Origin of the sequence: Dokdonella fugitiva (genome assembly GCF_014138265.1) — a bacterium.
Lineage (GTDB): Bacteria > Pseudomonadota > Gammaproteobacteria > Xanthomonadales > Rhodanobacteraceae > Dokdonella_A > Dokdonella_A fugitiva_A.
Genome location: NZ_JACGXL010000001.1, coordinates 1,265,842 through 1,381,184 on the forward strand (window position 1 = coordinate 1,265,842; position 115,343 = coordinate 1,381,184).

The window sequence follows — 115,343 nt, forward strand, 5'->3', positions numbered from 1 at the left end:
TCGAGAAGGTGCTGCAGAAGACGCCCGAGACGCGCCAGGTCGCGCTGTTCTCGGCGACGATGCCGGCGCCGATCCGGCGCATCGCGCAGACCTACCTGCGCGATCCGGTCGAAGTGCGCATCGCCGCGAAGACCACCACCGCGGCGAACATCCGCCAGCGCTACTGGTACGTCAGCGGCCTGCAGAAGCTCGACGCGCTCACGCGCATCCTCGAAGCCGAGCCGTTCGAGGCGATGATCATCTTCGCGCGCACCAAGTCGGCGACCGAGGAACTCGCCGGCAAGCTGAAGGCGCGCGGCTTCGACGCCGCCGCGATCAACGGCGACATCGTGCAGGCGCAGCGCGAGCGACTGATCCAGCAGCTCAAGGACGGCAAGCTCGACATCCTCGTCGCGACCGACGTCGCCGCGCGCGGCCTCGACGTCGAGCGCATCAGCCACGTGCTCAACTACGACATCCCGACCGACACCGAAGCGTACGTCCACCGCATCGGCCGCACCGGTCGCGCCGGCCGCAGCGGCGAGGCGATCCTGTTCGTCGCGCCGCGCGAGAAGCGCATGCTCATGGCGATCGAGCGCGCGACACGCCAGCCGATCGCCGAGATGCAGCTGCCGAGCGTCGAGGCGGTCAACGACCAGCGCATCACCAAGTTCAAGCAGCGCATCGCCGACGCGCTCGGCAGCGACGACCTCGGCGTGTTCCGCCAGCTGGTCGAGGCGTTCGAGCAGGAACACAACGTGCCTGCGGTGGAAGTCGCCGCCGCGCTCGCGCGCCTCGTGCAGGGCGACCAGCCCCTGCTGCTGGCGCCGCCGCCGCGCATGGAGCGCACGTTCGAACGCGGCGCCCGCGAACGCGCGCCGCGCGACGCCCGCCCGCAGCGCCACGAGCCGCGCCGCGACGGCGAGTTCGCCAAGCCACGCGACGGCGCGTTCCGCCACGACGAGGGGCGCGCACCGCCGCGCGAAGCACGCGAGCATCGCGCGCACGACGCCGCACCGCCGCGCGAACGTGGCGATGCGCAGGCCGCACGGCCGCCGCGCGCGCCGCGCGACGAACGGCCGGCGCAGCCCGCCGAACGCGAGTCGACGCCGCGCCATGCGCCACGCGAGCATGCGCCGCGCGAACGCGCTTCGCACGAACCCGACGCCGGCTTCGAAACGTTCCGCATCGAAGTCGGCCACGACCACGGCGTGAAGCCCGGCAACATCGTCGGCGCGATCGCCAACGAGGCCGGCCTCGACAGCAAGCACATCGGTCGCGTCGACATCCGCGACGACCACAGCCTGGTCGACTTGCCCGCGGGCATGCCCGCGGAGATCTTCAAGCACCTCAAGAAGGTCTGGGTGTCCGGCCAGCAGCTGCGCATCACGCGCGGCGGCGACGAGGACGGCGATCGCACGCAAAAGCCGAAGCCGCGCAAGCCACCGTCGTTCGATCGCGGCGGCTTCGCGCCGCCGAAGCGCCACGACGCGCACAAGCGGCCCGATGCGAAGCGGCGGCCGAAGTGATCCGGTCGCGGCGCTGATCCGCGCCGCGACGCACGCCGACGCGGCCGCGGTCGGCGCGATCTACGACCACTACGTGCGCGAAACCGTCGTCACGTTCGAGGAAACCGAAGTCGGCGCGAACGCGATGGCCACGCGCGTCGCCGACGTGCAGTCGCGCGGCCTGCCCTGGCTCGTCGTCGAGTGCGACGGCCACCTCGCCGGCTATGCCTACGCGGGGCCGTGGAAGGCGCGCAGCGCGTATCGCCACACGGTCGAGAGCACGATCTACCTCGCGCCCGGGCACACCGGCCGCGGCCTCGGCCTGCCGCTCTACCGCGCGCTCCTCGACGCGCTGCGCGCGTGCGGCACGCACGCGGTCATCGGCGGCATCTCTCTGCCGAACGCGGCGAGCATCGCGCTGCACGAGAAGGTCGGCTTCCGCCCGATCGGCCGCCTCGTCGAGGTCGGGCGCAAGTTCGACCGCTGGATCGACGTCGGCTACTGGCAGTTGCTGCTGTAGATCGCGGTTGTACATGCGCGATGCCGGCGCAACCGCGCCACGCGCGCGCGGTACCCACTCCACGACGGTTCCATCTTCGTGGAGACACCCATGCGCAACCTTCCCGGCCTCGGCCTCGCCCTGCTGCTCCTGCTGCTCGCCGCGCCCGTGTCGGCGACCGAGTACCACGTGAGCGTGGGCGGCCAAACCTACAGCGACGGCTACTACTACGCCGACCTCAGCTTCAGTCCGCGCCAGCTCACGATCCAGGTGGGCGACACGGTCATCTTCGACAACCAGGGCGGCTCGCACAACGTCGCCGCCGACGACGGCTCGTTCCGCTGCGCCCAAGGCTGCGACGGCAACGGCGGCAACGGCAATCCGAGCAACACCGCGTGGCACGCCTCGGTCACGTTCGACGCACCCGGCACCTTCGGCTACCACTGCGAAGTGCACCAGAGCATGGGCATGACCGGCACGATCACCGTCGAAGGCACCGCGCCGGCCGGCTTCAACATGAACCAGCACGGCATCGCCGGCTCCTGGGCCAACACCGCCACCGAGTCGCAGGGCATCGTCATGGACGTGTTCCCCGACTTCTTCTCCGCCGGCACCGGCCTCCTCTTCGGCGGCTGGTTCACCTTCGACACCACCGCCGCCGGCGGCGTGCGCTGGTACACCGTCCAGGGCCAGGTCACCAACGACGACACCGCCACCATGGCCGTCTTCCAGACCCTCGGCGGCAGCTTCGATTCGACCCAGGCCACCACCACCAACGCCGTCGGCCAGGTCACCTTCCACTTCGACGACTGCACCCACGCCAGCCTCGACTACACCTTCTCCGACGGCTCCGGTCGCCACGGCACCATCCCGCTCACCCGCCTGCTCGACAACCTCGCCTGCACCCCGACCGGCACCACCCCCGGCAACCCCGGCAACTACCTCCTCGGCGGCACCTGGTCCGATCCGGCCAACAGCGGCCAGGGCCTCGTCTTCGACGCCAATTCCGCCCAGGGCGTGCTGTTCGCCGCCTGGTACACCTACCTGCCCAACGCCGCCGCCGATGCCGGCGCACCCGCCCAGCACTGGTACACCCTCCAGGTCGCCGTCAGCCCCGGCTTCACCACCGTCAACGACGTCGGCATCTACGAGTCCACCGGCGGCGTCTTCGACCAGCACGCCACCACCACCACCACCCGCGTCGGCACCGCCACCCTCACCTTCAACAGCTGCACCTCGCTGACGATGACCTACGCCTTCACCGCCGGACCCCACGCCGGACTCACCGGCACCCTCGACCTCGGCCGCCTCGCCCCCGTCCCCGCCGGCTGCTCGCTCTGAACGATTCCCGCCGGCGCGCGATCACTCGCGCGCCGGTGCCGACGGTCCGGCGATAGGGTGGACCCGGTGCCTGGCGCACGTGCGGGAATCGCGCGACGACTCAACCTTCGCGATACGGCGCGAGCAGGTCGGGGTTCGCGAACAGCGCGTCGGGAACGAGCCAGCGCGGATCGCGCCCGGCAGCGAGCAGCGCGCGCACCTGGCTCGCGGAAATCTCCAGCGGCGTCACCGCGATCGGCAGCACGCGCCCGGCCGCGGACTCGCGCAGGCTCGCCGCGTCGGCGCAGCGGCGCGACGCGATCTTCGTGCGCAACTCGGTCGGCAACGCGCCGCCTTCGTGGCCGGGGCGCGTGAGCACGCCGATGTGCGCGACGTCGAACAGCTCGCGCCATCGATGCCAGCTCGTGAGGCCGGCGAAGGCGTCGGCGCCGACGAGCAGCACGAGCGGTCGCTCGGTACCGATCTCGTCGCGCACCTCGGCGAGCGTGTCGATCGTGTAGGACGGGCCTTCGCGCTGCAGCTCGCGCGTGTCGAGCACGAGCCGCTGCTGTCCGGCGAGTGCGGCGCGCACGAGCGCGGCGCGCTGCTGCGCGCTCGCGCGAGGCTGGTCGCGATGCGGCGGCACGCTCGCGGGCAGCAGGCGCACGTCGGCGTCGAGCGCCTCGGCGGCTTCCCAGGCGACGCGCAGGTGCGCGTTGTGGATCGGATCGAACGTGCCGCCGAACAACGCGAGCGGGCGCGTCACGACGATGCCCCCGGCGTCGCGACGTCCGCGTTCATGCGCGATCGAACAGGAAGGCTGCGCGGCGCGTCCCCGCGATCGCCGCGACGAGGCGCTCGAGTTCGCGCCAGCCGTTCGCCTCGCGCCAGGCGGTGAGGTCGGGCAGCTTGCCGATCGCGTGGTAGATCGGCGCGAGTTCGTCGCGTCCCTTGACGATGCGGTCGATGCGCCCCGCCTGCTCGAGGCAGCGCTCCCAATGAGCGCGATCGGAACCCTTCAGCGCGCGACGGAACAAGCCTTCGCGCGCCTGCGGCCAGATGCGCTCGTTGCGCAGCGCGGCTTCGACGTTCGGCGCGGACGACAAGCGCAGCAGCGTGCGCAGCTGCGTGAGCAGCCAGCCGAGCATGGGGATGAGCTCCTCACCTTCGGCGCGCAGCCCGGCGACGATGTGCAGCGCACGCGCGGCGTCGCCCGCGAGCGCCGCGTCGGCGAGGCGGAACACGTCGTAGCGCGCGTCGTCGGCGACGCTCGCTTCGAGCGTGTCGGTGTCGATCGCCTGCCCCGCGTGCAGCAGCGCGAGCTCGTCGATCTCCTGCGCCGCCGCGAGCAGGTTGCCTTCGACGCGATCGGCGAGCAGCGCGATCGCGTCGACCGACAGGCGCAGCCCGCGCGACGCGGCGCGCGCGCCGATCCAGTCCGGCAGTTCCTCGCGCTTGAGCGGCCACACCGCGACGAGCGTGCCGGCGCGCTCGATCGCGGCCGACCAGGCCGCCTCGTGCTTGCGGCTCCAGTCGTTCGCGGTCACCAGCAGTACCGTGTCCGGCGGCGGCGCCTCGCAGTATTCGGCGAGCGCGGCGGCACCGTCCTTGCCGGGTCGCCCGGTCGGCAGGCGCAGGTCGATCAGGCGCCGGGTCGCGAACAGCGACATCGAGCGCGCCGCGTCGCCGAGGCGGTTCCAGTCGAAACCCGCTTCGACATCCAGCACGTCGCGCTCGAGGTAGCCGAGTTCCTTCGCGCGCGCGCGCAGCGCGTCGGCCGCTTCGAGCACGAGCAATGGTTCGGCGCCGGCGATGAGGTAGACCGGCTTGAGTTCGGGAGCGCCCAACTGGCGGCGCAGGGCGGCGAGCGTCGTCGACATGCGCTGATTCTAGCGGGCACGGGCGTCGGCTTGCGCGAGCAGCGCCTCGCGCTCACGCCCGAACGGGTTCCCGTCCGGGTAGGCCCGGCGTGCCGCCGCGACCGCGGCGCGCAGGGTCGGCGCCGCCGCCGCGTCGCCCGCGGCGAGCTGCGCCTCGCCTTGCCACGCCAGCGCATCGGCGTAGGCGCAGTGGTCCTCCCCGACGGCGCCGCGCAGTTCGGCGAGTGCGCGCTCGAACAGCGGCCACGCGGCGTCGGCACGGCCGTGCCGCGCGAACAGGCGCGCGAGCGACGCGCGCGCGACGCCGGACGTGTCGTTCGGCGTACCGAACATGGCGTCGCCGGTCTCCGCGGCGTCGCGCAGCAGGCGCTCCGCCTCGTCCGCATCGCCCGTTTCGGCGAGCGCCTGGCCGAGCACGAGCTGCGACAGCGCGACCACGGGATGACGCGGGCCGTACGCGCCGAGGTCGAGTTCGAGCGCGCGTCGCCCGGCCTGCCGCGCGGCCGCCGCGTCGCCGCGGTGCAAGGCGTTGAGCGCGAGCGCGCGCCAGGTGCCGTCGAGCGAGATCGCCTCGTCGCCGAGCGCCTGCCGCCGCGTCGCGAACGCTTCGTCGAGCATGCCGTGCGCTTCCTCGAAGCGGCCTTCGCGGTCGATCACGCGCGCGAGGTTCGCCAGCGTGCCGGCGTAATGCGGGTGCGCCTTGCCGAGCAGTTCCGCGTGGATCTGCGCGGCTTCGCGCAAGGCGGCCTCCGCTTCGACGAGGTGCCCGGCCCCGGCGAGCGAGTAGCCGAGGTCGTTGAGCGAGGTCGATACCGCCGAGTGGATGCGCGGGTGCAGCGCGCGGTTCAGCGCGACGACCTGCCGCAACAGCTCGACCGCATCCTCGTAGTGCTGCCAGCTGAGCCGGACGTAGGCGAGTGCGTTGAGCGCGTCGGAATACACCTCGCTGTCGTGTGCGCGCGCTCGACCGACGCCGTCGACGACGCCGCGCGCGATCGCGTCCGCTTCGGCGAATCGACCGGCGTAGACGAGCGTGGTGGACTGCTCGGCGCGCACGCGCAGCTCGAGCTCCGATCCTTCGCCGTCGCTCTCGCGCGCGAGCGCGTCGGTCCGTTCGAACGTCGCCAGCGCGTCGTCGAGGCGGCGCAGCATGCGCTGGTCCGTGCCGAGGTCGACCAGGATGCCGACGCGCTGCGCATCCGGCAGGCCGGCCGTTTCGGCGAGCCGCGCGGACTGCTCGTACAGCGGCAGCGCACGCTCGTACTGGCCGTAGTCCCAGTAGAGGTTGCCGATCTCGTCGTAGATTTCGGCCGCGACCGCTGGCTGGTCGGCGAGATCCTTGCCGATGCGCTCGCTCGCGCGGTCGAGGATCTGCCGCGCGGTGAGCGTTTCGCCCTTGCCCTGCGTGTCGTTCGGGTCGTTCGCGTCGAGGATGCCGAGCACGAACGCTTTTTCCGCCTCGGCGCGCTGGGCCTGCCGCTGCGCGCGCCTTGCGTGGTGCAGGCTCACCGCGGTCGCGGCGACGAGGGCGGCGACGACGGCGGCGGCGGCGGCGATCGCCGCGCGATTGCGACCGGCGAACTTGCGTGCGCGGTACCAGACGTCGTCGCCGCGCGCGAGCACGGGATGGCCCGAACGGAAGCGCCGCAGGTCCGCCGCGAGCGATTCGGCGCCCGCGTAGCGGCGCTCCGGCTCCTTGGCGAGCGCGCGCAGGACGATGCGATCGAGGTCGCCACGCAAGGTCGGCGCGCGGTCGCGTGCCGCAGCCGCGCCGCGCGCGGCGATCGCGCTCGGTGCGGCGGGCTCGGCGGCGACGATCGCGTTCGCGAGATCGCCGCCGGCGACGCGATAGGCACGCTCGCCCGCGAGCAGTTCGCACAGCACCATGCCGAGCGCATAGACGTCGGTCGCGGTCGTCACCGCCTCGCCGCGCACCTGCTCCGGCGCGGCGTAGTCGGGCGTCAGGCGCTGCACGATCGTCGCCGTCGCTTCGCCGTCCGCGGTCGCCTCGATGAGCTTGGCGATGCCGAAATCGAGGAGCTTCACCTGCCCTTCCGCGGTCACGAGGATGTTCGACGGCTTCAGGTCGCGATGCACGACGAGGTTGCGGTGCGCGTACTGCACCGCGTCGCAGACCTGCAGGAACAGGTCGATGCGCGCATCGATGCCGAGCCCGCGCGCGTCGCACCAGGCGTCGAGCGGCTCGCCGTCGACGTACTCCATGACGAAGTACGGCACGCCGTCCGCGCCGAGACCGCCGTCGAACAGTTGCGCGATGTTCGGATGGTGCAGCCGTGCGAGCACGCGGCGTTCGTGCTGGAAGCGGCGCACGAGGTCGGGCGTCGGATACAGCAGGCGCTTGATCGCGACGTGCTGTTCGAACGCGCCGTCGGCGCGCTGCGCTCGCCAAACTTCGCCCATGCCGCCCATGCCGATGCGCTCGACCGCGCGATACGCGCCGAACGACGCGCCCTCGCCGGGGTCGCCGACATCGGCGCCACCGGCGAACGGCCGCTCGAGGAATTCGCCCGAGCCTTCGTCGGCCGCGAGCAGGCGCTGCACCAGCACGAGCAAGGCCTCGTCGCCGACGCATTGCGCGGCAAGCCATTCGCTGCGCCGGTCCGCTTCCACCTCGAGCGCCTGCTCGAACACGGCGGAGGCGCGACGCCAGAGTTCACGCTGCATCGCGCTCAGGCTCCGCTGCCGACGGCGTCGAACAGGAACGCCCGGGCCCTGCGCCAGTCGCGATGGATCGTGCGCACGGTGAGGTTCTGCGCCTGCGCGACCTGCTCCACCGAGAGCCCGGCGAAGAAGCGCATCTCGACGAGTTCGGCCAGGCGCGGCTCGAGTTCGCCGAGCTGGTCGAGCGCGGCGTCGAGCCGCAGCAGCGTGTCGGGCGAGGTCGATTCGAACGGCAGGTCGTCGTCGAGCGTGACCGCGATCGCGGCGGGCCCGCCGCGCTTCTGCGCGACGCGGCGGCGCGCGTGGTCGATCGCGATCTGCCGCATCGCCTTCGCCGCGACGACGAAGAAATGGCTGCGATCGCGCAGCTCGAGCCGCTCGGGGTTGACCAGCTTGAGGTAGGCCTCGTGCACGAGCCCGGTCGTGTCGAGCGTCAGTGCGCCGCCGCCGAGCAGTTGGCGGCGCGCGATGCGCTTGAGCTCGTCGTAGACCACCTCGAACAGGCGCTTGAGCGCGGCCCCGTCACCCGCGCCGACGGCTTCGACCAGTTGTGTGACGTCCTCGGTCACCCGCTCCCCCGTCGCCCCTGCGTGCGTGAAGAGTAGCGCAGGCGCACGGCGCAGGACCTGTCATGTCACTTTCGCCGCGAACCTGCGTGTGTGCCGGCACGGGGACGACCCGGATCACGAGAACGGAGACCGGCAAATGAATCGTGCAGCACTGTATGCCGCCCTCGCGGCGGTTTCGGCCATGGGCACGGCCCATGCGGAACGTTTCACCTACCACGGCCAGCTGCAGGACGCCGGCGCCGCGGCGAATGGCCGCTACGACCTGCGCTTGACGCTGTACTCGTCGGCGCAGGGCGGCGCCGCGCTCGCCGCTCCGGTCGACCTCTACGGCGTCGACGTGCGCGACGGCAGCTTCAGCGCGCAGGCCGACTTCGGCACGCTGTCCGGACTCGACGCGCAGGCCTGGCTCGAGGTCGCGCTGAGGCCTGCGGGCGGCGGCGGCTACGCCAGGCTCGACGGCCGCTCGCCGGTGGCGCCCGATACGAACGCGTGTCCCGGCGCATGGTCGATCGACGGCAACGCCGCCAATCCGGCCAACAGCTACTTCGGCACGGCCGACGCGCAGGACGTCCTCATGAAGGCGAACGGCACGCTGTTCCTCACCGCGCCGTCCGCCGCGGGCGGCGCCGTCGGGCTTTCCAACGCCTCCGTCTCCGGTGCGGGCCTGCACTCGACCGCGCTCGGATTCGCCTACGCGGCACAAGGGTATGCGTCGATCTCCGGCGGCTACTCCGCCGGCGCGCTTCACGACGGTTCGATCGTCTGGGGCGACAAGCCGTCGACCGCGCACGAGATCAACGACTCGGCGGCGAACCAGTTCATCGTGCAGGCGAACGGCGGCGTCGGCATCAACACCTCGCACGCGGAGGGCGGCACGGCGCCGCTCGACGCGACGATGACGGTCGCCTTGCCGTCGTCGGCGACCGGCACGGCGCTGGCGAGCATCAAGCTGCGCGGTACCGAGTCGACCACGACGGCGGTGACGTTCGGCGGCCTCGAGAACCTCCTCGGCAGCGGGCATCCGCTGCTTTCGATCGTCGGGCACAACGCCGACGACACCGACCGCACCTACGCGACGTTCACGCAGAACCGCGTCAGCCTGCTCGGCTCGACCACCGCCGGCGCCTTCTCCGTCGGCAGCGACGCGAGCAGCGGCAACGGCGCCTACCTGACGACCGGCGGCACCTGGACCAACGCCTCCAGCCGCTCGTTCAAGGACGGCTTCGCCGCCGTGAACGTCGAAGGCGTGCTCGAGAAACTCGTCGCGCTGCCGGTGCAGACCTGGTTCTACAAGCAGGCGCACGCGGAAGGCCTGCACATGGGTCCGGTCGCCGAGGACTTCGCCGGCGCGTTCGGCCTCGGCAACGACGACAAGCATGTCGGCACGGTGGACGAGAGCGGCGTCGCGTTCGCGGCGATCCAGGGACTCAACCGCAAGGTCGAGAGCCGAGACGACGCGCTCGAGCGCGAGAACGCCACGTTGCGCAGCCGTCTCGACGCGCTGAACGCGCGGTTGGAGAAACTCGAACAGCGCGGGGAGCAGTGACATGGACGCGCGTTCGCGGAGGAGTGCGGTCGCCGCGCTCGGATGGTCGCTGGCGCTGGTCATGCCGCCCGTATCGGCCAGCGCGCCCCGCGCCGTGACGGGCGGCCACGTCGACGCGGAAGCGACGGCGGCGACGCTCGCCGGCAACGGCTACACGCTGCAGGCGCGGCTGTCGAAGGAAACACCGCCGGCCGTGAGCCAGGGCGATGCACGGTTCTCGCTGACGGCGCGGCTCGCCGCGTCGGCGCTCGCCTGCACCGGCGGCGACATCATCTTCCAGAACGGATTCGAGCTGCCGTAGTCCGCGTGCCGCTCCGGCTTCGCTGCCGGAGCGGCTTCGTGCAAGCAAGCGGAGTGGCCGGGCGTTGCGTGCACGCCCGCCGCGCGGGACGCACGCGTCAGTTCGCCGCGTGCGTCCCGTGCGCCGTCGCCTCGAGCCGGCGCAGCACGGTCTGCACCATGTCCTGCTGCAGTTCCTTGGTGAGCAGGTCAGTCTGCGCGGCGACGCCGAGCGACTGGCTCGCGTCGAAGGTGAAATCGCGACTGAGCTCGATCACCTGCTTGGGCACGATCACGCTGCCGGCGCCGTCGAGCACGTCGAACTCGACGTGGTAGCGCAGCGAATACTCCGTCGCGCGCGCGTTGCCGCCGACCGTGAGCACGTCGGTCGAGAACGCGTTCGCCTCGAAGCGGATCGTCGCGACGTCGGCCGCGGCGACGTCGACGACTTCGCTGCCCGAGCGCGGCAGCGCCTTGGCGAGGCCCTTCGCGAGCGCGCTCGACGCGTCGTCGATCTGGATGTGCACGCGCTTCATGCTCGCCGGCAGGTCGGCTTCCCGGCGCAGGTGGAATCCGCACGCGGCGAGCGGCAGGGCGAGCAGGGCGACGAGGGCGAACGGCGTGCGACGCAGGGTCATGTGCGGGTTCCGGCGGCAATCGGAGGGCTGGCGACCAGCAGATCATACGGTGCGAGCCAGCCCGGCAGCGAGCGGACGCGCTCGAGCCAGGCCGCGAGGGCCGGCCACGGCGCGAGGTCGACGCCGGCCTGGTCGGTCCAGAACAGGTAGCCGCAGCACGACATGTCGGCGATCGTCGGCGCGTCGCCGGCGACGAACGGCCGCCCGCGCAGCTCGGCGTCGAGGCGATCGAAGTCGGCGTGCATGCGTGCGCTCCACCACGCCTCGAGCGCGGCGTCGGCGCGCGTGAAGCGGCGCGAGAAGCGCAGGTGCGGGAAGCTCATCGCGAGCCGGTTCGCTTCCCACGCGAGCCACTCGCGCACGCGCATGCGCTGCGCCGGCGTGCGGCCGTCGAGCTTGCCGTAGCGGCGCGCGACGTGGTCGAGGATCACGTTGGACTGGCACACCGCGAGACCGTCCTCGTCGATGAGCACGGGCACCTCGCCGAACAGCGACGCGGTGCGGAAGTCCTCGCTTCGCTGCTCGCGCGGCACGTTGAGGTCGACCGCGCGCTGCTCGAACGGCACGGCCATGAGGCGCAATGCGAGCGCGATCTTGTAGCTGTGGCCGGACTCGCGGTTGCAGTAGAGGACGGGAACCGTCACGGCAGTTTTCCTCGGCTCACTTCGATTTCTCCGGGACCTTCATCCCGCGGACGCGTGGGCCGGACGGGCGTGCATCGCCCGTCCCGGCACGAACGCGACGATGGATGCCCGCGCCTGCGCGGGCATGGCGCGGATGCGCCAGGCCCCGCTCCGTCCGGCGCGATCAGACGACGATGTTGACGATCTTGCCGGGCACGACGATGACCTTCTTCGGCACCTGGCCACCGACGAACTCGGCGACCTTCGGCTCGGCCAGCGCGAGGCGTTCGACCTCGTCCTTGCCGGCGGACACCGCGACCTCGATCGTCGCGCGCAGCTTGCCGTTGACCTGCACCGCGAGCGTGACCGCGTCGCGCACGAGCGCGGACGGATCGGCCTTCGGCCACGGCTGGTCTTCGATCAAGGTCTCGCCATGGCCGAGCACCTGCCACAGCGCGTGCGCGATGTGCGGCGTGACCGGATTGAGCAGCAGCACCATCGCTTCGAGCGCCTCGTGGCGCACGGCGCGCCCCTGCTCGCTCGGGTCGTCGAACCGTCCGACCGCGTTGAGCAGTTCCATCAACGCGGCGATCGCGGTGTTGAACGCGTAGCGGCGGCCGAGGTCGTCGGACACCTTCTGGATCGCCTCGTGCACCTGGCGGCGCAAGGTCTTCTGCGCGGCGTCGAGCCTGGCCGCGTCGACGACCGGATGATCCGGATTCGACGCGTGCGTGACGACTTCGCGCCAGAAGCGGCGCAGGAAGCGCGCCATGCCCTCGACACCCGCCTCGTTCCATTCGAGCGACTGGTCCGGCGGTGCGGCGAACATCGAGAACAGGCGCACCGTGTCGGCGCCGTACTTGCCGACCATCGATTGCGGGTCGACGCCGTTGTTCTTCGACTTCGACATCTTCTCGGTGCCGCCGATCTGCACCGGTTTGCCATCGGCCTTGAGCAGCGCACCGACCACGCGCGCCTTCTCGTCGCGCTGGATCTCGACGTCGGCGGGGTTGATCCATTCCTTCGAGCCGTCGGCGGCGTCGCGGTAGAACGTCTCGGCGATGACCATGCCCTGGCACAGCAGGTTGGTCGCCGGCTCGTCCGAATGCACGAAACCGGAGTCGCGCAGCAGCTTGTGGTAGAAGCGGAAATACAACAGGTGCAGGATCGCGTGCTCGATGCCGCCGATGTACTGGTCGACCGGCAGCCAGTGGTTCGCGCGCGCATCGACCATGTCGGCCGCACCGGGGCTCGTGTAGCGCGCGTAGTACCAGCTCGACTCCATGAACGTGTCGAACGTGTCGGTCTCGCGCTCGGCCGGACCGCCGCACTGCGGGCAGGTCGTCGTGCGCCACTGCGGGTCGGCCTTGATCGGCGACTGCACGCCCATGAACTGCACGTCCTCGGGCAGCACGACCGGCAGCTGGTCCTCCGGCACGGGCACGGCATCGCACTTCGCGCAATAGATGATCGGGATCGGGCAACCCCAGTAGCGCTGGCGCGAGACGCCCCAGTCGCGCAAGCGCCAGTTGACGCGGCGCGCGCCGGTACCTTCGCGCTCGAAGCGCGTCGCGAGCGCGTCGAACGCGCCGCGGTAGTCGAGGCCGTCGTAGTCGCCCGAATTCACCAGCGTGCCGTACTCGGTGTACGCGCCCTTCTCGATGATGTCGCGCTCGAATGCCTCGACGATGCTTTCGGCCGCGGCAGGTTCGTAGACGTCGATCGCGCGGCTCTCGCCGAGCGCGGCGGACATCGGGTCGGCGTTGCGCGCGGCGTCGTCGCCGAGCGCGCGGATCGCATCGCGCACCGCGTCGCTGACCACGACCATCCTGATGAGCAGGTCGTACTTGGTGGCGAATTCCCAATCGCGCTGGTCGTGCGCGGGCACCGCCATCACCGCACCGGTGCCGTAGCCCATCAGCACGAAGTTGGCGATCCACACGGGCACGCGGTCGCCGGTGACCGGATGGATCGCGGTGAGGCCGGTGTCGATGCCCTTCTTCTCGGCGGTCTCGATGTCCGCCTCGGCGGTGCCGCCGTGGCGGCACTCCTCGATGAACGCCGCGACGAGCGGCTTGCCCTGCGCCGCCTTCAGCGCGAGCGGATGCTCGGCGGCGATCGCGAGGTAAGTCACGCCCATGAGCGTGTCCGGGCGCGTCGTGAACACGGTCAGCGGTTCCTTCTCGCCCTCGATCGCGAACGCGATCTCGAGGCCTTCGGAACGACCGATCCAGTTGCGCTGCATCGTCTTGACCGCGTCCGGCCAGCCCGGCAGGCGGTCGAGGCCGTCGAGCAGTTCCTGCGCGTAGTCGGTGATCTTGAGGAACCACTGCGGGATCTCGCGCTTCTCGACCAGCGCGCCGGTACGCCAGCCGCGGCCGTCGATGACCTGCTCGTTGGCGAGCACGGTCTGGTCGACCGGATCCCAGTTGACGACCGACTGCTTGCGGTAGGCGAGGCCTTTCTTGAACAGGCGCACGAACATGCGCTGCTCGTGCACGTAGTACTCGGGCCGGCAGGTGGCGAATTCGCGCGACCAGTCGATCGCATAACCGAGCGTCGCGAGCTGCGCGCGCATGTGCTCGATGTTCGCGTAGGTCCACTTCGCCGGCGCGGTGTTGTTCTTGATCGCGGCGTTCTCGGCCGGCAGGCCGAATGCGTCCCACGCCATCGGCTGCAGCACGTTGCGGCCGTTCATGCGCTGGTAGCGGCTGATCACGTCGCCGATCGTGTAGTTGCGCACGTGGCCCATGTGCAGCGCACCGGACGGGTACGGCAGCATCGAGAGGCAAAAAAACTTCGGCCGTGGCGACTGCTCGTCGACGACGAAGGCGCGCGTGTCCTTCCAGAATGTCTGCGCGGCGGCTTCGACCGCCTGGGGTTCGTAGGTTTCCTGCATGGCTCGCGTTGCGCGACCGCGGCCGCGCCATCCTTGAAATCCGGGGAAGGCGCCAGCCTAACGCAGCGCAACATCGACGCCAACCCGGCTCCGTGCCGAATGGCACCTGCCCGCCGGGCTTGCTCGGCTACCATGCGGGACTTTCGCCCTCCGCGGAGCCGCCATGAAGCCGATCGCCGTAACCCTCCTCGCCGCACTCGCTCCGTCGCTCGCATTCGCCGAAACCGCCGCCGATGCTGGCCGGACGACCGCGCTGCATTGCGCGCACTTCGTCGACACGGCCGCGGGCAAGCTGCTCGGTGCCACCACGATCGTCATCGACGGCAAGCGCATCCGCAGCGTGCAGACCGGGCGCGTCGACGTGCCGGGCGCGGGCTCGATCGACATCGGCGACGCGACCTGCCTGCCCGGCCTCATCGACAGCCACACGCACCTGACCGGCGAAACGAGTCCGACCGGCTACACCGACCAGTTCCGCTGGAACGTCGCCGATTACGCGATCCGCTCGACCGTGTACGCGCGCCGCACGCTCGAAGCGGGCTTCACCACCGTGCGCAACCTCGGCGACAACGACGGCGAGTCGGTCGCGCTGCGCAACGCGATCAACGCCGGTATCGTGCCCGGCCCGCGCATCTTCACTGCTGGAGTCGCGATCGGCTCGACCGGTGGCCACGCCGACGGCAGCGACGGCTACCGCAAGGACCTCGCCGGCGACCCGGGTCCGAAGGAAGGCATCATCAACGGCGTCGACGACGCGTGGAAGGCGGTGCGCCAGCATTACAAGGACGGCGACGACCTCATCAAGATCATGCCGTCCGGCGGCGTCCTCGACGAGAGCAGCAGCGTCGACAACGCGCAGATGACCCTCGACGAAGTGAAGGCGGTCGTCGCCGCCGCGCACGACTACGGCTTCACCGTCGCCGCGCACGCGCACGGCGCCGAAGGCATCCGCCGCGCGGTCGTCGGCGGCGTCGACTCGATCGAACACGGCACCTTCATGGACGACGCCGACATGAAGCTCATGAAGGAACACGGCACCTGGTACGTGCCGACGATCATCGCGGGCAAGTACGTCGAGGAGAAGGCGAACGTGCCGGGCTACTACCCGCCGCAGGTTGCGGCGAAGGCGAAGCAGGTCGGACCGATCATCCAGCAGACCGCGGCGCGCGCGTACAAGGCCGGCGTGAAGATCGCGTTCGGCACCGACGCGTCGGTCTATCCGCACGGGCAGAACGCGAAGGAATTCCAGTACATGGTCGAGGCGGGCATCCCGCCGATGGTCGCGCTGCAGGCGGCGACGACGCACGCGGCGGAACTGCTGCACAAGTCGAAGGATCTCGGCAGCGTCGAGGCGGGCAAGTTCGCCGACGTGATCGCGGTCGACGGCAATCCGCTCGAGGACATCACGCGCATGCAGAAGGTCGCCTTCGTGATGAAGGAAGGCGTCGTCTACAAGCAGGATGGCAAGCCCGCGCCCTGACGAGACCACGGAACGACGGTGGGAGCGGTGGAGGCCGCGATACGCCCGGCGCATGTCGAAGCTCTTCGCTCCGTGTGGACGAAGAGCATCGCTGGTCCCGCCGCTGCTACGAGGCTGGCGCAAATCCCGCCATCCCGCCTAGGGCTCGACGTTCCACTGGAACACGTCCTCGATGCGCGCGCCAAGCGCGTGCGCGATGCGGAACGCGAGCTCGAGCGACGGCGCGTAGCGGCCGGCTTCGAGCGCGATCACTGTCTGCCGCGTGACGCCGCACGCGTCGGCGAGCGCCTGCTGGGTCATCTCGCCGCGCTCGAAGCGCAGGCGGCGGATCGTGTTGCCGACCGGCGTGCCGTTGCCCATCGCGGTCAGCGCCGGTCGCGCCAGTAACCGAAGCCGATCACGAGGTACTCGAACGCGCACGAGACGACCAGCGCGACGATGAGCAGGTGGCCGATCAACGGCGGTACGGCCCAGTCGAGACGCTCCGTCGGCGAGAACGACAGCAGCACCGCGTAGCCGACGAGGATGACGACGAGCGCGAGGCGGGCCGCACCGGCGCCGCGCGCTTCGATCTCGCGGTCGCGCTCGTCCTGCCGCACGCCGCGGCGCCAGCGCGCATCGAGCACGCGCGCGAGGATCATCCAGGCGACGAGCAGCATGACGACGTTGCGGCCGACGCGGTTCGCGTCGGGGTTGTGCCACAACGGCGGCCCCTGGAACACCGGCGCGTGCACGAGCGAGTACGCCGCGATCACGAGGGTGAACGCGAGGCCGAGCCAAGCGCGCCATTCGCCCGGCGACATCGTTTCGCCGAGTCCGCCGTCCGGGATGCGCGAGATCGCATACAGCGAGCCCCAGCCGACCGCCATCAGCAGGAACACGCCGGCGTTGCCGGCGTCGATGCCGAGCACGCGATCGGGTCCCGCGAGCAGCAGCCAGGTCGCCACCGCCGCCACGACGGCGAGGCCTGCGAATCCCGCGCGATGGCGTGGCATGCGTCATCTCCAGCAGACATGATGTAACTCATACATTACATTCACACGTCTTGATGTCAAGTATTTTTGACATCATCTTGCGAACGACGCCGGCTGGCACAATCTGCGGCCGACCCGATCGAGGAGCCGCCGAATGTCCGCCACCCCACCTTCTTCCTACGTGTTCGACGCGACCGAAGCGAACTTCCAGAACGAAGTGCTCGATGCGTCGTTCGACCAGCCGATCCTGGTCGACCTGTGGGCGACGTGGTGCGGCCCGTGCAAGGTACTCGGCCCGCTGCTCGAAAAGGTCGTCGGCGAATTCAACGGCGCCGTGCGCCTCGCCAAGATCGACTGCGACAAGGAGCAGGCGCTCGCGGCGTCGTTCGGCGTGCGCAGCATCCCGACCGTCGTGCTGATCCGCGAAGGCCAGCTCGTCGACGCATTCACCGGCGCGTTGCCCGAAGGCGCGATCCGTGAATTCCTCGCGCGCCACGTGCAGCCGAACGAAGCCGCGACCGAAGCGGCCGCGGAGCCCGCGCGCGACGAGACGCCGGAACAGGCGATCGCACGCATCCAGCAGGCGATCGCGGCCGAGCCCGACAAGGCGGAACTCAAGCTCGACCTCGCCGTCGCGCAGATGCAGGCCGGCAACGCCGCCGCGGCGGAAGCCGAGCTCGACACCTTGCCGGCCAACCTCGCCAACGACGATCGTGCCAAGCGCCTGCGCGGCCAGCTCGACTTCGCGCGTTCACTCGAGGGCGCGCCGGGCGCGGCCGAGCTGCGCGCGCGCATCGAGCGCGATCCGAACGACTACACGGCACGCGACCTGCTCGGCGTGCGCCTGCTCATCGACGGCGAAGCCGCCGCCGGACTCGACCAGTTCCTCGCGATCCTCCGCGCCGACCGCAGCTGGAACGACGGCCAGGCGAAGAAGCGCCTGATCGCCGCGTTCAGCGTGCTCGACGACGCCGACCTCGTCGGCGACTACCGTCGGCGCATGTCCTCGCTGCTGTTCTGATCCGCGCAACCGCGGCACCCGACGTAGGTGCGCCCTGGCGCACCGCCACCCGGAAGGGGTGCGGCAAAGCTCACCCTGCGCACGCACGCGACGCGGAATGCGCCGGCGCGCTCAGGCCGCCCCACGCGCGCGTGGCCGCAGCGCGAACTGCAGCAAGCCGATCGCGACGAACAACGCCGCGGCGCTCGCCGCGAGCGACCAGTGGATGCCCACGCGCGCGCCGGCGAGCCCGACGGTGACGCCGCTGAACGTGCGCATGCCGAGCCCGAACATGGTGAATACGCCGATCGCGCGACCGCGCATCTCCGGCGGCGCGTCGAGCTGCACGAGCGTCTGCGCCATCGCGTTGAATGACAGCTCGACGAAACCCGCGACGAACAGCAGCGGAATCGCCAGCGCGTAACTGCGCGTGAGCGCGAAGCAGCCGAGCGCGACGCACCAGACCATCGCGAGCACGCAGGCCGTGCGCGGACGCGCCTGCAGCAGCCCGCGGCTCTCGAGCACGATGCCTGCGGTCAGCGCACCGGCGGCATCGGCGCCGAGCAGCATGCTGTAGAAGAAGTCCGCCTTCGCCTGGCCGAGGTCGTGCGCGAAGCCCGGCATCTGCGCCTGGTAGGCGTTGCCGACGAACAGCGAAGCGAGGCCAGCCAGCAGGGTCATCGAGAGGATCACGCGATGGTGCGATATCTCGCGCAGAGCGCGCGCGATGTCGCCGAGCGTGCGCACCGCGCGCGTCGCGACCGCCGTGCCCGCGGCGCGGAACTTCGGCCCGTACGGCGCGACTGCCAGCCAGGCGATGAACGGCAGGTAGAGCATCGCGTTGACGAGGATGCCGCGATTCGGGCCGAGCCAGAGCAGCAGCGCGCCACCGATGCCGGGCCCCATGAGCATGCCGAGCTGGCGCGCGGTCGCGTTGAGGCGCACCGCGCTCTGCAGGTGTTCGCGACCGACGATGTCGTGCAGCAGCAACTGCGACGGCGGCCCCCACAGCACGCCGGCCATGCCGTGCACGACGAGCAGCGCGGCCGCGTGCCACACCTGCAGCGCGCCTGTCACGAACAGGATGCCCCAGGCGATCGACACGCTCGCGAACAGCGCCATGCCGAGCTGGATCATGCGGCGCGGATCGACGCGGTCGGCGAGCGCGCCCGAATACACCGACAGCAGCAGGAACGGCAGCCAGTGCGACACGACCGCGAAGCCGCCGAGCGCCGGCGAATCGAAGCGTTCGTGGATGACCCAGTAGCTGATCACGTGCTCGATGTTGTCGGCCATCATCGCGAGCGCCGACAACAGGAAATACGCGCGGAAACCGCGGTGCCGCAATGCGGCGAACGATACCGGCGCAGCCGGCGCGGGAGAGGAAGGAGCGTTCATGGATGTCCTTGTGGATTTTCCGGTCAAACGAAGGCGCCCGTGTCCGCCGCAGGCGGAGCACGATGAATCCGGCAACACCGGAGACGTTGGCGCGTTGATTGACGTGAACGCTTACGGCAGCCCTGGGGCGCAGGACGCGGCGCGGATACTACGACGCGCGCGCTCGGGCGGCAAGGCGGAAGCAGAAGCGAAAGACCGACACGAAGAAGAGCAAAGGATTCAGAGATTTGAAACACGGAACACACGGAGAAAGCAAAGACAGGGAATGTCTCCTACGTTTGAAAGCCTTTCCTCCGTGTGCTCCCTGCTTGTTTTGCGATTCTGCTCTTCCTTCGTGTCCTTCGTGTCCTTCGTGTTTCAATCTTCGCTCTCGCCTGTCCGGACCCCTCCATGAAACCAATGACGATGACGCCGTCGCGCCTTCGGCGCGTGATGAACATCTGGCCGCCGTTCCTGTTCGCCGGCATCCGCGTGCTCGACATCGGCGCGGACTGGCGCAGCGCGCGCGTCGCGCTGCGCCTGCGCTGGTACAACCGCAATTACGTCGGCACGCAGTTCGGCGGCAGCCTGTTCGCGATGACCGATCCGTTCTGGATGATCCTGGTGATGCGCGGACTCGGTCGCGACTACATCGTCTGGGACAAGGCCGGAGAGATCGACTTCGTCGCGCCGGGCCGCGAGGCCGTGTACGCCACGTTCCACCTCGACGACGCCCTGCTCGACGAAATCCGCGCCGCGACCGCCGATGGCGGCAAGTACCTGCGCTGGTGCGAAACGGCGGTCTGCACGGCCGGCGGCGAGGTCGTCGCGCGCGTGCGTAAGCAGCTCTACGTCCGGCGCAAGCCCACGACCTGATGCCAGGCTCGCGTTTCGTGAACCACGTCACATTGGGAACGTGATTCGCGCCCGATACCGCCTGCCGACCCGTCGGCGGCAAGCCGCACGCCTTCGCCCTAGTATCTTCCTCCAGCGTGCCAATGCACGCACCCGCTCGGCACGAAACGTGCCAAGCTGCGAGAGGCCGGCCTGCGCGCGCAGGTTCTCATCCGGCGACGCTGTGAACTTCATCACAAATCGTGAGAAGCGCTACACTTTTTGTGCGCGGCCGGCATACCGGGGGATGCCCGCGCAGCCCTAGCGGAGGGCAGAACAAGGTCGTTCACCAGCAGGGAGACTCTTCCATGAAACGCTTCAGACAGCGCGCGGCCGATGCGCCGCGCCTCAATGCACTCGCGAGTTGCCTCGCGACCGCGCTCGCCTTGGGAACGAGTGCGCTCGTTCCCGCCCACGCCCATGCCAACGTGCCACCGCCGCTGCCGGCGTCCGGGGCACACACCACCGCCGCTGCTCCGACCTTGTCGCTTGCCGAACGCGACATGGTGATGAACACCGTCAACGGGGCGATCCGAACACCGCCGGCGGTGCCGGCGACGAGCATTCCGGTCACCAACTGCAATGATTCGGGTGCGGGCAGTCTGCGCGATGCGGTGAATGCGGCGGTCGACGGCGACACCATCGACATGACCGCGCTCGCCTGCAGCACGATCACGCTGACCAGCGGCGCGATCAGCGTCGGCGTGAACAACCTGACCGTGCAGGGCCCGGGCATCCTCTCGCTCGAAGTCAGCGGCAACGACATGTACCGCGTGTTCTGGCATCTCGGCACCGGAACGTTGACCGTCAACGACATGATCGTGTCGCACGGCAAGAAGTACCTCAACGACGGTGACATCGGCAACGCGGGCGGTGCATGCCTCTTTTCGGCGGGCTCGATCGCGATGAACCACGCATGGGCGAAGTACTGCGACACGGGCTCGAACGACGTCGACAGCCCGGTCCGCGGCGGCGCCGTCTACGCGACCGGAGGGATCACGATGGGCTACAGCCTCGTCACCGCGAGCACGGCGCATTCGTCGGCGTTCGAGGCGCGCGGCGGCGGCGCGTATACCCCCGGCCAGTTCTTCATGTTGAGGAGCACCGTGTCGGGCAACAGCGTGTCCGGCTCGGTAGGCAGCGGCGGCGGCGTGCAGGTCGGCTCGGTGCGCGCACCGGGAACCAACGGCGGGTCGGCCGGCATCAAGTACAGCAGCATCACGGGCAACAACGCGTCCACCTGGGGCGGCGGCACCTATCTCACGGGCAATGCGGCCGTCGGACGTTCGACGATCTCGGGCAACCAGAGCTGTCGCGCGGCCGGCGTGTATTTCGTCGGCAGCGGCACGGTCACGCAACCCGCGTCCCTGTACAGCAGCACGGTGTCGAGCAATACCGCGTTGTGCACGACGGGTGCCGGCGGCGTGCAGCTGTGGAACCGCGACTCGAGTTTCAAGGACGCGACGATCGCGTTCAACAGGACTCAGAGCGGCGGGTCGACCAAGTACGGCGTCGGCGTGCGCATCCCCAACGCGAACACGATCGACCTGCAGAACACGATCATCGCGAGCAACTTCGTCGACTTCGGCGGAGGTCCGCTGGCGGACGACATCGGCGGCGGTGGAACCATCACGGGTGCGGCCAACCTCGTGTACTTCCCGTCGTCGATGGTGACTCCGGGCGGCACGATCCTGCTCACGGATCCGATGCTGAGGGCACTCGCGAGCAACGGCGGCCCGACCGCGACGAACATGCCGAACTACGGCAGCGCGGTCATCGACGTCGGCAACAACGCGTCGGGCGTCACCGTGGACCAACGAGGAAGTGGACATCCACGCATCCTCGGGCCCGCGGCGGACATCGGGGCGGTCGAGTTCGACCTGCCCGACTCGATCTTCGCGAACGGCTTCGAGCTCTGACGCCACGACCGACAGCCGCCCCGCTCCCGCGGGGCGGCTGCAATCGGCGCCTCGCTGCGCCATCATCCGGACACTCCAGTGCAGGACGCCACCGACGTGAGCACGACCACCGAAGCTTTCGTGGACACTCCCGAAACCGCGGCCGACGACGATCGCGGCTTCACCTTCGTCGTCGGCTGGCCCGAGGTAGGCGCGGACGACGCAGCCGCGATCAAGGCGTTCTGGCGCGCCGAAGGCGCGCTCAATGACGAGGCGGCGATGGACCAGCGTGTGAAGCAGGTCGTCATGCACGCGCGCACGCACGACGGCGAAGTGGCCGGCGTCTGCACCGCGATGCCGATGACTCCGCCGCGCCTCGGCCAGCCGATGTACTACTGGCGCACGTTCGTCGGCACGCGCTGGCGCGCGAGCCCGCTCGTGATGTCGCTGCTCAAGCGTTCGTGCGTGCTGCTCGAGGAACATGCTCGCGCGCACGACTACCCGTGCATCGGCGTCCTGCTCGAACTCGAGAACGACCGCTTCCGCGAACGCGGGCGCATGGCGACCTGGTTCAATCCGCGCTTCGTCTACATCGGGCGCAGCGACCGCGGCCTCGACCTGCGCGCGCTGTACTTCAAGGGCGCGCGGCTGAAGGAACCGGTCATGCCGGCGTGATCGCACGCGGAGCACGCGCTCCGTGTGGCACGATGGAACCCCGCATCCGCCGAACCGCCATGACGAACTACGAGACACCCGCGGCGCCCGCCGCCGACGCCGCGCCCGAGAAGACCGTCGCCGAAGTCCTCGGCAGCGTGCACACGACGAATTTCCCCGACCTGCTGCGCCAGCTCGGCGGCTGTCTCGTCGTGAGCACCTACCAGGCCGGCAAGCTGGTGATCCTGCGCCCCGACGGCGCGAGCATCAACACGCATTTCCGCAACTTCGTGCGGCCGATGGGCATGGCCGCCGACAACCAGCGCCTCGCCCTCGGCACCGCGCTCGAGATCGCCGAATTCCGCAACATGCCCGCGGTCGCCAAGCGCCTGCAGGACCCGCCGCGCCACGACGCGGTGTACATGGCGCGGCGCGCGCACATCACCGGCGCGATCGACATCCACGAGATGGCCTGGGACAAGCACGGCGACCTGTGGTTCGTGAACACGCTGTTCTCTTGCCTGTGCACGCTCGACATGAAGTCGAGCTTCGTGCCGCGCTGGCGCCCGAACTGCGTCACCCACTACGCACCGGAGGATCGCTGCCATCTGAACGGGCTCGCGATGCGCGACGGCCGCCCACGCTACCTCACTGCGCTCGGCGAGACGAACGAACCGCAGGGTTGGCGCGTGAACAAGCGCGACGGCGGCGTGCTGTTCGACATGGCGAGCAACAAGGTCGTCGTGCGCGGCCTGTCGATGCCGCACTCGCCGCGCTGGTACGACAACCGCCTGTGGGTGCTCGAGTCCGGCCGCGGCAAGCTCGTGACGATCGACCCGAAGACCGGAGAGAAGACCGACTTCGCGAGCGTGCCCGGCTTCGCGCGCGGGCTCGACTTCCTCGGCCCGATCGCCTTCGTCGGCCTGTCGCAGCTGCGCGAGACGAACGCGTTCACCGACATCGAGATCACGGACGACAACAAGGACCGGCAAAGCGGCGTGTGGGCGGTGCACATCGGCACCGGCAAGACGGTCGCCCTGCTCAAGTTCACCGGCGGCGTGCAGGAGATCTTCGCGGTGCAGGCGCTGTCCGGAATCCTGTTCCCGGAAATCATCCACGAGGGCGACCTGCTCGCGAGCGCGTACGCATTGCCGGACGAGGCGCTGCGCGAAGTCGCGTTCACAGCCGCGCCGGCCGGCCAGACTGCGTCGGCGCCGGTCGACTGAACTCAGGCCGGTGCGCCGCGCAGGCGCAGGCGCACCGCCTCGACCGCGCGGCGACAGACATCCGCGGCCGGCAGCGCCGCATCGATGAGCACCGCGTCCGCCGGCGGCTCCTCGAAGCGCGCGGCCACCGCGTCGACGAGTTCAGGGCTGCGATCGCGCGCGGGATGCGCACGGCGCAACGCATCCTCGGCGACGCGCCGGCGTGCGAGCGCGGGCGCGCAGTCGAGTCGCAACGCCATCACCGCGAAGCGATGCTGGCGCGCGAGTTCGCGCAGGCGCGCGTAGTCCTCGCGGCGCGAGAAGGTCATGCCGTCGATCACGCTCGACAGGCCGAGCAGGCTGTTGATCTCGACCGCGAGCAGCACGCCGCGATAGGCCGCGCGCTTCTCGATGAAGCTGTAGTCGCACTGCGGGAACATCGCCGCGCGAACCTCGTCGCGGCAGACGCGGCGCAGGCCGAGTTCGGCGACGAGCGCACGCGCGACCGTGCTCTTGCCCGATCCCGGCAGGCCGATCAACGCGACCGCGAGGGGCGTGGCGCCTGCGCGCGCGTCTCGAAGGGGCGGGGGGTTGTTGTCCGGCACGTCGTCCACGTCCAGTTCCTGCGGAGCGACGCGTCGCGGTTTCCGGTCCGGCGGCCACGGCGATCGGCCATGCCGGCGGTCGATAATGTGCCGTCCGCCGCGTTTTCCCGGTGGCGGCCGCGCCGCAAAGTCGCCGGTTCGATAGAATTGTGACCCTGACGCCACGCGATTGCCATGACCTATCTCAAACAACCGTTCACGATTCCGGGCTATCGGCTGATCGGCCGGCTCGGCGTGGGCGGCATGGCGACCGTCTACCTCGCCAGCCAGGAATCGCTGTCGCGCCTGGTCGCGATCAAGGTGCTGGCCAGCGACCATTCGGGCGACGAGCTCGTGCGGCGCTTCGAGAACGAGGCGCGCACGATCGCGCGCCTAGACCACCCGCACATCGTGCAGATCCACGACGTCGGTCGCACCTCGACCGGCCAGATCTACTACACGATGCCGTACCTCTCGAACGGCGACCTGTCGACGCGCAACCTGCGCGACGATCCCGAGCGCGTGCTCGCGGTCATGCGCGCGCTCGTCGAAGCGCTCGGCTGCGCGCACGACCACGGCATCGTCCACCGCGACGTCAAGCCTGAGAACGTGCTGTTCGACAAGCTCGACCGGCCGATGCTGGCCGACTTCGGCATCGCGCTGACCGGCTCCAAGCAGCAACGCGTCACGCGCGAAGGCGCGACGATCGGTTCGTCCGGCTACATGAGCCCGGAGCAGGCGCGCGGCCAGCCGATCGACGGCCGCTCGGATTTCTACAGCCTCGGCGTGGTCTGCTACGAACTGCTCACCGGCGAGATGCCGTTCCAGGGCGCCGATGCGCTCGCGGTCGCGCTCGCGCACATCGAGAAACCGGTGCCGCGCCTGCCGGTGACGCGCCGCGTCTGGCAGCCGCTCATCGACAAGGCGCTCGCGAAGCATCCCGACTCGCGCTTTCAGAGCGCCGAGGAGATGCTCGCCGCGCTCGACATCGTCAGTCGTCGCATGCGCGCAATCTCGCCGAGCGGTCTGGGCCGCCGCTGGAAGGCACTCGTCGAGCGCATCGTCGCGATCCCGCGCCGGCGCCGCGCGCTCGCGCTCGCCGGCGTCATGGCGGCCGTGCTCGTCGCGCTGCTCGCGCTGTCGCCGCATGTCGCGCAGCGCACCGCGCTCCATGCGGAGGGCGGCACGAACGCGTCCGCGACGAACGCCGCCGCGGGCAGCGAAGGCCCGGTCGCGAGCGCGCGGGCGCAGCACCTGCAGCAGGCGGACGACCTCATGTCGATCAACCGCCTCGTCGTGCCGACCGGGGCGAGCGCGGCGGACGAGTATCTCGCCGTGCTCGAGGCCGAACCGCAGCAGGAAGACGCGCGCAAGGGCATCGCACGCATCTTCGATCGACTCGGCGCACAGGCCGGCAAGGCGATCGCCGACGATCACGCCGCCGACGCGACCACCGCGCTGAACCAGGCCGCCGATTTCGCCGCACGCGCGGGCGCCGCCGCGGGCGAAGCCCATGCGGCATTCACCAAGACCGTCCACGACGCGGTCGAACAGCGTCGCGCACGCTCGCGCGACCCGCTCGACGCGAGCGCACTGCGCGCACTCAAGCCGCTGCTGCCGGCCCTCGCGCGCATCGATGCGGCGCAGGCGAAGGCGCTCGAGGCCGCGTTCGAGCAGGCGACCGCGCGCGTGCGCGAAGGCGCGGCGATCCGCGACGACGGCGGTCCCGAGATGGTGGTGATGCCGGCGACGCGCGGCTCCGCGCCGTCGATCGCGATGTCGGTCAACGAGATCACGCGCGGCGCGTACGCCGCGTTCGCGAAGGCGACCGGCCGGACCGCGGCGCGCTGCCGTTCGTCGCAGAACCTCATCGCGCTCGTCGCTTCGCGCGGCATCGACTGGCGCCACCCGGGTTTCGACCAGGGCGACGACCATCCAGTCGTCTGCGTGAGCTTCGCCGATGCGGTCGCGTACGCACGCTGGCTCGGCGAGCGCACCGGCGCGCGCTATCGCCTGCCGAGTTCGAACGAATGGCTCGCCGCGGCGCGCGCGGCCGGCAGCGGCAAGGCGTGCCGCGCGGCCAACATCGAGGCGCGCCGCGGTTGCGACGACGGCTTCGAGCACACCGCACCGGTCGGGCGCTTCGGCACGAGCGCGCCCGGCCTGCACGACATCGCCGGCAACGTCAGCGAATGGGTCGACGTCTGCGCGAACCGCGGCCGCGGCGGCGAGGACTGCGGCGAGCATCGCTTCCGCGGCCTGTCGTGGCGCGACGACGACGAGGAATCGAACCTCGACCGCATCGACAGCGCGCCGGGCGACATCGGCTACGCGAACGTCGGCATCCGCCTCGTGCGCGAGTTGCCTGCGGCGGACGGTACGCCGTGACGCGCGGGCGCAGCGCGGATCGACCGCCGATCCGCTACGCTGCGCCCCTGACCCCGATCCCGCCTCCCCCATGCGACCGCTCTACGTCCAGCGTTACCTGCTCACCGGCCTGCTCACCTTCATCCCGATCTGGCTGACCTGGATCGTCTTCAAGTCGATCTTCTCGCTGCTGTCGCAGGTGAACCTGCCGTGGGTGTCCGCGCTGTTCGAGGCGTTCCCGGAAACGCTCGGCCGCCTGCACCAGGAATGGCTGATGTCGCTGCTCGCGTTCATCGCCACCGTCGTCGCGCTGTACGTGATGGGTTTCGCCGCGAATCGCGTGTTCGGCCAGCGCATGCTCGGCGCGTTCGAGAGCGTGATCGAGCGCATCCCGGTCGCGCACAGCATCTACGGCGGCGCGAAAAAGCTCATGACGATGCTGCAGCACAAGCCGACGGGTACGCAGCGCGTCGTGCTGATCGACTTCCCGTCGCCGGAGCTCAAGTCGATCGGCTTCGTCACGCGCGTGTTCCGCGACGCGAGCGGCACGGAACTCGCCGCCGTGTACGTGCCGACGACGCCCAATCCGACCGGTGGCTACCTCGAGATCGTGCCGCTCGATCGCCTCGTCGCGACCGACTGGAGCGTCGACCAGGCGATGGCGTTCATCCTGTCCGCCGGTGCGGTCGGTCCCGATCCGCTGCCGTTCGAACTGCGCGCCGAGCGTCCCCTGCGAGCCGACTGAGTAGGCTGCGCGCTCGCCATCCGGTCTCATGGACCGCTGCGCGCGCGTGATCGTCATGGGTGGTTTCCCCCACGCCACGCTTGTACGCGGCGTGCGCACTGCCGATGCTGCAGTCGACTCCGGGAGTACGCCATGACCACCATGCCTGCTGCGCGCATCGTCGCCACCCTGCTCGCGCTCACCGCCTTGGGCGCGCGTGCCGACGAGCGCCTCTGGTACAACGAGATCGACACCTACACGACGACGCGCGACAGCATCGTCGTGACCGGTCCCGGCGCGGCGTTCGACCAGGAAGTCGCCGACGATTTCGAGGCCACTGGCCTCGTGCGCCGCGTCGTCGCCTACGGTCACGACTGCTTCAACTGCGCCGGCGCCTTCTCGACGGGCGTGCGCGTGCGCGTGTACGCGAAACACGCGGACGGTTCGCCCGGCGACGAACGGTACGGTTTCCGCCTCGACGCCGACGACCCGCGATTCGTGCACGACCTCAACCACACCGGGCACGAGGAGACGATCGACGTCACGTTCCCGCAACCGTTCCAGGCGGACGGCGCATATTTCATCTCGGTGCAGCTCGAGTACGCCGCGCCTGCGTACTGGCCGATCTGGTCCTCGCACCACACCGCGCCGCTCGGAAGTCCGGTGTACCTGCGCGACAACACCGCCGGTGGCGCCTGGGTGCCGCACAGCGATGCGCTCGGTCCCAGTCATTTCGACTTCGCGTTCGCGCTCTACGGCACCCCGCCGGGGCCGCCTGCGCCAACGCTGGTCGCGGGCTGCGGCGAATGGAACGTCGAGCCACTGCCCCTGCCCGACGGGGCGACCGCGGTGACCGTGCACGCCGTGCGCGCGTTCGACGACGGCGAGAGCTGGCTCGTCGGCGGCTACGACAACGGCGTGATCGGCATGCAACAGACGTTCTCGCTCGCCTACCATCGCAGCGCCACCGATGCCGCATGGAGGATCGTGCCGACGCCGAGCCCCGAAGCCTGCTCGCCGAATCCGTCGTGCGCGAAGGTGTGGTTCAACGCGATCGACGGCATCGCCTCCGACGACGTCTGGGCAGCCGGCTGGAAGGACGGCCAGTCCGACGACTTCTATTTCGGTGGCCAGCTGTTCATCGCGCACTGGGATGGGCACGCCTGGACCGAAGTGGCGGCACCCCGGACACATTCGGGTACCGGCGCCGAAGTCGCCGGCATCAAGGTCGTCGCCGCGGACGACGTCTGGTTCGTCGGCTCCTGGATCGCGGGCGGGCAATGGCCCGCGCTTGCATTGCACTGGAACGGCTCGTCGCTCGAACTCGCCGATACACCGTTCCCGCTGCCCGGCACGCCCGGCTGGTCGCTCGCGGCGATCGACGGCCGCCCGGGCGATCTCTGGGCGGTCGGCGCCGGCAGCGACGGCGACATGTCGACGAGTCCGTACGTCCTGCACGGCGACGGCAGCTCGTGGGAGCTCGCGGCGTCCGTGCCGATGCCGGGCCAGCAGATCGAGTTCAACGCGGTGCTCGCGCTCGCTTCCGACGACGTCTTCGCCGGCGGCAGCTGGTTCACCGGTGGGGTCGGCTACGGTCCGCTGATCGTGCATTGGGACGGTGCGCAGTGGGCGATCGCGACACAGGCCGGTGGTGGCGGCCCGATGGTGCGCATCGCCTCCGGCGTGCTCGCGCTCGGCAATCCGAGCGTGTTCGACGACGGTACGCAATGGCTGCCGCAACCGGGGCTCGACGGCTTCGATGCCTACGCCTGGGCCGACCTGCAAGCGACCGGCGCATGCCACGCGCTCGGTGCCGCGATCGTCGACATCGCCGGCGTTCGCCGCTCCGTGTCGGTGGAGCTCAAGCCGCGCATCTTCACCGGCGGCTTCGACTGAGTCCGCGCGGACGGCGATGCACTACCATCGGGCGATCGTTCCGACGCGAGAATCCGCATGATCGTCGCCCGCTGCATCCTGTTCGCCGTGCTGTCAGGCGCGGGTTGCGCCGCCGCGGCACCGAAGGACGACTGGACCACGCCGGCGGAAGGCGCGCATTTCCGCACGACCCCGTCGTACGCGCGCACGCACGACTACCTCGAACGGCTCGCCACCGCCGCGCCGGAGACGATCCGCCTGACGCGCTTCGGCGTGTCGCCCGAGGGTCGCGACCTCATGCTCGTCGTCGCCGCGAAGGACGGCGAATTCACGCCGGAAGCCGCGCGCGCGTCGGGCAAGGCGATCGTGATGGTGCAATCGGGCATCCATGCCGGCGAGATCGAAGGCAAGGACGCCGCGCTCATGCTGCTGCGCGACGTGAGCGTCGCGGCGAAGCAGCCGCACCTGCTCGACCACGCGATCCTCGTCTGGCTGCCGATCTTCAACGTCGACGGCCACGAGAACTCGGGGCCGTACAACCGCATCAACCAGCTCGGTCCGGACGAGATGGGCTTCCGCGCGACCGCGCAGAACCTCAACCTCAACCGCGACTACATGAAGGCCGATGCGCCCGAGATGCGCGACTGGCTCGCGATGTACGACGCGTGGCTGCCCGACCTGTTCCTCGACATCCACACGACCGACGGCACCGACTACCCGTACGACCTCACCTGGTACACCGAACAGTGGGGACCGCTGCACCCGGCCGTGCAGCAGTGGCAGCACGACGCGTTCGAGCGCGCGATCCTGCCCGCGTTCGACCGCAAGGGCCACCGGTCGTCGCCGTACCTCGACCTCGTCGACCACCGCGACATCACCAAGGGTATCGGCAACTTCGGTTCGGGGCCGCGTTACTCGACCGGCTACGTCTCGCTGCGCAACCGCGCCGCGCTGCTCGTCGAAACGCACATGCTGAAGACGTACGAGACGCGCGTGCGCGCGACCTACGACTTCGTCGTCGCGACGCTCGAACAAGTGAACCGCGACGGCGCCGCGCTGCGCAAGGCGATCGCGCAGGCCGACGCCGACACGGTCGCGCGCGCGCAGCGTGCCGACGCGACGCTCGCGATCGCCTACGAAACGAGCAAGCAGTCGGTGCCGTTCAAGCTCGAGGGCTACGCATTCCGGCAGGAGGCGAGCGCGATATCGGGCGACACCTGGGTGCGCTACGACCCGAAGACGCCGAAGACGTACACCGTGCCGTTCTATCGCGACCTCGTCGCGACGCAGTCGGTGTCGCTGCCGGCCGCCTACCTCGTGCCCGCCGGCTGGACCGTCGTCCTCGACAAACTGCGCGTGCACCACTTGCGCACCGAGCGCGTGGCGACGCCGCTGCATCTCGCGGTCGAACGCTACCGCCTCGGCGCGCCGCACTGGGCCGACGCGCCGTTCGAGGGCCGCCACCTGCTCAAGGACTTCACGCTCGCGGGCGAGCGCGCCGAGGCCGACTTCGCCGCGGGGGCCGTGCTCGTGCCGCTCGACCAGCCCGCCGCGAACGTCGCGGTCAACCTGCTGGAACCGCGCGCCTCCGATTCGCTGCTCGCGTGGGGCCTGCTCGACGGCGTGTTCGAGCAGAAGGAATACGCCGACGCGCGCGTGTCCGAACGCCTTGCGCGCGAGATGCTCGCAAAGGACCCGGCCCTGCAGAAGGCGTTCGAGGAGCGCCTCGCCGATCCCGCGTTCGCGAAATCAGCCGAAGCGCGACTCGCGTTCTTCTACGAGCGCTCGCCGTGGTACGCGACGCAGCACGTCGGCCTCTACCCGATCGTCCGCCTCGACGCGGCCGCCCTCGCTCGCGCCCGCGCCGGTCGCTGACGCCGGGCGGGATCCAAAGCGAAGCCCGAAACACGAAGGAAGAGCAAGCAGAAGAGACTTGAAGATTGAAACACGGAGCACGCGGCGCACACGGAGGGAAAGCTTTCAAGCAGGAAAGCTCTTCCTTGTCCCGCCTTCTCCGCGTGCTCCGTGTTTCAAGCTCTCCCTACTTTCGCCTTCCTTCGTGCTTTCGCCCTTCACGCGAGCGAACGAGCAGGACCATCACCCATCCAGTTGCATGACCGAACCGAAGAACAGTTCGAGCACGCGGTTGGCGACGCCGTCGTCGACCTGCAGCGGATCGACGATGTGCGCGAACTTGATCGACTCGGCGAGCGAGCACAGGCCGATCGCGAGTTCGCGCGCCGGGATCGGCGGCGCTTCGCCGGTGAGTTCGCAGTAGCGCTCGACGAAGCCGGTGATGTGCGCGTAGTTCTCCTCGATGAGCTTGCTCAGGCGCGCGCGGAACGCAGCATGGCGCACCGCGTGCAGGCGCGCCTCCATCCATAGCAGGCAGTGGTCGCTGTTGCGGAACACCTGGCCGTAGAACATGCGCAGGCGACCGGCGAGATCGTCGATGTCGACGGTGCTGCGGAAGACTTCGCGGAACGTCTCGAGCATCTCGCCGTGGTCGTCGCGCAAGAGCTCGATGAACAGGTCGTCCTTGCCCTCGAAGTTCGAGTAGAACGCGCCGCGCGTGTAGCCGGCCTCCTTCGCGATGTCCTCGACGCTCGTGCCGCCGAAGCCGTGCTTGGCGATGACTTTCGCCGCGGCAGCCAGCAGCGCCTGCCGTGTCTGCGCCTGACTTTCCTCTCGATTCAACCGTTTACGCGTCATACCCGCAGCATATCACGAGCCCATGAATCCGGATACGAAACGGTATTGAAATACAAATACGTATTCCGATATGGTATCGTATCTATACTCAACGGTACGCAAAAGGCTCGCCATGAACGCCGTGCTCCCCACTCTGATCCGCAGCGCCGTCGTCGCGACGGCCGTTTTCTCCGCAGCCCTGCTCGCGGCCTGCAGCCGTTCGGGCGCGGAAACCGCGGCAGCTCCGGCGGTCCGTCCGGTCATCGCGCAAACCGTCGTCGCGGGCGGTCGCGACCGGATCGAGCGCTACAGCGGCGAGGTACACGCGCGCTACGAGGCGCCGATCGCCTTCCGCATCGACGGCAAGATCAGCCATCGCGCGGTCGGCATCGGCGATCGCGTAAAGGCCGGCCAGGTGCTCGCCACGCTCGACCCGAGCGACGCGACGATGAACGCCGCCGGCGCGCAGGCCGCGGTGACCGCCGCGACGAGTCAGCGCGACGTCGCGCGCCTGCAGCGCGACCGCATCGCCGCGTTGCGCGACCGAGCGCTCGTGAGCCAGGCGCAGCTCGACCAGGCCAACGACACGCTCAAGGCGGCCGAAGCAGCGTTGCAGCAGGCGCGCCAGCAACTCGGCGTGCGCGAAAACCAGGTGCGCTACGCGACGCTCGCGGCCGAACACGACGGCATCATCACGACCCAGGATGCGGAAGCCGGCCAGGTCGTCGCCGCCGGGCAGCGCGTGTTCGGCCTCGCCTGGTCGGACGAGCGCGAAGTGCACATCGCGGTACCCGAGAGCCGCGTCGGCGCGCTGCGCGACGCGGCCGCGCTCGACGTCACGCTGTGGGCGCAACCGGGCCGCCGTTACACCGGCACGCTGCGCGAGCTGTCGGCCGCGGCCGACCCGCAGAGCCGCACCTTCCTCGCCAAGGTCGCGATCGCCGACGCGGGCGCCGACGTGCAGCTGCAGATGAGCGCCGACGTCGCGGTGACTTCCAGCGGCAACGGCGCCGCGGTCGTGCTGCCCGCGAGTGCGCTGTTCCACCAGGACGCGCAGCCGGCCGTGTGGATCGTCGACGCGCACGACCGCCTCGCGCTGCGCAAGGTCGAGGTCGCGCGCTACCTCGACGACGGCGTCGCGATCACCGCAGGCATCGCCGCCGGCGATCGCGTCGTCACGCGCGGCGTGCACACGCTGCACGAGGGCGACGCGGTGCGCATCGTCGAGCTGCCGTTCCAGCCGACGGTCGCCGAACGATGAGCGGCTTCAACCTCTCCGCATGGGCGCTGCGCCAGCGCACGCTCGTCGTCTACCTCATGGCGGTCACCGTCCTGCTCGGGCTGTACGGCTACCTCCACCTCGGTCGTTCGGAAGATCCGCCGTTCACGTTCAAGGTCATGGTGATCCAGACCGCGTGGCCTGGCGCGACCGCGCGCCAGGTGCAGGAACAGGTGAGCGACCGCATCGCGCGCAAGCTGCAGGAGACGCCGAACGTCGACTTCGTCAACAGCTACTCGCGCCCGGGCGAATCGGTCGTGATGTTCTCGATCAAGGACTCGGCGCCGTCCACCGACGTGCCGGCGACCTGGTACCAGGTGCGCAAGAAGATCGGCGACATCGCCGCACAGTTGCCGCAGGGCGTCCAGGGCCCGTTCTTCAACGACGAATTCGGCGACGTCTACACCAACATCTACGCGCTCGAGGGCGACGGCTCCGGCCCGGCCGAGCTGCGCGACTACGCCGACACGATCCGCGCGGAGCTGCTGCGCGTGCCCGGCGTCGGCAAGGTCGACTACTTCGGCGACCAGGAGCAGCGCATCACGATCGAGATCGACAACGCGCGCCTCGCCACGCTCGGCATCACGCCCGCGCAGCTCGGCCAGGCGATCGCGGCGCAGAACGCCGTCGCGCCGGGCGGCTTCGTCGACACCGGTGTCGATCGCGTCTACGTGCGACCGAGCGGGCAGTTCGGCGACATCGACAGCCTGCGCGAGACCAGCCTGCGCATCAATGACAAGCTGTTCCGCCTCGGCGACCTCGCCCAGGTGCGTCGCGGCTACGTCGACCCGCCGGTCGAACAGGTGCGCCACGACGGCCGCCCCGCACTCGCGATCGGCGTGACGATGCAGGCCGGCGGCGACGTGGTCGAACTCGGCCGCGCGCTCGACGCGGCGACCGCGCGCATCCGCGCCGGCCTGCCGGCCGGGCTCGCGCTGGCCGAATACAGCAGCATGCCCGATGCGGTCACGCATTCGCTCGACGACTTCCTCGAGGCGGTCGCGGAAGCGGTGCTGATCGTGCTGCTCGTGAGCCTCGCGAGCCTCGGCTTCCGCACCGGCATGGTCGTTGCGATCACGATCCCGTTCGTGCTCGCCGCGACGGCGCTGTGCATGTGGTGGTTCGGCATCGGCCTGCACAAGGTTTCGCTCGGCACGCTGATCCTCGCGCTCGGACTGCTCGTCGACGACGCGATCATCGCGATCGAGATGATGGCGGTGAAGCTCGAAGAAGGCTGGGACCGCACGCGCGCGGCGAGCTTCGCCTACACCAGCACCGCGTTCCCGATGCTCACGGGCACGCTCGTCACGGTCGCCGGCTTCCTGCCGATCGCGCTCGCCAAGTCGGGCACGGGCGAGTACACGCGTTCGATCTTCCAGGTCTCGGCGATCGCGCTGATCGCGTCGTGGATCGCCGCGGTGGTGGTGATCCCGGTGCTCGGCCACGCGATGCTGCCCGAGGCACACCACCCACCGAGCCGCTTCGCGACCTGGCTGCGCACGCGCGTGCTGCGCCGCCGTGCCGTCGAGTCGTCGCACGGCAGCGACCCGTACGATCGCGCGTTCTACCGCCGCTTCGGTGCGCTCATCGCCTGGTGCGTCGATCATCGCTGGCGCGTGCTCGCGGCGACGCTCGTGCTGTGGCTCGTCTCGATCGGCGCGTTCGCGCTCGTGCCGCAGCAGTTCTTCCCGAGTTCCGACCGCACCGAGTTGCTGATCGACCTGCGCCTCGGCGAAGGCGCGTCGATCGCGGCGACGCGCGCGGTGACCGAACGCATGGAGCATGAGCTCGCCGGCAACCGCGACGTCGACCACTACGTCAGCTACGTCGGTGCCGGCGCGCCGCGATTCTACCTGCCGCTCGACCAGCAGTTGCCGCGCGCGAACTTCGCGCAGATCGTCGCGACCGCACGCGACGTCGAGGCACGCAAGCGCCTCGCCGACGTCGTGCAACACGCGCTCGCCGAGCGCTTCCCCGACGTCAGCGGGCGCGTGAGCGCGCTCGAGAACGGGCCGCCGGTCGGTTTCCCGGTGCAGTTCCGCGTCTCCGGCGACGATATCGGCAAGGTGCGCGCGATCGCCGAGGACGTCGAGCGCGTGATGCGCGCCGACCCCGGCACCGCCAACGTGCAATTCGACTGGGACGAACCGTCGACGCGCTCGATCCGCCTCGAGATCGACCAGGACAAGGCGCGCGTGCTCGGCCTCACCTCGCAGGACGTCGCCGCCGCGGTCGACCTCGCGCTGAGCGGCCAGGCGGTGACGCAATACCGTGAACGCGACAAGCTCATCGAAATCGACCTGCGCTGGCCGCAGGCGCAGCGCGTCGATGCCGAACGCCTCGGCGACCTCGCGATCGCCACGCCCGCCGGGCCGCCGGTGCCGCTGACCCAGCTCGCGCGCATCGACTACCGCATGGATTACGGCGTGATCTGGGAACGCGACCGCCAGCCGACGATCACCGTGCGCTCGGACACCGCGCCGGGCCGCCTCGGCATCGACGTCACCCACAGCGTCGACGCTAAACTCGGCGGACTGCGCGCGAAGCTGCCGATCGGCTATCGCGTCGAGGTCGGCGGCTCGGTCGAAAACAGCGCCAAGGCACAGGCGTCGATCAACGCACAGATGCCGGTCATGCTGCTCGCCGTGCTGACCCTGCTCATGCTGCAGCTGCGCAGCTTCTCGCGCACGCTGATGGTCGTGCTCACCGCGCCGCTCGGCCTGATCGGCGTGGTCGGTTCGCTGCTGCTGTTCGGCCAACCGTTCGGCTTCGTGGCGATGCTCGGCACGATCGCGATGTTCGGCATCATCATGCGCAACTCGGTGATCCTCATCGACCAGATCGAGCAGGACATCGGCGAAGGTCATTCCGCCTACGAGGCGATCCAGCGCGCGGTCGTGCGCCGCTTCCGGCCGATCACCCTGACGGCCGCAGCGGCCGTGCTCGCGCTGATCCCGTTGCTGCGCAGCAACTTCTTCGGGCCGATGGCGACCGCGCTCATGGGCGGCATCACGGTCGCGACCGTGCTGACCCTGCTCTACCTGCCCGCGCTCTACGCGATCTGGTTCCGCGTGCGGCGGCCGGCGTGAGCAGGGATCGCGCGGCCGCCAACGAACCCGGGGTGCCCCGGGGCCGCTCCGGCCCCGGATGTGCGTAAACCATTGTAAAGTGCGCGCCGCGAACCGCAGTGACCTTCGACACTAGGCCACCCCGCGGTGCCGCCCTAGGCTCACCGCCCACCCCGTACCGGAGCGACGCATGCCTGCATGCAGGACCCGCGTGCTGGCCGCCGCCCTTTCGCTGGGGCTGGTCGCCGGCGCGCACGCGCACACCAACGAGCGCGGCCTCGACGCGCAGAACGTCGACGCGGCGACGCCCGCGTGCGACGACTTCTTCCAGCACGCGAACGGCGGCTGGCTCGCATCGAACCCGATTCCCGCCGAATACAGCCAGTGGAGCCTCGACGACGAGCTGCGCGAGCGCAACCTCGCGCTGCTGCGCGGCGTGCTCGAAGACGCGGCCGCGCATCCCGGCGCCGCCGGCAGCACGACGCAGAAGGTCGGCGACTTCTACGCCTCGGCGATGGACGAAGCCGCGGCGGAGAAGGCGGGCTACACGCCGATCAAGGCCGACCTCGAGCGCATCGCCGCGCTGAAGAACGGCGCCGACGTCGCCGCACTCGTGCGCGGCTGGCACGCGCAGGGCATCCCGGTGCTGTTCGACTTCGGTCCGCAATCCGACATGAAGGACGCGACCCGCGAGATCGGCTACGCGATCCAGGGTGGCCTCGGCCTGCCCGACCGCGACTACTACACGCGCACCGACGCGAAGTCGAAGGAACTGCTCGGCAAGTACCGCGTGCACGTCGCGCGCATGCTCGCGCTGGTCGGCGACGCGAACGCGGAGCAGGAAGCCGGCTGGATCGTCGACCTCGAGACGACGCTCGCGCGCGCCTCGCTCGATCGCGTCGCGATGCGCGACCCGCAGAGCTACTACCGCATCGCCACGCTCGCGCAGGCCGACGCGCAGACGCCGCACTTCTCCTGGACCGCGTTCTACAAGGAACTCGGCCGCGCCGACGTCACGCGCTTTTCGCTGCCGCATCCGAAGTTCTTCGCGGCGATGGACGGTGCGCTCGCAAAGGCGCCGCTGTCGCACTGGCAGGCCTATCTGCGCTGGCACCTCGTCGACTTCGCCGCGCCGTCGCTGAGCAAGGCTTTCGTCGAAGCCGACTTCGACTTCCACGGCCGCACCCTGCGCGGCACGCAGGAACTCAAGCCGCGCTGGAAGCGTGCGATCGACGCGACCAACGACGCGCTCGGCTTCGCCGTCGGCGAGGCCTACGTCGCCAAGGTGTTCCCGCCGGAAGCGAAGCAGCGTGCGCAGACGCTCGTGAAGAACCTGTCCGTCGCGTTGCGCGCACGCATCGCGAAGCTCGACTGGATGGGCGAGGAGACCAAGAAGGCCGCCTACGCCAAGCTCGACACGCTCGTACCGAAGGTCGGCTATCCCGACACCTGGCGCGACTACTCCGCGCTGGCGGTCCAGCGCGGCGATCATTTCGCCAACGTGCGCGCGGCCGCCGCATTCGAGGCGAAGCGCCTCGCCGCGAAGATCGACAAGCCGGTCGACCGCAGCGAATGGGGCATGCTGCCGCAGACGGTCAACGCGTACTACGACCCGCAGCAGAACGAGATCGTGTTCCCGGCCGCGCAGCTGCTGCCGCCGTACTTCGACGCGCAGATGGACGACGCGGTGAACTACGGCGGCATCGGCTCGGTCATCGGCCACGAGATGCTGCACGGCTACGACGACGAAGGCAGCCAATTCGACGCCCAGGGCAACCTGCGCGACTGGTGGACGAAGCAGGACCGCGAGCGCTTCGTCGCGCGCACCGGCAAGCTCGTCGAGCAGTTCGCCGCCTACGTTCCGATCGACGACCTGCACGTCAACGGCAAGCTCACGCTCGGCGAGAACATCGCCGACCTCGGCGGCCTCGAGGTCGCCTGGGACGCGTGGAAGCTCACCGACGACGGCAAGGCGGACGCGACGCGCGACGGCCAGTCCGGTGCGCAGCGCTTCTTCCTCGCGTTCGCGCAGGCGTGGCGCACGCAACAGCGCCCCGAAGCGCTGCGCCTGCAGGTGCAGTCGAACGAACACGCGCCGGCCAAGTACCGCACCAACGGGCCGGTCAGCAATATGGCCTCGTTCGCGCAAGCGTTCGCGTGCAAGGCCGGCAATCCGATGGTTCGCGACGCCGCGCACCGCGTCGACATCTGGTGAACACACGCCGCGGCCGGCGCCGCGGTGACGAATGTCCTTGGAGAACGAAACATGCACAAGCTGCCGAACAGAACCCTCGCGACGGCGATCTTCGCCGCGCTGTCGACCACCGCGATCGCCGCATCGACGACGCCCGCGTTCGACGTCAATGAACTCGACGCGAAGATCGCCCCGTGCGCGGACTTCAACGGCTTCGTCAACGCGAAGTGGGTCGCGGCGAACCCGATCCCGGCCGACCGCACGCGCTGGGGCGCGTTCGACCAGCTGCGCGAGCACAGCCTGCAGACGCAGCGCGGCATCGTCGAAGCGGCCGCGCTCGGCGCGAACAAGGCCGCCGCCGGCTCGATCCAGCAGAAGATCGGCTGGTTCTACCGCTCCGGCATGGCCGACGGCGCGATCGAGAAGGCCGGCCTCGCGCCGGTCAAGCCCGAGATCGCCAAGATCGACGCGCTGAAGACGCCGGCCGACATCGCCGCGTACATCAACGACGCCTCGTCGCGCGGCCAGAACGGCCTGTTCCAGATCTACACGTCGCCGGACTTCAAGAATTCGAAGATGCAGATCGCCTACGTCGCGCAAGGCGGCATCGGCCTGCCGACCTCGGAGTACTACTCCAAGCCCGACTACGCGGAACTGCGCACCGCCTACCAGGCGCACGTCGCCAAGGTGCTCGAACTCGCCGGCGACAAGGCGGATTCGGCGAAGAAGTCGGCCGAGCAGGTGCTCGCGTTCGAGACGCGCCTGGCCAAGGCCTCGCTGGTGCCGGTCGAGCTGCGCAAGCCGGAGAACCAGTACCATTTCGTCACGCTCGCCGATGCCGACAAGGCGAACCCGAATTTCTCGTGGACGAAGTTCTTCGCCGCGCAGCACGCCGACATCCAGGGCGGCTTCTCGCTGTCGCAGCCGGGCTTCTTCGCCGAAGTCGACAAGATGGTCGTCGACGTGCCGGCCGACGAGTGGCGCACCTACCTGCGCTTCCACGCGATCGACTCCGCCTCGCCGTACCTGTCCAAGCCGTTCGCGGAAGAGAACTTCACGTTCTACAACAAGACGCTGAATGGCCAGAAGGAGCAGGAGCCGCGCTGGAAGCGCGTGCTGTCGACGGTCAATGAATCGATGGGCATGGCGCTCGGCCAGCTCTACGTCGACAAGACGTTCCCGCCGGAATCGAAGAAGCGCGCGCTCGAACTCGTCAACAACGTGAGCGCCGCGCTGAAGGCGCGCATCGAGAAGCTCGACTGGATGAGCGACGCGACCAAGCAGAAGGCGATCGAGAAGTGGTCGACCTTCCTGCCGAAGATCGGCTATCCGGACAAGTGGCGCGAATGGTCCGGCCTCGAGGTGAAGTCGGACGACTACTACGCGAACGTGCTCGCCGCGAGCAAGTTCAACTACGACTACGAGATGGCCAAGGCCGGCAAGCCGACCGACCGCCTCGAGTGGGGCATGACGCCGCAGACGGTCAACGCGTACTACAACCCGACCGACAACACGATCAACTTCCCGGCCGCGATCCTGCAGCCGCCGTTCTTCGACGCCAACGCCGACGACGCGATCAACTACGGCGGCATCGGCGCGGTGATCGGCCATGAAGCGACGCACGGCTACGACGACGAAGGCAGCCAGTTCGACGCGCAAGGCAACAACGCCAACTGGTGGACGAAGGAAGACCGCGAGAAGTTCGACGCGCGCACCGCCAAGCTCGTCGCGCAGTTCAACGCGTACGAGCCGCTGCCGGGCAAGCACGTCAACGGCCAGCTCACGCTTGGCGAGAACATCGCCGACCTCGGCGGCCTCAACGTTGCCTACGACGCGCTGCAGATGGCGCTCAAGCAGAACCCGGCCGAGGCGGCGAAGAAGATCGACGGCTACACGCCGGACCAGCGCTTCTTCCTCAACTTCGCGCGCGTCTGGCGCGGCAGCATCCTGCCCAAGCGCCAGGAAGTGCTGCTCAACGCCGACCCGCACGCGCCGGCGAAATACCGCGCGATCGGCGCGCCGTCGAACATGCCCGCGTTCGCGCAGGCGTATTCGTGCAAGGCCGGCGACGCGATGGTGCGTGGCGCGGACACGCAGGTGAAGATCTGGTAAGGGTTTTCTTTTGCGATCGTCCATGATCGCTGCCTGACGAAGCGGCGCGACGATAGTCGCGCCCGGGCCGAGTGGGGACCAGAGCGGCCATCCATGGCCGCACTTCCCACGAACAGCTGCTTCGTTGCGGCTCGTCGAGGCCTCCCGGGAAAGCCGGGGTCAGTTGGACCTTCGCGGCATCAGGCAATGTTGCCGGAAGCCCTGCGACGCGAAAGTCCAGCTGACCCGGTTTTTCTCCTAACGGATTCTTCGTCTTCGATCCGCTATGGTCGGGAACGCGCCAAGCACCGGCGCATCGACCTGGGGGTCATCCACGATGAAGGCGTACCATCTCGCGATCGCGGCGCTGTTCGCCGCACCGAGCCTGCGGGCGGCGTTACCCGCCTACGAAACCGTCGAACTGCAGGCGCGCAGCAACCTGCTCGTCAACGACGAGGGCTGGAACCTGCCGCCCGGCTCGTCGTTCAACAGCATCAGTGCATCGATCAACGCGAGCGCGCAGGTCGCGTTCCGCGTGCAGGTCGTGCCCGACGCCGGCGATCCGGGCCTGTCGCGCCCCGGTGTCTGGCTCGGTGCGCACGGTGCCGGCGGACTCGTCTACGTCGGCGACATCGACGCCTCGATCGACAACGAAGCCTGCTTGAACGACGCGGGCGATATCGCATTCACGATCTCCGACACGGGCGTCGGCAACAGCCTGTTCCGGTACGACGCGACCGCCGGCAGCGCCGCCGCGGTGAACACGCTGCCCGTGATCCCGAACTCCTACCAGTCGCCGTGCGTGAACGCGAGCGGCGACATCGGCTTCCAGGCGAGCTTCTCCAGCGGCCGCGCCTACGCGGCACGGCTCGGCGGTTCGACGACGATCTATGTCGGCGACGCGGCGGTCGCGCCGGGCAGCCCGTATACCTACCTCTACACGCCTTCGTTCAACGCGACGGGCACGATCGCGGCGAAGGTCGCGACCTCGGCCGACCAGTTCACGGCCGTCGAGATCCGCACGTTCGCGAGCGACGGGACATCACGGGTCCTGCTGAAGAACCAGGCGACCGACGCGGCGTCGCCGTATTCGAAGTTCGACAACAGCCTCGCGCTCACCGACGACGGCACGATCGCGGTAGTCGCGACGCGCGCGGCCGACAACCGGCGCGTCGTGCTGCGCAGCGACGGCGAAACCACGACCGAGATCGCCGCCGTCGATCCCGCCGGCACCATCCTCGAACTCGATTCGTTTCCGCCCGCGATCAACGGCGCGGGCTGGGTCGCCTTCCGCGCCCGCGATGCGCAAGGCCAGGCGATCTACCTCGGCGACGGCACGAACCTGCTGCGCGTCGTCGGCAACGGCGACGTCGTCGCGACTGATCTCGGCACGGCACAGCTCGGCCAGCACGACAGCTCTCCGGTGTTCGCGGGGCACCCCGCAATCAACGCGCGCGGCGACATCGCGTTCGTCGCCGGCGTGTATCCGCAGGGAAACAACCAGGTCGAATGGGGCAGCGGCGTGTTCGTCGCGTACGCGACGCCGACCGTCGTCGACCTGATCTTCGCCGACGGCTTCGATTCCGCACCGGCCCGATGAATCGTCCGCGCTCCGGCCGGTCGCGGCCGGAGCGCGGGTGCGTCGCACTACAGCACGCGCAGGAACGCGACGAGGTCCTTCTTCTCGTCCGCACTCAGCTTCGTCTCGAGCACGAGGTTGAAGAACTCCACCGTGTCGTCGAGCGTGAGCAGGCGATCGTCGTGCAGGTACGGCGGCGAGTCCTTGATGCCGCGCAGCGGGAACGTCTTGATCGGGCCGTCCGCGCTCGCCATCACGCCGTTGACGAGGTGCGGCTTGTAGAAGCGCTCGAGCTTGAGGTTGTGCATCGTGCCGTCGGTGTAGTACGGCGGTGCGTGGCAGGTCGAGCACGTGCCCTTGCCGAAGAAGATCGCCTGGCCGCGCAGTTCCGCCTCGCTCGCCTTGCGCGGATCGAGCTTGCCGTACACGTCGAGCTTCGGCGCCGGCGGGAAGTCCAGCAGCGCCTCGAACTCGGCCATGAAATGCACCTGGCTGCCACGCTCGAGGATGTTCACGCCCTTCTTCGTCGCGATCGCGGGATCGCCGTCGAAGTACGCCGCGCGCTGCTCGAACTCGGTGAAGTCCTCGACCGTCTTCAGCGCACGCTGGGAGCCGAACAGGCTCTGCACGTTGACGCCGCGCAGGCTCGGCGTGTCGATGCGATGGCGGAACTCCTGCGGTCGGATGTCGCCGACGAGGTGCGTCGACGCATTGGTGTGTCCGTTGGCATGGCAGTCGAAGCAGACCACGCCGCGGCTCGGGCGCTCGGATCGGCGATCGTCGGTCTGGTTGAACTGCTGTTGCGGGAACGGCGTGACGAGCAGGCGCAGCCCTTCGATCTGCTTCGGGTTGAGAATGCCGTTGAACAGGCCGTAGTAGTTCTCGATCGTGACGAGCTTGCCCTGCGAGACGTCGCCGAGATCCGGTCGCGTGGTGAGATAGATCGGCGCGGGGAACTCCGGCAGGAAATGGTCCGGCAGGTCGAAGTCGAGATCGAAGCGGGTCAGGTCGCGCTGCTCTTGCCGCTTGATCTCGTCGATGTGGAACCGCGGGAACAGCATGCCGCCCTCGGCGTGGTTCGGGTGCGGCAATGGCAGGAAGCCGGCCGGGAACACGCCTTTTTCGCGTATCTCCTCGGCGCTCATCGCGGCAAGCTGGTCCCAGCTCGTGCCGTTCGGCAAGCGCACGCGCACGCCGTCCTGCACCGGCTTGCCGCGCGACATCGCGACGCCTGCGGCGGGCCGGTTCGACAGGTCGTAGCGTTGCTCGAGCAGGGCGGCCTGCCGCTTCTCGATGGCCGCCTTCGCTCCCTTCATGCGCTGCATGACGGTGGTGAAATCTTCCTCGACCGTGGGTGCGTAGCTCGACGGCGTCTTGCCCGCCGGTTCGGCTTGCGCGACGCCGGCAACGGCGAGCGCGAGCAGCAGCGAGCGTGCCGCGGCCTGTCTCCGTATCGACTTGCGGATCATGGCGAAGTCTCCGTGGATGGGGAGCGTGTTCGCGCCGCGCACGCGCGCGGCGCATCCGCCACGCTATGCGCGCCCGGCGACCGCGGCCAATGATTCGTTTCGATGAAATCGATCGCGAACGCCTATCGAACGGCCTGCTGCGACGCCGCAGAGCCGGCGACTCCTGCGCTGCCAACGCCGCGCGGCGCCGATGGCGCGCCGCGCCACGGCAGCGCACCGGATCAGGCCGCAAGACTATGCTTCGCGCGCCGCGGCCGCGATAATCGCACTCCCTCACCGCTGCCCCCTCCATGGCTTTCGTTCCCGGTCAACGCTGGATCTCCAACGCCGAGCCCGAACTCGGCCTCGGCACCGTCGTGCGCCTCGACGGCCGCACCGTGCAGGTGCTGTTCGCGACCGCGGGCGTGCTGCGCCACTACGCCAAGCAGGCGGCGCCGCTCGCGCGCGCGGAGTTCCGTGTCGGCCAGAAGGTCAGCGGGCAGAAGCAGAATTTCGTGGTCGAGCGCGTGAGCGAGGCGAGCGGCCTGCTCACCTACCACAACGGCACGCGCGCGCTCGCCGAATCCGAACTCGACGACGCGCAGCCGGTGTCGCGCGCGGACGAGCGCCTGCTGTCCGCGCGTGTCGACGCACCCGACCGCTTCGACTTCCGCCTCGCCGCGCTGCGCCGCCGCGCCGCCGCGATGCGATCGCCGGCGTGGGGCCTCGCCAGCGCGCGCATCGACCTCATCGCGCACCAGTTGCGCGTCGCCGCGATCGTCGCGCAGCGCCGCCCGCCGCGCGCGCTGCTCGCCGACGAGGTCGGCCTCGGCAAGACGATCGAAGCCGGCATGGTGCTCGCACGCCTGCTCGCGAGCGGGCGCGTCGCGCGCGTACTCGTGCTCGCACCGCCGAGCCTCACCGCGCAGTGGTTCGTCGAGCTGCTGCGCCGCTTCAACCTGCCGTTCGCGTTGTACGACGAGGAGCGTTGCGAAGCGATCGAAGTCGCCGACGCTGCGCGCAACCCGTTCGACGACGAACAGTGCGTGATCGCCGACGTCGACTGGCTCGCCGGTACGCCCAAGCGCGCAGCGCAGGTCGGCGACGCCGACTGGGACCTCGTCGTCGTCGACGAGGCGCACCACCTCGAATGGTCGCCCGAAGCAGCCAGCCCCGCCTATACGCTGGTCGAGCGCCTCGCCGCGCGCGCGCCGGGACTCGTGCTGCTCACGGCGACGCCGCAGCAGCTCGGCCGCAGCGGCCACTTCGCGCGCCTGCGCCTGCTCGATCCCGCGCGCTACACCGACCTCGAGAGGTTCACGGCCGAATCCGAGCGCTACGCGGGCCTGTCCGCGGTGGCGACGCGCCTGCTCGACGCGGCACCGCTCGACGCCGACGTGCGCGCCGCGCTCGCCGCGCGCTTCGCCAGCGATGCGGATCTCGAAGCACTGCTCGCGCGCTACGACGAGGACCGCGCCGCGAACGCGCCGCTGCTGCTCGACGCGCTGATCGACCGGCACGGCACCGGCCGCGTGATGTTCCGCAACCGGCGCGCGCAGATCGGCGGATTCCCGAAGCGCGTCGCACGCATCGACCTGCTCGACGGCACCGAACTCGACGACGGCACGCGCCAGCGCCTGCTCGCGGAATTCCACGCCGACGCGCAGGCGCATCCGCCCGCGGGCGAGATCGACTACGCGACCGACCCGCGCCTGCCGTGGCTGGTCGCGCTGATCGAGCGCCTCGCGCCGGCCAAGCTGCTGCTGATCTGCCGCACGCAGGCGAAGGTGATCGCGCTCGAGGACGCACTGCGCACGCGCAGCGGCGCCAAGGTCGCGCGCTTCCACGAAGGCATGAGCATCCTGCAGCGCGACCGCAATGCGGCGTTCTTCGCCGAGGGCGACGGCGCGCGCGTGCTGCTGTGTTCGGAGATCGGGTCGGAAGGCCGCAACTTCCAGTTCGCCCACCACCTCGTGCTGTGGGACCTGCCGCTCGATCCGGACCTGCTCGAACAGCGCATCGGCCGCCTCGACCGCATCGGCCAGCGCCACGACATCGAGATCCACGCCGCGGCGTTCCACGGCAGCGCGCAGCACGCGCTGCTGCGCTGGTACCACGAAGGCCTCGATGCGCTGCGCAGCAGTCCGTCCGACGGCCGCGAGATCCTGCGCCGCTACGGCGCGCGCCTGCTCGCGGAAGCCGAACGGCATGCGCTCGGTGGCGAAGACCCCGACGTCGAGATCGACGCGCTCATCGGCGAGACCGCGGCGACGCATCGCGAGCTGTCCGAACTCGTGCAGGCCGGGCGCGATCGCCTGCTCGAACTCGCGACCGAACGCCAGGCACGCGACCTGCCGCTCGCCGACGCGTTGCGCGCGCAGGACAGCGACACCGGCGCCGACGAGTTCGTCATCGCGCTGTTCGAACAGTTCGGCATCGACGCCGAGGAGACCGGCCCGCGCACGGTCGTGCTCGACCCCGAGTACCTCAGCACCGACGGCTTCCCCGGGCTCAAGGACGGTCCGCAACAGGTCACGTTCGACCGCGCGACCGCGCTCGCGCGCGAAGAACTGCCGCTGCTGCGGCTCGACCACCCGCTCGTCGTCGGTGCGCTCGACCTGCTGCTCGAAAGCGAACAGGGCAACGCCGCGATCCTCATGGATGCCGCGTTGCCGCCGCGCACGGCGCTGCTCGAATGCGTGTTCGCGCTCGAATGCGTCGCCGACCGCCGGCTCGACATCGGCCGCTTCCTGCCGCCGCTGCCATTGCGCACGGTCGTCGACACGCGCCTCACCGCGCGCACCGACTACGCGCCGAACACGGTCAGCCTCGCGCGCGCGCGCGAGCAGCCGATCGACGCGGCGCGCTATCGGCCGTTGCTGGCCAAGCTCGTGCCGCCGATGCTCGGCGCGTGCGAGACCGAGGCACGACGCCTCGCCGCGACCGAGGTCGGCCACGCGCTCGCCGCCGCGCAGCGCGAACTCGACGCGGAGCAGTCGCGCCTCGCCGCACTCGCCAAGGTCAATCCGTCGGTGCGCGAGGACGAGATCGCGGCGATCGCGAGCGAACTCGACGCCCTGCGCCACGCCCTCGCGACCGCCGCACCGCGCCTCGACGCGATCCGCTTCGTCTGCAGCGCGGACATCGCCGCACGCTGACCCTCGGCGAGCTACTCGCGCTACTCTTGCGCGATGAAGGCGACGCATTACCGCTTCGCGGACTTCCGCCTCGACGTGGCGGCGCGCGAGCTGTGGCGCGGCGACGAACGCGTACAGATCGCCGCCAAGGCGTTCGATTGCCTGGCGTATCTGATCGAGCATCGCTCACGCGCGGTCGGGCGCGACGAGCTGACCGCCGCCGTCTGGGGCCTCGCCGACGGTGGCGACAACCTCCTCACGCAGGCGATCTGGCGGCTACGCCGCACGCTCGGCGATGACGGCGACGGCGAGGGCCCGTTGCGCACGGTGCCCCGATTCGGCTACCGCTGGACGATGCCCGTGCTGGTCGACGATGCGGGCATCGCTGCCGCCGACCCTGCGGATTCGCCGGCGGAATCGCCGACGAGCGCCGGGCCCGCCACGGTCGCCGACCCGGCGCATGCGGCGACGCTTCGACAGCCGCCGCCCGCACCGCACCGCGTGGCGCGTTCGCGTTGGCTCGCCGCGTGCGTCGCGCTCGTCGTCGTATCCGCACTGGCGATCATGTTCGTGCGCGATGCGCGCATCGCGGTCGGCCCGACCGCATCGACCGCTCCTGCGAACGATTCACGGACCGTCGTCGTGCTGCCGGTCGGCGTGAGCGAGACGAGCACGGATCACGCGTGGCTGCGCTACGGCGCGATGGACTACCTCGCGTCCCGCCTGCGCGACGCACGCCTCGGCGTGATGCCGAGCGACCGCGTCGTGGCGATCGCCCGGTCGGCGCCTGCGGGCGGACCGGATGCGGCTGAACGCGAGCGCCTGCTGCGGGTCACCGGCACCGGTTACCTGCTCGTGCCGCGCGCGACGACGGCGGACGGTGTCTGGCGCTTCTCGCTCGACGCGTACCATGGCGAGCACGCGCGGACGTACGTGGCCGAGGCGGCTGCGCCGCTGCTGGCGGTCGACGCCGTCGCCGCGCAGTTCCTTGCCGACCTCGGCATCGGCGCCTCGACGCGCGCAGCCGGTGCCATGGACGAGCTCGCGCAGCGCATCGATGCGGCGACACTCGGCGGCGATGTCGCCGAGGCGCGTCGTTGGCTCGATACCGCCACGCCCGAGCAAGCCGGCGATCCGCGGCTCGTGCTGCGACGCGCGCGGCTCGAGTTCCGCAATGGTCGCCTCGAGGAAGCCGAGGCCGCGTTCGAGCCGCTCGCATCCGGGACCGTCGACGTGCCTGCCTCGATGCGCGCGCTCGCCCAGATGGGACTCGGTGGCATCGCCATCCGGAGGCGCCACTACGGCGAGGCGGAACCGTTCTACTCCGCCGCGATCGCCACGCTCGGCGAGCAGGGCGACCCCAGCCTGCGTGGTCGCGCCTACAACGAGCGCGCAGTCGTCAACGGCGGCCTTGGCCGGCTCGACCTCGCGCTCGCCGACATGGGCCGCGCGCGCAGTGAACTGGAGCGCAGCGGCGACCCGATCGGCCTCGCCTACGCCGACATCAATACGGCGCTCCTCGCCGGCCAGCACGGCCAGCAGGCGGATGCGGCCGCGGCGTTCGATCGGGCGATCGCGACGTTCGACCGCTTCGATATCGCCGACGGCCTCGCGACCGCGCTGGCGAACAAGGCCAACGCTCGGCTTCGCGTGCTCGATGCACGCGGCGCCGTCGACAGCAGCGCTCGCGCCTGGCGCTTGCTGCCCGGATTGCAGGACCATCGCCTGATCGAGTACGTGGCGCAGAACCACATCCGTGCGCTACGCGAGAACGGCCGGCTTGCCGAAGCGCGCACTGCGCTCGCCCGCTTCGACGGCGACGCGACCGCGAGCGCCGACCCCGCCTTCGCGACGTTGCGCGCAGGCTTGCTCGTCGACGAAGGCAAGGGTGCGCTCGCCTTCAAGCTCGGTGGCGAGATCCTCGAGCGCATCCGGCACGCTCCCGCAGGCTCGTGCAGCGACACGATCCCCGAAGCGGCCGTGGTGTTGACCGAAGCAGCACGCCAGGGCGGTCGCGCCGACGACGCGGGCGCGCTCGTCGCGCGGCTCGGCGAACTGCTCGAATCGCCGGAAGATCCGGGCTGGGCGTTCGCCAGCGAGCTCTCGCGCGCGCTGATCCTCGCCGCTTCCGGCGATGGCGAAGCCGACCACCACTTCGCGGCGCACTCGCGCTCGCCCTGAGCGCGGCGGAGCCGACCGACATCGTGGCCGCAGCGGCGCCGTACGCCGACTACGTGGCGCTGCGTGGCGACCGCACCCGCGCGACGTCCCTGCTCGCCGCCATCGAACCGTACGTCGAGCGCGACTACCGTGCTGCGCGCGCCGCGGCCACGCTGAACCGCGTGCTCGACCAGCCGGATCCGGCAACCCGGGCGGAGCAGCGCGCGCGCGAACTGGCGGGCGAACGCATCGCCGCGAGGCCGTGAGCGCGCGGCGCCTCACGGGCGAGACGTCCCGAGATATTTTCGAGAGCCTGCGCGAATGCGCAGGATGGCGCCCCGGCCGATGCTGGACGAGGTTGCCCGCGACCGTCGCGGGTGGTTCGGAGACGCCCTTGCCATGAGATCGGTTCAGCTTGCTCCTCCCCGCAACACGTTCCGCCCGCGCTCGCTCGCGCTGTTCGTCGGCCACCTCGCCGTCTGCGGCATCGCGATGGCGGCGCCCGCGCGCTCGGCGTCGCCCCCTGCACGGACCGATGTGCCTGCGCCCTGGATCATCGAAGGCGGCACGCCCAACGGCATCTTCGGCCTCACCGTCGCGACGGCGGACGTCGACGGCGACGGCTACGCCGACGTCATCTCGAGCCAGCAACTCGCCGACCCGGTGAGCGGTGCCGCCCGCGATTCGATCGTGCTGGTCTACTACGGATCCGCGAACGGCCCGCAGCTGCCATCGCAGCAGATCGCCAATCCCGCCGCCGCCGATGGTTTCGACTACTTCGGCGAGAACGTCGCCTCGGCCGGCGACGTGAACGGCGACGGCTACGAGGACATCATCGTCGACGACGAGCGCGGGACGGATCCGGGCAACCCGAACGGCTTCGATTTCCGCGGCACCGTCCATCTGTTCCTCGGCTCCGCCACCGGCCTGTCGCCCACGCCCGCGGCGCGTCTGGTCGGCGACGACATCGACGGCTGCAAGTTCGGCTTCGGCCTGTCCGGCATCGGCGACGTCAATGGCGACGGCTACGACGACGTGGCGATCGGGGAGAATTCCACCAACCCGGTCCTGCCCGAAACGGTGTTCGTCTACTACGGCTCGCCGCAAGGGCTCGTCGAATCCGCCCGCACGCGCCTGAGCGCGCAGACGACCACGGCGAGTTTCGGCTTCGCGGTGCGCGGCGCCGGGGATGTGAACGGCGACGGTTACGACGACCTCGTCGTCGGCGCACCGGGCTACCAGTACCAGACCAGCGGCGGCGGCGCATTCGTCTATCTCGGCTCGCCGAACGGCATCGTCACGGATCCGGCGACCGTGTTGACCGGCGATACGTCGCAAGGCGACTTCGGTTTCGCCGCGGTCGGGGTGGGTGATCTCGACGGCGACGGCTACGACGACGTGATGATCGGCACCGACTGCGAGCCGACACCGGCCGCTGGATGCGATTTCCTTTCGTTCCCGGGTGCCGCCTGGCTGTTCCGCGGCGGCGCCGACGGCCTCGCCTCCGCTGCGGCGGTCAAGCTCACCCTCGCCTCCGGCGACGGCACGCCGGCGAGCTTCGGCGTGCACATCGAGCCGGCGGGCGACTTCGACGGCGACGGCCATCCCGACGTCGCGATCACCGCCTTGCAATACGACGGCCTGGGCAGCGTGATGATCTATCGCGGCCCCCTCGATGCAACGAGTACGCCCGCGACCGTCATCGCGGATCCGAGCGCGAGCCTTTCCCTCTATGGACTGCGCTTCGCGTTCGGCGACGTCGACGGCGACCATCGGCTCGACGCGGTGGTCGGTGCGGGCTTCTACAACGCCGATGCCGAGGGAGCGATCTTCGTCTATCCGAATCGCGACCCGGACCTCGTCTTCGCGGACGGCTTCGATTCGTCGCCGTGATCGGAGGCGGTGGCGCACCCGGCCGATGCGCGCTGCGACGGCGCGCATCGCGGCGGCGACGGGTCGGACTCCGAAGGCGCCACCGTTCCGAGCCGTCGACGCGGGCGGTCGTCGATCCGCCTCAGCGCGAACGGTTCGCCGCGTCGACCGCGCCACGCAGGATCGCCGGCGACGGCATCGTGCAGTCGCGCGCCGGCGCCGTCTGCGCCGAGGCGACGCTGCCTTCGTCCGGATGTGCGTCCTGCCAGCGCACGCGGCAGGTTTCCGGCATCGGTTCGGGTACGTGCGCGCGTTCGTTGGTGATCGCGCGCGCGAGCACGGCGGCGGCGACCCACGAGCCGCTCGCGTCGGGATGGCCGTCGTCGAGCCACGGGCGCACGCGGCTGCGCGCGAGGAAGCGCTGCATCGCCGCGCCGACGTCGGCGAACGCGACGTCGCAATCCTTCGCCGCGCGTGCACCGAGCTTGCCCAGCGCGGCCTGCGCCTCGGCGAGACCTTGCCAGGTACCGAACCAGATCGGTCGCGCACCGGCGTCGCGCACGAGCGTCGCTGCTTCGCACATCGCGGCGACCGAGTCCGCGCAATCGCGATCGTCGCGCGTGCACAGCGGATAGCCACCGCGATCCTGCAGCACGACGGTGTCGTAGCGCCTTCGCGCGAGTTCCGTGCGCAGCGTGCCGCGCGCGAGGTGTTCGCGCATCGTCGTCCCCGCGCCCGCGATCATCTCGACCTCGAGCGGCGCGGCGCCGGCCGCGGCGAGCGCCGCGGTCATGCGCGGCAGGTCGTTGTAGTAGACGAGGCTGTTGCCGACGAACAGCACGCGCCGTGGCGCCGGCGATTCCGCCGCCGTCGCGGCGATGAGCGGCATGCCGGCGAGCACCACGCCCAGCAGCGCGCGCAGGCGGCGCGCCGCGCGCACGTTCAGGCCGCCTTCGGCTGGCGCATGAGCAGGGCGAGCACTGCGGCGAGCTTGTCGCGCATCTCGCGGCGGTCGACGATGAGGTCGATCGCGCCGTGGTCGAGCAGGAACTCGGAGCGCTGGAAACCCTCCGGCAGCGTCTCGCGCACGGTCTGTTCGATCACGCGCGGGCCGGCGAAGCCGATCAGTGCCTTCGGCTCACCGACGTTGACGTCGCCGAGCATGCCGAGGCTCGCCGACACGCCGCCCGTGGTCGGGTGGGTGAGCACCGAGATGAACGGCGCGCCCGCGTCGCGCATGCGCGCGAGCGCGGCCGAGGTCTTCGCCATCTGCATCAGCGAGAACAGGCCTTCCTGCATGCGCGCGCCGCCGGTCGCCGAGAAGCAGACGAGCGGCATGCGTTCGGCGAGCGCGAGCTCGGCCGCGCGCGTGAACTTCTCGCCGACGACCGAGCCCATCGAGCCGCCCATGTAGGAGAACTCGAACGCGCAGGCGGCGAGCGGATTGCCCTTGAGCGTGCCGCGCATCGAGACGAGCGCGTCCTTCTCGCCGGTCTGCTTCTGCGCGCCGACGATGCGGTCCTTGTACTTCTTCGAATCGCGGAACTTGAGCGGGTCGGTCGGTTCGAGGGCGGCGTCGAGTTCCTGCGTACTGCCTTCGTCGAAGAACGCGGCGAGGCGCGCACGCGCGCGGATCGCGTGGTGGTGGCCGCACTTCGGGCACACCATCAGCGACGCTTCGAGCTCCGGCTTGTACAGCACGGCGCCGCAGCCGTCGCACTTCTCCCACAGGCCTTCGGGCACCTTGCCCTTGCCCGTCGTCGACGAGCGTGCACGTGGGCCGACGAGCTTCTGCAACCAGTTCATAGGGTTTTCCTCAGCCGTCCTCCTGACGGCAAGATCAGACCGGCATCCATGCCGCGGGGATTCTTGCCGTCCTCCATGACGACGAAGATCAGACCGGCATCCATGCCGGACATCTCAAGTGGAGCAAAAAAACTAGGTCCGTTTGTCGAGGGCGGCGCGGATCGGGGCGAGGAATGCGCGCGCACGCGCAGCTGCCTCGTCCGCATCCGCCGCGCCCGCGAGCCGCTCGACCAGCGCGCTGCCGATCACGACCGCGTCGGCGAACTCGCCGATCGCTGCCGCCGACGTCGCGTCGCGCACGCCGAACCCGACCGCGACTGGCGTGCTCGCCTGGCGCCGGATCGCGGCGACACGCTCGCGCACGTCGCCGGTGCTGAGCCGGTCCGCGCCGGTGATCCCGGCGAAGGACACGTAGTATAGGAAACCCCGCGCCGCGGCGCAGACCTGCGCCAGGCGGGCGTCCGTGGTCGTCGGTGCGGCGAGGAAGATCTGGGTCAGGCCCGCGTCGCGCAAGGGCCCGGCGGCGGCAATCTCCTCGATCGGGCAGTCGACCAGCAGCACGCCGTCGACGCCGGCGGCGACCGCTTCGGCGCCGAAGCGCGCGGCGCCGTGGATCTCGACCGGATTCATGTAGCCCATCAACACGACCGGCGTCGCGGCATCACGCGTGCGGAATTCGCGCACCCAGTCGAAGACGCGCGCGAGGCCGACGCCCTTCGCGAGCGCCCGCTCGCTCGCGTGCTGGATGACCGGACCATCCGCCATCGGATCCGAGAACGGCACGCCGAGCTCGATGAGGTCTGCGCCCGCCTCGACCAGCGCGTGCATGACCGGCACGACGCTGTCGGGCGACGGATCACCCGCGGTGAAGAACGGGACGAGGCCGGTGCGCCCGCCCGAAGCGAGGTCGGCGAAACGACGATCGATGCGACTCACAGCGAAAGTCCTTCGCGTGCGGCGATCGTATGCACGTCCTTGTCGCCCCGCCCGGACAGGTTGCAGAGGACGAGGCGGTCCTGCGGCAGCTCGCGCGCGAGCTTGATCGCCTGCGCGACCGCGTGGCTCGACTCGAGCGCGGCGAGGATGCCTTCGCTGCGTGCGAGCTGGTGGAACGCGGCGAGCGCCTCGTCGTCGGTGACGCCGACGTAGTCGGCGCGGCCGCTGTCCTTGAGGAACGCGTGCTCGGGGCCGACGCCGGGATAGTCGAGGCCGGCCGAGACCGAATGCGTCTCGGTGATCTGGCCATCGTCGTCGCACAGCACGTAGGTGCGGTTGCCGTGCAGCACGCCCGGCCGTCCCGCGGCGAGCGATGCGGCGTGGTGCCCGCTCGCGATGCCCTCGCCCGCGGCTTCCGCGCCGACGACGCGCACGTCGCGATCGTTGAGGAACGCGTGGAACAGGCCGATCGCGTTCGAACCGCCGCCGACGCAGGCGGTGATCACGTCGGGCAGGCGACCGTACTGCTCGAGCATCTGCGCGCGCGCCTCGCGTCCGACCACGGCGTTGAAGTCGCGCACCATCTGCGGGTACGGATGCGGCCCGGCGACGGTGCCGATGATGTAGAACGTATCGGCGACGTTGGTGACCCAGTCGCGCATCGCCTCGTTGAGCGCGTCCTTGAGCGTCTTCGAACCCGACGTGACCGGCACCACTTCGGCACCGAGCAGCTTCATGCGGTAGACGTTGATCTTCTGCCGTTCGATGTCGGTCGCGCCCATGTACACGACGCAATCGAGGCCGAACCGCGCGCACACGGTCGCGGTCGCGACGCCGTGCTGGCCGGCGCCGGTCTCGGCGATGATGCGCCGCTTGCCCATGTGGCGCGCGACGAGCGCCTGGCCGATCGTGTTGTTGATCTTGTGCGCGCCGGTGTGGTTGAGGTCCTCGCGCTTGAGCAGGATCTGCGCGCCGCCGACCTGCCGGGACAGGCGCTCGGCGTGGTAGATCGGCGAAGGCCGACCGACGTAGTACTTGAGGTCGCGCTCGAACTCGGCGATGAACGCCCGATCCGTGCGCAGGCGCTGGTACGCCGCGTCCAGTTCGGCGAGCGGCGCGATCAGGGTTTCCGCGACGTAGGAGCCGCCGTAGTCGCCGAAGCGCCCGCGCGCGTCGGGGTACACCGAATAGTCGTCGATTCGTTCCATGGTGCTCACTTGCCGATGCCAGCGTCCGCATTGCGCACCGCTTCGACGAAGCGGCGCATGCGCGCGGGGTCCTTGATGCCCGGAGCGGTTTCGATGCCGCTCGATACGTCGACCGCATAGGGTCGCACGAGCGCGATCGCCTGCGCCACATTGTCGGCATTCAATCCGCCCGCGAGGATCGTCGCGCGCCCGAGACGCGGCGCACGCTTCCAGTCGAACGTCTCGCCACTGCCGCCGAGCGCGCCGAGCGCGTGGCTGTCGAGCAGGAAACCGTTCGCGGCCGGATGCAGGCCGACGTACGCCACCGCATCGTCGACCGATGCCATCGGCACCGCCTTCACGTACGGGCGCGAGAAGCTCGACGAGAACGAACCCGGCTCGGCACCGTGGAATTGCAGCAGGTCGGGTTGCACGCCGGCGATGACTTCCTCGATCCAGCCCGGCTCGTCGTCCATGAACAGCGCGACCGCCGTGGTGAACGGCGGCAGCATGCGGCGGATCTCGCGCGCCTGCGCGATGCCGAGGAAGCGCTGGCTGCGCCGCGTGAACACGAGGCCGACTGCATCGACGCCGAGATCGACCGCGAGCCGCGCATCCTGCGGTCGCGTGATGCCACAGAACTTGATGCGCGTGCTCACAACGTCACCTCGGGCGGAAGATTCCATTCGGCGGGATAGCGCGGCGCGAGGAACGCGAGCCCCGACGCGGGCGCGGTCGGGCCCGCGACGCTGCGGTCGCGTCCCTGCAGGAGTTCGGCGAGCCACGCCTCGGCGCGCTCGCCGCGGCCGATCGGCAGCAGCGAACCGACGACGTTGCGCACCATGTGGTGCAGGAACGCGTTCGCCTCGATCTCGATCGCGACTTCGTCGCCGCGCCGCGCGACGGCGATCGCGTGCACGTTGCGCATCGGCGAATTCGCCTGGCACGCGACGGTGCGGAACGCGCTGAAGTCGTGTTCGCCGACGAGCGCCTGCGCCGCGCGCTGCATCGCCTCGACGTCGAGCGGAACGCGCTCCCAGGTGACGAAGCGTGCGGCGAGCGCCGCGCGCACGGGGCGGTTGAGGATCGTGTAGCGGTAGCGCCGTGCGCGAGCGCCGAAGCGCGCGTGGAAACCGTCGGCGACCGGGCGCGCCCACAGCACGGCGACGTCGCGCGCGAGCCGCGAGTTCGCACCGAGCACCCAGGCGCGCTCGCTGCGCGTCGCGTCGCTGTCGAAATGCACGACCTGGCAGCGCGCGTGCACGCCGGCGTCGGTGCGGCCCGCGCAGGTCACCTCGACCGGATGCGCAGCGACGAACGTGAGCGCGGCCTCGACCTCGGCCTGCACGCTGCGCTCGTGCGACAGCCGCTGCCAGCCGCAGAAGTCGGTGCCGTCGTATTCGATGCCGAGAGCGAGGCGCATGGAACCGGGATCGGGAATGGGGATCAGGCAAAAGCGGGATCGTACGGGATGCGGCGCTCCGCGGCGACCGATCATCCGAGAACAGAAGCCCGAAAAACGGAAGGGAGCCGGACTGCCGGCTCCCTTCTGGGTGGATCGCGCTGTCGGGTTCGCGCGTTTCGACGAAGCCGCGCGCCCCCGACGTCCGCGTCAGCGCAACTCGGAAATCAAGCGGTGCGCTTCCGCTTTCTGCGCATCGTTGCCTTCGGCGACGACTTCCTCGAGCATCGAACGCGCACCATCCGGATCGCCCATGTCCATGTAGGCCTTGGCGAGATCGAGCTTGGTGCCGATCGCATCCTCGCCGGCAAAGAAATCGTCGTCCAGGGTGGTTTCCTTCATCGCGGGCGCGGGCTCCTTCGCAGCGGGCATCGGGGCGGGCGTCGCCTTCGTCACCGGCGCTTCCAGCGGCGGCAGGTCATCGAACGTGAACGCGTCGGCGGCTGCAGCCGGGGGCGGTGGCGTGTGCGCATGCGTCGGCGTCGGTGCGTCGGCGAAGCCGAAGCCGTAGTCGTCCGAATGCGCCGTCGCCGCGGCGGCGGGCGCCGGCGTGGCCGGCACGTGGCCGTGGCCGTGCTCGTGGCCGAAGCCGAAATCGTCGTCGTGCAGCGTCGGTCGCTCGGCGGTATCGGCGAACGCGGAACCCGAATCGTACGCATGCGACGAAGCGAACAGCGGATTGTGCGGCGCGAGTTCCTGCCCCATCGCCTGCGCTTCCTGCCACTCCGGCTGGTTCGGATCGTGGACGTAGGCGTGCATTTCCGCGGCGGTGTCTTCGAACTTCGCGACGTCACGCTCGGCGTAGTAGAGGCTCAGCAATTCGAGGTAGAGACCGACGTTGCCCGGCTCGCGCGCGATTTGGTCGCGCAGCGCGGCGGCTTCGGCTTCCATCACGTCGCTCGTCGCGCCACCGCCGCCGACCGGCGAATCGCCGAATGCGTCGGCGATCGACGGACGCGTGCCGCCCGTCACGGCGGGTGAGGCCTTGCGCTTGCGCATGCCGAACAAGCCGAGCAGGACGAGCAGGACGCCACCGCCGAGCGCCGCGGGCTTCACCCACGAAGCGTCGTACCAGGCCGGCTCCGGCTGCGGCGCGGGCGTCGGCTTCTTCACCGTCGCGGCCGGTGTCGGCTTGGCCGTGGTCCCGCTCGTCGCCGTGGTCGGCGGTGTCGCCGGCAGCGGCGTCACGGTTGCGCCACTCGACGTGGCCGAACCGGGCGTCGAACCGGGCGTGGTCGTAGCCGGCGTCGTCGACGCCGTGGTCGCCGGCGTCGTGGCGCCGGGCGTCGCGGACGGCGTGCCGGCCGCGGGCGTCGTCGAGGCCGGCGTCGTCGCGCCGGAGGCGGGCGTCGTCGAGGCCGGCGTGGACGTGCCGCTCGTGGCCGCCGTCGCCGAAGGCGCAGTCGTCGCGCCCGGCGTGGTCGTCGCAGGCGTCGTGCCCGATGCCGCGTGTGCATCGGTCTTGGTGGCGTCGCTGGCCGGAGCGGCCGCCTTGCCGGCGTCGCCCCAGATGTCCTTCTTGTCGATCGCCGTTTCCTTCGCGTTCAACGACGGCGTGGTCGTCGTCGATGCGGGTGGCGTCGCCGTGGCCGCGACCGGAGGCGGCGTCGCGGCCGCCGGCGTCGCCGGCTTGCCCGCGGCCTTCGCGGTGGTTTCGGCCTTCGCCTGCAGCTCCTTGAGCTTCTGCTGCAGGTCGGCGATCTCCGAATCCTTGAGGCTGATCAGGCGATCGTTCTTGCCCTTGAGGTCCTCGAGTTCCTTCACCCGCGACTTGAGTTCACTCGCTTCCTGCTCGCGCGCGGTGAGTGCTTCCTTCGTGCGCGCGAGTTCGCGCTTCGCCTCGGCATTCGCAGCCGAACCGCTGCCCGTGCCGGGCTGGTCGGCCATCGCGACACTGCCCTTGCCCGACTTCGGCGGCACGAGTTCGAGGCGCTCGCTCGCGCTCTTCGCGTCCGCAGCGGCGGTGCTCGCCTTCGCGGGCTTCGCTTCCTTCGACTCCTTCGGCGCAGCCGTCGCGGGCGCTGCCGGGGCTTCGGTCGAGGCGACGCGCGTCGGTGTCGCGCGGCCACCACGCCAGTCCTCGAACTGCGAACGGACCTGCGCCGCGGCTTCGCTCGCGGAACCGATCGCCTTCGCCTCGTCGGCGCTCGGGATGCGCAGGATCGCACCGCGCTTGAGCGCGTTGATGTTGTCCTTGTAGAACGCGTTCGGATTGTTCTTGAGCAGCGCGAGCATCATCTGGTCGACGTTGGCGCCACCGTCCGGGCGCGCCGCGCGCGCGATGCCGGACAGCGTCTCGCCTTCCTTGACCGGGCCGTACTCGCCCTCGAGCACCTTGCGCGGCGCAGCCGCGACCGGAGCGGGCTTCTCGCGTGCCGGAGCTGCGGGCTTCTCGGCGGCCGGCGGCTTTTCGGCCGCGACCACCTTTTCCTTCTCGCGCCGCGGCGTCGCGGGCACGCTCGGCGCCGGGGCCGGCGTCGCGGCGACCGCCGCCGGTGCACTGCGTGCTGGAGCCGTCACGGGCGGATCGAGCAGCACGGTGTACTCGCGCAGCAGGCGGCCCTTCGGCCAGTTCGCCTCGACGAGGAAGTCGAGGTAGCTGTCCTGCACGGGCTCCTTGCTCGTCACGCGGATGACGACCTGGCCGCTCGCACTCTTGCCGACCGCGAATTCGAGCGGCACGTTGAGGTGGCTGCGCGAGATCCCGACGCGTTCGAAGTCCTCCGCCGCCGCCATGCTCACGAGCAGACCCTCCGCTTCGCCGGCGGTGCCCTGGATGACCGGGATCTCGGCGTCAAGCGGTTGATTGAGCTTGGATTTCACGTGGACGGGGCCGAGGCCCAGCGCGAGCGCGTTCGTTCCGCCCAACGCGAGCGCGATCGCAAGCGAAAGTTGCAGCGGTCGTTTCATCTAGGCATGCCCCCCGGAGGCGTTGGGACCCGTTTCAGGTCATCTCGAAACGGGCTTATAACACAATCGTAACTATAGATCACAGATACGATTTCGCAAAGTCCGGGGGCCGTCACAGATAGGTTTTGACGAGCAACTCGGCGACCTGCACGGCGTTCAGCGCAGCGCCCTTGCGGATGTTGTCGGAGACGACCCACAGATCGAGCCCGCGCGGATGCGACAGATCCTCGCGAATGCGACCGACGAACACCTCGTCCTTGCCGGCCGCGTGCTGCACCGGCGTCGGATAGCCGCCGGGCTTGCGCTCGTCGACGACGACGACGCCCGGCGCAACGCGCAGCAGTTCGCGCGCGCGCTCGGCGCTGATCTTCTCGCGCGTTTCGATGTGCACCGCTTCGGAGTGGCCGTAGAACACCGGCACGCGCACCGCGGTCGGGTTCACCTGGATCGACGCGTCCTCGAGGATCTTGCGCGTCTCCCACACCATCTTCATTTCTTCCTTCGTGTAGCCGTTGTCCTGGAAGTCGTCGATCTGCGGGATGAGGTTGAAGGCGATCTGCGCCGGGAACTTCTTCGGTTCCGCGTCCTGGAAGTTCAGCAGCGCGGCGGTCTGCCGGCCGAGCTCCTCCATGCCCGAGCGGCCGGCGCCCGACACCGACTGGTAGGTCGCGACGTTGATGCGCTCGATGCCGACCGCGCGATGGATCGGCGCGAGCGCGACGAGCATCTGCATCGTCGAACAGTTCGGGTTGGCGATGATGCCGCGGTTCGCGTACTGCGCGATCGCGTGCGGATTGACTTCGCTGACGACGAGCGGGATGTCGTCCTGGTAGCGGAACTCGGACGTGTTGTCGATGACGACCGCACCGGCCGCCGCGGCGCGCGGCGCGTGCACGCGCGAGACCGAACCGCCGGCCGAGAAGAACGCGACGTCGATGCCGTTGAAGTCGTAGTCGGCGAGGCTGCGCACGGTGAGTTCGCGGTTGCCGAACGCCACCTTGCCGCCGGCGGAGCGCTCGCTCGCGAGCGGCACGAGTTCGCCGATCGGGAACGCGCGTTCCTTGAGGATCGACAGCAGGGTTTCGCCGACGGCGCCGGTGGCGCCGGCGATGGCGACGTTGTAGCGGGTGTTGTTCGTCATGGTCGGTTCTGGTCGGCGGGGTTTGCGCGAAGGATGGCGAGGACGAGGATTGCGCGGGCAAGGATCACGCGGACCGGGGGCCGCGCGCCAATAACGCGTCGGCATTAATCGGGTTCGGCGGCCTGCCCGCGTGCGGGCCGGCGCCGAGCGCGGCGACGAGGTTGTCGACCGCGAGCGCGACCATCGCGCGCCGCGTCGCCTCGCTCGCGCTCGCGATGTGCGGCGTCAGCACGACGTTGCGCAGGGCGAGCAGGCGCGGATGCACCGCCGGCTCGTTCTCGTAGACGTCGAGCCCGGCCGCGGCGATGCGCCCGGCGGCGAGCGCGTCGGCGAGCGCGGCGTCGTCGACGATGCCGCCGCGCGCGATGTTCACGAGCGTCGCGCCCGGCTTCATGCGGCCGAGCTCGGCCGCGCCGACCGCGTGGTGCGTCTGCGGCGAATACGGCAGCACGAGCACGAGGTGGTCGCTGTGCGCGAACAGTTCGTTCCGGGCGACGAAGGTCGCCGCGCATTCGCGCTCGACCTCGGGCGGCAGGCGCGAGCGGTTGTGGTAGAGCACGCGCATGCCGAAGCCGCGCGCGCGGCGCGCGATTGCCCGGCCGATGCGGCCCATGCCGAGGATGCCGAGCGTGCTGGCGTGGATGTCGCGGCCGAGCATGAGTTCGAACGACCAGGTCGTCCACTGCCCTTCGCGCAGCCAGCGCTCCGCCTCGGTCACCCGCCGCGCGGTCGCGAGCAGCAGCGCCCAGGCGAAGTCCGCGGTCGTCTCGGTGAGTACGTCGGGCGTATTCGTCGCGAGGACGCCCGCGGCGGTGAGCGCGGCGATGTCGAGGTTGTTGTAGCCGACGCCGACGTTCGCGATCGCGCGCAGGCGGCTCGCCTGCGCGATTGCCGCAGCGTCGATGCGATCGGGGATGAACACGAGCGCGCCGTCGACGTCGCGCAGGCCCTCGCGCAGTTCGCCGGCACCGCGCGGCGCGACCGTCGGTTCGACGCGCACGTCGAAGTACGGATCGAGGCGCGCGAGGACGTCGCCGAAGACCGGCTGCGTGACCCACACGCGCGGTCGCGCGCTCATCCCGCCTGGCCCGGCACGCGCGGCGCGACGTCGCCGACGTCGCCGCATTGCGCGCGATGCCGCAGCGCCTGGTCCATCAGCACGAGCGCGACCATCGCCTCGGCGATCGGCGTCGCGCGGATGCCGACGCACGGATCGTGGCGCCCCTTGGTGACGACCTCGACCGGTTCGCCGGCGAGGTTCACGCTGCGCCCCGGAACGAGGATGCTCGAGGTCGGCTTCAGCGCGATCGACGCGACCACGGCTTGGCCGGTCGAGATGCCGCCGAGGATGCCGCCTGCGTGGTTGGACAGGAATCCCTGCGGCGTGATCTCGTCGCGATGTTCGCTGCCGCGCTGCGCGACCGCGGCGAAGCCGGCGCCGATCTCGACGCCCTTGACCGCGTTGATCGACATCAGCGCCGCGGCGAGTTCGCCGTCGAGCTTGCCGTAGATCGGCTCGCCCCAGCCCGGCGGCACGCCGTCGGCGACGACGGTGACGCGCGCGCCGACCGAGTCGCCGGACTTGCGCAGCGCATTCACGTACGCCTCGAGTTCCTCGACCATCGCCGCGTCGGGCCAGAAGAACGGGTTCCGTTCGACCGCGTCCCAGTCGAACGCACGCGGCACGACGTCGCCGATCTGCGCGAGATGGCCGCGCACGCGCACGCCGTGGCGTTCGGCGAGCCACTTCTTGGCGATCACCGCGGCGGCGACGCGCATCGTCGTCTCGCGCGCGGACGAACGGCCGCCGCCGCGCGGGTCGCGGATGCCGTACTTCTGCCAGTAGGTGTAGTCGGCGTGGCCGGGGCGGAACGTGCCCTGCAGGTCGCCGTAGTCCTTCGAGCGCTGGTCGGTGTTGCGGATCAGCAGCGCGATCGGCGTGCCGGTCGTGCGCCCTTGGTAGACGCCGGAGAGGATCTCGATGTCGTCGGCCTCGCGCCGCTGCGAGGTCCAGCGGCTGCGCCCGGTCGCGCGCCGCTCGAGGTCGTCGCGGAATTCCTCCGGCGCGAGCGCGAGGCCGGGCGGGCAGCCGTCGACGACGCAGCCGATCGCGGGGCCGTGGCTCTCGCCGAACGTGGTGACGCTGAGAAGCTTGCCGAACGTATTGCTGGACATGGATGGCAGTGCCCGGTGTTCGATGGACTAGATTCTTCGGAAAATCCGCCGTGCCGCGTGGTACGTCGCCAACGTGGCCAGCGGAACGACCCAGCCCGCGAGGATCGCCACGGAAACCGTGTTGTTGTCGTATCGCACGTCGGGGAAATGATCACCGTGCGCGCGTGCCGATGCGAGGCCCACCGGATTGAACACGAAAATCGTGTAGGCGACGCAACCGATCCATCCTGCCACTGCAGCCACGAGGCCACGCACGAGGCCATTTCCGATGGGCACCAGGACTACACCAAGGAGCGTCAGCGCGCACGGGATCGCATATGACCCGATGCCCGTCCATTGCAACACGTCCATGCCGCTCTCCCGACGCACACCAGCAACGCGCAACCAAGCTACTTGCGCGCGCTCGCCGCGCGATGGATCTCCGCCGCGTGCTCGACGAGGTCGCGCCGGTCGAGCAGGAACACGCCCATCTGGCCGACGTTGAACTCGATCCAGTTGAACGGCACGTTCGGCAGCGTCGCGACGAGCGCGCGCTCGCTCTCGCCGACCTCGACGACGAGCACGCCGTCCTCGGCGAGGTGATCGGGCGCCGCCGCGAGGATGCGCAACGCGAAATCGAGTCCGTCGTCGCCGGCGGTCAAGCCTAGTTTCGGTTCATGGCCGTATTCGGGCGGCAGTGCGGCGAATTCCTGCTCGGTGACGTACGGCGGGTTGCTCACGATGAGGTCGTAGCGTTCGCCGCCGAGGCTGCCGAACAGGTCGGACTTGATCACGCGCACGCGCTCGCCGACGTCCTGGAACTCCACGTTCTCGCGCGCGAGCGCGAGCGCGTCGTCGCTGATGTCGGCGAGGTCGACGTGCCAGTCCGGGTTGTGCGCGGCCATCGCGATGCCGATGCAGCCCGACCCCGTGCACAGGTCGAGCGCGCGTTCGACGTGGCGCTCGTCGAGCCACGGCGTGAAGCTGCTCTGGATCAGTTCGGCGATCGGCGAACGCGGCACGAGCGCACGTCCGTCGGACTTGAACTTGAGGCCGGCGAACCACGCCTCGCCGGTCAGGTACGCGACCGGGCGATGCTCGTCGACGCGACGGTCGATCAGCGCGAGCACGGCCTGCTTCTCGGCCGCGGTGAGGCGCGCCTGGCCGTACGCGGGCGAGAGGTCGTGCGGCAGGTGCAGCGCGTGCAGCACGAGGTGGGTCGCTTCGTCGAGCGCGTTGTCGTAGCTGTGGCCGAAGGTGAGGCCGGCGGCGCCGAAGCGGCTCGCGCCGTAGCGGATGAAGTCGACGATCGTCGCGAGTTCCTGCGTCACGGTGGCGTCCGCGCATTCGAAGGGGTCGAGCAGTATAGGGCATGCGCCGCCACGGGCCGCGGCGTGCGGCCGCGTGCGGCCGCATGCCGCGTCCGCGCGGCGCGTCCATATCCGCGCGCGCCCGTATAATCGACGGATGACCCGCCTCCGCAACGCCGGTCGCGTCTCCGCGAACTGGCTCATCCTCGTCGCCGCGCTCGCCGCCGCCGTCGGCCTCTGGCTCGGCATGCGCGTGCTCGCACCCGCGCCCGGCCCGGCGCTCTCGTTCGTCGTGCTGTATCCGGCGCCGCGCGAGCTGCCCGCGTTCCAGCTCGATCGCAGCGACGGCGGCAAGCTCACGCTCGACGACTGGAAGGGTCGCTGGACGGTCGTGTTCTTCGGCTACACGAACTGCCCCGACGTCTGCCCGACGACGCTGTCCGACTTCAAGCAGGCGTGGAAGCGCCTGCCGGCCGCGACCCGGCAGCGCGTGCGCTTCGACTTCGTCTCGGTCGACCCGCAGCGCGACACGCCCGCGCAGCTCGCGCGCTACGTCGGCTTCTTCGATCCGGAATTCGTCGCCGCGAGCGGCGACGACGAGCAGCTGACGCGCATCACGCACGCGCTCGGCCTCGTCTATGCGCGCGGCGAACCGAAGGACGGCACCTACGACGTCGATCACAGTGCCTCGGCGGTGCTGATCGACCCGCAGGGTCGCCAGGCCGGCGTGCTGCGCCCGCCGTTCGATGCGGAGAAGATCGCCGCCGACCTCACCACGCTCGCGGGAGCCCGTTGATGCGCGCCGTCGTCGCCCTGCAGTACGTGCTGCCGCATCGCTTCCTGTCGCGCCTCGTGATGTGGGGCACGCGCTGGACGTTCGCACCGTGGAAGGATTTCCTGATCCGACGCATCGTGCGCAGCTATCGCGTCGACCTCGACGAGGCCGCGCAGCCCGATCCGTCGGCGTACGCGCATTTCAACGCGTTCTTCACGCGCGCGCTCAAGCCCGGCGCGCGCCCGCAGGCGCAGGCCGCGGATGCGGTCCTCTGCCCCGCTGACGGCCGCATCAGCCAGGCCGGGGCGATCCGCTCGGGCCGCGTGTTCCAGGCCAAGGGCCAGGACTTCAGCGTCGCCGAACTGCTCGGCGACGATGCGGCGGCGGCGCCGTACGCGGACGGGCGCTTCGCGACCGTCTACCTGTCGCCGCGCGACTACCACCGCGTGCACATGCCGCTCGCGGGCGAACTGCTCGAAACCGTGCACGTGCCCGGGCGCCTGTTCAGCGTCGCGCCGTTCGCGGTCGCCGCGGTGCCGCGCCTGTTCGCGCGCAACGAACGCCTCGTCTGCCATTTCCGCGGCGCGAGCGGTCCGTTCGCGGTCGTCCTCGTCGGCGCGATGCTCGTCTCCGGCATCGAAACCGTCTGGGGTGGTGTCGACGTGCCGCCGTACGCCTCGCGCATCACGCGGCGCGACTGGCGCGGGCGCGGCATCCGCCTCGCGCGCGGTGCCGAAATGGGCCGCTTCAACATGGGATCGACCGCGATCGTGCTGCTGCCTGCAGCCGCCACGCTCGACCCGGCGCTGTCGCCCGAACAGGCGGTACGGGTCGGCGAGGCGATCGGCAGCCTTTCCGGAGCGAACCTCCTACCCGCCGCGGGCTGAATCCCTCTTCCCAAGCGGTCGCGCATCGGTCACAATGTGACGCGATTCGGCAATTTGTGACGTGCTGGGCGGTCTCATGGGGTAGACCTCGCCTAGTATCGGCGTCACGGATTCACAACCATCCAAGATTGGCCCCAGGGATGGGCAGGGGGATACAGCCATGCAGATCATGACCCGTTTGATCGCCCTCAGCCGCGCGATGCAGCTGCGCCGGCAGTTTCGCGAGATCAACAAGACACTCGAACTGCTGCCGCCGGCCGCGCGCCGCCAGCTCGCCGGGATCGCCCTGCGCGAGTTCACGAGCGCATCGAAGAGCGAGTTCCCGCACCTTTACGCGACCCCGCCCGAGGAGAAATACCGTCCCTGGGGCAGCGGTACGGACATCGGTCTGGAGCGCCTGCGCTCGGACAACCTGCAGGTGCGCCTGCGTGGCGTCGCCCTCTGGCTGACCGTCGTGTTCCACGAAACCAAGGATTCGCCGTTCGGCGAGCAGCAGGAGCTGCATCGCCAGGCCATGCGCTGCCTGCGTTCGCTCAAGGAAGGCGTACCCGCCGACGACCTCAACCGCTGGATGGTCGAAGGGGCCGAAGCGGCCTGAGTCATACCGCGCACGTCACGCCGGCGTGCGGGCGGAACGGATGCCGCACAGGGCCATCCGTTTCCGCGGAGCCGGATCAACCCGGCTCGCATGCATCGGGACGATGCTGCCGGGTGGACAACGCGGTCCATGGAAGGACCGCAACTTGAATTCGACGATTTCACAGGACGGGACCTGGCGCACGGAAGCGCCAACTCCCGCTCCGTCCCTCAGCGCGCGCACTCCGGCACCTTCAGCGACTGCCCCGGCTTGACCGGGTAGTGCGGCCCGCGCAGTCCGTTCGCCGCGGCGATCTCGCGGATGCCGCAGTTGCCGCTGCGACGCGCGATCGCCGCGAGCGTGTCGCCCTTGCGCACGACGTACGTCCGCTCCTTCGAGCGCGCCTTCACCGGCGCACGCGACTGCGCGAGCGCCACCGGCGCCGGTGCCGGCACGATCGCCTCGTGCAGCTCGGCTGCGAGCTGCGGCCAGCGTCCGTCGGCGCAATCGCGCTGGTACACCTTCTCGAGCCGCAGCGGCACGACGAGGCGTGCCCCGGCAGGCTCCTGTTGCTGCGGGTCGAGCTGCGGGTTGAGGTTGCGCAACGTGCGGAACCAGCCGTCGTGCGCATTGCCGTCCTGGCCGAGGCACACGGTGAGTTCCGCGATCGACGCGGGGCGCTTCAAGGTGATGCTGCCCGGCTTCGCCGCGACTTTCGGAAACTCGAGGTTGTAGCGATCCGGATGCATGAACAGCCACGCGGCCGCTAGCACCATCGGCACGTACTCGCGCGTTTCCTGCGATACGCCGCCGTAGACCTCCGGGCTCCAGAAGCCCGCGGCATTCTCACCCCTGCCCGCGCGGCGCTGCATCGCGCCTTCGCCGCCGTTGTACGCGCCGATCACGAGTTCCAGGTTGTTGTTGAAGATCGCCAACTGCTCGTTGATGTACGACGCGTTCGCGCGCGCGGCCAGGCGCGGATCGAAGCGCTGGTCGAAACCGTCGACCGTGGTCAGGCCGAAGCGCAAACCGGTCGCATACATGAACTGCAGCGGGCCCGACGCGCCCGAGCGCGACACTGCGTGCACCTTGCCGCCCGACTCCTTCGCGAGCATGCCGAACAGCAGCGCCTCGGGCAGGCCCGCCTTCTCGTACTCGGGCCACATCTGGTAGCGCAGGTACTGGTAGTTCTCGTAGGCGGTGACGAGGTTCGGCCGGTACTGCGTGAGCCATTCCTCGAGCGCCGCCTTGACCGGGCCGTTGAGCGCGATGATGTCGCCGAGTTCGCGCCCCTTGAGCAGAGTGACCGAGCGGCCGAGTTGCGGTACCGCGCTCACCACCGGCGAGCCTTCGCCGGCTTCCTCGGTCGCATCCGGCGTCGTCGCGCTCGTGTCGCCTTCGACGGCGAGGTCGGAGCGGCTGCCGATACCCGCGCGCAGCAGCGAATCGAAGCCCGCGACGAATCGCTGCTGGTCGCATTCCTTGAGCTGCGCGCACTGCGTCGCCGCGGCGCGCAGGTCGTCCAGCGCCGCCTTCATCTCGGACTGCGCGCGCCCGGTGTCACCCGAGCGCGCGAGCGCAAGGCCCGCCTCGTAACGCTGGCTGTCCTGGTCGAGGCGCTGGTACAGCGCGTTCGACGCATCGTCCGGCTTCACCGGCGTGGCCGGCTGTCCGCCGCGCGGCGTGTTGCCGGCGCACGCGGTCAGGGCCGCGGCGGCGGCGAGGCAGAAGGTGCGATATCGAAACATGAACGTGCCGGCGTGCGTGGAAACGCCGCAAGGTAACCGCATGCGACGCCAGCGGCAACCCGCGACGGCGCGCGATCACGCCGCTGCGGTGAAGCGATTCGTCGCTACAATCGCCCGCTACGGCCACGCGCGACGCGCATCCGGGGGAGAAACCTTTGAGCGACATCCTGATCGGCAAGGGCGACAAGGACGTGTTCCTGCTCGCCAAGTACGCGAATCGCCACGGCATGGTCGCGGGTGCGACCGGCACCGGCAAATCAGTCTCGCTGATGCTCATGGCGGAGGGCTTCTCCAGGCTCGGCGTGCCCGTCTTCCTCGCCGACGTGAAGGGCGACCTCGCCGGCCTGTCGCAAGCCGGTGCGATGAACGACAAGCTGAAGGCGCGCATCGACCAGCTCGGCATCACGTGGACGCCGAACGCGAATCCGGTCGTGTTCTGGGACATCTACGGCAAGCTCGGCCATCCGGTGCGCACGACCGTGTCGGAGATGGGGCCGAACCTGCTCGCGCGCCTGCTCGAACTCAACGACACGCAATCGGGCGTGCTCGAGATCGTGTTCAAGGCCGCCGACGACGACGGCCTGCTGCTGCTCGACCTCAAGGACCTGCGCGCCCTGCTCGGCTTCGCCGCCGACAACGCGAAGGAACTGTCGCAGCACTACGGCCTGATCTCGACGCAGTCGATCGCCGCGATCCAGCGCGCGCTGCTCTCGCTCGAACAGGCGGGCGGCGACCAGTTCTTCGGCGAACCCGCGCTCGACCTCGCCGACTTCATGCGCCAGGACATGTCCGGCCACGGCATCGTCAACATCCTCGCCGCCGACCAGCTCGTCCTCAAGCCGAAGCTGTACACGACCTTCCTGCTGTGGATGCTGTCCGAGCTGTTCGAGAAGCTGCCCGAAGTCGGCGATCTCGACCAGCCCAAGCTCGTGTTCTTCTTCGACGAGGCGCACCTGTTGTTCGACGACGCGCCGCCGGCGCTGCGCCAGCGCGTCGAGCAGGTCGTGCGCCTGATCCGCTCGAAAGGCGTCGGCGTGTATTTCTGCTCGCAGAATCCCGACGACGTGCCCGACGTGATCCTCGGCCAGATGGGCAACCGCATCCAGCACGCGCTGCGCGCGTTCACGCCACGCGACCAGAAAGCGGTGAAGGCCGCGGCGGAGACGTTCGCGCCGAACCCGAAGATCGACGTCGCGCAAGCGATCACCCAGCTCGGTGTCGGCGAAGCGCTCGTCTCCACCCTGCAGGCCGGCGGCATACCGATGCCGGTCGAGCGCGCGCTGATCGCCTCGCCGGGTTGCCGCATCGGCACGATCACCGACGCCGAGCGCGCGACGATCCGTTCGCGCTCGCCGATCGGGCCGAAGTACGACACCGCGATCGATCGCGAATCCGCGTTCGAAAAACTGTCGCAACGCGCGGCCCAGGACGACGCCGCGCCGACGCCCGCGTCGAACGGCGGCAAGGCGCAGGCTGGCGAAGGCGACAGCGGCTGGACGCAGGCGGCCAAGGACATGGTGTTCGGCACCAAGCGTCGCCAAGGCATGATCGAGGCGTTCGCGAAGTCCGCGGTGCGCAACGCGGCCGGCCAGCTCGGGCGTTCGCTGCTGCGCGGCGTGCTCGGCTCGCTGACGAGGCGCTGACCATGTCGACCCCGCATCGCCACGCGCCGTCGCCGGCGCGCGCACAGATCGTGCCGTTCTGGAACCGCCTGCGCGAAATCTCGTTGTATCCGACCCGATCCGGCGCGCTCACGACGATCATCGTGCTCGCGGTGTGCCAGCTGGTCGCGTTCTTCCCGCTAGGCTTCTTCGGCTGGATCGCGCAACTGCTGATCTGGGTCGCACTGTACAAGTACGCGTTCGAATGCCTGCGCGCGACCGCGGACGGTCGCCTCGAGCCGCCCGAGGTCGCGGTGTCGGTCGAGGACAGCCTCGGCTGGTCGCAGATCTGGCTGCAGGTCGCATTCTTCGTATTGAACGTGGCCGGCTTGGTCGCGCTCGGCCCGGTCGGCGGCGCATTCGTGGGCATCTTTCTCGCCGTCGCGCTGCCCGGCGCGATCATGTCGCTCGCGATGGACCAGAACCTCGGCCATGCGCTCAATCCGCTCACGTGGATCTCGATCATGGCGCGACTCGGCTGGCCGTACATCGCCGTCGCCGCGCTGTACTTCGTGTTCAACATCAGCCAACGCTACGCGCAGGCGCTCGTGCTGCCGGTGCTGCCGCCGGTCATCTCGACGGTCGTGTTCTACTTCATCACGAACTACGCGGTCGTCGCGACGTTCCACCTCATGGGCTATCTCATCTACCAGTACCACGACGAGATCGGCTACGAGCCCGCGGCGAAGACGATGCCGCTCGCGCCGCGCCTGCGCGACCCGGACCAGGAACTGCTCGACGAAGCCGCGCAGCACATCCACGACAACCAGCCCGAAGCCGCGGCGGCCCTGCTCGGCGGCCAGCTGCGCGCGCGCGGCGGCACCGAAGCGGTGCACGTGCAGTACCGCAAGGTGCTCGGCGTGCTCGGCCGGCGCGACGAGCTGCTCAAGCACGGTCGCGAATGGATCGCGGTGCTGGTCGCACAGGACAAGGATCGCCGCGCGGTCGACGTCGTGCGCGACTGCCAGGAGATCGACCCCGCGTTCGAACTCGCCGACCCCGACGACGTCGCGCGCGTCGCGCGCAAGGCGGTCGACGCCGGCCAGAGCCAGGTCGCGTTGCGGCTCGTGTCGACCTGGTACAAGAGCCACCCCAAGCATCGCGACGTTCCGGTGAACTGCCTGCTCGCGGCGAAGCTGCTGGCCGAACGCATGGGCAAGGAGGACACCGCGCGCGCCCTGCTCGACCGCGTGCTGCAGGCGTTTCCGCAGGCGCTCGCCGGTGAGGTCGGTGCGTACCGTCGCTTCCTCGACACGCTCGGCGCGCCACCCGCACGCGCCTGATCACGCCTCGGCGAGCAGCACGTTCGCCTTGTCCGCGTCGCCGGAACCAGGCCAGGCCGCGACGATGCTCGCGAGCAGCGCGCGCGCGTCGCCGTCTTCGCGCCGCGCCTGCAGGTCGCGCGCGACCTGCAACATCGCGGCGGACAGCCCCGGCGTCGCCGGCGCGCGCGCGGCGAGCGCGGCGAGCAGTTCGGCCGCCGACGCGCCCGCGCCGATCGCCGGCCAGCGTCGCACGAGCACGAGCTGCTGCGCCGGCGCGAGCGGCAAGCGGCGGCCGGCGCCCGCCTTCGCGTAGTCGTCGTAAACGGCTTTCTGCTCGCGCAGTTCCGGCGTCGTGCGCAGCGGCAGGGCCAGCACCGCGCGCACCGCATCGTCGAGCCGCGGCATGCCCGGTTCGTAGCGTGCGCAGCGATAGAGCGCGACGCGTACCGCAAGGTCGTCGGGACGACGCGTGGCGAGCGGTTCGAGCAGCGCGCGCGCCGCGGGAATCTCCAGCTTGCCGATGTGCGCCTGCGCCTGCGCGAGCAGCGCATCGTCCGCGTTCGCGGTATCGGCGATCGTGTCCTCGTCGAGGAACTCACGACGCTCCCAGCCGAGCCTGCGCACGGCGAACGCGAGCGCGGCACCGGTGACGATGCCGCCGGCGTGGGCCTCGAACGCGACGTTGGAGTCGTGCACGAACAGGAGCTGCAGCACTTCCCAGCCGAGCCATGCCGGCAGCAGCACGAGCGCAGGCGCCTTCACGTAGTCGAAGACGACGAAGAACCACCAGAAGAAGCGCACCTTGCGCGTGCCCCAGAGCACGCAGTACGCCCCCATCAACGACGCGATCGCGCCGGAAGCACCGACCAGCGAGCCTTGCTGTCCCCAGTGCCAGGCGAGGCTCGCGAGCGCGGCGCCGACACCGCCGAGCAGGTAGACGACGAGGAACAGGCCGTGGCCGAGCGCGCCTTCGACGAGCAGGCCGAGCAGCGCGAGGAACAGCATGTTGCCGAGCAGGTGGCCGATGCTGCTGTGCAGGAACATCGAACCGGCGATGCGCGTGGGTGCGATCTCCGACTGGCGCAGTTTCCAGCGTTCGGTGAAGGAGCGATCCCACAACCGGTCGAATCCGGCGCGCGCCTCGCGCCAGTCGTCGATGCCGGCTGCGCCCGCGTCGATGACCGTGCCGTCGTGCAGCGCGGCGACGAACGCCTCGTCCGACTGCAGCACGGCGGCCGCCCAGCGCGGATCGCCTTCGTCGGACGTCATCTGCTCGAACAGTCCGCTGCGCCGGTCGTCGGGATGCTGCGCGAGCCAGTCGCGATAGGCGGGGAATTCCCAGCGCGCCAGCCCGTGCTGCACGTAGTGATCGAGCGCTTGCTCCTGCCGCGCTTCGTCGCGTTGTTGCAGGCCGAGGAACACGAACGCATTGGCGAGGATCAGCGCGAGCGTCACCCACGGGAAGTTGGCGCCCGTGGGCGCGCGATGCAGTGGCAGGATCAGCACGCCGCGGCCCCTTCCGCGAACAGAAGCGGCGATTCTACGCCGCGATGCGTGGCATGCGGACGCCGCGATGGTAACGTTCGCGCTTTGCGACGGACGGTGTGCAATGAGCCGATGGCGACCGCCGGCACCGGCCTCCACGGCGATGATCACGCCCGAGGGGCACGAGCGCCTCAAGGCCGAGCTCGACGACCTGTGGCGCGTGCGCCGGCCCGAGGTCGTGCGCGCGCTCGCCGCCGCGGCGGCCGAAGGCGACCGCTCGGAGAACGCGGAATACACCTACCGCAAGAAGCAGCTCGGTGAAATCGATCGCCGCGTGCGCTATCTCGGCAAGCGGCTCGAACGCCTGCGCGTCGTCGCCGCGCCGCCGACCGATCGCGGCGCGGTGTACTTCGGCGCCTGGTTCCGCGTCGAGGACGAGGATGGCCGCGAATACGCCTACCGCATCGTCGGCCCGGACGAGACCGACGCCGCGCGTGGTTGGATTAGCATCGACTCGCCGCTCGCGCGCGCCGCCCTGAAGCGGCATGAAGACGAGGAGTTCGAAGCGGAATTGCCGGGTGGCCGGCAGTCGTTCGTCGTGCTCGCGGTCCGCTACGACGGACCGCCCGACTGAGCGCCGGCGAGCGCGTTCGAGCGAGTGTCGCCATCCCGTAGGGCGGGACGCAGCGGCACGAGAACGCATGGGCATGCGAGGCCAGACACCGCGAGCCCACCGCGCCTCGCATCGCCGCAAGGCGGCGGTGGGACTCGCCGCTGCGCGGCTGCGTCCGACCCTACGGCGCGTCGCGCCGACACGCGTACGCTGAAGCCGGTTTGCATCACCCGCTCGACCCACACGGTCACGTGGACGGCCACCCCGGTCACCGTCGCGGTAGCCGCAGTCAGTTGTTCACTGACACGAGTCAGCATTTCGGTGACCGCTGTCAGGTTCGCCACGACCGCAGTGAATGCGATACCGACCGCAGTCGGTAGGGCGCCGACGCCGGTCATCTCCATGCTGACCGCAGTCAGGTCCTACCTGACACGGATCGATTCGGCGGCGATTGCGGTCACGCGTGTCCCGACCGCTGCGGGCGCGCTGCCGACTCGTGTCGCCGGCGCGGTGGCGGGGGTCAGCTTCATCCTGATTCGACCCGGGACTTCACCGAACGTGGCCAGCTTCGTGGCGACCGCGGGAGGCCCGATGCCATCCACGCTCCGCCACGCACCCGTGCCGGACGCAAAAAGGGCGGCCGAAGCCGCCCTTTCCGTTACCGTGTCGCGATCGCCGCTCAGCGCGTGATCGGCAGGTACACGCGATAGACCTCCTGGTCGGTCGGCGTGTCCGGCGTCGACATGTACTCGTCCCAGAAGCGGCCGACGCCGCCTTCGCTGTAGCGGTAGCCGTGCGTTTCCGCATAGGCCTTCTGGTTGAGGCGGATCAGCGGCAGCTGCGCGGCGCTGCCGGTGTATTCGGTGTAGAGCGCAGTGCCCGCGTACCACAGCGCCGCACGCACGTTGCCGTCGACGACGAGGTAGCCCTTGTTGTCCTTCTCGCCCGGCGCGTAGGTCTTCGGCTGGCCGCTCTCGTCGACGCCTTCGTCGCTCTGGTTCGGCACCGGCGTCTCGATCGCGTAGGTCTGGCCATTGAGGGTGAGCGACGGCGCGTTGACCGGCACGGCGACGCTGAACGTGTAGTCTTCCTCGCCCCACTCGGTGGTGATCGTCATGCGCGGGCCGGCGGCGGTCAGGCCCGCCTTCTTGAGCGCCGCTTCGATCTCGGTCATCGCCGTGCTCGTCGCGTCGGCCACTTCCTCGAGCGAACGCTTCGCCTTCGTGTTGACGATGAACACCGGCTTGGCCTCGACGTTGACGGCCTCGATCTTCTGGTCCTTGTAGTCGGTGTTCGGGAAGCCCGCGAGCATCGCCGAGAGGCTGGCGAGGTTGCCCTGCACGATCGCCGACGGCTCGCCGTTGATGTACAGGCCGCCGAAGCGGTTCACGAGGTTCCAGCCGTAGTCGACGTCGTAGGACTCGGTGATCTTCACCGTCTTGCCGTTGGCGGTCGGCGCCAGCGTGATCTTGTAGGTGCGGTTGGTGCCGATCCAGTCGTTGTCGAGCGCCATCTCGACGCTGCTGTCCTGCTCGGTCTTGGTGATGGTCAGCGAACCGTCGCGCACCTTCGGCGAGGCGCTCGTCCAGCTGGCCTTCGCACCGACGCCGGCTTCCGGACCCGACACGGTCATCTTGAGGTTGGGGTCGAACGCGCGCATGCCGTTCCACTGCGGGAAGCGACGGAACGAATTGACCGAGTCGTACACCTGCCGCACCGGGCTCGGCACCTCGACGGTACGCTCGATATGGCCATGATCCGGCAGCAGCACGCCGACCACGACGGCGAGCAGGAACACGATCAACAGAGCGATCAGCACTTCGAAAATACGAATCATCCGAGGTATCTCCAGAACCCAGCCATTGGCTGCACGCGCGGCGAGCGGCGTCCGACCGGATTCGGCCACGCCGTCCCCTTTGTGCCCGCGCGTGCACGGTCCCGCGCCGGCGGGACAAGGGACGGATGGTACTGGAGTCCGGGGCGCATGCGCTACGACCCCGCGCCACGCCGCGCGCGGCGGCCGCGGAGAGGCGGCACGGGGCGCCCGCGGAACCCGCGTCCGGGCGCGCCCGCAGGGGTCGGGATCGGGCCGGCGGCCGCCGGCCGCACGCAAGACCGCAATCGGCGCAACACCGCGCCGTCGGCGCCGCGAGCTGCCGGCGCGACTCAGACGATACCGAGCTCGAACGCCTTCAGCACCGCGCGCGTGCGATCGCGCACGCCGAGCTTGGACAGGATGTTGGAGACATGATTCTTCACCGTTCCCTCGGCGACACCGAGCGAATTGGCGATCTCCTTGTTGCTGTAGCCGCCGGCCATGAGCCGCAGGATCTCGGTCTCCCGCTCGGTCAGCGGATCGGGCCGGTCGAGGCTCGTGAACTCGTTGTGCATGCGCTCGAGCCCGCTGAGCAGGCGCTGCGTGACCATCGGCGCGACCAGCGAGCCGCCCTCGGCGACGGTCTTGACCGCGTCGACGAGCTGGTCGAGCGAGACGTCCTTGAGCAGGTAGCCGCGCGCGCCCGCCTTGAGTCCGGCGAGCACGAGCTGGTCGTCGTCGAACGTGGTCAGGATGATCGTCGGCGGCAACTGCTCCTTCGCCGCGAGCGCGTTGAGCACGTCGAGGCCCGACATGCCGGGCATGCGCATGTCGAGCAGCACCACGTCGGGCTTCACGCGCGGAATGGTCTCGACCGCCTGCGCGCCGTCGCCCGCCTCGGCGATCACGCGGATCGAATCGGACAGCTCGAGCAACGAGCGGATGCCCTGGCGCACCAGGGTCTGGTCGTCGACCAGGCAGACTTGGATCACGAGGTTCCCTCCAGTGGCAGCAGGGCGTCGAGCGCGAAGCCCTGGCCCTTGCCGGTGACGATATCGACGCGGCCGCCGAATTGCGCGAGGCGCTCGCGCATGCCGGTGAGGCCGTTGCCGTGCCGCAGCTCGCTCGCGCCCTGGCCGTCGTCGTGCGCATGGATCGCCATCTGGCGGTCGGCGCTGCGTTCGAACGTGAGCCAGAGGTTGCGCGCGCCGGCGTGGCGCACGGTGTTGGTGATGATCTCCTGCGCGCAGCGCAGCAGCACCTGCGCGCGCTTGGGATCGTCGACGCTGAAGCGCGGCGGCAGTTCGAGGTGGATCGCCAGGCCGGGCACGCCTTCGGTGAGGTTGCGCAACGCCTGGGTGAGGTCGATGCTGTCGCCCTCGCGCAGCTGGCTCACCACTTCGCGCACGTCGCTGAGCAGCAGCTTGGCGACCGACTGCGCCTGGCGCACGTGCTCCTGCGCCTGTCCCTGCACGAGGTGGCTGGCGACCTCGAGGTTGAGGCTGAGCGCGGTCAGGTGGTGGCCGACGAGGTCGTGCAGCTCGCGCGAGATGCGCATGCGCTCGGCCAGGCGACTGGATTCGGCGAGCAGCGTGCGCGTCGCGCGCAGCTCCGAGTTGAGGCGCCGTTGCTCCTCGCGTGCCTCGACCTGCTGCTTGGTCACGAGCGCGGTGACGAATGCGAGCACGATGAAACCCGAATACAGGCTCGACTGCAGGAACGCGTCGCTGAGGCTGAAGGCCGGCTCGCGGATGCTCGCGAACACCGGCACGAGCGAGAAGTTCTGCAGCACCATCCAGGCGATGCCGATGCGCAGCGGCAGCAGCCACGGCAGCACGACCGCGACGACCGCGAGCAGCAGCGCGGAAATGCCGCTCTGGCTGAACCAGCCGATCGCCACCGCCATGCCGTTGAGCACGACCAGCAGGGCGATCTGCAGCGCGCGCCGCAGCGGCGTGCGGCGGCGGTCGCCGAGGTCGTGCGTGAGATACCAGTAGACGACGCCGAACACGACGTAGCAAGCGAGCCACAGGTGCACGTAGCTGCCGGGCAACTGCTTCTGCGCGAGATCCTCGACCACCGTCTGGTAGCGCAGGAACGGCGTGCCGACGCTCGCGTACTGGAACAGGCCCGCGTAGCGGAGCAATTGGATGTGGTTGAACTGCGGCCAAGGCATGTCCGCATGATATGCCGGCAGGCCTGCGCCCGACCTCCCCGGAAGTCAGGGGTCCGCGCGCAGGCCCGGCGACGGCGACGGCCCTTCGGCGCCGCTGCAGCAGCGCCGCTAACGTTTCCATAACCAAAGCGCCCGCAACGCGCCATGACCGCATCGCGGGCCCATGCGATAATCGGCGCCGGTGGCCGCGGCCTGCAGCCGCACGCCCCCACGCAATCCCACGGAGCAAGCAATGGCCCTAAGCATCCGCGACGTGCAACCGCACGATCTGGACTCGGTGCTCGCACTCAACAACGCCGCCGGTTCCACGATCCTGCCGCTGGACGTCAGCGGACTGCGCGGGCTGTACGACGAGGCGAGCTATTTCCGCGTCGCCGAAGTCGACGGACACATCGCCGGTTTCCTCATCGCGCTGCGCGAGGATGCGCGCTACGCGAGCCCGAACTTCCTCTGGTTCCGCACGCACTATCCGGAATTCGTCTACATCGACCGCATCGTCGTCGCACGGCCGTACCGCGGCCTCGGCCTCGGCCGCGTGTTCTACGCCGACGTGACGAGCTACGCCGAGACGCACGTGCCGCAGCTCGCCTGCGAAGTGTTCCTCGAACCGCGCGATGACGTCTCGCTGCTGTTCCACGGCACCTGGGGCTTCCTCGAAGTCGGCCAGCAGACGATGCCGAGCAACGGTCGCCGCGTCGCGCTGCTCGCCAAGACGCTGTGCAGCTACCCGTTCGTGCGCGACACCTACCTGCACGGCCCGACCGGTCGCCTGCCCGAACTGCCGTGGCTCGGCGAACGCACGCGCGCGAACGCGACGGTGCGCGGCGCACGCGCCGCCGGCGGCGCCTGACGTGGCGATGACCGCGGCGGAACTCGCCAGCCTCGAGCCGGTCGCCGAGATCAAGTTCGGCCAGGTCGGCATCGCCAACCTCAAGCTCAAGCGGCTCGATCCCGACGCGCTCGCCGCCGAACTGCGCGGCAAGGTCGAGAACGCGGAGAAACTGTTCCTGCGCGCGCCCGTCGTGCTCGACCTCAGCCACCTGCCGAGCCTGCCCGACGTCGACGTCGTGCGCGACCTGCTCGAGAAGATCCGCGCGTCGGGCATGCTTCCGGTCGGCCTGTCGTACGGCACGAGCGACAACGAGCGCATCGCGCAGGCGCTCGGCATCCCGGTCATCGCGAAATTCCGCGCGTCCTACGAGCGCGCGCACGACGCGCCGGCGGAGGCGCCGGCAGCGTCGCGCGCGACACCGCCGCCGCCGTCGCGCGAGCCGGTCGCCGAACCGCGCCCGGCCACGCCGGCCGCGCCTGCGGGCGCGGGCACGAGCGGCCTGCTGCACGACAAGCCGGTGCGCTCCGGCCAACAGGTCTACGCGCGCGGGCGCGACCTCGTCCTCACCGCGCTCGTCGGCAACGGCGCCGAGGTCATCGCCGACGGTTCGATCCACGTCTACGGCGCGCTGCGCGGACGCGCGCTCGCGGGCGCGCAGGGCGACGAGGGCGCGCGCATCTACTGCCAGGAATTCCACGCCGAGCTCGTCTCGATCGCGGGCCAGTACCGCGTGTTCGAGGACATCCCGAAGGACCTGCGCGGACAACGCGTGCAGTGCTGGCTGGAAGGCGACAAGCTGATGTTGAAGAAACTGTGAGCGGTCACGGATCCGCTCGAACGTACTGAAGGGAGATACGCCATTGACTGAGATCATCGTCGTCACGTCCGGCAAGGGCGGCGTCGGCAAGACCACGACGAGCGCCTCGCTCGCGGTCGGGCTCGCCCGTCGCGGCAAGAAGGTCGCGGTCATCGACTTCGACGTCGGCCTGCGCAACCTCGACCTCATCATGGGCTGCGAGCGACGCGTGGTGTACGACTTCGTCAACGTGATCCAGGGCGAGTGCACGCTCAAGCAGGCGTTGATCAAGGACAAGCGCATCGAGACGCTGCACGTGCTTGCCGCGTCGCAGACGCGCGACAAGGAAGCGCTCAGCAAGGAAGGCGTCGAGCGCGTGCTCAACGAGCTCACCGAAGACGGTTTCGACTACGTCATCTGCGACTCGCCCGCGGGCATCGAGAAGGGCGCGAGCCTGGCGATGTACTTCGCCGACCGCGCGATCGTCGTGGTCAACCCGGAAGTCTCCAGCGTGCGCGACTCCGACCGCATCCTCGGCCTGCTCGCGAGCAAGACGCGCCGCGCCGAACAGGGCGCCGGCGGCGTCGAACAGCACCTGCTGCTCACGCGCTACAACCCGGACCGCGTCGCCAACGGCGACATGATGGGCATCGCCGACGTCAAGGACATCCTCGGCATCGAAGTGCTCGGCGTGATCCCGGAATCCCCGGGCGTGCTGACCGCGTCGAACGCGGGCGTGCCGGTGATCCTCGACGACACCTCCGACGCCGGGCAGGCCTATGCCGACGCGGTCGCGCGCCTGTCCGGCGAAGAACGGCCGATGCGCTTCATCGACGCGACGAAGAAGGGTTTCCTCGCGCGCATCTTCGGGAGCTGAGCCATGGGACTGTTCGATCTATTCCGCTCGCGCCCGAAGAACACCGCATCGGTCGCCGCCGAGCGGCTGCGCATCATCGTGATGCAGGAGCGCGCCGCGAACGGTCGCCCCGACTACCTGCCGATGCTGCGTCGCGAACTGCTCGAGGTGATCCGCAAGTACGTCAACGTGGATCCGGACGCGATCGACATCCACGTCACGCACGAAGGCGAGGGCGAAGTGCTCGAGCTGTCGGTCGCACTGCCGGAGAAACACACCGCCGCTCCGGCGACGCCGGCGACCGGCGAGACCTGACGGCCGCGACTCCGATGGACGCGGCGAACCCATCGGCGCCGCACGAAGGCGCTGCCCGCGTACTCGCACTCGCCGACGTCGGCTTCGCCGCCGCGCGCGCGCTGCTCGCGCGCCATCGGCTCGAGCTCGTCGAAGTCGCCGCGGGCGAGCCGATTCCCGGCAGCTACTGGGGCGAGAGCGAAGCGGGCGTGATCGGGCACACGGTGTACGCGCGCGCGGATACGCCGGTGCACTCGCTGTTGCACGAGGCCTGCCACCTGATCGTCGCGCCGGCCGAACGACGCGCCGCGATCCATACCGACGCGTCCGACTCGCAAGCCGAGGAGGATGCGACCTGTTACCTGCAGATCGTGCTCGCCGATCAACTCGCCGGCGTCGGCCGCGCGCGCCTCATGGCCGACATGGACGCGTGGGGCTACAGCTTCCGCCTCGGCAGCGCGCGCGCCTGGTTCGAACACGACGCCGACGACGCGCGCGCATGGCTCGCCGGCCGCGGCCTGTTGCCGCACCCGGACTGAACCAGGAAGCGAGCAAGATCGCTGAACGATTGAAACACCGACCGAACGCACGGAGGAAAAGCTTTCAAGCAAAGCGCTTCTGGTTCTGCTTCTCCACGTGCCCGGTGTGCTCCGTGTTTCAAGCTTCATAGCTTTTCCTTGACCTTCCTTTCCTTCCGAGTCCCTCGTGTTTCAGCCTCTTGATCTTGATCTTGATCTTGATCTTGATCTCGATCGATCCTGATCCCGCAGCTGCACCGCCTGCGCGAGGTGCGTCAGTTGCGATACATCTACAACGCGCCATAATGAGTGACTTGCCACGGAGAGACGCCTGCCCCCGATGCGACGGGGCAATCCGGACGATGATCCTCGCGACGGACAATCCAGCCGCCCTGCCCGCGCCGCCGCTGACCGCGGCGCCTTCCTCGATCGCACTGTTCCTCGACGTCGACGGAACGCTGCTCGAATTCGCTGCCGATCCCGACGACGTCGTCGTCGACGCCGCACTGCCCGAGCTGCTCGACCAGCTCGACCACGCACTCGGCGGCGCTCTCGCCATTCTCAGTGGACGATCGTTGCAGCGCATCGACGAACTGCTCGGGCGACCGCATCTCGCCGCCGCAGGTTCGCACGGTGCCGAGCTGCGCCGTGACGGCACGATCGTGCGCGCGGTGCGCGATTCGCACGGCATGAGCGCGTTGCGCGCGTACGCGAATACACTGCTCGCCGACCTGCCCGGCGTCGTCGTCGAACACAAGCCCGATGCGATCGCCCTGCACTGGCGCGCAGCACCGACGATGGCGGCGCTGGTCGAGGACGTCGCGCAGCGGCTCGTTCGCGCGGGCCGCAAGGGCTATCGCCTGCAACACGGCGACTGCGTGGTCGAACTGCGCGGCATCGGCGCTGACAAGGGTGATGCGCTGCGCGCGCTCATGCATCACGCGCCGTTCGCCGGACGCGAGCCGTGGATGATCGGCGACGATCTCACCGACGAGCACGCGTTCGAAGCGGCGGAACGCAGCGGAGGCGGCGGCATCGTCGTCGGCGCGCGCCGGCCGACGCGCGCGCGCTACGCGCTCGCCGATCCGGCGGCCGTGCATCGCTGGCTCGCCGCACTCGCGGCACACCTGCAGGAGACCACCGCATGAGCGACGGCAAACCCGCGAGCCTCGACCTCGGCGTGATCGGCAACGGCACGATCGGCGCACTCGTCGACGCGCGCGGCCGCATCGTCTGGTGCTGCCTGCCCGCATTCGACGGCGATCCCGCGTTCTGCGCGCTGCTCTCGCCGCGCACGGTCGACGCGGGCTGGTTCGACGTCGCGCTCGAAGGCGAGCGTCGCTCGAACCAGCGCTACGTCGACAACTCGGCGGTGCTCGTCACGCGCCTCGACGCCGACGACGGCAGTGCGATCGAGATCACCGACTTCGCGCCGCGCTACAAGCAGTACGGCCGCGTTTTCCACCCGATGGCGATCGTGCGCACGCTGCGCCCCCTCGCCGGCACGCCGCGCGTGACCTTGCGCCTGCGCCCGCTCACGGGTTACGGCGCGCGCGCCCCCGACCGCACCTCGGGCTCCAACCACGTGCGCTTCGTCCTCGAGGACGGCACCGTGCTGCGCGCGACCACCGACGCGCCGCTGCCGATGCTGCGCGACGAGCTGCCGTTCCTGCTCGATCGCGAAGTGCACGTGCTGCTCGGCCCGGACGAGACCCTGACCGAATCGCCGGCGGCGCACGCGCGCGCGGCGCTCGAGGCGACGCTCGGCTACTGGCGCGAATGGGTGCGCTACCTGTCGATCCCGGCCGAATGGCAGGACGCGGTGATCCGCGCCGCGATCACGCTCAAGCTGTGCCAGTACGAGGGCACCGGCGCGATCGTCGCGGCGATGACGACGTCGATACCGGAGGCACCGCACACGGTACGCAACTGGGACTACCGCTACTGCTGGCTGCGCGACGCCGCGTTCGTCGTGCGCGCGCTCAACCGCCTAGGCGCGACGCGCAGCATGGAGGAATACCTGCGCTACCTCTACAACCTCGCCGCCGGCGCGGACGGCGACCTCGGCCCCGTGTACGGCATCCATTTCGAGCGCGAACTGTTCGAACGCGAGGCCGAACACCTCGCCGGCTATCGCAGCATGGGACCGGTGCGGATCGGCAACGACGCGTGGCAGCAGCAACAGAACGACGTCTACGGCAGCGTCGTGCTGGCGGCGGTGCAGCTGTTCTTCGACCGGCGCCTCGAATCGCCCGGCGATGCCGCCGCATTCGCTCGCCTCGAAGCCGCCGGAGAAGCCGCCTGGCGCCTGCACGACCGGCCCGACGCCGGCCTGTGGGAATTCCGCGGCCGCGCGCACGTGCACACCTATTCCGCGGTGATGTCGTGGGCCGCATGCGACCGCCTGTCCCGCATCGCGCTCCATCTCGGCGCCGGCGAGCGAGCGGCATTCTGGTCGGATCGCGCGCGGCGCGTGCGCGAACTGATCCTTGCGCGCGCCGTGCATCCGCGGCATGGCTATTTCGTCGACGCATTCGACAGCGAGCGGCTCGATGCGAGCCTGCTGCTCCTCGCCGACCTGCGTTTCGTCGAAGCGGACGATCCGCGCTACATCGCGACCGTCGATGCGATCGGTCGCGAGCTGCGCCAGGGCGACTACCTCTATCGTTACGTCACCGCGGACGACTTCGGCATGCCGGAGACGAGCTTCACCATCTGCAGCTTCTGGTACGTCGAGGCGCTCGCCGCGATCGGCCGCGCCGAGGAAGCGCGCGCGCTGTTCGAACAGTTGCTCGCACGGCGCAACCCGCTCGGCCTGCTCTCGGAAGACGTGCATCCGGACACCGGCGAGCTGTGGGGCAACTTCCCGCAGACCTACTCACTGGTCGGCCTCATCAACGCGGCCTGGCGCCTGTCGCGCAGCTGGGAAAGCCTGCTGTGAGCCGGCTCGTGGTCGTCTCCAACCGCGTCGCGCAGCCGCGCGAGGCGCGCGCGGGCGGCCTCGCCTCGGCGATGCAGGCCGCGCTCGAACAGCATGGCGGGCTCTGGTTCGGCTGGAGCGGGCGCGTCGTCGACGGCGAGGCGGCGGCGCCGCGGATCGAGCGCGTCGATCGCATCGACTACGCACTGGTCGACCTCTCGCACGCCGACCACGACCAGTACTACCTCGGCTTCGCCAATCGCACGCTGTGGCCGCTACTGCACTTCCGGCCGTCGCTGCTCGACTACCATCGCGGCGACTTCGCCGGTTACCTGCGCGTCAATGCGATGTTCGCGCGGCAGCTCGCACCGCTGCTGCGCGACGACGATGTCGTGTGGATCCACGACTACCACCTGATCCCGCTCGGCGCGGAGCTGCGTGCACTCGGCATCGGCGCCCGCATCGGCTTCTTCCTGCACGTGCCGGTGCCGCCACCGGGCCTGCTCGCCGTACTGCCGCATCACGAGCAACTGTTCCCGAAGCTCGCCGCGTACGACCTCGTCGGCGTGCAGACCTGGCGCGACCGCGATGCGCTGCTCGCCTACTTCCGCGACGAACTGCACGCGGCGACCGGCGCGGACGGCGACGTCGTGCTGCCGGACGGCCGCCGCTGCGATGTCGCCGCGTTCCCGATCGGCATCGATGCGGCGAAGGTCGCCGACCAGGCGCGCAAGGCGGCGAACAGCCCGGCGACCGCGCGACTCGTGCGCAGCCTCGAAGGCCGCAAGCTCGTCATCGGCGTCGACCGACTCGACTACTCGAAGGGACTGCCGCAGCGCTTCGAGGCGTTCGGCGGCTTCCTCGCCCGACACGCCGCATGGCGCTCGCGCGTGTCGTTCCTGCAGATCGCGCCGCCGTCGCGCGAGCAGGTGCAGGAATACCGCGACCTGCGTTCGCGCCTCGAACGACTCGCCGGTGCGACCAACGGCCGCTACGCGGAACCGGACTGGGTACCGATCCGCTACGTCAACCGCAGCTTCACGCAAGGCACGTTGGCCGGCTTCTACCGCGTCGCCGACATCGGCCTCGTCACGCCGCTGCGCGACGGCATGAACCTCGTCGCGAAGGAATACGTCGCGGCGCAGCCGCCCGACGACCCCGGCGTGCTCGTGCTGTCGAACTTCGCCGGTGCGGCCGACGAGCTCGCCGAGGCGATCATCATCAATCCGCTCGATCCCGAGGACATCGTCGAGAGCCTCGAGCGCGCACTGTCGATGCCGCTCGCCGAACGGCGCGAGCGCTGGGCCGCGATGTTCGAGCGCGTGCGGCGCGACGACATCGCCGCGTGGCGCCGCGCGTTCCTCGATCGGCTCGCGCGCTGAAAAGGCCTGTTCGTCAAGCTCCGGGGACACCGCAAGCAATACGACACACGTACGCGGGCGGCGAACGCGGCGCATCATGCGCCGCCGCTGCGGGCTGTTTCTACGCTCGATCGCCGGGACGCGGGGGATGGCCGGAGAAAACGCACAAGCACAAGCGAGAGCAAACGCAGAGCAAGAGCAAGAGGCCGTCATTCCGGCGGAAGCAATCCAGCTCCTTGTAACCATGCGAAGACGCTGGGTCCCGGGTTTCGCCGGGACGACGGCGGGGAGGCTTCCCGCTTCTGCGTTCTGCTCGTGCTTCATCGGGTCCCCTCGGCGCCGGCGGGCGTCGGCCGAAATGGCCCGAAGGGTGCGCGCGATGGATCGCGCGCATTGCGCCGTCAGCGCAGGGATGCGCTGTCGGCGCAACCGGCCGACGACCGCGGACCCGCGAGGCGCAGCCTTGCGGGCGGCGACGCGGGGTGTCCTTTCTCTTGGTGACTTCTCTTTGGACAAGCAAAGAGAAGACACCCGCTCGCCGCCGAGGCGAGCGGTACCTCGCGACTATGGCACGCCAGGCGAAAGAAGCCTGGCGCGGCTATCGCAGCAAGAAAGGCACGGTTGGCCGAGGCCACCCATGCCCGCGGGACAGGTTGGCGCGGCCTTCCCCGGTTCCAATGAAAAAAAGGCCGCGCGGCGAACCGCGCGGCCATGTCGCCCTTCGAAACGAAGGATCAGAACTTCACGGTGATGCGGCCCCAGTAGTAGCGACCCATGAGGTCGAAGTCGCTCGGGTCCGTGTTCGCGTTCAGCGTGTTGTTCGCGTACAGGAACGGCGGCTGCTTGTCGCCGACATTGTTCACGCCCACGTCGAAGCGCGTGTTGAGCGATTCGAGGTTGTAGCCGAACTGGATGTCGTGATAGACGGTCGAGCCGTAGTCGGTGTACAGGCCGTCGAGCGACGGATTGCCGGTGCCGTACGGATGCGTGTCCTGCGACGGCGACGCCGAACCCATGCGGAAGCGATGGATGTAGCGCATCGCCCACGACGCGTCGAACGGACCCATCTGCCAGCCGACCGAGCTCTGCGCGCGCCAGCGCGGGAACAGGCAGACGCCGCCGCCCGCACCCGGGCACGCACCCGCCTGCGCCGAACCGTAGTTCATGAAGTGGCCGGCGTAGTTGTAGGTGGAACCGCCTTCGAGGCCGGGTGCCGTCTGCAGGTCGTAGTTCTTCAGGTAGGTCGCGTTCAGGCCGACGTTGAAGCGGCCGAACGAGAACTCCGGCAGACGGTAGTTCAGCGCGAAGTCCACGCCACCCACGTCCACGCGGCCGAGGTTGCCGGTCGGCTCGATCAGGGTCTGGATCTGGCCCTGGTTCGGGCCGCTCGCGTAACGACGGATCAGCGGGCAGTACGCGGTCTGGCCGGCAGCGCACAGGTCGATCACGCTCTGCGCGCGCACCGTCGTGATGTTGTCGTTGAGGTACAGGCGCCAGAGGTCGGCGCTGACCGACAGGCCTTCGAGCCAGTGCGGGTCGTACACGACGCCGAAGTCGAACGACTGGCCCTTCTCCGGACCGATCGGGAAGCCGGCGAACGCCGCACCCGAGAGGATCGCGTTGAGCTGGACCGCCTGCGCGACGTTCTGGTTGCGGAAGCTGCCGTCGGTCGGGACGTTGACGCACGCCGGGTTGCCGCCGCCGGTGTAGCCGTCGCACGGGTCGCGCGAGATCTTCGGTGCGTCGCTGCCGGCGCCACCGAAGATGTTGGTGACGGTCGGCGCACGGAACACTTTCGACACCGTGCCGCGCAGCAGCAGGTCCTCGATCGGGCGGTACTCGAGTGCGATCTTCGTGTTGTTCGTGCTGCCGAAGGTCGAGTACTTCGACCAGCGGTCACCGACGGTCAGGTTCAGCGCGTGCAGGAACGGCAGATCCTTGACGATCGGCACGAACAGCTCGGCATACGCTTCCTTCACGTTGTAACCACCCTGCAGCGCGGAACCGCACTGGCTGCCGAGGGTACAGTTGCCGTTGAAGTCGACGATGAGGCCAGTGTCGACGTTCGAGTGCGTGTACTCCGTGCGGTAGTTGTAACCGACCGCGAGCTGCATCGTGCCGGCCGGCAGTTCGAACAGGCCGCCGTTGAGGTCGATGCGCTTGACCGTTTCCTTGCTCATGAAGTTGTTGACGCCCGGCGAGGCCGCGCTCTTCAACACCGCGATGCTGTTCGGGTCGTCCATGTTGAACGGATTGAACGGCGTGCAGCCTTCGATGATGTCGTCCGGACCGGTGCCGCAATGGACGATGCCGTCCGTACCGAGGAACGACGGACCCGTCGCCTGGTTGAGGACCGCCATGTTCGGCAGGCCGTAGGTCGTCGTGCTGAGGTGCACGTGGCCGTAGTCGAAGCCGACTTCCCAGTTCCACTGCTGGTCGTTCCAGATCGAGAACGAGCCCTTGAAGCCGGTCGACAGCTGGTCGTTCGCGGTGCCGTTGGACGCGCGGCGGTTGCCGAGCGAAGCGAGGCGAGCGGTGAACGCGTTCGCGCCCGCGCCGAAGTCGACGCCGAACGGATTGTAGTAGCTGTCCGCCGAGATCACGCTGCCGTACGGCGAACCGTACACCGCCGGCGCGAGCTGGAACGACGCCGAGGTCTTGTTGTGCATGACCGACAGGTACGCTTCGACGTTGTCGGTGAGCTTGTAGTTGCCGTTGAGGAACAGGCCGCTGCGTTCCTGCGGCGTCATCACGAGGTTGACCGTCGCGTAGTTGTACTTGTCGCTCGGACCCGCCGCGCCCGCATTGTTGCGGTAGCAGTGGTAGTCGGTCGCGATGTTCATGCCGCTCGCGCCCGGATTGCGCGCGAGGTAGCCCGAGGCGCAGCCCGGGAACAGGTCGGCGAACGCGGACGGGATCTGCACGTGGCCGAACGGCGAGGAGGTCGAACCGCCGACGAACGTGCCGATCGGGCTGCTCGTCGAGCCGAGGCGCGACACCGAGTTCTTCGAGAACTCGCGGTGGCCCGACAGGACGCCGTCGATCTTCTTGTAGTTGACGCCGGCCATGATCGAGCCCTTGTCGGAGCTCTGGCCGAACGTGAAGGAGTAACCCTTCGACGTGCCGTCGTCATGGTCGGAGATGCCGTAGTCGGCCGAGAACTCCGCACCCTGGTAGTCGTTGCGCAGGATGAAGTTGACGACGCCCGCGATCGCGTCCGAGCCGTACACCGACGAGGCACCGTCGGTCAGCACTTCGATGCGCTCGATCATGTTCGCCGGGATCGCATTCGGATCGCCCGACAGGTAACGGTGGCCGTTGATCAGCACCAGCGTACGCGGCGAGCCGAGGCCACGCAGGCCGATGCTCGAGAAGCCGCTGCCGCCGGAGTTGTTGACCTGCGGGTTGGTGTTCGGGCCGGTGACGGCCGGGAGCTGCTGGACGAGGTCGCCCAGGGTCAGCTTGCCGGTCTTCTCGATCGCGGCGCGATCGATGGTGACGACCGGGTTGGAGGTCTCGATGTCGACGCGACGGATGTTCGAACCCGTCACGGTGATCGTCTCGAGCTTCTGGCTGTCGTCGGCCGCATTCTGAGCGTGCGCCGTCGCCATCGCACCGAAGCCGGCCGCCGCGGCAAGCGATGCTACGCCGAACGGTCGCGCGTACCCCGGCATCACGCCGAGCGCACGCCGGATCGCCTGTCGAAGCTGCATGTGTCGCATGGTGTTCTCCTCTGTTCTCGTAGTGTCCCCGCGCCGCCGGAGAAACCGTCGGCCTCCACGAACATTAGGAAAACGTGAAGACGGAGCCTTGGCCTGTCTTTTCAGGATAGGTTGCAAAAATTGAGCAACGAATCCGCAATCGATGAACACGCGGGTGCCCGCCACGGTGCCCGCACCGCGCAGGCACGGTCACGCCGCGACGCGACCCTGTTCACGCAGGCCGCTCGCGGTGATGCCGAAGCGACGCTTGAACGAGCGCGCGAAGGCGCAGCGATCCTCGAACCCGCTCACGCGCGCGACCTCGGTGATCGCGAGCCCGCTCGCATTGATGAGCCGGTGCGCGCGGCGCAGGCGCTGCTCGACCAGCACTGCGTGCGGCGTCTCGCCGAACACGGTGCTGAACGTGCGTATGAAATGGCACGGCGAATAGCTCGCCATGCGCGCGAAGCCGGCGATGTCGAGGTCGAGGTGGCAGTTCGCCGACATCACGTTGCGCACGCGCTGCAGGCGCAGGAACACGTTGCGGCGCTGCGACGCGGTGCGGCCGGGGCAGCGCGCGATCAGCGGATCGAACTCGGCCTGCAGCTCGGTCATCGCCGCGGCGAAGGTCGCCAGCTCGAGCGTCGCCTTCTCGCGCGATGCGGTCCGCGCGAGCTCGATGACGATCGAGCGCAACGCGCGGCTGGCCGGGTGCAGCGAGGGCAACAGCACCGGATCGCTCGGTGTGTCCGCCCCGGCGCAGCGCCGCCATGCCGACGCGCCGCAGGCGAGCGCGATCCACAGTGCGCCGCCCCGGCCGATCGCCTGCAGGCGCTGGCCTTGCTCGACGACGAGCAGTTCGCCCGGCAGCAAGGTATGCAGGTTGTCGCCTTCGGCGAGCTGCAGGCGCCCGCGCAGCGGCACGAACACCATCGCCGCCTGCGCCACTCCCTGCATCACGCAACCGCGGCCGGCGCCGAGCACCACCCGCAGCAACGACGCCGCACCCGTGCCTTCACCACTGCCGAGATCCAGCCTGCCGCCGTTCGCAAGTCTTTCACACTCGATCCGCATTTCCCGCCACCCTGTCGTGAGGTCCGTCGACCCGTAGTAGCGTCAAATACGCGGCGGAGTCAGGAAGCGTCGCCGACTTTTCGACGAAGCGTGACCGTGCAGCGACGAATTTGTGGTGAATGCGCAACGCCGGAAAGCGTGCACGCGACAGCGGGCTCGGGCTACTCACGCTTCGTCGCGCCGCATGCACGGTCGAGCGCAAGCGACCGTCGCGTGCCCCGGAAGGCCACGCGTGGTCGTCCCCGGCAACGGATGGGCCGATCGGTGTGGATTGCGGCGCCGACGGCGGTGTCGTGGGACGGGACGAGCGCAACGGGATGCCGCGGCATGGCGGCCGGTGCGTCGGCCGGGGGCCTGGATCGGGGCGGGGCGAGCGACGAAGCGCCGCGGTGTTAGTCGGCCGTCTCGCGGTGCAGGCGCACCGCGCCGACGTCGGTGTCCTCGGCGACGACGCGCGCGACGTAGATGCTGCGGCCGTCGCGGCTGACGCCGAACGCGAGGTCGGCGATCGAGGTCGGCAACGAGAGCACGGTGCGCTCGTCGCCGCCGGCGAGCGGACGCGCCTTGAGTTCGCTCGGACCGGCCGCCTTCGGCGCGATGTAGTAGAGCTCGTCACCGTGCACGCGCCAGCCGTCGAGGTGCGACGGTGACAGGGCGCGCGTGACATCGCTCTCCTCGCCGCTCGCGAGATCGAGGCGGAACAACCCCGGCGCGGTGATGCGCGTGAAATAGATCGCACCGCTGGCCGCATCGAAGTCGGCGCGGCCGACGTCCTGCGCGAGCACGCTCCGGTTCGCCTGGCGCCCGTCGACCGAATCGAACGCGATGAGTTCGCTGCGCCGCTCCTGCGCGTTCACGACCGCGACGAAGCGGCCGGCGGCGTTGCCATAGGTACCGCTGCGCACGTCCTCGTCGGCGACGTCGGTGAGCGCATGCACGACGCGCGAGGCGACCTCGACTTCGACGAGGCGCCCGCCGAACGGGCCGCGCGCGGTGACGAGCACGCGCGCGCCGTCGGCACGCCAGGTCGGATGCAGCAACGTCGGTTCGGGCAGCGACGTCAGCGCGTACGCTTCGCGCGCGCCGTGCGGCAGGATCCACAACTGCTGCGAGCCGCCGCGATCGGACACGAACACGACGTCGTCGTCGACCGGCGACGCGGTCGGCGCGCCGTCGCTGCCCGTCGACGGCACGAGGTCGACCGTCGTGCCCGGCGCGTCGACGTCGACGCGCGAGAGCTGCTGGCGCATGCGCGGGATTTCGTAGACGACCGTGTCGGTCGCGCGCGCCGCGCTCGGGAACTCGGCCGGTTGCACGCCGAGCGCATCGATGCGGCCGTCGGCGAGGTCGACGACGTACAGCGCCTGCTGGCCGCCCTGGCCGGACGAGAACACGATCGCGCTGCCGTCGCGCACCCAGTCGTAGCCGCGGATGCGCGTGGCCAGGCGCGTGAGCTGGCGCGCTTCGCCGCCGGCCGCGGGCACGACGAACAGGTCGCTGTTCGGATTGGCGCCGCGGCGGAACGCGATCCAGCGACCGTCGGGCGAATAACGCGCGTCGAGGTCGGTGTCGTTGAACGCGTGCGTGTAGTCGAGCCGGCGCCCGCCGCCGCCCGAGATCGGCCACGTCACGATGCTCATGTCGTCGACGCCTTCCTGCGACGGCGCGGTGCTGACGAGGCCCTTGCCGTCCGGCGTCCACGCGAATGGATTGACGAGGCCGGCGTAGCATTCGTCGTCGACGACGCGCTCGGAACCACCCAGCGGCGGCACCACGACGAGCCGGCAGTGCTCGCCTTCGAAGCGCATGAACGCGACGGCGCTGCCATCCGGCGACCACATCGGGTAGTACTCGTTGCCGGCCTCGCTCGTGGTGAGGCGCACCGCGCCCGGCGCGTCGAGCGCCTTCTGCACGATGCGCGACGAGTGCGTCGCGGCATCGCCGATCGAGTAGGCGATGCGGCTGCCGTCGGGCGAGATGCGCGGAAAACTTTCCGGTCCCGGTTCCGACGTCAGGCTGCGCTGTTCGTCGACCTGCCAGTGCAGCGCCTTCGGTGGCGCCGCGGGCGGCACGAAGGTGCGCACGAGCGCGGCGACCGCGAGGACGAGCGCGACCGCGCAGAGCAGCATCGCGGTCGCATCGAACCAGCTGCGCGCCCGGCGCATCGACGCCTTCGCCGGCACGGTCGGTGCGGGCACGGTCGCCGCAAGCGTCGGTGCGGCGTCGCCGGGCACCGGCGCAGGCTCCGGTGCGACCGCGATCGGCAGCGCGTCGAGGAACCGGGTCGGTGCGACGAGCCGGTAGCCGAGCCGCGGCACCGTCTCGATGTACTGCGGCGCGTGCGGGTCGTCGCCGAGCGCGCGGCGCAGGTCCTTGATCGCCTGGGTCAGCACGTCCGGCGTCGGGCAGGTTCCGCGCCAGACCTCGTCGAGCAGCTCGTCGCGGCCCAGGGTGCGCCCGCCGGCGTGCGCGAGCCGGACCAGCACCGCCACGGCTTTCGGTGGCAGCTTGGCGTCCGGCGTCGTGGCAAGCCGCAACGTGTCCGTATCCAGGATGTGCGCACCGACCTCGAGGAAACGACCGGCCTCGAGGCGGACTTGCGACAGCGCATTCATGCGGTCCGACTCCGCCAGCTTCGCCGTGCCAATGTACGACCAACATCGTATTTTGATTTGCCGGCGAACACAAATCGGCGCCGCGGCGCAGCTTGCGCGCGCGGGGTCGGTGCCACTAGCCTGCGGCGCATTCCCCCGCCCGCCCCGGAGTCCCCGATGCGCACCCTGCCGGCATCGCTCGTTGGCCTTTCCCTCGCGCTGCTGTCGCCGGCGCTGCCGGCCGCCGGCAAGGCGAAGGTGCCGCCCGCCCCGACCGCTGCCGACGCGCACGCGTTCGTCGAGAAGATGAATGCCGAGTACAAGGCGCAGTACCTCGCCGCGAACGCCGCCGAATGGGTCGCCGAAACATACATCACCGGCGACACCGAGATGCTCACAGCGCGCGCGAACGAGGCGATGCTGAAGTGGCTGTCGGTGAAGATCGACGAGTCGCGCCGCTTCGACCACGTGGCCGACATCGATCCGAAGGACCGCCGTGCGCTCGACCTGCTCAAGCTGCAGACCGCGATGCCGGCACCGAAGGACCCGGCGCACCTGACCGAGGCGACCAACCTCGCGTCGAAGCTGACCGCGGCGTACGGTTCGGGCAAGTACTGCAAGGACGACAAGGATCCGGCGAGCTGCCGCACGCTGGACCAGCTGTCCGAAGTGCTCGCGACCGACCGCGACTGGGACCATGCGCTCGACGCGTGGAGCGGCTGGCACCACGTCGGCCGCGGCATGCTCAAGGACTACCAGCGCTTCGCCGAACTGCTCAACGAAGGCGCACGCGACCTCGGCTACGACAACGTCGGCACGATGTGGCGTGCCGGCTACGACATGTCGCCGGCCGAGTTCGCGAAGGAAACCGACCGCCTGTGGGGCCAGGTGCAGCCGCTGTACGGCCAGCTGCAGTGCTACACGCGCAACAAGCTCGCCGAGAAGTACGGCGAACGCATGCCCAAGGACGGCACGATCCCCGCGCACATCACCGGCAACATGTGGGCGCAGGACTGGGCCAACCTTTATCCGCTGCTGCAGCCGTATCCGGGCGTCGGCAACCTCGACGTCAACGAACACCTCGACGCGCAGCGCAAGGCCGGCCTCGACGCGCAGCGCAAGGCGTTCAAGGGCAAGCCGACGCCGCTCGACCTCGCCGCGCTCGAGCACGACGCGGACATGAAGAGCGCGGTCGCGATGGTGCGGCGCTCGGAGGACTTCTACACGTCGCTCGGCTTCCCGCCGCTTCCGTCATCGTTCTACGACAAGTCGATGCTGCTGCGCCCGCGCGACCGCGACGCGCTCTGCCACGCGAGCGCATGGCCGATGGATCTCGGAAGCACCGACATGCGCATCAAGATGTGCATCAAGCCGACCGAGGAAGACCAGTACACGATCTACCACGAGATGGGCCACATCTATTACTACGTGGCCTACAAGGACATACCGCCGATCTTCCAGGGTGGCGCCAACGACGGCTTCCACGAGGCGATCGGCGACACGATCCGCCTCAACATCACGCCCGCCTACCTCGCGCAGATCGGCCTCGCCGGCAAGGCCGGCAGCGACGACAAGGCGGTGCTCAACGCACAGATGAAGCTCGCACTGGAAAAGGTCGCGTTCCTGCCGTTCGGCCTGCTCATCGACAAGTGGCGCTGGGGCGTGTTCGACGGCTCGATCGCGCCGGACAAGTACAACGAAGGCTGGTGGCAGCTGCGCCGCAAGTACCAGGGCCTGTCCTCGCCGGTCGCGGCGACGCCGGCCGACTTCGACCCGGGCGCGAAGAACCACGTTCCCACGAACGTGCCGTACATGCGCTACTTCCTCGCCGACATCCTGCAGTTCCAGTTCTACCGCTCGCTCTGCGACGCGGCCGGCTACAAGGGCCCGCTGTCGCAGTGCTCGATCTACGGCAACAAGGAAGCCGGGGCGAAGTACTGGAAGATGCTCTCGCAAGGCGCGCAACAGCCGTGGCAGCAGACGCTGAAGGAACTCACCGGCAAGGAGGAGATGGACGCGAGCGCGATCATCGACTACTTCGCGCCGCTGTACGCTTGGCTGCAGGAACAGAACAAGGGCAAGAGCTGCGGCTGGGAGTAGGCCGGCCGCATCGGGATTGGGGAAAGCGCCAAAACAGTCCACAATCCGCGCATGCGCCTGCCGGTGACCCGGCAGGCGCATCGTCGCCCACTTCTTCAACGGACATTCCCATGCAGCGCTGGATCAAGCTTCCCGATGGCCGCTTCGTCGACGCGGGCGCGATCGCCTACATCAGCCGCCCCGAAACCTACGCACGCATCGACGAGGACGGCAACGACCTCGGCATCGGCTACTCGGTCAACATCGGCACCGGCATCCCGCGGGAGACCCAGATCACCGTGACTGGCAGCAAGGACGAAGTGTTCGCGGTGCTGCGCGCGATCCTCGGCGGCACCCAGGCCGCTGCTGCAGCCGCGGAATAGTCGTTCCGGCACACCCGATCCGCCTTCGGGCGGATATACACTACGCCTTCTTCCTGATTTACCCACTCTGGGGGTCTGACAGGAGGCGTCATGAGCACACCGCTGCACACGTTGTTGCTGGTCACCGGCCTGACCACCCTCGGTATCGCCGCTGATGTCCACGCGGCGCGACCACCCCAGGCCGACGAGGAATCCGACGACGTCGCCGCGCAACGCGAGGCGTACTACGCGAGCCGGCGGATCAATCCATACGATGCCGCATTCGACGCCTCCGCCGCGCGCCTGCGTGCGTACCGTGCGTTTCGCGCGACGGCGACGACCGATGCGATCCACGGCGAGACCTGGCAGGCGATCGGCCCGGCGCCGATCCTCGGCGGGCAGACACCGACGTCCGCGACCGACAGCACCCGTTCGTCGGTCGCCGGTCGCGTCGCGGCACTCGCGATCGACCCGATCGACAATGCCGTCTATGCCGGCGGCGCGCAGGGCGGCGTGTGGCGCACGCTCAACAACGGTGCGACGTGGACGCCGCTGACCGACTTCCTCGGCTCGCTGGCGATCGGATCGATCACGCTCTCGCCGGGCGCGCACCCGCTCAACCAGGCCACGCTCTACATCGGCACGGGTGAAGGCAACTTCAGCGGCGACAGCTATGCCGGCATCGGCATCTACAAATCGACCGATTCCGGCCGCACCTGGCAGGGCCCCTACGGCCAGGCGCAGTTCAGCAGTCGCAGCGTGACGACGATCGCGGTCGACGCGAACAACCCGCAGCACGTACTGGCCGGATCGTCGAGCGGCATCTTCGGTGTCGGCGGCACGCCCGGCCCGCTCACCCCCACGCGCGGCATCTACGTGTCGAACGACGGTGGCCAGACCTGGACGCTGTCGGCCACACCGGCCGCGCAGGCGCGCGTGTCGCGCATCGTGCAGGATCCGGTCGCGAGCACCACCTGGTGGGCCGGCATGTCGCTGATTTCCCCCGTGGTCGGCGGCGGCCTGCTGAAGTCGACCGACAACGGCGCGACCTGGAACGCGGTCGACGGCGTCGCCGTGGGCCTGCCCGCGATCGTCGGTGCGAACGGCGTCGGCGGCATCGCGCGCACGTGGCTGTCGGTCGCACCGAACGGCGGCACGAGCACGCTCTACCTCGGCGTCAGCGTGACCACCGGCAGCGGTGGTGGCCAGCTCTACGTATCGACCGACAGCGGCGCCACCTGGACGGTCAAGCCCGCGGCGAACGGCTATTGCGGGGGCCAATGCTGGTACGACATGCCGGTCTACGTGCCGCCCGAGACACCCGCGACGGTGTTCACCGGCGGCGCCGGCACCTCGGGCAGCCTGCCGAGCTCGTTCATGCGCTCGACCGACGGTGGAACGACGATGGTCGACACGATGGTCGGCATCGACGGCAACTCGGCGCTGCACGCCGACATGCACGCGATCACGTCGTGGCCCGGCCAACCGGCCCGCATCTGGGTCGGCAACGACGGCGGCGTGTTCCGCTCCGACGACAGCGGCGACCACTGGACGAGCGTCAACAGCAACCTGCAACTGACCCAGTTCCAGCAGTGCGACCTGCATCCGACCGATCCGACGCAGGCGTTCGGCGGCACGCAGGACAACGGCACCGACAGCTGGCTCGGCACGAACGGGTGGAGCCACAGCGACGACGGCGACGGCGGCTTCGCGCTGATCGACCCGAACACGCCGAACCAGGTCGCGCACACGTATTTCAACCAGACCAACAACCTCGTCGGCGCCGCCGTCGCGCTCAATGGCGTCGCCTCGGTGCCGAACGACTATCTCTGGTTCGCGGGCTCGTATTCGGGTTGGAACAACGGCATCAACCTCTCCGACAACATGCTGTTCTACGCGCCGATGGCGCTCGACCACGGTGTCACCGACACGCTCTACTTCGGCACCGACCACCTGTACGTCGCGCCGCAGTTCTTCGCCAACGCCGTCGCCGCGACCCCGAGCAGCATCGTCTACACGCTGCTCAACGGTGGTGCGCCGTTCGCGCCGCCGGTGCCGCCGTCGAGCGCGCCCGGGGCGATCAGCGCGATCGAGACCGTCGCCAACGTCGTACCGGGCCAACCCGCGAGCGTGCTGTTCGTCGGCACGAGCAACGGGCGGTTCTGGCGCTCGATCGACGGCGGCGCGAGCTTCGGCGAAACCGACGCGACGCCGGCGGTGATCGCCCAGTACGTGTCCGACATCGCGATCGACCCGCGTGACCCGAACGTCATGTTCCAGTCGCGCGCGGGTTTCACCGGGGCATTGCCCGCGCACAACGTGCGCAAGTCGACCGACGGCGGCCAGACCTGGAGCGACGCATCCAACGGCCTGCCCGACATCCCGGTCAATTCGATCGCCTTCGATCCCAACTTCGCCGGCCAGGTGTGGGCGGGCACCGACATCGGCGTCTATCTGTCGATCGACGGCGGCGCGACCTGGATCCCGTACAACGAGGGCATGCCCAACGTCGCGGTGTTCGACATCAAGGCGAACGCGCACACCGGCAACATGCTCGCATGCACGCATGGTCGTGGTGCGTTCCTGCTGCGCCTCGACACGATCTTCAGCGACGGCTTCGACGGTCCATGAGCGGGGGCGGGCCGGGCACGCTCCGTGCCCGGCCCGCACGCGGGGGCTAGGCGACGGCGCCGGTCGCGCGCTCGTGCCGCGTGATCGCGCGATAGGCGAGCCAGCCGGCGAAGCCGAGCGTCGTCGACAGCAGCGCGCCGAGCGCGAGTCGCAGCGGGCTCGCCGACAGCACCGGCGCGAGCGCGCCGGCGATCGTCGCGCTGATGACCAGGCTGATGAACGCCTGCACCGACGACACCGCACCGCGATGGTGCGGGAACCGGTCGAGCAAGAGCAGCGTGAGCGTCGGGAAGTTCATGCCGATGCCGATCGCGTGCAGGCCGATCGGGATCACCGACCACGGCACGCGCGGTTGCGGCAGCAGCCACGCGAGCAGCACGTTGAGCACGGCCGCGGCGAGCATGATCGCGTAGCCGAGGCGCACCGTCGTCGCTGGCGCGAGCCGTCCTGCGACGCGCCCGGAAAGGAACGCGCCGGTCATCATGCCGCTGATCGCCGGCACGAACAGCCAGGCGAAATGCTGCGCATCGAGCCGGAGCAGGTCGAGCACGAACACCGGCGCCGACGAGATGTACACCCACAGTGCATTGAAGTTGAGCGAGCCGGCGAGCGCGAGCGGCACGAATGCGCGGTCGCGACCGATCAGGCGATAGGTCGTCGCGAGCTCGCGCAGCGACAGCGACACGCGGCGCTCGCGCGGATGCGTCTCCGGCAACCAGGCGATACAGGCGAGCCAGAGCGCGAACGCGAACGCGGCGAGCAGCCAGAAGATCGTCGGCCAGCGCGCGAACGCGATGACCCAGCCGCCGACGATCGGTGCGATCGCCGGTGCGATGCCGAAGATCATCGACACCGTCGACATCAGCTTCTGCGCCTCGACGCCCTCGAAGCAGTCGCGGATGATCGCGCGGCCGACGATGAGGCCGGCGCCCGCGGACATGCCCTGCAGCGCACGGAACGCGAGCAGTGCGCCGATCGAACCCGACAGCGCGCAACCGATCGAGGCGACCACGAACACGACGACACCGGCGAGGATCACGCGGCGCCGGCCCAGCGCGTCGGAGAACGGACCGTGCAGCAGCGACATCAGCGCGTACGCGATCATGTACACGCTGATCGTCTGCTGCATCGCGAATGGACTCGCGTGCAGCTCCGCCTCGATCGCCGGGAATGCCGGGAAGATCGTGTCGATCGAGAACGGGCCGAACATCGCCAGCGCGGCGAGCAACGGCGCGAGCAGGCGTCGGCGGGGTGTTGTCGCGATCGTCATGTGCGTGGGCAAGGCGGCCGGGCATGCTACAGCGAAGCCCGTGCCACCGGGAGTGCGCGGTCGCTACATCGCAAAAAAAAGGGCCGGTCCCGCAGGACCGGCCCTTCGATGCCATCGTCGCGCAAGGCTTACGGCAGATCGAAGCCGTCGACGAAGATCGAGTCGCTCACGTCGTCGATGCAGCCCACGGCCACGTTCGCCACGTTCGCGCCCGCGACCGTGCCGCTGCCGTTGGCGACCGTGCAGGTCTGGCCGGCCGGCTGCGTGCCGACGGCCACCGCGTACGCGGTCCCATTCGCGACCGAAGTCGGGAACATGAACGCACCGTTGGTGGACACCGGCAGGGTCTGCGAACCTGCATTGAGCGAGAGCACGAGGCCCGCGCCGGACAGGCCGCTGACGGTGCCGCCGATCGTGTAGGTCGGCGTCGCCGCGCAGGTGACCGCGACGTTGGTGACGTTCGCGCCGCTGATCGTGCCGCTGCCGTTGGCGACCGAGCAGGTCTGGCCGCTCGGCTGCGTGCCGATCGTGACCGCGTACGCCGCGCCGTTGGCGAGGCCGGTCGGGAACGTGAACGCGCCGTTCGCCGCGACGGGCAGGGTCTGCGCGCCCGCGTTGAGCGAGAGCACGAGGCCGCTGCCGGTCAGGCCGCCGACGCTGCCGCCGACCGTGTAGCTCGGCGTGCCGCCGACCGTGATCGTGTAGTCCTCCGCCTGGCCGTAGCCGTCGGTGTTGCAGGCACCCGGGTAGACCGCCGACGTCGCGTACTTCTTGATGACGCGCATGCGCGTGGCGCCGGCAAGCGCACCCGCGGGCACCGCGATCGTACCGATCGCCTGCTTGCCGTCGGTGCCGGTCGAGTTGGTGATCGAACCGACGTTGGTGCCTTCACCCGCGTCGAACGTGCCGTTGTGGTTCCAGTCGACGTAGGCGGCGATGTAGGTCGTGTAGTTGCCGTCGGTGTTGCCTTCGACCTTGATCGACGCATTCGAACCGGCCGCGACATTGCCGACCGTCGCGGTGAAGTCCTCGAGCGCCGGCGTGCCGTTGACGACCGGGCTGCTGGTCTTGTCGATGGCGGCGACGAGCACGTGCGTGATCGGTTCGACGTTGCTCGGGAAGGAGACGCTGCAGTACGGCTCGGGGAACGTGACGCCGGTCGTGAACGAGAACACCTGCGACGTGCTGCTGTTGCCGCACGGGCTGTTCGAACGCACGCGCCAGTAGTAGGTCGTCTGCGGCTGCAGCGCGGTCGCGGGCGTGTAGGTCGCCGCGCTCGGCGTGCCGGTATCGACGATCGCCGTGAAGCCGGCGTCGGTCGCGATCTCGATCGTGTAGCCGACCGCGGCGGGGTCCGCGCTCCAGCTGAAGACCGGCTGGCGAGGCGTACCCGTGGAACCATCGGCAGGCAGCGTCGGCGACGGCACGCCCGGCTGGCCGGATGCGATCTGCACGTCGAACGTCGCGTCGTTGGCGACCGCAGGCACCTGGTTGTCGGTGCCGTGCACGGTGACCGTGTAGCTGCCCGCGGCCGCACCCGGCTGGGTGCCGAGCGTCAGCATCGACGTCGTGCTGCCGTTCGTCGGCGGCGTGACCGGATTCGGCGCGAACAGGCCGCCCGTGAACGCGGACGTATCGAGACCCGGCAGGCTCAGCGTGACCGTGCCGGCGTAACCGCCGAGCGAGCTCACCGAGGCCGAGATCGGGTTGATCGCGTTGCCGGCGCAGACGTACTGGGTCGTGTTCGGCAGGCCGATGCTGTAGTCCGGTGCCGGCGAGTCGGCGAAGCCGCCGACGGCCCAGACCTCGCCGCCGTTGGACAGGCGGTTGTCGGTATAGATGGCGATGATGTCGTTCATCGCCATGTCCATGCCGTTGTAGTCGCCCCACTCCATCGACGTGTTGATCTTCGGCGACGTCACGGTCGTGAGGCGGCGCGGCGGCTGCCACGTCTGCGCGCCGTCGAGCGAGACGGAGTAGTAGACGTCGACGCCGGTGCGATTGGCGCTGTTGCGCGTGTCGTAGTACATCACGTGCACGCGGCCCCACTGGTCGACCTTCAACCATTCCTGGTAACGGTCGACGGTCGACTGGTCCGTCGTCGGATGCGGCGTCGTCGTGGTCCACGTCGCGCCACCGTCGCGCGAATACGCGACCTGCACGCGCGCATGGTTCGCGGTCGCGCTGCTTTCATTCTCGGTGTCGTAGGTATCGGGCCACGCGACGTAGATGCTGTTGGCGTACGGGCCGTTGGAAAGATCCGCATCGGCCGAGACGTAGATGAACGCCCTGCGCGACGGCATCGACGGCAGCGGGAAGTCGAACTGCGCCTTCGTGTCGGCCACCTTCGCGCCGGCCGCGAACGAGGTGCCGCCATTGGTCGATTTCGCCACGCGGATCTGGCGGGCGCCGCTCGAGGTCGGGAAGAAATAGTAGACGTTGCCGTCCTTGTCGCTGGCGATGTCGCTGCCGATGCCGACGAAGCCGGAATCGATCGTCAACGTCGGACCGAAGGTCGCACCCTTGTCCGTGGAGCGCACGAACTTCTGCACGTTGTTCTCGTGCCAGGAGACGTAGAGGTTGTCCTTGTACGGCGACGTGGTGGCGGAATCGACGTGCAGGTATTCCTTGTCGGAGTTGCTGCCGTTGCCGAAAGACGCGCCCTGGGTCCAGGTGACGCCGGCGTCGGTCGAACGGTAGATCGCGCCGCCCGCTGTGCCACTGTCCAGCAGCGACGTGGTGTAGGCCGTCTGGCCGTCGGTGGACCAGCCGACCGAGGGATCGCAGAAGGAATTGCTCGGCAGGTTGATCGGTCCGGTCCAGTTCGCGCCGCCGTTGGTCGAGCGCCACATGACCTGGTTGGAACCGGTGCCGTTGCTGCCGGCGATCACGATGTCGGTATTGACCGGATTGACCGCGATCGCGGTTTCTTCGTAGCCGGGCGGCGTGATCTTGACCTCGCCGCTCACGAAGCGCGGCCACGTCGCGCTCATCTCCTCGAGCTCTTCCTCGTCGTAGACCTCGAACTTGCCGTCGTCGAGGCGGGTGATGGCACGATAGACCTTGCCGTCGATCTGGAGGCCGCCGAACTTCGACAGGAAGACGTTGACGGCCTTGCGCGGATACTGCGCGGCCCCGCTGGTCGGCAGCGGATGGCCCTCGGCGATCGCCGCCTTGCGCGCCCACACGCGATAGAACGCAGGCAGCGGATCACGCGCCTCGGTTTCTTCCTTGGGCAGGTAGGCGAGATCGGCCGCGGTCAACGCGTAGTTGCGGTCGTCCCAGGGACCGTACTGGACCAGGCGCGCGTAGTCGACGCTCGCGTCGACGCCCTTGGCCTGATTGATGTCGATCGTGACGATGCGCGCGTGCACGGCGGCCGGCATGGCCAATGAAAGGAGTACGGCGAGCCCGGTGAAGGCCCGCAGCAGATTGCAAACTCGCATGATTTCCCCAGTGGTTCGAGCGGAAGGAGTCCAGGTGAGTACGCGCCCCGTGACGCGCCCGCCGAGGGTTCCTGCTGCGGATGGATTGCAGTACACCCGCAGGCGGAACGGGCGATCGCGGGATTACACCGGTATGCGCCCAAGGACGCAAGCACCTCGCCCGGGGACCGAGACGCAGGTCCGCCCGCGCATCGCCTGCTACGATTCGCGGCGCCCATGCATGCCAGCACCGGGAGTCCCGCAGGCCCATGAATGCCGTTTCCGTGTTCGCCGTCGGCTTCGGAGCCTTCGCGGGTGCGATCGTGCGCTGGCTGCTCGGCCTCGCGCTGAACCCGCTGCTGCCGCACATCCCTCTCGGCACCCTCGCGGCGAATCTCGTCGGCGGCCTGATCATGGGCGTCGCGATGGGGCTGTTCGCGCATTTCGACAGCGTGCCGCTCGCCTGGCGCCTCGCGGTCACGACCGGCTTCCTCGGCGGGTTGACGACGTTCTCCTCGTTCTCGGCCGAGACCACGAGCCTCATGCTGCGCGCGCAGTGGGGCTGGACCGCAGCGATCATCGGCGCGCACGTGGCCGGCTCGATCGCGATGACCCTGGCCGGCTTCGGACTCGTGCGGCTGTTCCTGCGCGGTTGACGCCCGCTGCCGGTCGGACTTGATTCAGGCGCGGCATGTCCTGATTCCGCGTCGTAACCCGTCCGCCTGCATCCGACGCATGAGTACCGCCCGCGCGCAGCAACGCATCGCTTCCCTGCTGGAAGCCGCCGGCGTGCACGTCGGCGGCGCCTCGCCCACCGACCTGCGCGTGCACGACGACCGCTTCTACGCGCGCGTGCTCGCCCACGGCTCGCTCGGCCTCGGCGAGGCGTACATGGACGGCTGGTGGGACGCCGATTCGCTCGACGGCTTCCTGTTCCGCCTGATCGATGCACGCCTGGACGAACGCGTCGGCACGCTCGACGACGCCTGGCTGTTCCTCAAGGCGCGCATCGCCAACCCGCAGCGCGGCAAGCGCGCATACGAAGTCGGCGAACGGCACTACGACCTCGGCAACGACCTGTTCCGCGCCATGCTCGGTCGGCGCCTCGTCTACAGCTGCGGCTACTGGACCGAGGCGAGCGGCCTCGACGCCGCGCAGCTGGCCAAGCTCGACCTCGTCTTGCGCAAGCTGCGCGTCGAGCGCGGCATGCGCGTGCTGGACATCGGTTGCGGCTGGGGCGAAGCGCTCAGGTACGCTGCCGACCGCTACGGCGTCGGCGGCGTCGGCGTGACGATCTCGCAGGAACAGGCCGAGCTGGCGGCGACGATCTGCGCGGGCCTGCCGATCGAGATCCGCGTGCAGGACTACCACGAACTCGACGAACGCTTCGACCGCATCTTCTCGATCGGCATGTTCGAGCACGTCGGCGTGAAGAACTACCGCAGCTACTTCGAGGTCGCGCGCCGCTGCCTCGCCGACGACGGCCTGTTCGTGCTGCACACGATCGGCTCGAACGTGTCGACCAACCACACCGATCCATGGATCGAGCGCTACATCTTCCCGAACTCGATGATCCCGTCGGCCGCGCAGATCACCCAGGCCGTCGAGGACCTGTTCGTGATCGAGGACTGGCACAACTTCGGCGCCGACTACGACCGCACGCTGATGGCCTGGCGCGCGAACTTCGACGCGGCGTGGCCGCGCCTGCAAGCACGCTACGACGAGCGCTTCCGCCGCATGTGGCGCTACTACCTGTCGGCGTCGGCGGCGACGTTCCGCGCGCGCCGCAACCAGCTCTGGCAGCTCGTGCTGTCGCCGCGCGGCGTGCGCGGCGGCTATCGCGCGCCGCGCTGACGCGCGGTCACTCGAAGCCGTCCTCGAAGATCACGTCGAACGCGGGCGACAGTTCGCTCGTGCGTCCACCCGCGTCGGTCGCGGTCGCGACGAACGGGATCGCGCTCACGCCCGCGGGAACGAGCAGCGTGATCGTGCGATCCTGCTGCGCGCTCGCCGCGGGATAGCTGTCCTGGGTCAGCCACGCGCCGGCGCCGCCGGCGATGTCGGCATGGAAATCGATGCGCAGCGGATAGGCGGCGTTCGCGGTCGTGCTGTCCACGCGATAGGTGACCGTGAGCTGGTTGCCGCTCTGGCTCGCGGAGATGATCTCCGGCGCGTTCTGCACGCCGTTGCTGCCGGTATCGGCGTCGCCCGCATCGTTCGGCGTCGGCCCCGGCGCGCCGATGTCGAGGTTCGCCCGGCCGACGCCGCGGTTGTGGTGGACGCGGTTCGCGCGGCTGTCGAAGGCCTCGAGCGCCGAATTCGTGCCGGCGATGATGCCCGCGCCCGCGTTGAACGCGATGAGGTTCGCTTCGCCGTCGCCGAACCCGCCGATCGGCAGCGCACTGCCGTCGCCGCCCTGCACCTGGATGCCGCCGCCCGACTGCGCCGCGTTCGGCTGCTCGAAGCCGTTCGGCAGCGGCTGCTGGCCGCTCCAGTCGCTGCCGATGTAGTTGCCCTTGATCTCGAACGCGCCGACCGGGCCACCGGGGCCGAAGCCTGCCCACAGGCCGATGCCGAGCGGCCGGTTGCCCGAGATCACGTTGCGCGCGGCCGCGTCGGCGCCGCCGATGCGCACTCCCGTGCGCGAACCGACGATGATGCCACCCCAGTTGTTCGCGCTGCCGTTCGGTATCGCGAGCGTGCCGCCGGCGTCGGTGCCGATGAGGTTGCCTTCGATCACGACCGGTCCATTCGTGAACACGCCGGCGCCGCCATTGCCGGACAGCAGGTTGCGCTGCCACGGCAACGTGCCGCCGATCTGCGCGCTGCTGAAGCCGCAGCGCACCGCGCTACCGTTGTTGCCGACCGGCGGCAATGCGCTGCCGTCGACCTGCGTGCCGATGTAGTTGCCGTACAGCGTCAGGTGCGAAGCGTCGGGCCCGCCGTTGTTGCCGACGATCGCGTCGCCGAATCCGTGCATCGCGATGCCTTGCACCGTCAGCGCGGTCGATCCGCCCTGGATCGCGAAGCCGTAGTTGCCGTTGCCGACGAGCTCGATCATCAGCTGCGCATCGAGGCCGCCCTGCTCGGGCGCATGGGTGTTCGGTGCGCTGCCCGGCTGGCTGTAGCCGTCGACGGTCAGCGTGCCAGTGATCGTCGGCAACACGCTCGCGAGCGCGATCACATGCGGGCCCGTACCCGGGATCGCGAACGTGATCGTGTTGCTGCCGCCCGCGGCGTTCGCGTCGGTGACCGCCTGGCGCAGCGAACCCGGGCCGCTGTCGGCGACGTTGGCGACGCTGAACATCGCGGCGTCCACGGGGCCCGTCGCACCCAGCAGCATGGCGAATGCGATCGCCGCCGATCGCTCGCGTCGTCCCACGGGTTCATTGCGCACAGGTTTCGTTCTCCGCGTCGTCCACGCCGTTCCTGAAGATCACGTCGCACAGGTAGGGCGCGCTGAACGAGAATTCCGACGTGTTGCCGGCGGAATCGATGGCCGTGAGTGCAAGGCGGCGACCGGCGAGCGCCACGGTCGGGCTGTTGAACGCGATGCGGAACGTCGTGTGGCCGTTCTGCCCTGCCGGCGCACTGAAGATCGACGCGATGCCGCTGCGCAGGTAGACCTCGCCTTCCCCGTTCGGCTCGTTGTCCGCCGCCGCCGACGTGAACACCTGGATCAGGTACGAATCGGCGATCGAATCGAGCGAGCCTTCGACCCAGCCGGTGCGCTTGCCGCCGTAGGCACGCAAGATGGTCGGGTAGTTGAGGCCACGGTTCGGCAGGTTCGCGGCGTTCGCATCGGCGTCGTTGTCGTTGAGGCCGGAGCCGTCGAGGTCGATGCCGTAGAATGCGCTGGCATACACGGAGTTCGCCGACAGGCGGTTGCCCTTGCCGCTGCCGCCGACCGAGATGCCCATGTTGCCGCTGTTCCAGACCGAGTTGGCCGACACGATGTTGTCGTGCGCGTCGTTCTCGACGCGCAGGCCATGGCGCTGGTTCGGCGCGAGGTCCGAGAAGCAATGCGGCACCGGAATCGATATGCACAGGTGGTCGGTACGGCCGATCCGGTTGTGCTCGATCGTGTTGCCGTTCGCGCCCGCGCCCGACAGCATGACGCCGTCGCTCGCGCTGTTGACGATGACGTTGTCGCGCACGACGTTGCCGCTGGTGGTGATGCGGATGCCGGTGCCGTTGCCGGCGGCGGCCGTTTCGCTGCCGAAGGTGCCGATCAGGTTGTTGACGATCTCGTTGCCGGTCGAGGAGAAGAAGCTGATCGAACCGATCGAGATGCCGTTGCCGCTCGAGCCGGCGACGACGTTGCGCTGCACCGGCGCGTCGCCGCCGATCGACGCGGACGTCGCGACCATCGTCAGGGCGATGCCGTTGCCGTTGCCGGGCACGGTCGTCGCGCCGACCTTGCCGCCGAACTGGTTGCCCCAGACGAGGTCGTCGGTACCACCGCCCAGGCGCAGGCCGGAACCGGTGAAGCCGCCGATGGCGATGCCCTGCAGCCAGAACTGGGTCGACGCGGTTCCGGCGAAATCGAGACCCGTGGCGATCACGCCGTTGCCTTCGAGGATCACGCAGCGCATTGCATTGTCGCCCGTCGTATTCGTGTTGGAACGGCTGCCCGGCTGGCTCCAGGCGTCGATGCGCACGCCCTGCGTGATCGACGGCAACGCACTGGCGAGGGAGATCACCTGCGGACAGGCACCGGGTATGTCGAACGTGATGAACGAATAGTCCGGGTTCGCGTTCGCATCGAGGATCGCCTGGCGCAGTGAACCCGCGCCGCTGTCGTTCGTGTTGGTCACCGTCCGCGTCGCCGGGATCGTGTCGTCGACCTGTGCCTCGTACGCACCGCGATCGACCGCCGAGCCGATGACGCGCGCGTGGCCATCGAGGTCCACGTCGGCCATGTAGCTGTCGGCCACGCCGCTGTTCACCGCAGGCGAGGCGGCCTGCAGGCGGAAGTTGCCGCCGGCCGCATTCACGAACAGCGGATCGGCGTCGGGCAGGTTGCTGCCCGAGCCGGCGATCTCGTGCAAGGTGACGTCCTGGTACACGTTGTACTTGAACAGCGCGTCGCCGGGTTCGTTGTCGCCGTTGCTGCAATCGTCGATGACGCGGAAATCGTCGCCGTTGTTGTTCCAGCCGATGTTGTCGATCAGTTGCACGCCGGAACTGGTGCAGATCAGCATGCCGTGGACGCTGGCGTTGCCGCTGATCGTGTTGCCGATCACGCGTGCCGAATCGACGCCGAGGATTTCCACCGCGGAATAGCCGTCCGCTGGCATCGCGCTGACCCGGTTGTTGACGAAGCGCAGGTGCACGCCCGAGACGTTCGCGCCGTAGACGTCCGCCTTGGTACCGATGAACGCATCGTTGCGGATGCGCACGATGACGTCGTCGTCGGCGGGAATGACCAGCACTTCGTTGAACGGCGGGCCGATGTTGCGGAACGCGATACCCTCGATCCACAGGTCGTGCAGCGGATCGATGTGCACGATGCCGGCGCCGTCGGCGTCGAACACGGTGTTGTCCGGATTGACCGTGCGCACCGAGCAGTCGCTGTTGTAGCCGCCCAGCAGGAGCAGCTCGTTGAACTCGTGGGCATGGTTGCCGACGAGCGAGGTCGTGCCGATGTGGTAGGTGCCCTGCTTCAGGTGCACCGTCGTCGTCGCCTCGTCGTTGGCGGGGTCGGCCGCCTCGTTCAGCGCCGCCTGCAGCTCGGACACGCTGCCCACGCAATGCTCGTCCGCCCGCACCGGCATCGCGGCCGCGAGCAACAGGCATGCGACGAGCCATGCCGGCAGGATCAGGAGCCGACGGGCGTACGGGACGGTACTCATGGTCGCGGACTCTGCGGGGGCCTGATCGAGGAAACGGATTGCGGCACGATTCCCGACGCGGCTGCGTTCCGGCCGCTGCCATGCGCTATGCTGCCGAGCCAAGGGCGCGCGAACGCGCGCAGGGGCCGGAGGACCGCGTGACCGATCAGGCGCCGCTCACTGAATGGCTGCGCGCGGCCGGCAGCGGCGATCGCGAGGCGGGCGGCCGCGCCTACGCCGAGATCTACGCCGAATTGCGCCGCATCGCCGCGCGCCAGCTCGGCCGCGCCGGCGCGCAGGCCACGCTGACACCGACCGCGCTCGTCAACGAAGCCTTCATCAAGCTCGCGCGCGGCCGGCTCGACTCGATCAACGACCGCCGCCATTTCTTCAACCTAGCCGCGCGCGCGATGCGCCAGACCGTGGTCGATTACGCGCGCGAGCGGCTCGCCGAGAAGCGCGGCGGCGACCTCGTCCGCACCGAGCTCGACGACGGCCTGCCCGACATGCATGCCGACGCGCAACGCGCGCTCGCGCTCGACCAGGCGCTCGGCGTACTCGAACGCCAGGACGCCGAACTCGCCGAGACGTTCGCCTGGCGCATGTTCGGCGGGCTCACCGCGAAGCAGATCGCCGACCTGCGCGGCGTGACCGAGCGCACCGTGCATCGCGATCTCGACCTCGCGCGCAACTACCTGCGGCTCGCGCTCGGCGGCTCGCCGTGAGCACGCCTGCCGGCGAGCCGCTGTTCGCGCCCGAACGCTGGCGCGAAGTACGCGACCTGCTGGCCCGGCTGGAAGCGCTCGACGCGCCCGAGCGCGATCGCGAGATCGAACGCGTCGCCGCCGTCGACGATGCGCTCGCGCGCGCGGCGCGCACGCTGCTCGACGGCGCGGCCGCGTCGACCGAGCGCCTGCCCGAAGGCTTCGACCGCCTGTTCGGCACCGACGAACAGATGCCCGCGGCCGTCGGCCCGTTCCGCCTGCTGAGCCGTCTCGGCGAAGGCGGCATGGGCACGGTCTACCTCGCCGAACGCAGCGGCGCCGACTTCACCCAGCGCGTCGCGCTGAAGCTGCTCGATCGCGTCGCATCGGCACCGCGCCTCGCCGCGCGCGAGCGGCGCATCCTCGCCGCGCTCGCGCATCCGAACATCACCGCGTTCGTCGACGCCGGCACCGACGGCGGCCGCGCCTGGCTCGCGATGGAGTACGTCGACGGCGAACCCCTGCTCGACTTCTGCGCGCGACACGCGCTCGACGTGCGTGCGCGCGTCGCGCTGCTCGACCAGGTCTGCGCCGCGGTCGCGCACGCGCACGCGCAACTCGTCGTGCACCGCGACCTCAAGCCGTCCAACGTCTACGTCAGCCACGCGGGCGTGGCCAAGCTGCTCGACTTCGGCATCGCCCAGGTGCTCGATCCGAGCGACGAGAAGACGCCGGCGACGCGCGTGTTCACGCCGGAATACGCGGCGCCGGAACAGCTGCGCGGCGATCGCGTCACCACGGCGACCGACGTGTACGCGCTCGGCCTGCTGCTGTACGAACTCGTCGTCGGCTGCCGCTTGCCGACCGCGGCGCGCGAGCGCACGACCGACTGGACGACCGCCGAACTCGCGCGCCAGGCGAACGCCGACACACGCGCGGCGCCGGCTGCGCGCGACGGCGGCAAGACGGTCGCACGCCTGCTGCGCGGCGACCTCGGCCGCATCATCGCGCACGCGCTCGAGCCGTCGCCGGAGCGGCGCTACGGATCGGTCGCGCTGCTGCGCGAGGATCTCGCGCGCTGGCTCGAGCATCGCCCGCTCACGCTCGCGCGCCCGGGACTCGCCTACACGGTCGGCCGGTTCGTGCGGCGCAACCGCCTGGCGGTGTCGACCGCCGCCGTCGCCCTGCTCGCGTTGCTCGCCCTGACCGCAGTCGCGCTGTGGCAGGCGCGCGCGCGCGCCGACGAGGCCGAGCGCGCGCTCGCGCAGGCACGCCGCGCCGAGGCGATGCAGCAATTCCTCTCCGACGTGATCCGCCAGGCGAGTCCCGACGAGAACGGCGGCGCGCCGATCACGCCGCACCAGTTGCTCGAGAAGGGCGAACACCTCGCCGACGGCTTCGCCGGCCAGCCCGACCTGCAAGCCGAGGTGCTCGCCCAGCTCGGCGAGCTCTACCTTAGCCTCAGCGACACCGACAGCGCCGGGCGCGCCCTGCAGCGCGCGCGCGCCCTGGTGGCGGCGCCGTCGATGCCCGGCAGCGTGCGAGCGCGCGTGCTGCTCGCACTCACCCAGTGGGAAGCGGTGCTGGCGCAGTTCGACGATGCGCTCGCGCACGCGCGCGAGAGCCTCGCGCTCTACCGCAGCGAACCAGGCACCGAGGCGAAGACGATCGCCGAGGTCGACATCTCGATCGCACAGGCGCTCGACGGCAAGGGCGATGCGGCGGAGACCGAGAAGTTCCTGCGCGAGGCGGTCGCGCGCGACAGCGCCGCGCTCGGCGATCACGACGACTCGGTCGCCGAACTCTGGCTGCTGTTCGGTTACACGCTCGCCACGCGCGGCGAACTCGACGAAGCGGAACGCGCGTCGCGCAAGGGCGTGGAAGGCTACCGCGCGGTGTACGGCGACGACGGCTTCGAGGTCGCGCACGCGCTCAACGAACTCGCGCTCGTGCTCGCCTGGCGCAAGGAAGGGCTCGCCGCCGCCGAGGACGCGCTGCGCGATGCGGTACGCATCTTCCGCAAGCTCGTCGGCGAGAACCACCAGAAGACCATCTCGGCCGAGCGCAACCTGCTGACGATGGTCGAGCGCCGCGGCCGCTACGTCGACGCACTGCCGCAGCGCGAGGCACTCGTCGCGCGCGCGGAGCGCCCCGGCATCTCGACGCCGCGCGAACTCGCGACACAGTACCAGGCCCTCGCGCTCGACTATGCGCAGGTCGGCCGCTTCGCCGACGCCGAGACCGCTTTGCGACGCTCGCTCGTGCTCGGCGAGCAGGCACAGGGCGCACGCAACCTCGCCGACCAGGGGGCGCGCAATGACCTCGGCGACGTGCTCGTGCTGCTCGGTCGCGACGACGACGCGGAGCGCGTGCTGCGCGAGGCGATCGCGATCCAGCAGGAGCAGCAGCCCGACGACGTGGCCCGGCTGAAGCGGCTGCAGGCGTCGCTCGGCGAGCTGTTGCGCATCGAGGGCCGCACCGGCGAGGCCTTGCCGCTGCTCGTCGACGCGGCGGCACTGCCGCCGTCCGCACCGGACACCGACGTCGCGCGACCGCTCGCGCTCGCGCGCCTCGCCGAGGCGCAACTCGTCGGCGGCGACGCGACCACCGCGGAGGCGACCGCGCGCCGCGCCGTCGACTACGCGCAGAAGGCCTATCCGGCCGATCATCCGAAGATCGCGTTCGCCGCGTACGCGCTCGCCCGCGCCGACCTCGCGCTCGGCAAGTCGCGGGAGGCGGAGGCCCTGCTGCGCAAAACCCTGGAACTGCGCGCGGCGGTGCATCCGCCGACGCATCCGCGCATGCTCGAGGCGAACGTCGCCCTGGCACAGGCGCTCGAGGCGCAGGGCAAGGTGGACGAGGCGCGTGCGATACGCGACGGCGTCACGCCATTGCTCGACAGCGCCCTTCCCTACTCGCGCGAGCTGCGCGCGCGCCTCGCGCAGCGCTGAGGCGACGGCCGCGACTGCCGCGGCCGTCGCCGTCGTTCGATCAGGCCGTCGCCAGCGTGCGGCCAGGCGGGTTGCCGAAGCGGTTCGGACCCGGCGTGCCCGCGATGAAGCCGTTGAAGACGAGCGCGATGAGCCCGCCGACCACCGGCACGAGCGCGATCAGGATCCACCATGCCGACTTGTCGACGTCGTGCCAGCGCTTGGCGCTGATCGCGAGGCTCGGCCACAACAGCAGCAGCGAAGCGATCGGCAGTGCCATCGCGGCCGCGCCGCCACCCTGCGAAACCGCATTCGCGTCGCCGAGGCTCGCCGCATTGAACATCGACACGCCCGCGTAAGCGAACAGCGCGCCGAACAGCACGGTCACCGCGAGCACGAAATACCAGTACGGCGCACGACCGATGCGGCCCTGGAAGGAAAACAGCAATTCTGTCCAGCTCATGGAACCCTCTCCCGTTGGTGGAACGTCGTCGTTGAACGCCCGCGGCCCCGCGCCGCGGGCGGGTCTGCTGCTGCGCCTACTTCAGCGTGGTCTTCGAAGCTTCCTTCTCCATCTTCCAGGCGCCGCCCTCGCGCAGCATCGAGACGGTGCTCGTCACCGCGTTGCCGTCGGCGTCCTTGCCGGTGTACTCGAGCGACGCGTGGTCGCCCTTTCCGTTGCCCTTGACGTACTTCGGCTCGCGCAGCGCCTGTCCCTGGATGAAGCCGAACATCATCTTGAAGTCCTTGTCGTTGCGATGCGCGAGCAGCTCGTCCGCGCGCGCCTTCGTCATCGATTTCGCCAGCGCGTCGATGTCGCCCTTCTTCAGCGCGGCCAGGTAGGCGAGATAAGCCTTGCCCTGCTCGCCGCCGTTCGCCGGCAGCGCGGCGCCGAGATCGGGTGCACCGGGCAAGTCGAGCGCGAAGGCGAGGTCGTAGTACTTGCCGCTCTTCTTGTCCGCTTCGTCGTTGCTGCGGAAGCTGCCTTCGACGCGCTTGTCGTCGTTGCGCTTGAGCGAAAGCGTGTACCAGCCGCTGCCGCTCTGCGAACCACTCGAGTAGCCGATGTGCGTGTTGACGTTCTGCACGCTGCCGTCGCCTTCCAGGTTGAGGTCGACGCGCGTGGCTTCGCGCAGCTGGTCGTCGATGGCGCCGTCGCGATCACTCGCGTCGGCGAGCGCGGCAGCGTCGATCGGCTTGTCGGCGAACACGACGCGCGTGATCTGCTTGTCCTTGTCGAACGGATCGGGCATGCGGTACGCGTAGGCATGCTTGAGCGCGATCGCCTTGCCGTCGTTGTAGAGCGTGCCCGAACCATCGGCGAGCGCGAGCCCCGAGGCGAACGCTAGACCGGACGACAGCAGGCGCAGGATGGTGTTCATGATGTCATCTCCTCCCGGGAACCCGAAACACCCTCACGGGGCGCGACCGAACGGGTGGCCACGGCCGCCCTCATTTGTCGATACGGATTCCGGCGACGGATCCGACGCGCGCACTCGGTCCACGATGGCGGGCACGCTAAGGGGCGCCAATGAAAGATGTGGATCGGTCGATGCCGCCGGCTTATCGCGATAAGGCGCGGTGATCGTGCGATAATGCAGGGTTATACTGGGCCGCATGGCCGGGGGAGGCGCATGGGAACACGCCTGTCGTCGACGCAGATCGAATCGTTCATGACGCTCGCGCGCGAGCTGAATTTCTCGCGCGCGGCCGAGCGCCTGCACATCACCCAGCCGGCACTGACCAAGCGCATCCAGAACCTCGAGGAAACGCTCGGTCAGGTGCTGTTCGTGCGCCTGCGCGGCGGACTCGAGCTGACCGAATCCGGGCGCATCCTGCAGCGCCACGCGACCTCGGTCGAGCGCCAGGAGGAGGAGCTGCTGGACAGCCTCGTCGGCGCCGCAGGAGGCCTGTCGGGCTTCTTCCGACTCGTCTCGTTCTCGTCCTGCCTGCGCTCGGTGCTGATCCCTGCGGTCGCCGGCCTGCTGCGCGAACACCCGCGCCTGTCCTGCCAGTTCATCAAGGCCGAAGTGCACGAGCTGCAGGACCTGCTCATCGAGGGCAAGGTCGACTTCAGCGTCTCGCTGTCGGAGTGCGAGCGCATGGGCATCGAGAACGTGCAGCTCGGCATCGAACGCAACGTGCTCATCGAGTCGGCCCGCTACGAAGGACGCGACGACTGCTACGTCGACCACGACCCGCGCGACAACTTCACCGAACGCTTCTTCCTGATCCAGACCGGCGCGACCGTGCCGAAGATGCTGCGCGCGTACTTCGACGACATCTACGGCCTCATCGACGCGGTGTCCGAAGGCATCGGCCGCGCGGTCGTGCCGCTGCACCTGATCCGGCCCGAGCACCACGTGCGCATGGTGCCCGGCTTCCGCCCGTACGAAGTGCCGGTGTTCCTGCACTACCACGCCCAGCCGTACTACACGAAGCTGCATCGCGCGGTCATCGACACGCTCGCGAATGTATGCTCGCGCCACTACGACGCCTACCAGCTCGGCCACGAGGGCAAGGCGGTCGCCGATGATGCGTTGATCGCGGCGAACCGGCGGATGATCGCGAAGGGACGCGGAACACCCTGAGCACAGGCAGCCGTCGCGATTCCGCGTCCGGGCGCATGCGCTTAGTCGAAGATCGACGGGTCGAACCCGTCGGCGAACAGGCGGTCGAGTTCGTACGCACCCATGTCGACGTGCATGCCGATCACGCGCGGCACGCCGAGCGCATCCGTCGCGGTGAGCCCGCCGGGCGGCATGTCGTTGCCGGCGTCGACGAGCGGCGACGAACGCTTGAGCGGCTTGTCGAAACAGAGGAAGCCGCAGCCGGCGAACTGCGGATCCACCGACACGTTGCCTCCGCTCGCGGCGCCGAGCGGGACGGGCGAATACGATCCGATGTCGTTGGAGACGAGGTCGTACGTCCCTTCGTCGTAGAGGTAGAGGTCGGAACTCGCGTTGTCGTTGCCCCAGAAGATGTTGTCGCTGAACCAGAAGTGCGAGCTGCCGTGCGCGTAGGCGTAGAAGATCGGCCGGGCGTCGGCGGCGTTTGCGGTATTGCCGGTCACCGTGTTGTTGGTGAAATGCAACGGGCCGGTGAGGTTGATCGAGCCGGCGGGCGTCTGCCCGGCGGTATTGCCGGCGAACAGGCTGTTGGTCACGACGACGGTGCCCCAACCCGTGACGTAGAGGCCGCCGGTATTGGTTTCGGCGTTGCCGTAGAGGAAGCGCACCGAGTCGATCGTGAGCTTGGCGCCACCGGCCTGGTCGTACAGGTACACCTGCATGTTGCCGCCATAGTGCGAACCGGCTTCGGTCATGCCGCGGAACAGGGTCAGGTGGTCGACGAAGACGACGTCCGCACCGGTGAACGAGAACCGCAGCGGCTGCACCTGCTCCTGGCCGTCGAGGAACGTCGAGCCGGTGCGCACGCTGCAACCGGCGTTGAATCCGCCGCTGAGGATGAGCGCCTTGTGGTCGCTGCCGGCCTGCCCGGTCGCGTAGTCGAGGCCGGAGGCGAGCGCGTACACGCCCGACTCGAACTTGATGTAGTCCGCCTGGCCGTTCGTCCGCGCGGTGTCCAGCGCAGCCTGCGCGCTCGCTTCGGAATCGACGCAGAACACCGCCGCCGACGCCGACGAGGTCGCCAGCAGGCCCGCCAGCACCGCGGCCATCGAACCTGCGCGCGCGATCCGCGGACCCACGCAGGCACACTCTCCCACATTCATTTCGCTCTCCCTTTCCAAGGTCGGTGCGTCGTCGTGCTCGCAGCTGCCGCATCGCGATCGCTGTAGTAGGGAACGGAGTCCTGCGGCGATCCCGACGCCGCGCAGCGTCGATAACACCCGTTGATCGGGCGATAACGTATTGGAATCGCCGAACCGTCCTGGCGGGCGTATAACAGCGCGGATGGCTGTCCTCGCGCCCACCTTCGCTGCGACCACCGAGCTACTTCGCGACATTCGCGACGGCGACCGTGGCGCCGAGCAGCGCCTGTACGAACGCTGCCTTCCCACGCTGCGGCGCTGGGCGCACGGCCGCATGCCGCGTGCCGTGCGCGACATCAGCGACACCGACGACCTGGTGCAGGTCACCCTTCTGCGCGCGCTGCGTCACCTGCACGAATTCGAATCGAGCGGCAGCGGCAGCTTCCTCGCCTACCTTCGCCATATCCTGCTCAATGAAGTGCGCGCCGAATTGCGCAAGCAGCGGCGCCGTGACGACCGCGTCGACGTCGACGCGTGCCCGCTCGACGGCGACGACGATTCGGTCGTC

87 protein-coding genes (2 of these 87 only partly in view) are annotated in these 115,343 nt (G+C 69.6%); 47 read left to right on the forward strand and 40 right to left on the reverse strand.

The genetic code is table 11. From position 1 onward, the window contains the following. The 3 genes from FHW12_RS05810 to FHW12_RS05820 all read left to right on the forward strand — a co-directional run. On the forward strand, positions 1-1,508 hold the 3' portion of the coding sequence (locus tag FHW12_RS05810; protein ID WP_182529999.1) for a DEAD/DEAH box helicase. 529 nt of this gene lie to the left of the window's left edge; the window shows 1,508 of its 2,037 coding nt (coding positions 530-2,037); the start codon falls outside the window, past its left edge; the stop codon is at positions 1,506-1,508. Beyond that, positions 1,486-2,007: a GNAT family N-acetyltransferase gene (locus FHW12_RS05815; RefSeq protein WP_182530000.1), complete on the forward strand. Its 522-nt coding sequence runs from the start codon at positions 1,486-1,488 to the stop codon at positions 2,005-2,007. Before FHW12_RS05810 ends, FHW12_RS05815 begins: the two co-directional genes overlap by 23 nt. A 90-nt stretch (positions 2,008-2,097) precedes the next feature. Continuing rightward, positions 2,098-3,327, forward strand: a complete 1,230-nt coding sequence (locus FHW12_RS05820; protein WP_182530001.1) for a cupredoxin domain-containing protein — start codon at positions 2,098-2,100, stop codon at positions 3,325-3,327. Positions 3,328-3,427: 100 nt separating this feature from the next. On the opposite strand, the gene nadD is transcribed toward FHW12_RS05820, so the two are convergent. The 4 genes from nadD to FHW12_RS05840 are packed head-to-tail and all read right to left on the reverse strand — an operon-like array spanning position 3,428 to position 8,437. Continuing rightward, positions 3,428-4,072: a nicotinate-nucleotide adenylyltransferase gene (gene nadD / locus FHW12_RS05825; protein ID WP_310735149.1), complete on the reverse strand. Its 645-nt coding sequence runs from the start codon at positions 4,070-4,072 to the stop codon at positions 3,428-3,430. Between the two features lie 31 nt (positions 4,073-4,103). Further along, positions 4,104-5,186, reverse strand: coding sequence for a DNA polymerase III subunit delta (holA, locus tag FHW12_RS05830; protein ID WP_182530002.1), 1,083 nt, complete (start codon positions 5,184-5,186; stop codon positions 4,104-4,106). Positions 5,187-5,195: 9 nt separating this feature from the next. After that, positions 5,196-7,871 carry a serine/threonine-protein kinase gene (locus FHW12_RS05835; protein ID WP_182530003.1) on the reverse strand — a complete coding sequence of 892 codons (2,676 nt, stop codon included), beginning with the start codon at positions 7,869-7,871 and terminating at the stop codon, positions 5,196-5,198. Between the two features lie 5 nt (positions 7,872-7,876). Then, positions 7,877-8,437 (reverse strand): ECF-type sigma factor, encoded by a 561-nt coding sequence (locus FHW12_RS05840; RefSeq protein WP_182530004.1) that lies wholly within the window; start codon positions 8,435-8,437, stop codon positions 7,877-7,879. Between the two features lie 136 nt (positions 8,438-8,573). On the opposite strand from FHW12_RS05840, the gene FHW12_RS05845 reads away from it, so the two are divergent. Beyond that, a complete protein-coding gene (locus FHW12_RS05845; RefSeq protein WP_182530005.1) occupies positions 8,574-9,983 on the forward strand; it encodes a tail fiber domain-containing protein in 1,410 nt (469 codons plus the stop codon). Position 9,984: 1 nt separating this feature from the next. Then, positions 9,985-10,284, forward strand: a complete 300-nt coding sequence (locus FHW12_RS05850; RefSeq protein WP_182530006.1) for a hypothetical protein — start codon at positions 9,985-9,987, stop codon at positions 10,282-10,284. 97 nt (positions 10,285-10,381) lie between these two features. Here the strand turns inward: FHW12_RS05850 and lptE are convergent, their stop codons facing one another. From lptE to leuS, 3 genes are all read right to left on the reverse strand, one after another. Further along, entirely contained in the window at positions 10,382-10,900 is a 519-nt protein-coding gene (gene lptE, locus FHW12_RS05855; protein ID WP_182530007.1) for an LPS assembly lipoprotein LptE, read from the reverse strand. Continuing rightward, entirely contained in the window at positions 10,897-11,544 is a 648-nt protein-coding gene (locus tag FHW12_RS21555; protein ID WP_182530008.1) for a glutathione S-transferase family protein, read from the reverse strand. Before FHW12_RS21555 ends, lptE begins: the two co-directional genes overlap by 4 nt. 163 nt (positions 11,545-11,707) lie before the next feature. Next, positions 11,708-14,422 carry a leucine--tRNA ligase gene (leuS, locus tag FHW12_RS05865; RefSeq protein ID WP_182530009.1) on the reverse strand — a complete coding sequence of 905 codons (2,715 nt, stop codon included), beginning with the start codon at positions 14,420-14,422 and terminating at the stop codon, positions 11,708-11,710. A 163-nt stretch (positions 14,423-14,585) separates the two neighbouring features. On the opposite strand from leuS, the gene FHW12_RS05870 reads away from it, so the two are divergent. Then, positions 14,586-15,902 carry a metal-dependent hydrolase family protein gene (locus FHW12_RS05870; RefSeq protein ID WP_182530010.1) on the forward strand — a complete coding sequence of 439 codons (1,317 nt, stop codon included), beginning with the start codon at positions 14,586-14,588 and terminating at the stop codon, positions 15,900-15,902. A gap of 138 nt (positions 15,903-16,040) precedes the next feature. Here FHW12_RS05870 and FHW12_RS05875 read toward each other — a convergent pair whose 3' ends face one another. Next, positions 16,041-16,262, reverse strand: coding sequence for a helix-turn-helix transcriptional regulator (locus FHW12_RS05875; RefSeq protein ID WP_182530011.1), 222 nt, complete (start codon positions 16,260-16,262; stop codon positions 16,041-16,043). Between the two features lie 5 nt (positions 16,263-16,267). Then, a complete protein-coding gene (locus FHW12_RS05880) occupies positions 16,268-16,897 on the reverse strand; it encodes a hypothetical protein (RefSeq protein ID WP_182530012.1) in 630 nt (209 codons plus the stop codon). Positions 16,898-17,030: 133 nt separating this feature from the next. Here FHW12_RS05880 and trxA point away from each other — a divergent pair, with 133 nt between their 5' ends. After that, positions 17,031-17,897, forward strand: a complete 867-nt coding sequence (trxA, locus tag FHW12_RS05885) for a thioredoxin (RefSeq protein ID WP_182530013.1) — start codon at positions 17,031-17,033, stop codon at positions 17,895-17,897. Between the two features lie 111 nt (positions 17,898-18,008). Here trxA and FHW12_RS05890 read toward each other — a convergent pair whose 3' ends face one another. Next, on the reverse strand, positions 18,009-19,274 hold the full coding sequence (locus tag FHW12_RS05890; RefSeq protein WP_182530014.1) for an MFS transporter: 1,266 nt from the start codon (positions 19,272-19,274) through the stop codon (positions 18,009-18,011). Positions 19,275-19,679: 405 nt separating this feature from the next. On the opposite strand from FHW12_RS05890, the gene FHW12_RS05895 reads away from it, so the two are divergent. The 4 genes from FHW12_RS05895 to FHW12_RS05910 all read left to right on the forward strand — a co-directional run bounded on the left by FHW12_RS05895 (position 19,680) and on the right by FHW12_RS05910 (position 23,925). Next, on the forward strand, positions 19,680-20,129 hold the full coding sequence (locus FHW12_RS05895) for a DUF4442 domain-containing protein (protein WP_182530164.1): 450 nt from the start codon (positions 19,680-19,682) through the stop codon (positions 20,127-20,129). Between the two features lie 326 nt (positions 20,130-20,455). Further along, positions 20,456-22,066 (forward strand): choice-of-anchor Q domain-containing protein, encoded by a 1,611-nt coding sequence (locus tag FHW12_RS05900; RefSeq protein ID WP_182530015.1) that lies wholly within the window; start codon positions 20,456-20,458, stop codon positions 22,064-22,066. 120 nt (positions 22,067-22,186) lie between these two features. Next, positions 22,187-22,720 carry a hypothetical protein gene (locus FHW12_RS05905; protein WP_182530016.1) on the forward strand — a complete coding sequence of 178 codons (534 nt, stop codon included), beginning with the start codon at positions 22,187-22,189 and terminating at the stop codon, positions 22,718-22,720. A 59-nt stretch (positions 22,721-22,779) separates the two neighbouring features. After that, complete coding sequence (locus FHW12_RS05910) at positions 22,780-23,925, forward strand: TIGR03032 family protein (RefSeq protein ID WP_182530017.1); 1,146 nt, start codon at positions 22,780-22,782, stop codon at positions 23,923-23,925. Between the two features lie 2 nt (positions 23,926-23,927). Here the strand turns inward: FHW12_RS05910 and FHW12_RS05915 are convergent, their stop codons facing one another. Then, complete coding sequence (locus FHW12_RS05915) at positions 23,928-24,518, reverse strand: AAA family ATPase (protein WP_182530018.1); 591 nt, start codon at positions 24,516-24,518, stop codon at positions 23,928-23,930. Positions 24,519-24,683: 165 nt separating this feature from the next. Here FHW12_RS05915 and FHW12_RS05920 point away from each other — a divergent pair, with 165 nt between their 5' ends. The 4 genes from FHW12_RS05920 to FHW12_RS05935 all read left to right on the forward strand — a co-directional run bounded on the left by FHW12_RS05920 (position 24,684) and on the right by FHW12_RS05935 (position 31,329). After that, positions 24,684-26,876, forward strand: a complete 2,193-nt coding sequence (locus FHW12_RS05920) for a bifunctional serine/threonine-protein kinase/formylglycine-generating enzyme family protein (protein ID WP_182530019.1) — start codon at positions 24,684-24,686, stop codon at positions 26,874-26,876. Positions 26,877-26,946: 70 nt separating this feature from the next. Continuing rightward, positions 26,947-27,600: a DUF502 domain-containing protein gene (locus FHW12_RS05925; RefSeq protein WP_182530020.1), complete on the forward strand. Its 654-nt coding sequence runs from the start codon at positions 26,947-26,949 to the stop codon at positions 27,598-27,600. A 132-nt stretch (positions 27,601-27,732) separates the two neighbouring features. Further along, positions 27,733-29,475, forward strand: coding sequence for a hypothetical protein (locus FHW12_RS05930; RefSeq protein ID WP_182530021.1), 1,743 nt, complete (start codon positions 27,733-27,735; stop codon positions 29,473-29,475). Between the two features lie 57 nt (positions 29,476-29,532). Next, positions 29,533-31,329 carry a M14 family metallopeptidase gene (locus FHW12_RS05935; protein WP_182530022.1) on the forward strand — a complete coding sequence of 599 codons (1,797 nt, stop codon included), beginning with the start codon at positions 29,533-29,535 and terminating at the stop codon, positions 31,327-31,329. 222 nt (positions 31,330-31,551) lie between these two features. On the opposite strand, the gene FHW12_RS05940 is transcribed toward FHW12_RS05935, so the two are convergent. Continuing rightward, on the reverse strand, positions 31,552-32,151 hold the full coding sequence (locus FHW12_RS05940; RefSeq protein ID WP_182530023.1) for a TetR/AcrR family transcriptional regulator: 600 nt from the start codon (positions 32,149-32,151) through the stop codon (positions 31,552-31,554). Between the two features lie 127 nt (positions 32,152-32,278). Here FHW12_RS05940 and FHW12_RS05945 point away from each other — a divergent pair, with 127 nt between their 5' ends. From FHW12_RS05945 to FHW12_RS05965, 5 genes are all read left to right on the forward strand, one after another. Then, positions 32,279-33,406 carry an efflux RND transporter periplasmic adaptor subunit gene (locus FHW12_RS05945; RefSeq protein ID WP_182530024.1) on the forward strand — a complete coding sequence of 376 codons (1,128 nt, stop codon included), beginning with the start codon at positions 32,279-32,281 and terminating at the stop codon, positions 33,404-33,406. Beyond that, positions 33,403-36,513: an efflux RND transporter permease subunit gene (locus FHW12_RS05950; RefSeq protein WP_182530025.1), complete on the forward strand. Its 3,111-nt coding sequence runs from the start codon at positions 33,403-33,405 to the stop codon at positions 36,511-36,513. Before FHW12_RS05945 ends, FHW12_RS05950 begins: the two co-directional genes overlap by 4 nt. Before the next feature lie 169 nt (positions 36,514-36,682). Beyond that, complete coding sequence (locus tag FHW12_RS05955; protein WP_182530026.1) at positions 36,683-38,707, forward strand: M13 family metallopeptidase; 2,025 nt, start codon at positions 36,683-36,685, stop codon at positions 38,705-38,707. Positions 38,708-38,758: 51 nt separating this feature from the next. Next, positions 38,759-40,798 carry a M13 family metallopeptidase gene (locus tag FHW12_RS05960; protein WP_182530027.1) on the forward strand — a complete coding sequence of 680 codons (2,040 nt, stop codon included), beginning with the start codon at positions 38,759-38,761 and terminating at the stop codon, positions 40,796-40,798. Positions 40,799-41,114: 316 nt separating this feature from the next. Then, a complete protein-coding gene (locus tag FHW12_RS05965; RefSeq protein WP_182530028.1) occupies positions 41,115-42,377 on the forward strand; it encodes a choice-of-anchor tandem repeat NxxGxxAF-containing protein in 1,263 nt (420 codons plus the stop codon). A gap of 47 nt (positions 42,378-42,424) precedes the next feature. Here the strand turns inward: FHW12_RS05965 and FHW12_RS05970 are convergent, their stop codons facing one another. Next, a complete protein-coding gene (locus tag FHW12_RS05970) occupies positions 42,425-43,825 on the reverse strand; it encodes a cytochrome B6 (RefSeq protein WP_182530029.1) in 1,401 nt (466 codons plus the stop codon). Between the two features lie 290 nt (positions 43,826-44,115). On the opposite strand from FHW12_RS05970, the gene rapA reads away from it, so the two are divergent. From rapA to FHW12_RS05990, 4 genes are all read left to right on the forward strand, one after another. Further along, entirely contained in the window at positions 44,116-46,962 is a 2,847-nt protein-coding gene (gene rapA / locus FHW12_RS05975) for an RNA polymerase-associated protein RapA (RefSeq protein ID WP_182530030.1), read from the forward strand. Positions 46,963-46,995: 33 nt separating this feature from the next. Beyond that, positions 46,996-49,122, forward strand: a complete 2,127-nt coding sequence (locus FHW12_RS05980) for a winged helix-turn-helix domain-containing protein (protein ID WP_182530031.1) — start codon at positions 46,996-46,998, stop codon at positions 49,120-49,122. Between the two features lie 23 nt (positions 49,123-49,145). Continuing rightward, positions 49,146-49,367, forward strand: a complete 222-nt coding sequence (locus tag FHW12_RS05985; RefSeq protein WP_182530032.1) for a hypothetical protein — start codon at positions 49,146-49,148, stop codon at positions 49,365-49,367. A 133-nt stretch (positions 49,368-49,500) separates the two neighbouring features. Next, complete coding sequence (locus FHW12_RS05990; protein ID WP_182530033.1) at positions 49,501-50,994, forward strand: FG-GAP-like repeat-containing protein; 1,494 nt, start codon at positions 49,501-49,503, stop codon at positions 50,992-50,994. A gap of 121 nt (positions 50,995-51,115) precedes the next feature. Here FHW12_RS05990 and FHW12_RS05995 read toward each other — a convergent pair whose 3' ends face one another. From FHW12_RS05995 to prmB, 12 genes are all read right to left on the reverse strand, one after another. Continuing rightward, the gene (locus FHW12_RS05995) at positions 51,116-51,913 is read right to left on the reverse strand and encodes an SGNH/GDSL hydrolase family protein (protein WP_182530034.1); all 798 of its coding nucleotides are present in this window, start codon (positions 51,911-51,913) and stop codon (positions 51,116-51,118) included. 2 nt (positions 51,914-51,915) lie between these two features. Further along, positions 51,916-52,779, reverse strand: coding sequence for an acetyl-CoA carboxylase, carboxyltransferase subunit beta (gene accD, locus FHW12_RS06000; RefSeq protein ID WP_182530035.1), 864 nt, complete (start codon positions 52,777-52,779; stop codon positions 51,916-51,918). A gap of 132 nt (positions 52,780-52,911) precedes the next feature. Continuing rightward, a complete protein-coding gene (gene trpA, locus FHW12_RS06005; RefSeq protein ID WP_182530036.1) occupies positions 52,912-53,715 on the reverse strand; it encodes a tryptophan synthase subunit alpha in 804 nt (267 codons plus the stop codon). Beyond that, complete coding sequence (gene trpB, locus FHW12_RS06010) at positions 53,712-54,923, reverse strand: tryptophan synthase subunit beta (protein WP_182530037.1); 1,212 nt, start codon at positions 54,921-54,923, stop codon at positions 53,712-53,714. The genes trpA and trpB overlap by 4 nt, the downstream gene beginning before the upstream one ends. Before the next feature lie 5 nt (positions 54,924-54,928). Then, complete coding sequence (locus tag FHW12_RS06015) at positions 54,929-55,561, reverse strand: phosphoribosylanthranilate isomerase (RefSeq protein ID WP_428993611.1); 633 nt, start codon at positions 55,559-55,561, stop codon at positions 54,929-54,931. After that, on the reverse strand, positions 55,558-56,325 hold the full coding sequence (truA, locus tag FHW12_RS06020) for a tRNA pseudouridine(38-40) synthase TruA (protein WP_182530039.1): 768 nt from the start codon (positions 56,323-56,325) through the stop codon (positions 55,558-55,560). Before truA ends, FHW12_RS06015 begins: the two co-directional genes overlap by 4 nt. A gap of 189 nt (positions 56,326-56,514) precedes the next feature. After that, on the reverse strand, positions 56,515-59,274 hold the full coding sequence (locus tag FHW12_RS21560; RefSeq protein WP_182530040.1) for a FimV/HubP family polar landmark protein: 2,760 nt from the start codon (positions 59,272-59,274) through the stop codon (positions 56,515-56,517). Between the two features lie 112 nt (positions 59,275-59,386). Then, complete coding sequence (locus FHW12_RS06030; protein WP_182530041.1) at positions 59,387-60,415, reverse strand: aspartate-semialdehyde dehydrogenase; 1,029 nt, start codon at positions 60,413-60,415, stop codon at positions 59,387-59,389. 64 nt (positions 60,416-60,479) lie between these two features. Then, positions 60,480-61,493 carry a 2-hydroxyacid dehydrogenase gene (locus tag FHW12_RS06035; protein WP_182530042.1) on the reverse strand — a complete coding sequence of 338 codons (1,014 nt, stop codon included), beginning with the start codon at positions 61,491-61,493 and terminating at the stop codon, positions 60,480-60,482. Next, positions 61,490-62,590 carry a chorismate synthase gene (gene aroC, locus FHW12_RS06040; RefSeq protein WP_182530043.1) on the reverse strand — a complete coding sequence of 367 codons (1,101 nt, stop codon included), beginning with the start codon at positions 62,588-62,590 and terminating at the stop codon, positions 61,490-61,492. Before aroC ends, FHW12_RS06035 begins: the two co-directional genes overlap by 4 nt. 27 nt (positions 62,591-62,617) lie before the next feature. Beyond that, on the reverse strand, positions 62,618-62,941 hold the full coding sequence (locus FHW12_RS06045) for a hypothetical protein (protein ID WP_182530044.1): 324 nt from the start codon (positions 62,939-62,941) through the stop codon (positions 62,618-62,620). Between the two features lie 38 nt (positions 62,942-62,979). Next, positions 62,980-63,900, reverse strand: coding sequence for a 50S ribosomal protein L3 N(5)-glutamine methyltransferase (gene prmB / locus FHW12_RS06050; protein WP_310735153.1), 921 nt, complete (start codon positions 63,898-63,900; stop codon positions 62,980-62,982). Between the two features lie 136 nt (positions 63,901-64,036). On the opposite strand from prmB, the gene FHW12_RS06055 reads away from it, so the two are divergent. The 3 genes from FHW12_RS06055 (at position 64,037) to FHW12_RS06065 (ending at position 66,139) form a co-directional block, all read left to right on the forward strand. Beyond that, complete coding sequence (locus FHW12_RS06055; RefSeq protein ID WP_182530046.1) at positions 64,037-64,675, forward strand: SCO family protein; 639 nt, start codon at positions 64,037-64,039, stop codon at positions 64,673-64,675. After that, positions 64,675-65,541 carry an archaetidylserine decarboxylase gene (gene asd, locus FHW12_RS06060; RefSeq protein ID WP_182530047.1) on the forward strand — a complete coding sequence of 289 codons (867 nt, stop codon included), beginning with the start codon at positions 64,675-64,677 and terminating at the stop codon, positions 65,539-65,541. The genes FHW12_RS06055 and asd overlap by 1 nt, the downstream gene beginning before the upstream one ends. A 169-nt stretch (positions 65,542-65,710) precedes the next feature. Next, a complete protein-coding gene (locus tag FHW12_RS06065) occupies positions 65,711-66,139 on the forward strand; it encodes a hypothetical protein (protein ID WP_259392827.1) in 429 nt (142 codons plus the stop codon). A gap of 209 nt (positions 66,140-66,348) precedes the next feature. Here the strand turns inward: FHW12_RS06065 and FHW12_RS06070 are convergent, their stop codons facing one another. After that, entirely contained in the window at positions 66,349-67,866 is a 1,518-nt protein-coding gene (locus tag FHW12_RS06070; protein ID WP_182530049.1) for a transglycosylase SLT domain-containing protein, read from the reverse strand. A 155-nt stretch (positions 67,867-68,021) separates the two neighbouring features. Between FHW12_RS06070 and FHW12_RS06075 the strand changes: the two genes are divergently transcribed. Both FHW12_RS06075 and FHW12_RS06080 read left to right on the forward strand, forming a co-directional pair. Then, on the forward strand, positions 68,022-69,509 hold the full coding sequence (locus FHW12_RS06075) for a helicase HerA-like domain-containing protein (protein WP_182530050.1): 1,488 nt from the start codon (positions 68,022-68,024) through the stop codon (positions 69,507-69,509). 2 nt (positions 69,510-69,511) lie between these two features. Continuing rightward, complete coding sequence (locus FHW12_RS06080; protein WP_182530051.1) at positions 69,512-70,810, forward strand: hypothetical protein; 1,299 nt, start codon at positions 69,512-69,514, stop codon at positions 70,808-70,810. Here the strand turns inward: FHW12_RS06080 and FHW12_RS06085 are convergent, their stop codons facing one another. Beyond that, positions 70,811-72,298, reverse strand: a complete 1,488-nt coding sequence (locus FHW12_RS06085) for a rhomboid family intramembrane serine protease (RefSeq protein ID WP_182530052.1) — start codon at positions 72,296-72,298, stop codon at positions 70,811-70,813. A 103-nt stretch (positions 72,299-72,401) separates the two neighbouring features. Between FHW12_RS06085 and greB the strand changes: the two genes are divergently transcribed. Next, entirely contained in the window at positions 72,402-72,911 is a 510-nt protein-coding gene (gene greB / locus FHW12_RS06090; protein ID WP_182530053.1) for a transcription elongation factor GreB, read from the forward strand. A 658-nt stretch (positions 72,912-73,569) separates the two neighbouring features. Here greB and FHW12_RS06095 read toward each other — a convergent pair. The 3 genes from FHW12_RS06095 to FHW12_RS06105 form a co-directional block, all read right to left on the reverse strand. Next, complete coding sequence (locus tag FHW12_RS06095) at positions 73,570-74,727, reverse strand: SRPBCC family protein (protein ID WP_182530054.1); 1,158 nt, start codon at positions 74,725-74,727, stop codon at positions 73,570-73,572. Positions 74,728-75,056: 329 nt separating this feature from the next. After that, positions 75,057-75,698 carry a response regulator gene (locus FHW12_RS06100; protein ID WP_182530055.1) on the reverse strand — a complete coding sequence of 214 codons (642 nt, stop codon included), beginning with the start codon at positions 75,696-75,698 and terminating at the stop codon, positions 75,057-75,059. Beyond that, positions 75,695-76,882: a sensor histidine kinase gene (locus tag FHW12_RS06105; RefSeq protein WP_182530056.1), complete on the reverse strand. Its 1,188-nt coding sequence runs from the start codon at positions 76,880-76,882 to the stop codon at positions 75,695-75,697. Before FHW12_RS06105 ends, FHW12_RS06100 begins: the two co-directional genes overlap by 4 nt. Before the next feature lie 232 nt (positions 76,883-77,114). Here FHW12_RS06105 and FHW12_RS06110 point away from each other — a divergent pair, with 232 nt between their 5' ends. The 8 genes from FHW12_RS06110 (at position 77,115) to otsA (ending at position 84,480) form a co-directional block, all read left to right on the forward strand. Next, positions 77,115-77,732 carry a GNAT family N-acetyltransferase gene (locus FHW12_RS06110; RefSeq protein WP_182530057.1) on the forward strand — a complete coding sequence of 206 codons (618 nt, stop codon included), beginning with the start codon at positions 77,115-77,117 and terminating at the stop codon, positions 77,730-77,732. Between the two features lie 7 nt (positions 77,733-77,739). Then, entirely contained in the window at positions 77,740-78,531 is a 792-nt protein-coding gene (minC, locus tag FHW12_RS06115) for a septum site-determining protein MinC (RefSeq protein ID WP_182530165.1), read from the forward strand. 43 nt (positions 78,532-78,574) lie between these two features. Beyond that, positions 78,575-79,387 (forward strand): septum site-determining protein MinD, encoded by an 813-nt coding sequence (gene minD, locus FHW12_RS06120; RefSeq protein WP_182530058.1) that lies wholly within the window; start codon positions 78,575-78,577, stop codon positions 79,385-79,387. 3 nt (positions 79,388-79,390) lie between these two features. Continuing rightward, entirely contained in the window at positions 79,391-79,681 is a 291-nt protein-coding gene (gene minE / locus FHW12_RS06125) for a cell division topological specificity factor MinE (protein WP_182530059.1), read from the forward strand. 14 nt (positions 79,682-79,695) lie between these two features. Next, complete coding sequence (locus FHW12_RS06130) at positions 79,696-80,199, forward strand: hypothetical protein (protein ID WP_182530060.1); 504 nt, start codon at positions 79,696-79,698, stop codon at positions 80,197-80,199. A gap of 341 nt (positions 80,200-80,540) precedes the next feature. After that, positions 80,541-81,326 carry a trehalose-phosphatase gene (gene otsB / locus FHW12_RS06135; RefSeq protein WP_182530061.1) on the forward strand — a complete coding sequence of 262 codons (786 nt, stop codon included), beginning with the start codon at positions 80,541-80,543 and terminating at the stop codon, positions 81,324-81,326. Then, positions 81,323-83,119, forward strand: coding sequence for a glycoside hydrolase family 15 protein (locus FHW12_RS21190; protein WP_182530062.1), 1,797 nt, complete (start codon positions 81,323-81,325; stop codon positions 83,117-83,119). Before otsB ends, FHW12_RS21190 begins: the two co-directional genes overlap by 4 nt. Continuing rightward, entirely contained in the window at positions 83,116-84,480 is a 1,365-nt protein-coding gene (gene otsA, locus FHW12_RS06145; protein ID WP_182530063.1) for an alpha,alpha-trehalose-phosphate synthase (UDP-forming), read from the forward strand. The genes FHW12_RS21190 and otsA overlap by 4 nt, the downstream gene beginning before the upstream one ends. 713 nt (positions 84,481-85,193) lie before the next feature. Here the strand turns inward: otsA and FHW12_RS06150 are convergent. The 3 genes from FHW12_RS06150 to FHW12_RS06160 form a co-directional block, all read right to left on the reverse strand. Further along, positions 85,194-88,181: a TonB-dependent receptor plug domain-containing protein gene (locus FHW12_RS06150; protein WP_259392828.1), complete on the reverse strand. Its 2,988-nt coding sequence runs from the start codon at positions 88,179-88,181 to the stop codon at positions 85,194-85,196. 189 nt (positions 88,182-88,370) lie between these two features. Continuing rightward, the gene (locus tag FHW12_RS06155; RefSeq protein ID WP_182530064.1) at positions 88,371-89,234 is read right to left on the reverse strand and encodes an AraC family transcriptional regulator; all 864 of its coding nucleotides are present in this window, start codon (positions 89,232-89,234) and stop codon (positions 88,371-88,373) included. Between the two features lie 392 nt (positions 89,235-89,626). Beyond that, positions 89,627-91,849 (reverse strand): winged helix-turn-helix domain-containing protein, encoded by a 2,223-nt coding sequence (locus FHW12_RS06160; protein ID WP_182530065.1) that lies wholly within the window; start codon positions 91,847-91,849, stop codon positions 89,627-89,629. A 156-nt stretch (positions 91,850-92,005) separates the two neighbouring features. Between FHW12_RS06160 and FHW12_RS06165 the strand changes: the two genes are divergently transcribed. The 3 genes from FHW12_RS06165 to FHW12_RS06175 all read left to right on the forward strand — a co-directional run bounded on the left by FHW12_RS06165 (position 92,006) and on the right by FHW12_RS06175 (position 96,900). Beyond that, positions 92,006-93,928, forward strand: coding sequence for a M2 family metallopeptidase (locus FHW12_RS06165; protein WP_182530066.1), 1,923 nt, complete (start codon positions 92,006-92,008; stop codon positions 93,926-93,928). Positions 93,929-94,038: 110 nt separating this feature from the next. Next, entirely contained in the window at positions 94,039-94,290 is a 252-nt protein-coding gene (locus FHW12_RS06170) for a hypothetical protein (RefSeq protein WP_182530067.1), read from the forward strand. Between the two features lie 90 nt (positions 94,291-94,380). Further along, positions 94,381-96,900, forward strand: coding sequence for a hypothetical protein (locus tag FHW12_RS06175; RefSeq protein WP_182530068.1), 2,520 nt, complete (start codon positions 94,381-94,383; stop codon positions 96,898-96,900). A 46-nt stretch (positions 96,901-96,946) separates the two neighbouring features. Here the strand turns inward: FHW12_RS06175 and FHW12_RS06180 are convergent, their stop codons facing one another. After that, the gene (locus tag FHW12_RS06180) at positions 96,947-98,170 is read right to left on the reverse strand and encodes a multidrug effflux MFS transporter (RefSeq protein WP_182530069.1); all 1,224 of its coding nucleotides are present in this window, start codon (positions 98,168-98,170) and stop codon (positions 96,947-96,949) included. A gap of 128 nt (positions 98,171-98,298) precedes the next feature. Beyond that, entirely contained in the window at positions 98,299-101,616 is a 3,318-nt protein-coding gene (locus tag FHW12_RS06185; protein WP_182530070.1) for a GEVED domain-containing protein, read from the reverse strand. A gap of 248 nt (positions 101,617-101,864) precedes the next feature. Here FHW12_RS06185 and crcB point away from each other — a divergent pair, with 248 nt between their 5' ends. Continuing rightward, a complete protein-coding gene (gene crcB / locus FHW12_RS06190) occupies positions 101,865-102,251 on the forward strand; it encodes a fluoride efflux transporter CrcB (protein ID WP_182530071.1) in 387 nt (128 codons plus the stop codon). Positions 102,252-102,330: 79 nt separating this feature from the next. Then, the gene (gene cfa / locus FHW12_RS06195; RefSeq protein WP_182530072.1) at positions 102,331-103,449 is read left to right on the forward strand and encodes a cyclopropane fatty acyl phospholipid synthase; all 1,119 of its coding nucleotides are present in this window, start codon (positions 102,331-102,333) and stop codon (positions 103,447-103,449) included. Between the two features lie 7 nt (positions 103,450-103,456). On the opposite strand, the gene FHW12_RS06200 is transcribed toward cfa, so the two are convergent. Then, positions 103,457-104,902 carry a hypothetical protein gene (locus FHW12_RS06200; RefSeq protein ID WP_182530073.1) on the reverse strand — a complete coding sequence of 482 codons (1,446 nt, stop codon included), beginning with the start codon at positions 104,900-104,902 and terminating at the stop codon, positions 103,457-103,459. A 79-nt stretch (positions 104,903-104,981) separates the two neighbouring features. Continuing rightward, on the reverse strand, positions 104,982-107,450 hold the full coding sequence (locus FHW12_RS06205; protein WP_182530074.1) for a right-handed parallel beta-helix repeat-containing protein: 2,469 nt from the start codon (positions 107,448-107,450) through the stop codon (positions 104,982-104,984). Positions 107,451-107,587: 137 nt separating this feature from the next. On the opposite strand from FHW12_RS06205, the gene FHW12_RS06210 reads away from it, so the two are divergent. Together FHW12_RS06210 and FHW12_RS06215 are read left to right on the forward strand one after the other, a co-directional pair. Next, complete coding sequence (locus FHW12_RS06210) at positions 107,588-108,154, forward strand: ECF-type sigma factor (RefSeq protein ID WP_182530075.1); 567 nt, start codon at positions 107,588-107,590, stop codon at positions 108,152-108,154. Beyond that, entirely contained in the window at positions 108,151-111,084 is a 2,934-nt protein-coding gene (locus tag FHW12_RS06215; protein ID WP_182530076.1) for a serine/threonine-protein kinase, read from the forward strand. The genes FHW12_RS06210 and FHW12_RS06215 overlap by 4 nt, the downstream gene beginning before the upstream one ends. Positions 111,085-111,124: 40 nt before the next feature. Here the strand turns inward: FHW12_RS06215 and FHW12_RS06220 are convergent, their stop codons facing one another. Both FHW12_RS06220 and FHW12_RS06225 read right to left on the reverse strand, forming a co-directional pair. Next, the gene (locus FHW12_RS06220; protein WP_182530077.1) at positions 111,125-111,526 is read right to left on the reverse strand and encodes a DUF805 domain-containing protein; all 402 of its coding nucleotides are present in this window, start codon (positions 111,524-111,526) and stop codon (positions 111,125-111,127) included. Positions 111,527-111,602: 76 nt separating this feature from the next. Continuing rightward, positions 111,603-112,445 carry a hypothetical protein gene (locus tag FHW12_RS06225; RefSeq protein WP_182530078.1) on the reverse strand — a complete coding sequence of 281 codons (843 nt, stop codon included), beginning with the start codon at positions 112,443-112,445 and terminating at the stop codon, positions 111,603-111,605. Between the two features lie 252 nt (positions 112,446-112,697). On the opposite strand from FHW12_RS06225, the gene FHW12_RS06230 reads away from it, so the two are divergent. Further along, positions 112,698-113,654, forward strand: a complete 957-nt coding sequence (locus FHW12_RS06230) for a LysR family transcriptional regulator (protein WP_182530079.1) — start codon at positions 112,698-112,700, stop codon at positions 113,652-113,654. Positions 113,655-113,695: 41 nt separating this feature from the next. Here FHW12_RS06230 and FHW12_RS06235 read toward each other — a convergent pair whose 3' ends face one another. Beyond that, positions 113,696-114,742: a choice-of-anchor Q domain-containing protein gene (locus tag FHW12_RS06235; protein ID WP_182530080.1), complete on the reverse strand. Its 1,047-nt coding sequence runs from the start codon at positions 114,740-114,742 to the stop codon at positions 113,696-113,698. A 235-nt stretch (positions 114,743-114,977) separates the two neighbouring features. Between FHW12_RS06235 and FHW12_RS06240 the strand changes: the two genes are divergently transcribed. Then, positions 114,978-115,343, forward strand: partial view of an RNA polymerase sigma factor gene (locus tag FHW12_RS06240; protein ID WP_182530081.1) — the 5' portion only. The gene runs 219 nt beyond the window's last position; only the first 366 of its 585 coding nucleotides appear in the window; it begins with the start codon at positions 114,978-114,980; its stop codon lies off the right edge, out of view.

Excerpts from the sequence above, each read along its gene's own strand:
- FHW12_RS06035 (WP_182530042.1), bottom strand. The coding sequence starts at position 61,493 with ATGAGCGCGCGACCGCGCGTGTGGGTCACGCAGCCGGTCTTCGGCGAC.
- FHW12_RS06165 (WP_182530066.1), top strand. The coding sequence starts at position 92,006 with ATGCGCACCCTGCCGGCATCGCTCGTTGGCCTTTCCCTCGCGCTGCTG.
- FHW12_RS06045 (WP_182530044.1), bottom strand. The coding sequence starts at position 62,941 with ATGGACGTGTTGCAATGGACGGGCATCGGGTCATATGCGATCCCGTGC.
- FHW12_RS06230 (WP_182530079.1), top strand. The coding sequence starts at position 112,698 with ATGGGAACACGCCTGTCGTCGACGCAGATCGAATCGTTCATGACGCTC.
- FHW12_RS05875 (WP_182530011.1), bottom strand. The coding sequence starts at position 16,262 with ATGGGCAACGGCACGCCGGTCGGCAACACGATCCGCCGCCTGCGCTTC.
- FHW12_RS06065 (WP_259392827.1), top strand. The coding sequence starts at position 65,711 with ATGACCCGTTTGATCGCCCTCAGCCGCGCGATGCAGCTGCGCCGGCAG.
- FHW12_RS06080 (WP_182530051.1), top strand. The coding sequence starts at position 69,512 with ATGTCGACCCCGCATCGCCACGCGCCGTCGCCGGCGCGCGCACAGATC.
- FHW12_RS05935 (WP_182530022.1), top strand. The coding sequence starts at position 29,533 with ATGATCGTCGCCCGCTGCATCCTGTTCGCCGTGCTGTCAGGCGCGGGT.
- aroC (WP_182530043.1), bottom strand. The coding sequence starts at position 62,590 with ATGTCCAGCAATACGTTCGGCAAGCTTCTCAGCGTCACCACGTTCGGC.
- FHW12_RS05870 (WP_182530010.1), top strand. The coding sequence starts at position 14,586 with ATGAAGCCGATCGCCGTAACCCTCCTCGCCGCACTCGCTCCGTCGCTC.
- FHW12_RS05990 (WP_182530033.1), top strand. The coding sequence starts at position 49,501 with ATGAGATCGGTTCAGCTTGCTCCTCCCCGCAACACGTTCCGCCCGCGC.
- holA (WP_182530002.1), bottom strand. The coding sequence starts at position 5,186 with ATGTCGACGACGCTCGCCGCCCTGCGCCGCCAGTTGGGCGCTCCCGAA.
- FHW12_RS05815 (WP_182530000.1), top strand. The coding sequence starts at position 1,486 with ATGCGAAGCGGCGGCCGAAGTGATCCGGTCGCGGCGCTGATCCGCGCC.
- FHW12_RS05895 (WP_182530164.1), top strand. The coding sequence starts at position 19,680 with ATGACGCCGTCGCGCCTTCGGCGCGTGATGAACATCTGGCCGCCGTTC.
- FHW12_RS06030 (WP_182530041.1), bottom strand. The coding sequence starts at position 60,415 with ATGACGAACAACACCCGCTACAACGTCGCCATCGCCGGCGCCACCGGC.
- FHW12_RS06070 (WP_182530049.1), bottom strand. The coding sequence starts at position 67,866 with ATGTTTCGATATCGCACCTTCTGCCTCGCCGCCGCCGCGGCCCTGACC.
- FHW12_RS05980 (WP_182530031.1), top strand. The coding sequence starts at position 46,996 with ATGAAGGCGACGCATTACCGCTTCGCGGACTTCCGCCTCGACGTGGCG.
- FHW12_RS05890 (WP_182530014.1), bottom strand. The coding sequence starts at position 19,274 with ATGAACGCTCCTTCCTCTCCCGCGCCGGCTGCGCCGGTATCGTTCGCC.
- FHW12_RS06130 (WP_182530060.1), top strand. The coding sequence starts at position 79,696 with ATGGACGCGGCGAACCCATCGGCGCCGCACGAAGGCGCTGCCCGCGTA.
- FHW12_RS06205 (WP_182530074.1), bottom strand. The coding sequence starts at position 107,450 with ATGAGTACCGTCCCGTACGCCCGTCGGCTCCTGATCCTGCCGGCATGG.
- accD (WP_182530035.1), bottom strand. The coding sequence starts at position 52,779 with ATGAACTGGTTGCAGAAGCTCGTCGGCCCACGTGCACGCTCGTCGACG.
- FHW12_RS05930 (WP_182530021.1), top strand. The coding sequence starts at position 27,733 with ATGACCACCATGCCTGCTGCGCGCATCGTCGCCACCCTGCTCGCGCTC.
- leuS (WP_182530009.1), bottom strand. The coding sequence starts at position 14,422 with ATGCAGGAAACCTACGAACCCCAGGCGGTCGAAGCCGCCGCGCAGACA.
- FHW12_RS06170 (WP_182530067.1), top strand. The coding sequence starts at position 94,039 with ATGCAGCGCTGGATCAAGCTTCCCGATGGCCGCTTCGTCGACGCGGGC.
- minC (WP_182530165.1), top strand. The coding sequence starts at position 77,740 with ATGACCGCGGCGGAACTCGCCAGCCTCGAGCCGGTCGCCGAGATCAAG.
- FHW12_RS06200 (WP_182530073.1), bottom strand. The coding sequence starts at position 104,902 with ATGTTCAGCGTCGCCAACGTCGCCGACAGCGGCCCGGGTTCGCTGCGC.
- trpB (WP_182530037.1), bottom strand. The coding sequence starts at position 54,923 with ATGGAACGAATCGACGACTATTCGGTGTACCCCGACGCGCGCGGGCGC.
- FHW12_RS21190 (WP_182530062.1), top strand. The coding sequence starts at position 81,323 with ATGAGCGACGGCAAACCCGCGAGCCTCGACCTCGGCGTGATCGGCAAC.
- FHW12_RS06095 (WP_182530054.1), bottom strand. The coding sequence starts at position 74,727 with ATGATTCGTATTTTCGAAGTGCTGATCGCTCTGTTGATCGTGTTCCTG.
- minE (WP_182530059.1), top strand. The coding sequence starts at position 79,391 with ATGGGACTGTTCGATCTATTCCGCTCGCGCCCGAAGAACACCGCATCG.
- FHW12_RS05820 (WP_182530001.1), top strand. The coding sequence starts at position 2,098 with ATGCGCAACCTTCCCGGCCTCGGCCTCGCCCTGCTGCTCCTGCTGCTC.
- FHW12_RS06150 (WP_259392828.1), bottom strand. The coding sequence starts at position 88,181 with ATGCGACACATGCAGCTTCGACAGGCGATCCGGCGTGCGCTCGGCGTG.
- FHW12_RS06235 (WP_182530080.1), bottom strand. The coding sequence starts at position 114,742 with ATGGCCGCGGTGCTGGCGGGCCTGCTGGCGACCTCGTCGGCGTCGGCG.
- crcB (WP_182530071.1), top strand. The coding sequence starts at position 101,865 with ATGAATGCCGTTTCCGTGTTCGCCGTCGGCTTCGGAGCCTTCGCGGGT.
- FHW12_RS05950 (WP_182530025.1), top strand. The coding sequence starts at position 33,403 with ATGAGCGGCTTCAACCTCTCCGCATGGGCGCTGCGCCAGCGCACGCTC.
- FHW12_RS21560 (WP_182530040.1), bottom strand. The coding sequence starts at position 59,274 with ATGAAACGACCGCTGCAACTTTCGCTTGCGATCGCGCTCGCGTTGGGC.
- FHW12_RS05970 (WP_182530029.1), bottom strand. The coding sequence starts at position 43,825 with ATGATCCGCAAGTCGATACGGAGACAGGCCGCGGCACGCTCGCTGCTG.
- asd (WP_182530047.1), top strand. The coding sequence starts at position 64,675 with ATGCGCGCCGTCGTCGCCCTGCAGTACGTGCTGCCGCATCGCTTCCTG.
- FHW12_RS05960 (WP_182530027.1), top strand. The coding sequence starts at position 38,759 with ATGCACAAGCTGCCGAACAGAACCCTCGCGACGGCGATCTTCGCCGCG.
- FHW12_RS06110 (WP_182530057.1), top strand. The coding sequence starts at position 77,115 with ATGGCCCTAAGCATCCGCGACGTGCAACCGCACGATCTGGACTCGGTG.
- FHW12_RS05925 (WP_182530020.1), top strand. The coding sequence starts at position 26,947 with ATGCGACCGCTCTACGTCCAGCGTTACCTGCTCACCGGCCTGCTCACC.
- greB (WP_182530053.1), top strand. The coding sequence starts at position 72,402 with ATGAGCCGATGGCGACCGCCGGCACCGGCCTCCACGGCGATGATCACG.
- FHW12_RS05845 (WP_182530005.1), top strand. The coding sequence starts at position 8,574 with ATGAATCGTGCAGCACTGTATGCCGCCCTCGCGGCGGTTTCGGCCATG.
- FHW12_RS05920 (WP_182530019.1), top strand. The coding sequence starts at position 24,684 with ATGACCTATCTCAAACAACCGTTCACGATTCCGGGCTATCGGCTGATC.
- FHW12_RS06220 (WP_182530077.1), bottom strand. The coding sequence starts at position 111,526 with ATGAGCTGGACAGAATTGCTGTTTTCCTTCCAGGGCCGCATCGGTCGT.
- lptE (WP_182530007.1), bottom strand. The coding sequence starts at position 10,900 with ATGACCCTGCGTCGCACGCCGTTCGCCCTCGTCGCCCTGCTCGCCCTG.
- FHW12_RS06185 (WP_182530070.1), bottom strand. The coding sequence starts at position 101,616 with ATGCGAGTTTGCAATCTGCTGCGGGCCTTCACCGGGCTCGCCGTACTC.
- FHW12_RS05945 (WP_182530024.1), top strand. The coding sequence starts at position 32,279 with ATGAACGCCGTGCTCCCCACTCTGATCCGCAGCGCCGTCGTCGCGACG.
- FHW12_RS05835 (WP_182530003.1), bottom strand. The coding sequence starts at position 7,871 with ATGCAGCGTGAACTCTGGCGTCGCGCCTCCGCCGTGTTCGAGCAGGCG.
- cfa (WP_182530072.1), top strand. The coding sequence starts at position 102,331 with ATGAGTACCGCCCGCGCGCAGCAACGCATCGCTTCCCTGCTGGAAGCC.
- rapA (WP_182530030.1), top strand. The coding sequence starts at position 44,116 with ATGGCTTTCGTTCCCGGTCAACGCTGGATCTCCAACGCCGAGCCCGAA.
- FHW12_RS06225 (WP_182530078.1), bottom strand. The coding sequence starts at position 112,445 with ATGAACACCATCCTGCGCCTGCTGTCGTCCGGTCTAGCGTTCGCCTCG.
- truA (WP_182530039.1), bottom strand. The coding sequence starts at position 56,325 with ATGCGCCTCGCTCTCGGCATCGAATACGACGGCACCGACTTCTGCGGC.
- FHW12_RS05880 (WP_182530012.1), bottom strand. The coding sequence starts at position 16,897 with ATGCCACGCCATCGCGCGGGATTCGCAGGCCTCGCCGTCGTGGCGGCG.
- FHW12_RS06160 (WP_182530065.1), bottom strand. The coding sequence starts at position 91,849 with ATGAATGCGCTGTCGCAAGTCCGCCTCGAGGCCGGTCGTTTCCTCGAG.
- FHW12_RS06055 (WP_182530046.1), top strand. The coding sequence starts at position 64,037 with ATGACCCGCCTCCGCAACGCCGGTCGCGTCTCCGCGAACTGGCTCATC.
- FHW12_RS06175 (WP_182530068.1), top strand. The coding sequence starts at position 94,381 with ATGAGCACACCGCTGCACACGTTGTTGCTGGTCACCGGCCTGACCACC.
- trxA (WP_182530013.1), top strand. The coding sequence starts at position 17,031 with ATGTCCGCCACCCCACCTTCTTCCTACGTGTTCGACGCGACCGAAGCG.
- FHW12_RS05850 (WP_182530006.1), top strand. The coding sequence starts at position 9,985 with ATGGACGCGCGTTCGCGGAGGAGTGCGGTCGCCGCGCTCGGATGGTCG.
- FHW12_RS05900 (WP_182530015.1), top strand. The coding sequence starts at position 20,456 with ATGAAACGCTTCAGACAGCGCGCGGCCGATGCGCCGCGCCTCAATGCA.
- FHW12_RS05955 (WP_182530026.1), top strand. The coding sequence starts at position 36,683 with ATGCCTGCATGCAGGACCCGCGTGCTGGCCGCCGCCCTTTCGCTGGGG.
- otsB (WP_182530061.1), top strand. The coding sequence starts at position 80,541 with ATGATCCTCGCGACGGACAATCCAGCCGCCCTGCCCGCGCCGCCGCTG.
- FHW12_RS06180 (WP_182530069.1), bottom strand. The coding sequence starts at position 98,170 with ATGACGATCGCGACAACACCCCGCCGACGCCTGCTCGCGCCGTTGCTC.
- FHW12_RS06105 (WP_182530056.1), bottom strand. The coding sequence starts at position 76,882 with ATGCCTTGGCCGCAGTTCAACCACATCCAATTGCTCCGCTACGCGGGC.
- FHW12_RS05910 (WP_182530017.1), top strand. The coding sequence starts at position 22,780 with ATGACGAACTACGAGACACCCGCGGCGCCCGCCGCCGACGCCGCGCCC.
- FHW12_RS05965 (WP_182530028.1), top strand. The coding sequence starts at position 41,115 with ATGAAGGCGTACCATCTCGCGATCGCGGCGCTGTTCGCCGCACCGAGC.
- FHW12_RS06155 (WP_182530064.1), bottom strand. The coding sequence starts at position 89,234 with ATGCGGATCGAGTGTGAAAGACTTGCGAACGGCGGCAGGCTGGATCTC.